Genomic DNA, 87,715 nt, shown 5'->3' on the forward strand with positions numbered 1-87,715 from the left:
CTCCACGAGCCGGCGCCGGCCGAGCACCTCGCGGGCGTCGTCGGGCTCCTCGAGGAACTGCAGGCCCAGGTCGGCGGTGCGGCGCAGCACCTCCATGGCCTCGTTGGCGGACCAGCCGCGGTTGGCGTCCATGTAGATCTCGGCGTCCTCGCCCAGGCCCTCGCGCAGCACGCGGGCGGCCTCGACGTCGAGGCCGATCGGGTGCCGGCCGGTCTTGAGCTTGAACGTGGAGATGCCGTAGGTCTCGCGGAACTGAACGGCCAGGTCCAGCAGCTCGGCGGCCGGCTTGAAGCCCAGCATGTGGGAGACCCGCATGGAGTCGGTGAACCCGCCCAGCAGCTTGGTCACGGGCTGCCCGAGGGCCTGGCCGATGACGTCCCACAGGGCGATGTCCACCGCCCCCTTGGCGGTCTCGTTGTGGATGGTCCTCGCCATGACGGTCTGGGCCTTCTCGCGGTCGAAGACGTCCAGGCCGACCAGCTGGGGCGCGAAGATGTCGTGGACCACCGCCACGATGGACTTCTGGGTCTCGCCGTAGGTGTAGGGCCGCGGCGGGGTGTCGGCCGTGCCCACGATCCCGTCGTCGGTGGTGACGCGCACCAGCACGTGGTCCGCCTCGTGGACGGCGCCCGAGGCGAAGTGCAGCGGATGGACGTAGGGGATCGAGTAGGGGATCGCCTCGATGGTCGCGATCTTCATGGGCGGGCGGGCCTTTCTGTGGCGGGTCTGGCGGATCGGGGACGGGCGGGACGGGCTCAGCGCGCGGCGGCGGCGTCCTCGTGGGCGCCGACGACGAGGTCGAGGAAGTTGTGCAGCAGCGCGGAGCGGTCGTCCCGCCGCCACGCGACGGCGAGCTCCACCTCCGGGGCGTCCTCGATGTCCCGGTAGACGACGCCCTCGAGCTGGAAGGCGCGCACGGTCGCGGGGACGACGGCCACGCCGCCGCCGGCGGCCACGAAGGACAGCAGCGTGGAGGTCTCCCCCGCCACCTGGGCGATGCGGGGCTGGAAGCCGGCCTGGCGGCACATGTCCGCCGCGGTGCGGTACAGCACCGATTCGGGCGGGTAGGTGATGAACTCCTGGTCCTGCAGCTCGCGCACGGCCAGGGGCCGGTCGACGGCGAGGGCGCTGAAGGAGGGCATGGCCACCACGAGCGGCTCGCTGGTGACGATGCGGTAGTCGATGTCCTGGGACGCGACGGGCGGGCGGAGCAGGGCGGCGTCCAGGGTGTGGTCCCGCAGCCCCTCCTCCATGGCGGGGGTGAGCATCTCGCCGTGCAGGGTCAGGGACAGCCCCGGCATGCTCTCCTTGGCGCGCCGCACGATCCGCGGCATCACACCGTAGGTGGCGGAGCCGGAGAAGCCCACGCGGAGCACGCCGGTGGCGCCCTGCCCCACCTGGTACACGTCGGCCTTGAGCGCCTCGATCTCGTTGATGATCCGCCGGCCGCGGTCCAGCAGGACCTGCCCGGCCGCGGTGAGGTCCACGCGCCGGGTGGTGCGGTCCAGCAGGCGCACGCCCAGCTGCTCCTCGAGCTGGCGGATCTGCTGGGACAGGGGCGGCTGGGCCATGTGCAGCCGCTTGGCCGCGCGGCCGAAGTGGCGCTCCTCGGCGACCGCGATGAAGTAGTTGAGCTGGCGGATCTCCATCGAGGGCAGCCGTCCTTCCGTTCGGTCCGCGGCGCGGTCGCCGTCGACCACCGGGTGTTCATTGATCCACAGAATACCCATAAAGAGCCTGATTAGGACATCCTTTTGCCACAATTGGCTCCGGTCCCCCTCCGCCGCCGCTCCGGTTCCGGGGCGGCACCGTGGCGGCGGCGTGGCGGCACCGGGGCGGAGCCGTGGCAGCGGCGCAGGGGAAGTGGTGCAATGGGAGCCATGCGCACCGACGTCCCCGCCGACCGGCACGGTTCGTTCGCCCGTGTGGTGAAGAACCTGGTCCTGCCCCGCCCCATCGCCTGGGTGAGCACCCTCTCCGCGGCCGGGGTCGACAACCTCGCCCCGCACTCGTTCTTCACGGTGGCCTCGACCACCCCCACGGTCGTGCAGTTCGTCTCGACCGGGGAGAAGGACAGCCTCCGCAACATCCGGGCGACCGGGGAGTTCGTGGTGAACCTGGCCCCCGCCGAGCTGTTCGAGCAGATCAACGCCACGAGCACCGACTACCCGGCGGAGATCAGCGAGTTCGACGCCGTGGGCCTCACCCGGGAGCCCTCGCTCACCGTGGCCGCGCCGCGGGTGGCGGAGTCCCCCGCGGCCATCGAGTGCCGTCTGTTCCGGGACCCCCTGCAGATCGGCGACGGCTTCCTGGTCTTCGGCGAGGTGACGCACGTGGCCGTGGCGGAGGAGGCCATGGGCGAGCGCGGACCGGTGGTCCAGCGGCTGCACCCCATCGCCCGGCTCGGCCACGACGAGTGGGGCGAGCTCGGGCGGATCCGCTCGATCCGGCGGATCCCCTACCGGGTCGCCGACCCGGAGGCGGACCTGCCCTGACCGCCGCGGGCCCGGGCCGGGGCGGGGCTCAGACCTCGACCCCCGTCTCCTGGAGCTGCTCGCGCACCTGCCGGCGCAGGGTCTTGCCGAGCATGGTGCGCGGGAGGTCCTCCACGGCCACGATCCGCCGCGGCACCTTGTAGCGGGTGACCTTGGCGTAGCAGTGCCGGCGCAGGGCCTCCTCGTCGAGGCTCGCGCCCGGGGCCAGGACCACCGCGGCCACGACGACCTCGTTGCCGCGGGGGTCGGGGAGCCCGACCACGGCGGCGTCCGCCACGTCGTCGTGCAGCTTCAGCGCGCTCTCCACCTCGCTGGGGGCCACGTTGAACCCGCCCGTGATGACGACCTCCTTGATCCGGTCCACCACGCGCAGGAACCCGTCCTCGTCGGCCGTGACGATGTCGCCGGTGCGCAGCCACCCGTCCTCGACCAGGACCGCCGCGGTCTCCTCGGGGCGCTTCCAGTAGCCCTGGAAGACCTGGGGGCCCTTGACCCACAGCTCGCCCTCGTGGCCCGCGGGGACGTCCTGCAGGGTCTCGGGATCCACCAGCCGGATGTCGGTGGAGGGGAAGGGGACGCCGATCGAGCCCGGCCGGCGGGAGTCATTGAGCGGGTTGCAGGCGACGAGCGGCGAGCACTCGGTGAGCCCGTAGCCCTCGATCAGCACCCCGCCCGTGGCGGACTCCCAGCGCTCGACGAGCGGGACCGGCAGGGTCATCGCCCCGGAGACGGCCACGGCGATGCCGTGCAGGTCGACGCCCTTCTCCTGCGCGGCGTCGAGCAGCTTCTGGTAGACCGGCGGCACGGCCGGCAGCACCGTGGGCCGGGACTTCCTCATCGCCCGGAGGACCAGGTCCGCCCGCACGGTCGGGAAGAGCACCAGCTCGGCCCCCAGGGAGATCGCGAAGGTCACGCCCAGGGTCAGGCCGAACGCGTGGAACAGGGGCAGCACCCCGTAGACGACCTCGTGCTCGGTCGAGTCGAGCCAGTGCCGGCCCATCACCGCGTTGGACTCGAGGTTGCGGTGCGTGAGCATGGCGCCCTTGGGCAGGCCCGTGGTGCCGGAGGTGTACTGCAGCAGGGCGAGGTCGTGGGCGGTGGGCCGCGGGTGGTCGGCGGCGATCGGGTCGGCGTCCAGCAGCCGCTTCCACGGGATGGTGCCGGGTGCGGGACCGGTGAGCTGCTCGCGGGCCTCGCGCAGCCTCCGCAGGGGCAGGCGCAGGCCCAGCCGGGTGGCCGCGGGCATCGCGGCGGTGAGGTCCACGGAGACCACGGAGTCGATCTGGAGGTCGGCGGGCATCGACCGGATCCGGTCGGCGACCCTGTCCCACGCGACGACCACGCGCGCGCCGTGGTCCTCGAACTGGTGGCGCAGCTCGGGGGCCGTGTACAGGGGGTTGTGCTCGACGACGACGGCGCCCAGCCGCAGCACGGCGTAGAACGCCACGACGTGCTGCGGGCAGTTGGGCAGGACGATCGCCACGCGGTCCCCGGCCGTGACGCCGAGCCGGCGCAGGCCCTCGGCGGCCCGGTCCACCTGGTCCCCGAGCCGGGCGTAGGAGGTGGTGGCCCCGAAGAAGCGGAGGGCGGTCCTCGCGCCGTTGCGGGCGACCGAGCGCTCGAGCATGTGCACGAGCGAGGTCTCGGGCAGGTCGATCTCCGCGGGGACGCCCGGGTCGTAGCTGGCGGTCCAGGGGCGGGCGCGCAGGAGGTCTCGCGTGGATTCAGCAGGCATGGCTCCGACCCTACCGGGGCCGTACCCGGCCCTGCCGCGGCGGGGCTCTCCCCTAGACTTCTGAGACATGACCCCCTCCTCGACCCCCGGCTCGCACACCCCCGACGACCCGATGCCCTGGTCGGACACGGACCCGCACGGCGGCGCGGACGCCACGCGCCCGATCCCCCCGGTCAGCAGGCTCTCCGGCGCCCACCCTGCTTCCCGGGACGACGACGGCCCCGGCGCGGACCGCCGCGACGGCGCCGCGTCCGGGACCGGCGCGGGCGGTCCCGGCGCCACCGGGGACGAGGACTGGAGCTGGTACGACGACGAGGCCGACCAGCACACCCGCCCGCTGCCGGCGGTCTCGGCCCAGCGCCACCCCGACGCCGAGCGGCACGCGGAGGACCCGGCCCCGCGCACCGACCCCACTCCGGCGGTCCGGCAGCCCCCGGCCGGAGGGCCGGGCGGGCCCGGCACCCACGAGCAGCCCGGGCCGTCCGGGCAGGCCGGCCGGCCCGGCGCATCCGGCCGGCCCGGCGCGTCCGGACAGCCCGGCGCCGGGGACGTCCAGCCGGAGGACCCCGCCGCCCGGCACGCCCGGCAGCGGGCGGAGTTCGGCGGCATGCAGCTGGTGCCCGGCTTCTTCGGCTGGCTCAGCGCCCTGGCGCTGACCTGGCTGCTGCTGGCCCTCGCGGGCCTGGTCGGCGCCGCCCTGTCGCTCGAGCTCGGCGACGGGGTGGGCGGCGTCGTCGACGACCTCGCCGCCGGGTCCCCCGCCGCATGGACGGCGGCGGCGCTGCTCGGCGTCGTGGAGTTCCTCGCGTTCCTGGGCGGCGGGTACGCCGCCGGGCGGATGGCGCGCTTCTCGGGCGCCCGCCAGGGCGTCTCGGTGTGGCTGTGGTCGGTGTTCGGCCGGGCCGTGGCCACGGTCGCCGGGCTCGTGTGGGCCGACACCGTGGGGCTCGCCCCCGTGGGCGTCTCCGTGCAGGCGCTGATGGGGGACCTCCTGGCCCCCAGCCTGGTCGCGGTCGCGGTCGCCGTCGTCCTCGTCGTCGACCTCCTCGGTGCCGTGCTGGGCGGGCTGTGGGGCACCCGGTACCACCGCCGGGTCGACCGCTGGGAATGACCCCGCCCGCACATGCAACTCGGCAACGCAACTCGGTAACGCAACGACCGGAACACCGTGTCGGATTCGCATCTGTGGGGCCACCGGGGGACAATCGGAGCACTTCGGTGAGATCCGTCACCCCCACCGCGTAACCCGCGCGCCGGCCCACCGTGCAGCACCCGGAGGAACCGCCATGCCGTCCACCCTTGTCGCCGTCGTCGATGACCACGAGGTCGTCCGGGAGGGCGTCCGCCTCGTCTCCATGACCTCCCAGGCGGACGTGAAGCTCGTCGGATCGGCCGCCACCGTCCCGGACCTGCTCGACCAGCTCGGGCGGGACCCCGAGAACCCGGCCCTGACCGCGCAGGGCGCCAAGCGGATCGAGTGCGAGGTCGTGCTCCTGGACCTCTCCCTCGACGACATGTCCCGGCCCTCCACCAACGTGGAGCTCCTGCGCGCCGCCGGGATGAAGGTGCTGATCTTCAGCATCGGCGAGAACGCGCCCCTGATCCGGGAGGCCCTGCGCGCCGGCGCCCTGGGGCTGGTCCGCAAGTCGGACCCCCTCGAGCACGCCATCGAGGAGGCCCGCAACATCGCCGAGGGCAAGCCCGTCATCACCAAGGAGCTCGCCGCGGCGATCGACGGCGACGTCGAGTTTTCCCGTGCCAACCTCTCCCCCCGCGAGCAGGAGACCCTGCGCCTGTACGCCTCCGGCTTCGCCCAGGTCCAGGTGGCCCGCCGCATGGGGATCAAGCAGAGCGCGGTGAAGACCAACATCGACCGGATCCGGGAGAAGTACGCGCGGATCGGCCGGCCGGCCCCCACCAAGATCGACCTGCGGATCCGTGCCATCGAGGACGGGCTCGTGGAGCCCACGGCGGACGTCACCACGGCGGAGAAGCCCCGGTGACCCATCCCTGTCCGCGGTGAGGACGCCCCTGTCGTGAGCCACGTCGCGCCCCGGCCCCAGCTGTCCTACCGCAAGGTCCCCGCCCGGCGCCGCCGGAGCAGCCTCCTGGCGCCCTCCTCCCCCCTGGAGCTGGGCCTGAACTCGTACCGCATCTACCTGCTGGCGAACATCTGCCACGGGCTGGTCGCCGTCGCGCTGTTCCTCGAGTCGCTCCCCATCGTGGAGGACCAGCTGCGCTCGTTCGAGCGCTGGCACCTGGTCTTCCTCGTCGCGCTGCTGCTCAACGGCTGCGCGCTGCTGGCCCAGGGCGCCCGCCAGAAGGTGCGGCTGTGGCCGGTCGTCGTGGCACCCGTGCTGGTGGCGCTCGCCGTGGGCACGCTGCCCCTCGCCTGGACGGGCGTCAGGCCGACGCAGAGCTCCTGGGTGGAGCCGTTCGTCCTCCTGACCGCGGCGGCGACCGTCGTCGTGTGGAGCACGCGGATGGCGGCCGCCTACCTGGTGGTCGTCACGGCCGCCTACGTCGTCGTCACGCTCTACACCACCCCCGGGCAGGACCCCACGAGCGTGCTCTTCGACGCGACGAGCCGGATCGCCTTCGGGGTGGTGATCATCGTGCTGATCTCGCTGGTCTACAGGGGCGGGCAGACCGCCGACCAGCTCCACGCCGACGCCCTCGCCCAGGAGATGCAGCTCAACCGCACGCGCTCCCAGGCGGAGGAGCAGGAGCGGCTGGACCGGCTGATCCACGACAACGTGATGGCCGCGCTGCTGGACGCCGGCCGCAGCACGGGACCGGTCCTGCGCCGGACCCGCGAGCTGGCCCAGCGGGCCCTCGACGTGCTCGCGTTCGAGGAGCGCCGCGCCGAGGGCGGGGCCATGACGATGGTGCACACCCTGCTGGACGACCTGCTCGAGTCCCTCTCCCCCTGGCGCAACCGGGTGCGGTTCAACAGCATCACCCCCTACATCCGTCCCCCGGGCGAGCCCCGCCCGCTCATCCCGTCGGACACCGCGGCGGCGCTCGTGCAGGCGATCACGGAGTCCGTCTCCAACAGCGCCCGCCACTCGGGCACGGACGTCACCTTCGTGACCATGGACGGCGGGGAGTGCCCCCCGACCGACATCAACCCCGAGGGCTTCTTCCTGCGCTTCCAGGTGGTGGACCGGGGCCGCGGGTTCCAGGTCCGCAGCGTGGACTCCCGCCGGCTGGGCGTGCGCGTGTCCATCGTGGGCAACGTGGAGCACGTCGGCGGGGCCGTGGACGTGGACGCCGCCCCCGGCCGCGGCACCCGCGTCACCATCCTCTGGCCGCGGGACGCCCGGACGTGATCTACCGCGCCCTCTTCCACCCGCTGACCCTGGTCGCCATCGCGGTGTTCTTCCTGATCCCCGTGGTGCTGGGGGTGCTGCTGACCCCGGCCATGGACAAGCCGGACCTGATGCAGGCGGCCCTGGTCACCTACGTGCTGGCCGTGGCCCTGGTCGTCTACCCCTACCGGCAGCGGCGGCTGCCGCAGCTGCCGACGATGACGGCCGTGCTGCTCATGCTGGTGTCGATCCAGCGCTCCTTCGACGCCCTGGACCCGCGGGCGGAGCTCTTCGGCGGCCAGTGGTTCACCCTGGGCTTCGACGGGTTCCTGGTGGTCCTCGGCATCCGCCGGCGCGGCGGGTGGGGCTGGGCCACCCTGGCCATCGCCGTGGCCGTGTCCATGACCTGGGGGGCCCGCTCCGGACTGGGCCTCTGGGAGGCGGCGCTGAGCAACAGCGCCTCCGTGGCCCTGCTGCTCGCGAGCCAGCTCATCGCCCGGGAGTACGACCGCTCCTCCGCGGCGTTCGCCGAGGCCCGGGAGATGGTGATCTCCGCCCGCACCCACGACGAGGCGGAGAAGGACACCGTCAGTGCCTCGACGCAGCGGGTGCAGCAGGTGCGCCGACTGGCGGGCGGGCTGCTCGAGCGGATCGCCCACGACCCCTCCCCCGTCACCGACTACGACATCGAGCAGTTCCGGCTCACGGAGGCGCAGCTGCGGGACTCCATCCGGGGCCGCTCGGTGTCCACCCCCTACCTCCTGGAGGTGGCCCGCGCCGCCCGGGCCCGGGGCGTGCAGGTCGACATCCTCGACGAGCGCGGCGAACCCCTGCCCACGGCCGTGCTGCGCTCGGCCACGCGCCAGGCCATGGAGGTGCTCAACGCCGCGACGTCCGGCTCGGTCACGATCCGCGCCTTCCCGGAGGGGGACCCCACGGCGGTGTTCATCGTCCACGACGGCAACACGGAGGACGAGGAGCCCGTGGCCATCGAGATCGCCGCGGGCACCGGCGAGGTCTCCCGCTTCTGACGCGCCCGCGGCGCCCGCACTGCACCGCCGCGGAGGCCCCCGCGGCGGGAGGAGCCCGTCCACAGCGGGCCGCGGGACCGCGGGCGGCCCGCCCGCCCCCTCCTACGGTGGGCCCATGGACACCCCCGCCGAGCACGCCGCCGCTCAGATCGACACCGCGCAGGACTGCACCGCTCAGGTCCGCACCGCTCAGGTCCGCACCGCGCACGCCCCCGACGACGCCTTCCGCGCCGTGCTCTGCGGCGACGGCCTCCACCGCTGCCCCTGGGCCCCCACCGGCCCCGCCGCCCTCGAGGAGCACGACCGCCGCTGGGGGACCGCCCCGGCCGACGCCCCGGGGTGGTTCGAGGCCCTCGCCCTGGAGATCTTCCAGGCGGGCCTGGCCCGCTGGAGCATCGCCCAGCGCCGCGACGGCCTGCGCCGGGCGTTCCGGGGGTTCGTCGCCGAGGAGCTCGCCGGGCTGACCGAGGACGACGTCGACGAGCTGCTCCTCGATCCCGCGGTCATCCGCAACCGCGTCAAGATCGAGGCCGTGGTCCACGACGCCCGGGCGTGCGCGGGGCTGGACCGCGGCGGCTGGGCGGAGCTCGTGGCGGACCTGCGGCCCGAGGACCCCCGGCCCCCGCGCACCGCGCTGGAGCTGCCCGGGCGCTCGCCGGAGGGCGACCGGCTGGCCGCGCGGCTCAAGGGCCGCGGGGTCGTGTTCGTGGGCCCCACCACGGCCCATCAGTTCCTGCTGCGCACCGGGGTGCTTCCGGGCCACCTCGAGGGCTGTTTCAGGGCCGGGACTGGAACCGCAGGATCCGGGTGATCGCCTCCTCGACCTGCTCCGGTCCGGCGGCGAAGGAGAGCCGGACCGTGCGGTGGCCGCCGGCGTCGTCGAAGTCCAGGCCGGGCACCACGGCCACGGCCTCCTCCTCGAGCAGCCGCCGGCACCACTCCAGGGAGCTGCCGTGGCGCTCGAGCTGGGCGCCGAGGTCCGCGTAGAGGTAGAAGGCCCCGTCCGCCGGCGCCGTCCCGCCCCAGCCGAGGTCCGGCAGCGCGTCCAGCAGCAGCCGCCGCGAGCGCCCGAACTGCTCCACCGCGCGCTCCGCCTCGGCGAGGGCCTCGGGGGTGAACGCCTCCACCGCCGCGTGCTGGGCGGCGGCGGGCGGGCACAGGCTGATGTTGCCCGCGAGCGCGGCCACCGGCGCCGCCAGGTCCCGGGGCATGAGGGCCCAGCCCAGCCGCCACCCCGTCATCCCCCAGTACTTGGAGAAGGAGGAGATGACCACGGCGTCCCGGTCGTGCTCCCAGGCGCTGGCGCCCCGGTACGGTCCGCCGCCCGGGCCGGTCGCGCCCGCCGGTGCCCCGTGGACGATCCCGTGGTAGATCTCGTCGCTGATCAGCCGGACGCCGTGCTCGGCGCACCACCGGGCGAGCCCGGCCATCTCGGCGGGCTCCAGCATCGTGCCGGTCGGGTTGGCCGGCCCGGCCACCACGAGGCCCTGCAGCGGACCGTGTGCGGCCACGGCGGCGTCGAGGAGCGCGGGGGTCGGCTGGAACCGGGTGCCGGCACCGCAGTCGAGCTGCACCACCTCGGCGCCCAGGGCGGCCAGGGTGTTGCGGTAGGCGGGGTACCCCGGACGGCACACGGCCACGCGGTCCCCGGCGTCGAACGCGGCGAGGAACGTCAGGACCAGGGCGCCGGACGCTCCGGTCGTGACGGCGACGTCCTCCGGCGAGACGTCGAGGCCGTACCACCGCTCGTAGTGCTCGGCCACGGCCCGGCGCAGCGGTGCGGTGCCCAGCGGCGGGGTGTAGCCCAGGTGGTCGTTGCACTCGTGGACGCGCGCCGCCGCGCTTGCCACGGCCCGCGGCGCCCCGGCGGAGGGCTCACCGGCGGACAGGGAGATCACGTCCCGGCCCTCGGCGCGCAGGCGCTCCACGGCGGCGAGGATCTCCATCACCCGGAACGCGGGGACGGCGGAGCGGGCGGACGGGCGCGGGGGAAGGGCCTGGACCATGTCCCCAGCCTACGGCCCGCCGAGCCCCCGTGAGGCACGTCACACCACGTCATAGGCCGTTCGGGGGACGCGAACCGTCCGGTCCTGGACCATACTGGTCGCAGTCCTGGACGTCCGGGAACGCGCTGAGGCGGTCCCCGGACGTTGGGGGGACAGGTCTGCCGCCTCGCAGCGGGAGACCGCAAGGGTCGGTCGGACCGCGACTCGCGTCGCACGAGTGATCCATCGTGAGTGAGATGTGATTGTGTCTGGGGGGATTTCAATCACGGATCCACGGAGATGGGACGCCGGGCGCGGTGGAGGACCACCCCGTTCCACGGAGGGCGGTGGCGGGAGAACCCCGCCGGGGAGAGCCGCAGGCCGTGGGGCCGCTCGTCGATGACGCAGCAGACGGCCCCGTACCGATCCGGTACGGGGCCGTTGCCGTGCCCGCCGGGGACCTGCGGCCCGGGCGGGCACGGCCCCGTTCAGCCCAGGAGCAGGGCCGGCTCCTCGAGGATCCGGGCCACGTCCGCCACGAACCGCCCAGCGAGGTCGCCGTCGACCACACGGTGGTCGAAGGACCCGCCCAGGGTGGTCACCCAGCGCGGGACCACGGCGCCGTCCACGACCCAGGGCTTCTGCCGGATGCTGCCGAACGCCACGATGCCCACCTCGCCGGGGTTGATGATCGGCGTCCCGGTGTCCAGGCCCAGGGGCCCGATGTTGGTGATGGTGAGGGTCCCGCCCTGCATGTCCGCCGGCTGGGTCCGGCCCGCCCGGGCCGTGCGGGACAGCTCCTCCAGGGCGACGGCCAGGTCCCGCAGGGACAGGTCCTGGGCCTCCTTGATGTTCGGCACCATGAGCCCGCGCGGGGTCGCCGCGGCGATGCCCAGGTTCACGAAGTGCTTGACGAGGATCTCCTCGTCCGTCCACGTGGCGTTGACCTGGGGGGTGCGCGCCACCGCCCAGATCACCGCCTTCGCAACGACGAGCAACGGGGTGACCTTGACGCCCTCGAAGTCGGGCGAGGCCTTGAGCCGCTGGACGAACTCCATGGTGCGGGTCGCGTCGACGTCCACGAACACGGAGGCGTGCGGGGCGCTGAACGCGCTGCGCACCATGTTCTGCGCGGTGGCCTTGCGCACCCCCTTGACGGGGATCCGCTCGATCCGGCCGTCGTCGCGGGCCGCCGCGGGGCGGCCGGGCTCGCTCTCGTGCAGCCGCGCGGCGTGGGCCAGCAGGTCCTGCCGGGTGATCTGGCCCGCGGTCCCGGTGGCGGGGACGTCCGCGAGGTCGATGCCCAGGTCCCGGGCGGTCTTGCGCACCGGCGGCTTCGCCAGCGCCGGCCGGCGGGGCACCTCCGCGGGGGCGGGCGGCGTGGCGTCCCGGGAGGGCTGCGGCTCCTCGCCGCGCCCGGGCCGGAACCAGACCCCGCGGTCCTCGGCGAGACGTGCGGCGCGGTCGGCGATGCCCTGCGCGGCGCTCAGCCCGGTGCCCAGCCCGCTGCCCAGGGGGCCGCGGGAGATCTTCTCGGTCCACCCGCCCTGCCTGGCCGGCTGCGGGACGGGCGCGGGCTCCGGGACGGGTGCCTGCTGCGGCGGGGCGACGCGCCGGCGGCGGCGCACCGGGTCCGCCTTGGGACCGGAGCCGACGAGCGGGCGCGAGTCCTCACCGGCGCCGCCCGGGGCGCTCTCCCCGCCTGTCTCCGCGGCGGGCGTCCCGGCCTGCCCGGGGTCCCCGGTCCGGGCCGGGGCCGCGGAGGGCGCCTCGTCCGCGGTGCCGACCGAGATGATCGGGGTGCCGACCTCGACGGTGCGGCCCTCGGGCACGAGCAGGTCCATGACCGTCCCCGCGTACGGCGAGGGCAGCTCGACGACGGACTTGGCCGTCTCGATCTCCACGATCACCTGGTTGACCGTCACGGTCTCCCCCGGCGCGACCTTCCACGCGAGGATCTCCGCCTCGGTCAGGCCCTCGCCGACGTCGGGAAGCTTGAAGATCTGGGGCATGTTCGTACTCACTCTCTCTTGCGGGCGCCCGCCGCCGGTCGGCTCAGTAGGCGAAGGACCGGTCCAGGGCGTCCAGGATCCGGTCGAGGTCCGGCACGTACTGGTCCTCGACGGCCGCCACCGGGTACGGCAGGTGGAACGCGCCGACCCGCAGCACGGGGGCCTCGAGGGAGTAGAACGCGCGCTCGGTGATCCGGGCGGCGATCTCCCCGCCGAGCCCGCCGAAGGTCGGCGCCTCGTGGGCGACCACGAGGCGGCCGGTGCGGCGCACCGAGTCCTCGAGGGTGTCGAAGTCGATGGGAGACAGGGACCGCAGGTCGATCACCTCGACGCTGCGCCCGTCCTCCTCCGCGGCCTGCGCCGCGGCGAGCGCCACCGGCACCAGGGGGCCGTAGGCGACGACGGTCGCGTCCTCGCCCGGGCGGACCACCTGGGCGGTGAACGGGTCCGCGGTGGGCCGCTCGGTGTCCACGTCGCCCTTGAGCCAGTACCGCCGCTTGGGCTCGAAGACGATGACCGGGTCCTCGCACGCGATCGCCTGCTGGGTCATCCAGTAGGCGTCCTGGGCGTTGGACGGGGTCACCACGCGCAGCCCGGCGGTGTGCGCGAAGTACGCCTCCGGGGACTCCGAGTGGTGCTCGACCGAGCCGATGACCCCGCCGTAGGGGATGCGGATCGTCACCGGCACGGTGACGTCCCCGCTGGTGCGGTTGCGCATCTTGGCGAGCTGGGTGGTGATCTGGTTGAACGCGGGGAAGGAGAAGCCGTCGAACTGGATCTCGCACACGGGGCGGTAGCCGCGCATGGCCAGGCCCACGGCGGTGCCGACGATCCCGGCCTCCCCCAGCGGGGTGTCCAGCACGCGGTGCGCGCCGAAGTCGGCCTTGAGCCCCTCCGTGACGCGGTACACCCCGCCGAGGGCGCCGATGTCCTCGCCCATGAGCAGGACCTTCGGGTTCTCCTCCAGCGCCCGGCGCAGGCCCGCGTTGACCGCCTTCGCGATGGTCAGGTTCGCGACGTCGTTCATGCGAGGTCCTCCTCGGTCCCGGAGAGCGTGCCCTCCGCGGGGCGGTCGGGGTCGGCGGCCACGGTCAGTCCCGCGGCCTGCGTGCCGCGGTCGGTCCCGGGCGCACCGGCGGCGGGGCGGCCGGCCGCGTCGTCGTCGGCCCGGTCCTCGCCGGCCGGGCCCTCCTCGGCGGTGTCGGCGAAGCCGGCCTGGTACGCGGCGTACCAGGCCCGCTCCTCCTCGATGAGGGGGTGGGGCTCGGCGTAGGGCTTGTCGAAGAACTCCTCGAACCGCGGCGGGGCCATGGCCAGGACGTGGGCGCGGGCCTCGTCGGCGAGGGCCTGCGCGGCGGCGGCGACGTCCTCGAAGAAGGCGTCGTCCGCGCCGTGGTCCCGGCGCAGGTGCGTCTCGAGCCGGACCAGCGGGTCGAGCTCCGCCCAGTGCCGCTCGTCCTCCCGGGCGCGGTACTTGGTGGGGTCGTCGGCGGTCGTGTGGGCGCCGAGCCGGTACGTCTCGGCCTCCACGAGCACCGGGCCGCGGCCGGTGCGGGCCTGCTCCATGGCGTAGCGCGAGACGGCGAGGACCCCCAGCACGTCGTTGCCGTCCACGCGGATCCCCTCGAAGCCGTACCCCGCCGCGCGCTCGGCCAGGGGCACGCGGGACTGGGTGGAGAACGGCACGGAGATCGCCCACTGGTTGTTCTGGATGAAGAAGACGACCGGGGCGTCGTAGGACGCGGCGAAGACCATGCCCTCGTGCACCTCCCCCTCGGTCGAGGTGCCGTCACCGAAGTAGACGATCGTGGCGGCGGGCTCGACCTCCTGGCCCTGCGCCTCGGCGGCTCGCCGGTCCATGGCCATGCCCATGGCGTAGCCCACGGCGTGCGGGACCTGGGAGCCCAGCACGATCGAGTACGCGCTCATGTTGTGCGCGCTCGGCTTCCAGCCGGCGGCGCTGTGCCCGCGGAACACGGTCAGCAGCTCGCCGGGGTCCACGCCGCGCTCGATCGCGACCGCGTGCTCCCGGTAGGTCGGGAAGATGTGGTCGGCCGGGTGCAGGGCGCGCACGGAGCCCACCTGGGCGGCCTCCTGCCCGCGCAGCGGGGCCCACAGCACCAGCTGCCCCTGGCGCTGGAGGTTGGTGGCCTCCTCGTCGAAACGGCGCGCGAGGGACATCGAGCGGTAGAGGCTCCGCAGCTGCTCGGCGTCGACGTCGGCGACGTACGGCGAGAAGACCGGGTCCTCCGCCACGGCGCCGTCCCGGTCGAGGAGGCGCACCAGACGGGTGCGCACCTCGGGGGCGGGGGCGGGGCGGACCGGCGCGTGGGCGGCCGGGGACGACGGTGCGGCATCCATGGTCAGGACGTCCTTTCGGTGTGCTCGGGTGGGAGCAGAGGTCTGCGCGGGCCCGGGCTCAGAGCACGGGCGGGTGGGGGAAGCGGGCGCACAGCTCGAGGAACCGGGTGTTGGCCTCCGGCTCGCCGATCGTCACGCGGATCCCCTCGGCGCCGAACCGGCGCACGGACAGCGCGTGGGCGTCACACAGGTCGGCGAACGCCTCGCTGTGCCCGCCCAGGTTCAGCCACACGAAGTTGGCCTGGGTCTCGGGGTAGGTCCAGCCCAGGGCGTCCAGCCCCGCCAGGACCCGCTCCCGCTCGTCGACGACGCGCTGCACCCGCTCCTCGACCTCTTGGTAGTGGCGCACGGACGCGATCGCGGCGCGCTGGGCGAGGTCGGTGACGGAGAAGGCCGGGGCCGACTGCCGCAGGTACTGGGTGATCTCCTGGCCGGCCACGGAGTAGCCGATCCGCAGGCCGGCGAGCCCGTGGGCCTTGGAGAACGTCCGGAGCACGACGACGTTGGGGTGCCGGCGGTACAGGTCGACCCCGTTCACGAGGTCGTCGCGGCGCTGGAACTCCTGGTAGGCCTCGTCGATCACCACGAGCACGTCGCGGGGCACCGCCGCGAGGAAGTCCTCGACCTGGGCGGTGGTGAGGCTGGGGCCGGTGGGGTTGTTGGGCGTGCACAGCAGCACCACGCGGGTCCGCTCCGTGACGGCGGCGGCCATGGCCTCGAGGTCGTGGGAGCCGTCGCGGCGGTTCGGGACGGGGACGCTCAGCCCGCCGGAGAGCCCGATGCTGATGGGGTAGGCCTCGAAGGAGCGCCACGCGTGGACGACCTCGTCCGGGGTGCCGTCCTCGGCGGTGCCCACGAACGCGCCCAGCAGCTGGTTGAGGGCGCCGAGGCTGCCGGCGCCGGTGACGATGTCCTCGGCGGGCACCCCCAGGAACTCGCCGAGCACCTCGCGCAGCGCCGCGGAGGTGGTCTCCGGGTAGCGGTGGACGTCCTCCCAGCGGGCCAGGACGTCGCGGACGGCGGGCACGGGCCCGAACGGGTTCTCGTTGGAGGAGAGCTTGTAGGACTCGAGCCCCTCCACGGCGACCGCAGGCTTGCCGGCCACGTAGCGGGGCAGACGGGTCAGGGCAGGGCGCGGCCGGACCGCCGGGGTGGTGGCGGTGGAGACCACGCCGGCCGGCTGGTCGCCGGCCTGGACGTGGGTAGCGTCGTCGATACTCATGCAGGTCATGCTATCCCCGCTCCCCGGGCGTTCCCCGGCGGATGACGTCCGTCCGGGCGGTACAGTTTTTTTCGGCGGGAATGCTACAAGCGCGCCCCCCGAAAGTTGGCGACCGACGACAAAGCGCCGCCCGGGAGGGCTCCGGCGCCGTGGGAGAATGACCGCATGCCCACCACGAACCGCATCCTGTCCTCCGGGCGCGCGGCGCTCGCCGCCGCCGTCCCGCCCGTCGCGCTGGGTCCGCTCGACGGCCGCTACCAGCCCGTGGTCGCCCCGCTGGTCGACCACCTCTCCGAGGCCGCGCTCAACCGCAACCGCGTGCACGTGGAGGTCGAGTGGTTCCTCCACCTCACCGACCACGCCGTGCTGCCCGGCCTCGCCCCGCTCGACGACGAGCAGAAGGCCGGCCTCCGGGCGGTCGTCACGGACTTCGACACGGACTCGGTGGCCGAGCTCGCCGAGATCGAGGCCGTCACCGTGCACGACGTCAAGGCCGTGGAGTACTACATCGGCCGCCGCCTGCCCGCCCTGGGGCTCGAGCACCTCGTCCCGCTCGTGCACTTCGGCTGCACCTCCGAGGACATCAACAACCTCGCCTGGGCGCTGGGCGTCAAGGACGCGACCACCGACGTGTGGCTGCCCGCCGCCCGGGAGCTCGTGGCCGACGTCGAGAAGCTCGCCCGGTCCGCCGCGGAGACCCCGATGCTCTCGCGCACCCACGGCCAGCCCGCCACGCCCACCACCCTCGGCAAGGAGATGGCCGTCGTCGCCCACCGCCTGGGCCGCCAGATCGCCCGGATCGAGCGCACCGAGTACCTCGGCAAGATCAACGGGGCCACCGGCACGTACGCGGCGCACTACGCCTCCGTCCCGGACGTCGACTGGACCGAGGTCTCCCGGCGCTTCGTGGAGGGCCTGGGGCTGACCTGGAACCCGCTGACCACCCAGATCGAGTCCCACGACTGGCAGGCGGAGCTCTACGCGGACGTCGCCCGCTTCAACCGGATCCTGCACAACTTCTGCACGGACGTGTGGTCCTACATCTCCATCGGCTACTTCCACCAGATCCCGGTGGAGGGCGCCACCGGCTCCTCGACCATGCCGCACAAGGTCAACCCCATCCGGTTCGAGAACGCCGAGGCGAACCTGGAGCTGTCCAACGCCCTGCTGGACACCCTCGCCGCCACGCTCGTGACGTCCCGCTGGCAGCGCGACCTCACGGACTCCTCCTCGCAGCGCAACATCGGCGTGGCCTTCGGCCACTCCCTGCTCGCGGTCTCCAACGTCAGCAAGGGCCTGTCCCGCCTCGACGTGGCCGAGGACGTGCTCGCCGCCGACCTCGACGAGAACTGGGAGGTGCTCGCCGAGGCGATCCAGATGGTGATGCGCGCCGAGGCGATCGCCGGCGTCGAGGGCATGGACAACCCCTACGAGCGGCTCAAGGACCTCACCCGCGGCCGGCGCGTGGACTCGGCCCGGCTCAAGGAGTTCGTGGCCGGCCTGGGGCTCTCCCCCGAGGCCGAGCGGCGGCTCTCCGAGCTGACCCCGGCCACCTACACGGGCATCGCCGCCCAGCTCGTGAACTACCTGGCCTACTGAGGGCGCCCGGGACGGTACGCACCCGCCCCGGCACGCGGAGGGCCCCGGCCGGGACACCGGCCGGGGCCCTCCGCTGTCGTGCCGCATCCTCCGGAACCCCGTGGGGCGGGGCGGCGGGGCGGGCCTAACCCGCGGAGCTGCCCCGGTCGGCGTCGTCGCCGGCCGCCCCGGTGCCGTCCGCCGCGCTGCCGGCGACGGCCACGGCCCGCGGCGGGCGGGCCGCCCAGGTGAGGTAGCCGCCGTCGAGGTTCACGGCGTGCCTGCCGTGCTGCTCGAGCACGCGCGCGGCGAGGTAGCCGCGCAGCCCGGCCTGGCAGTGCACCACGAGCTCGCCCTCGGGCAGCTCGTCGATCCGGTCCCGCAGGCGGTCCAGCTCGATGTTGATCCCGCCGGGGATCGGCATGGACTCGTGCTCGCCGGGCGTGCGGACGTCGAGCAGCGTGGCGCCGGCGTCGAGGCGCTCCTGCAGCTCGTGCCACTGGAGGGTCTCCACGAGCCCGTCCCGGTGGTTGCGGTCGATGTAGCCCAGCATGTTCACGGGGTCCTTGGCGGAGCCGTAGAGCGGGGAGTAGGCCAGTTCCAGCTCGGCGAGGTCCGCGGCCCGGAGCCCGCCGGTGATCGCGGTCGCGATGACGTCGATGCGCTTGTCGACGCCGGCGCCGCCCACGCCCTGGGCGCCCAGGATGGCGTCGGTCTCCGGGTCCACGAGCAGCTTCAGCGCCATCCCCTCGGCCCCGGGGTAGTAGCCGGCGTGGTTGGCGGGGTGCGTGTGGATCGCCCGGTAGGGCCGGCCCGCGGCCCGCAGCCGCTTCTCGCTCCACCCCGTGGACGCGAGGGTGAGGCCGAAGACGCCGACGACGGAGGTGCCCAGCACGGGCCGGTCCGCCACGTCCAGGCCGGCGATGACGTCGGCCACCAGCCGGCCCTGCAGGTTGGCGGTGTTGGCCAGGGCGACCAGCGTGGCCGACCCGTCGAGGGCGTCCTTCTTCTCCACCGCGTCGCCCACGGCGTAGATGTCCGGGTCGGAGGTGCGCAGGTGCTCGTCCACGACGATGCCGCCGCGCGGGCCCACCTCCAGCCCCGCCGCGCGGGCCAGCGTGCTGTCCGGGCGGACCCCCACGGCGGCCATGACGACGTCGGCCGGCAGCTCCGTGCCGTCGGCGAGGGTCACGGTGCGCTCCCCGACCTCGGTGACCGCCGAGCCCAGGCGCAGGTCCAGCCCGTGCTCGCGCAGGCGGGCGTGGACGGGCTCGACCATCTCCGGGTCGAGCGGGGCCATGATCTGCTCGGTGGCCTCCACGAGGGCCACCTGCAGGCCGCGGTGCACGAGGTTCTCCGCGACCTCCACGCCGATGAAGCCACCTCCCACGACCACCGCGCTGCGAGCGCCCGCGACCGCGGCCACGACCTCGTCCGTGTCCTCGACGTCGCGCAGCACCAGGGCGCGCTCGATCCCCGGCACCGGCGGGCGCACGGGGCCGGCCCCCGGCGAGAGGATCAGCGCGTCGTAGCCGAGGTCCTCCTCCCGGCCGGTGGCGAGGTCCCGGACCCGCACGGTGCGCGCGGCCCGGTCGATCCCGGCGACCTCCTGTCCCACCCGGACGTCCAGCCCGAACCGGGCGCCCAGGGACTGCGGGGTCTGCAGCAGCAGCGCGGAGCGCTCCTCGATCACCCCGCCCACGTGGTACGGCAGGCCGCAGTTGGCGAACGAGACGTGGCCGCTGCGCTCGAGCACGACGATCTCCGTGTGCTCCATCAGGCGGCGCAGGCGGGTGGCCGCGGACATTCCTCCGGCGACTCCGCCGACGATGACGATTCTCATGGGGCCATGCTATCGACGCTGCCGACGCCCCGGTCCGCGCCCGTCCACCGCAGGACGTCGGCGGGGCGGTTCGTCGTGAGCTCCCGCGCGCCCAGGGCCAGGCACAGGCTCACGTCCCGGGGCGTGTCGACCGTCCACACGCGCAGCACCGCCCCGGCCTCCGCCCAGCGCCGCACGAGGTCCGGCCGCGCCCGGACGAAGCCCATCCCCGGGCCCGCGATGTCCACGAGCCGGTTCGAGATCACGGGCACGGCCGGGGGCACCACGAGGCGCATCCCGGCCTGCAGCACGGCGGCGGTGGTGGAGCCCAGCCGCAGGACGTCCCCCACGGCGCGGCGGGTGCCGGTCCCCACGAGCTGGCACACGAGCCGCGGCGGGAGCGACTCCAGGAGGTGGCGGACGGCGTCCGGGTGGAAGCTCATGAGCGAGACCGTGATGTTCTCCAGCCGCCCGGTCTCCGGGTCCCAGCCCTCCCGCATGAGCAGGGCCAGGACCTCCTCCTCCAGCCGGTGGCCGAAGGGGCTGGGGTGCTTCGTCTCGACGGCCAGGCCGACCGGGCGCCCGGCGTCCCGCAGCAGGTCGATCAGCTCGCCCAGGGTCAGCAGCTGCCGGTCGGCGGCGCCGTGGGTGGGCGGGACGGCCACGCCCTTCCAGGAGGTCCAGTCGAGGCGGCGCAGCTCGGCCAGCGTGCGGGAGGCGACGGGGCCGCGGCCGTCGCTGGTGCGCCCCAGCTGCGCGTCGTGGTGGAGCACCAGGTGACCGTCGCGGGTCAGGTGGACGTCGCACTCGACGCCGTCGGCGCCGTCGAGCAGGGCCTGCACGTAGGCGGCCCGGGTGTGCTCCGGGAAGGCCGCGCTGGCTCCCCGGTGGGCGTAGACGATCGGTCGCACGGTGGCTCCCTCGGCTCGCGGCGGGGCGGCGGCGCACCCGCTCACCTCAAGGGTAGGAGCGTGCGGTGAACAGGAGACCGTCCTCCGGCGAATCGACCGTGAATGACGACGACGCCCCCGGGACCGGGGGCGTCGTCGTGCCGCGCGGCTGCTACCGGGAGCCGGTGATCTCGCCGCGCGCGGACCGGTCGGCCTCCTGCCCGTCGTCCGCGCCGGCCTTCCCCCCGGCCTTCTGCTCGGTCTTCTTCTCCGCCTTCTTCTCGGCCTTCCGGTCCCGGAAGCTCGGGGCACGGTCCACCTCGGAGAGCTCCGCCGGGAAGACGGCCGGGAGGGGGCCGAAGGCCTCGTGGGTGGCGGTGATGACCTGCTTGGCCATCGCGAGGTTCGCGCCGCCGCCCACGATCGCGCCCACGCCGAAGGGCAGGGCACGGCCGAAGACGGCGCCGGTCTGCTTGGCGATGAAGCGCTTGACGAACATGTTGCGGATGGTGCGGCCGACGTCGAAGGTCTTCGAGTCGTCCTTGCCCATCATCAGGCCCCAGGAGGAGACCATGCCCTTGCCCTTGGTGCCGCTGACCAGGATCTGGTTCATCACCTGCCGGCCGTCCTCGCCGAGCATGAGGGCCATGACCATGGTGCGGGTCCGCTCCGGGTCCTCGGTGTGCACCCCGTGCAGCTCCGCGACGGCCTGGGCGTAGAGGGCCGTGGCCTCGAGGTAGCCGATCACGGCGAAGGAGGACAGGCCGAGGGACGCGATCGTGCCGACGCCCGGCACCACGGCGGTCGCGCCCACGGCGCCGCCGCCCACGGTGACGGAGCGGACGTACATCTTCTCGAGCCGCTTGGCGATCTGCTCCGGGGTCTCGTCCGGGTGCTCGGCGCGCTCCTTCTTCACGAAGCTCAGGACCACCGGGCGCTGGACGCGCAGCACGGTGTCGAGGACCTTGTTCATGGCGGGCTTGGGCTTGCCCTGCTCGTCGAACGCCTTGTTGAGGGGGTTGAAGTCCATGGGACGTGCTCTCCTTGGGTGCCGGGGACGGCGGTCGTCGGCCCCACTATATGCACAGCCCACTGAGCAGATGCGGGGATTCGCCCACGGCGGAGGACCCACGGGGCGGGCTGCGGCCCCGTGGTCCCCGGCTCAGGACTCGGGCAGGAGGGAGATCGAGGGGTCGATCTTCCGGTAGGAGTCCGGGAACTCGGCGCGCAGGCGGACCAGCTCCTGGGCGAAGGCGTCCAGGTCCTTGTCCTCCTGGCTCACGGGGTGCCACTGCTTGGCGGGCAGGGCGCGGCCCTCGTCGTCGAGGGCGACCATGACCATGAGGCAGTTGGTGGTCAGCTCCAGCTGCCCCGTGGCGGGGTCCCCCGACCAGACGTTGACCGAGATGTGCAGGCCGCGGGCGGCCGTGTGGATCAGGCGCGCCCGGATCTCCACCAGGTGCCCGATGTGCATGGGCCGGTAGAAGCGGACCCCGCCGGCGTAGACGGCGATCACGGGGCGCCCCGCCCACTTCGCCCCGCACACGTAGGCGGCCTCGTCGATCCAGCGCATGGCCGTCCCGCCGTGCACCTTCCCGCCCCAGTTGATGTCCGTGGGCGCGGCGAGGAAGCGCAGCACCGTCTCCTCGGCCGTGCCCTCGTCGGTGTACTTCTGCTCCGCCATGAGCTTCTCGATGGTGCTGCGCAGCTCGATCCGCCGCTGCGTGACGGTCCACTGCCGCCGCTCGTACTCCGTCTCCGGCGCCCACTGCGGGACGGGGGTGGGCCGGCCGTCCTGGTCGACGGCGACCATGATGATCAGGCACGTGTCCTTGAGCGTCACGCCGGGCTCGCGGGGGTCCGCGGAGGCCACCTCCACGCGGATGTGCATCGAGGTGCGGCCGGTGTAGACGATCGTCGCGGCGACCTCGACCATGTCCCCCACGGACACCGGGCGGTCGAAGTGGATGTTGCCCACGTAGGCGGTGACGCAGTAGGAGCGGGACCACCCGACGGCGCACGCGTAGGCGGCCTTGTCGATCCACTCGAGCACGCGCCCGCCGTCGACGGTGCCGGTCCGCCCGGCGTCGGTCGGGGCTGCGAGGAAGCGGAGGACTGCGGTGTCACGGGCGGCCATGCCCCTAGTGTCGCACGCCGTTTCCGGGGCCGTCCCGCCGGTCCGGGCTCACCCGCCGAGCGGCCCCCACGCGTTGAGCCGCCGGAGCATGTCCGACTTCTTGTGGGCGTGGCCCTCCATGCGGCCCAGGATGTCGTCGAGGGCCTCGATGGCGTCCACCACGAACGGGCCCTTGTTGAGCATCACGCACTCCGCGCGGTGGCCCGCCGCGGCGTCGGTGACCTCGGCCCGGGACGGCAGCCCGCTCTTGGCCAGGGACTCGAGGACCTGGGTGGCCCAGATCACCGGGACGTGCGCGGCCTCGCACAGCCACAGGATCTCCTCCTGGACCTCCGCCAGCCGCTCGAAGCCGGCCTCCACCGCGAGGTCCCCGCGGGCGATCATGACGCCCACGTCCTCCCAGCGCATGGCCTCCAGGAGCATGACGGGCAGCGCCTCGAACCCGCCGACGGTCTCGATCTTCAGGGTGACGTCCAGCGCGTGGTTGCCGATCGCCTCGAGCTCGGCGAGCAGGTCCGCCACGTCCTCCCGCGAGCGGACGAAGGACATGTTGACGATGTCCGCGTGCTCCGCCACGAACGGCAGGTACTCCCGGTCCTCCGCGGTCAGCGCGGAGATGCTCAGCGCGGTGTCGGGCAGGTTGATGCCCTTCTCCGCCCTGAGCTTGGCGCCGTCCGGCCCTGCGGCCAGCACCTCCAGCTCGATCTGCTCCGGGTCGACGGAGCGGATCCGGCAGCGGATCTTCCCGTCGTCGATCCACACCGCCTGCCCCGGGCGGGCGTCGGTGAAGGCCTGGGGCAGCGAGCAGCCGATCCGGAAGGGGCTCGTCCCCCGCGCGGGGACGGGCGTCAGGTCCCGGGTCAGCACGACCGTGTCCCCGTTGCGCACCCGCATGGACTGCTCGACGGCGGGCAGCTCGCCGAGGGTGCCGAGCGCCCCGTCCTCGGCCTCGACGACCAGCCCGGTGGCGAAGTACACGGTCTTGGAGCACTCCACCAGCACGCCCGGCCCGGTGGCCTCCAGCACGCGGAGGGTCCGCCCGGAGCCCCGGGCGTCCTTGAGCCGCAGCCTCTCCCCCGGCGTGCGGCCGGCCGTCCAGGCGGGCTCGACCACGGGCACGACCGGGGCGTCGTCGTCGAGCGCGGGGTCCGGCTCGCCCAGCCAGAGGCGGGCGGGGACCACGACGTGCCCGGTGGCGTCCCGGACGGGCTTGATCTTCTCCACGCGGGGCCCGGGCTCGATCGGACCGGTGCGCAGCTTGGGCCCGGCCAGGTCCATGGCCACCCGGACGTCGCGGTCCAGCTTCTGCGCCGCGGCCCGGACGTGGTCGATCATCGCGGACCACTGCTCGGGGCCGTCGTGGGCGCAGTTGATCCGGGCCACGTCCATGCCGGCGCGGACCATGCTCTCCACGAGCCGCCGGTCCCGGGCGGCCTCGGACGGGAACGTGACCATGATCCGCGCGTGGTGCCCGCCGTGGCCGGTCCCCAGGAGGGCGGTGGTGTTGCGGCCCAGGGTCTCCGGGCCCGGCCGCGACGGCTCGTCGAGCTCGATCCCGAGGCCGGGGAGCTCCGGGGCCGCGAGGGGGCGCCCGGCGAGCGCCTGGAGGGCCCGGACGACGTTGAGCAGGTGCGCCGTGACCCCGGCCTCCATCCGGCCGAGCGAGGACAGGCCGAGGGCGCTGAGGTCCCGCTGCAGCTCCCGGACGTCCTGGCTGCGCACGGCCACGTAGTCCACGAGGTTGAGCGCCGAGCGCCGGTGGCGCAGCCGCACCCCGGCGATCTCCGCCACGGCCGCGCGGCGCGCCGCGACGACCACGTCCAGGAGGGCGAGGACGCGGTCGAGGGCGTCGGCGGCCGCCTCGCTCGACACGCTCACCGCCGGCCCGCCGTCCCGCCGCCGAGGGCCACGTCCACCCACACCGGACGGTGGTCCGAGGCGGGGAAGGGGTGCTCGCCGGTCAGCTCGGACCCGGGCTCGCCGGGCGCCGGCCACCACACGCCGGCGTCCACGACCCGCAGGTTCTCCGACGGCAGGACGTAGTCGGCCCGCAGGTTGCCGGGGGCGGGGTCGTCGGAGAAGTCGGCGGTGTCGTGGGCGGGGTCGGAGACGTGCGAGAGGTTCGCCCCGCCCTGCCGGGCGGCGGCCTCGGGCCCGCCCGCCGAGGCGGGCAGCGGGTCCTGCACCCTCGGGTGGTCCAGCAGCTGCTGGATGGCGCCCGGCCACGAGTCGCCGTCGTGCGGGTCGGCGTTCTGGTCGCCCATGACCACGAAGCGGGCCCCGGCCTCCAGCCCACCGCGCCGTCCCTCGTCGTCGTAGACGTACGACGACGCCGCGGGCCCGCCCACGTAGTCGGCCCAGAACCGGATCTCGTCGTGGTTGCGCCGCCCGTTGCGGTCCTCCGGCCCGTCGAACGAGGGCGGGGTGGGGTGGGAGGCCAGCACGTGCACGGTCCTCCCGCCGATCCGCAGCGGCACGTCCCAGTGGGACTTGCTGGACAGCCGCAGCAGCCCCTCCTGCTCCTCCGGGTAGAAGTCCGCAGGGATGAGGTGGCCGGGCATGTCCGCCCAGCGGAACTGCTGGAAGGTGCGGACGCGCTCCGTGTCGACGGGGTGCTTCGAGTAGAGCACCATCCCGTACTGGCCCGGGAAGAGCCCGAAGCCCCACGCGTCGTCGCCGCCGCCCACCGTCCCGTCCTGGTTCAGGTCCAGGCCCGAGGGCACGCCGGTGTTCACGGGCGCGGTGTAGACGTAGGGGTAGTCCAGCGGGTCCTGGCCGTTCTGGGAGACCGCCAGGTAGTTGTCGCGGAACAGCTCGGCGGAGCGGCCCCCGGCGTCGAAGTCGAACTCGTTGACGAGCAGGACGTCCGGGGCGCCGCGCTGGATCACCTCGGCCACGGCGCGGGCCTGGGCGTTGTCCGGGGTGGCGAGGTCGCGCTGCAGCTGCCCCTCCGTGCCGCGGTTCAGGGACGCGTTGTAGGTCATGAAGCGCACCGGCTCCTGCACCGCCTGCCCCCTCCCCCGCTCCGTGCCGCGGCCCTGCTCCGGGGTCGCCGTCGCGGGCGCCACCGCGCCCGCCGTCAGCACCGCCGCCAGGCCCACCGCCGTGATCGTCCTGCTGATGCCCATGATCCTCCTCCGATTCTCCTCGCCCGTCCGTCCGGCCGTCCACCCGGAACCGTACGGGGAGCAGGCGAACAGCGGTTGAACGAGCCACGGTTGAACGAGCCGCGGTTGAACGAGCCGCGGTTGAACGAGCCGCGGGGCGGGCCGGGAGGCGGCGGATCGGCGGGCGGTCGGACGCCCGCCGGCGGTCCTGTGCGGCCCACCGGCAGGCCCGGGCGACCCGGCCCTGCGAGCCGGCACGGGCGGATAGGCTCGTGCGCACGCCACCGCCGCGCCCCTCGGCGCGGGAGCGGAGTCCCTGCCACCGGAAGGAACCACCGTGATCAGCTCGGAGAACGTCAAGGCCTACGTCGAGCGCATGGCCTCGGGAGAGCCCGCGCCGGGCGGCGGGGCGGCCGGCGCCCTCCAGGCGGCACTGGGGGCCGCGCTGGTCGCCATGGCCGCCCGGTACACCACGGGCCCCGAGCACGCCGACGCCGCCGGGCGCGCCGCCGCCCGCGCCGAGGAGCTGATCCCCGAGGCGCTCCGGCTGGCCGACGCCGACGCGGAGGCCTTCGGGGCGCTGTCCGAGGCCTACGCCCTCCCCCACGACTCGGAGGAGCAGAAGGCCGGACGGTCCCGGGCGATCCAGGAGGCCACGGTGGGCGCCGCACGGCCGCCGCGGGAGCTCATCGGGGTGGGCGCGGAGGTCGTCGGCCTGGCCCGCGACCTGACCGGCTGGTGCAACCCCAACGTGCTCAGCGACGTGGCGGCGGCGTCGGAGGCCGCCCGGGCCGCCGTCACCACGGCCGTGGTCACCCTGGAGATCAACCTCCGGTCCCTCAAGGACCCGGCGGTGCGGGAGGAGCTGCGCTCGGAGGTGGGACGCGCCGAGCGCGCCGTGCAGGACGCCGAGGAGCTCACCGGCAGGATCCGCGAGCGCGTGCGGTCCTGACCCCCGGCCTCCCCGCCCGCGGGCTCAGGGCCCGTGGGCTTCCCGGCACCGTGCGCGGCGGCCGCCGCACGGGCGCGCCGTCCGGCTAGTGCGCGGCGACCAGCACGCCGTCCGGGCCGGCCGGGCGGCGCACCCAGAACGAACCGGCCACGGCGAGCAGCGAGATGACCGCCCCGCACAGGAAGGCGGCCCGCACGCCCGCGGCGGCGGCCTCCACCTCGGAGGCCGCCGGCTCCGCCGCGGCCAGCGTCATCACGGTGATGAACAGGGCGGCGCCCGCGGCGCCGGCCACCTGCTGGACGGTCCCCACCACGGCGGACCCGTGCGAGTGCAGCTCCTGCGGCAGGGCGCCCAGGCCGGCGGTGAACAGCGGCGTGAAGATCAGGGCGAGCCCGGCGTGCAGCACCACGTGGGCGAGCAGCACGAGCGGGACGGGCGTCGTCGTCGAGACCAGGGTGAAGCCCCACAGCGCGGCGCTCACGACCACGGTGCCGGGCACCAGCAGCACCGTCGGGCCGGCCCGGTCGTAGACCCGGCCGACCACCGGGGCGAGCACCCCCATGACCAGCCCGCCGGGGAGCAGCAGGAGCCCGGTGGCCAGCGGGTCGAGGCCCTGCACGTTCTGCAGGTAGAGGGGCAGGACGATCAGGGTGCCGAACAGCGCCGTCACGCTCACGCCGAGCACGACGGTCGCCATGGTGAAGGTCCGCGACGAGAAGGTGCGCAGGTCGAGCAGGGCGCGGTCGGCGCGCTGGAGCCGCGTCTGGCGCAGCACGAACAGGCCCAGGACCGCGGCGCCCACGCCCAGGGGCAGCCACGCCGGGACGGCCGCCGCGGCGCCCTCCCCGATCGTGCTCAGGCCGTAGACGAGGCCGCCGAAGCCCAGCGCGGACAGGACCACCGAGAGCACGTCCAGGGGCGCCGCGCGCGGCTCGGTGATGTTCGGCATCAGCCGCGCGCCGAGCGCCAGCGCCGCGAGCGCGACGGGCAGCACGACGATGAACATCCAGCGCCAGTCGAGCGCGCTGAGGATGATCCCCGAGATCGTGGGGCCGATGGCGGGGGCCACCGAGATGACGATGGAGATGTTGCCCATGACGCGGCCCTGGCGGGTCGGCGGCACGAGCGTCAGGACGGTGGTCATGAGCAGCGGCAGCATGATGGCCGTGCCCGTCGCCTGCACCACGCGTCCCGCGAGCAGCGTCCCGAAGCCGGGGGCGGCGGCGCAGACCAGGGTCCCGAAGCTGAACAGGCTCATGGCGGCGAGGAAGACCGGTCGCGTGTCGAGGCGCTGGAGCAGGAACCCGGTCACGGGGATGACCACGGCCATGGTGAGCATGAACGCCGTGGTGAGCCACTGCCCGGCGACCGCGGTGATCTGCAGGCTCTCCATCAGCCGCGGCAGGGCGACGCCCATGATGGTCTCGTTGAGGATCACCACGAAGGTGGAGGCGAGCAGCAGGCCGATGACCAGGCGGTCGCGGGCGGCGAGGTCACCCGCCGGAGGGACGGCCGCGGGAACGGGGGCCGCGCCGGCGGGCACGATGTCGACGGGCCCGGTGCCCGCTGGGAGGGAGCGATTCGTCACCCCCAGAGCATAGGGGCGGACCGGGAAGAATAGGGACATGCGCAGATTCCTCAAGGACGCCGGCGTGCACGCCGAGATCACCCCGGACGGGTTCACGGAGGGCGGGTGGGTGCTGTCCATCGGCGGGGCCGAGCAGTCCCACGTGGACCTCCAGCGACCGGCGGAGATCTTCTACGAGTACCTGCGGCGGATCGGCCACGTCGTCGACGTCGTGGCCCCGGCCGGCGCGCCGGTGACCGCCGTGCACCTGGGTGCCGGGGCGCTGACCCTCGCCCGCTACGTCGCCGCGACCCGCCCGGGGTCGGCGCAGACGGCCGTCGAGCTCGAGCGGGAGCTGCCGGCCTTCGTCCTCGAGGCCCTGCCCCTGCCCGCGGGGGCGGACGTGCGGATCGTCGTCGACGACGCCCGGGCGGCGCTGCCGGGGGTCGCCGAGCCGGGGACCGTGGACCTCGTGGTGCTCGACGTCTTCGCCGGCCGTGACGCCCCGGCCCACCTCACGGAGCCGTCCTTCTACGCGGAGGCCGCCGCCCTGCTGTCCCCGGCCGGGGTCATGGCCGTGAACGTGGGCGACGACCCCGGGCTGGCGTTCTTCGCCGCCCAGGCCCGTGCGATGCGCTCGGCGTTCGCGGACGTGTGGTGCCTGGCGGACCGGCAGCTGCTCAGCGGGCGCTATCCCGGCAACCTGGTCCTGCTGGGCGGGACCCGCCCGCTGCCCCGGGAGTGGGGGGAGGTCTTCGCCGCCGCCGGCCCCCACCCGGCGGGCGTGCTGGACGGGCTGGGCCTGGAGGAACTGCTCACCCGCCTGTAGCGTGGGTCACACCGCCGAACCCGACCCGAGGAGCGCGCCGTGGACCAGACCGACGCCGTGGCACAGACCGGCACGCAGCCGACCGAGGCGGGGCAGGCCGAGTCGGGACAGGCCGACCGGAGCGGGCTCCTGGCCTCCGCCCCGGCGATCGAGGGCGAGACCTTCTCCCGGGTGTCCCTCACCCCGGCGGCGGTCGAGCTGCTGGGGAAGCTCCGCGAGACGCACGGGCGGCTGATGTTCCACCAGTCGGGCGGGTGCTGCGACGGCTCCGCGCCCATGTGCTATCCCGCCGGGGACTTCCTCACCGGGCCCGCGGACGTCCTGCTCGGGGTGTTCGAGCTGCCGGGGGACCCCGCCACGGCGGAGCTGGAGTTCTGGATCTCGCGGGAGCAGTTCGAGTACTGGAAGCACACCCTGCTCACGGTGGACGTGGTCGAGGGGCGCGGCTCCGGGTTCTCCGTGGAGGCGCCGGAGGGCAAGCGGTTCCTCATCCGCTCGACCCTCCTGCAGGATCCGGCCGGCCCCTGAGCCGGCCCTGCTCGTCGAAGGAGGGCCCCCGGTCGTGGACCGGGAAGGTGTGGAAGGCCGGGACCTCGTAGGGGTGGGCCCCGGCCATCGCCCGCAGCACCGTCTCCCGCTCGGCGGCCGGGTAGAGCACCTCGACACGCACCTCGTCGACCTCCTCGGGCGTCCCCACCTCCCCGATCGTGGGGTTCGCCCCGGGCAGCGGCGTGAAGCGGCCCGTCCCGCGGCTGACGAACGCCGTGTGGGAGTAGTTGCCGAAGCGCCCGGCCCCGGCGTCGCCCAGGGCCTGCAGGACGGCCTCGGCGTGGGTGGCGGGGACGTAGACGACGAGCGCGTGGGTCCGCGGCTCCTCAGTGGTCATGAGTTCCTCGGTGGTCCTGAGTTCCTCAGTGGTCATGAGTTCCTCGGTGGTCCTGAGTTCCTCGGTGGTCGTGGGGCGAGCACACCTCCGGCTCGACGTGGTCGGCGGGCTCCAGCTGGATCGTGGAGTGCTGGACGGACACGGGGAAGTGCTCCGCCACGCACCGCTGGATCCGGCCCAGCGCCTCGGCGGAGCCGCCGGAGTAGAAGTACTCGTCCTCGAGCACCACGTGCGCGGTGAGCACCGGCAGGTCCGAGGAGATCCGGGAGGCGTGCAGGTCGTGGATGCCCACCACGTGGGGCAGCTCCAGGATGTGCCCGCGCACGTCCTGCAGGTCCAGGCCCGGGGGCGCGCTCTCCATGAGCACGGACAGGGACTCCCCGAGCAGCCGCAGGGTCCGGGGGACGATGAGCAGGCCGATGAGCAGGGCGACGACGGCGTCCGCCTGCACCCAGCCGGTGAGGGTGATGACCACCGCCGCGACGATCACCGCGACCGAGCCGAGGGCGTCGTTGAGCACCTCGAGCATGGCCGCGCGCAGGTTCAGGCTGGAGCGCCGCCCGCCGAACAGCACCACCATGGCGATGATGTTGCCGGCGAGGCCGAGGATGCCGAAGACGACCATCTCGGCGGAGGCCACCGGCTCGGGCTCGATGAACCGCCGCACGCCCTCGACGAGCACGAACAGCCCCACGGCCAGGAGCACGCCCGCCTGGAGGGCCGCGGCGACGATCTCGGCGCGCCGCCAGCCCCACGTGCGCCGCGCCGTGGGCGGGCGCAGGCTCAGGTGGGCGGCGACCAGCGCCAGCAGCAGCCCGCCGGCGTCGGTGAGCACGTGGGCGGTGTCGAAGAGCAGGGCGAGGGAGCCGGTCCACAGCGCTCCGACCAGCTGGACGACGAACAGCGCGGTGGTGATCCCGAAGGCCGTGGCGATCCGCCACCGGTCCGTGCCCGGCCCGGCGTGGGAGTGCCCGGGCCCGTGCGAGTGGCCGTGACCGGCCTCCTCGTGCCCGTGGTCCCCGGCGTGGTCGTGAGCCATGCCTCCATCCTAGAACCCGCCGCCCGGGCCCGTCGCGTCGTTGCGGGCCCGGGCGGGGACGCCGCCGGCGCCCGCGGCTCAGGCCGTGACGAAGTCGGTGAACTCGCCCGTGGCGGGCCCGAAGTGGGAGTCCACCTTCATGACGGCGCCGGGGGTGTCGTTGCTGTTGAGCGCCTTGAGGAGGTCGCCGACGGCCCAGCGCGGGCCCTCCGCGATCACCCCCACGGTGCCGTCCGAGTTGTTGACCGCGGAGCCGCGCAGGCCCAGCTTCTCGGCGTGCTTCCACGTCCAGTAGCGGAAGCCTACGCCGTGCACGGAGCCGTGCACCACGGCGGTCAGCCGCAGCGGCTCGTTCAGGTCCACGGCCTCGTTGGCGCGGTCGTCGGAGGGGGTCGGGTGGATCGGCGGGAGGCTCACAGGTCCACGACCTTGGACTCGCCCGCGTCGATCCGCTCGCCCGTGACGCGCGCCTTCGCCCAGCGCAGGGCGGTGGAGACCGTCCCGGGGCTGCGCCAGAGCTCGGCGGTCTCCGTGTGCACGCGCAGCACCACGAGCCCCGGGGTGGCGGGCCCGTCCGGGTAGAAGGGCCGGAGCGCGTCCGTCCACAGGCCCTCGACCACCCGCCGGTCCTCCACGACCTCGGCGGTGCCCGAGACGGAGACCCACTCGCCGTCCCCCACGAAGGCGACGTTGACGGCGTCGTGCGCCCGGACGTCCTGCACCGAGGAGGTGTCGCGGCCGGTGAAGAAGTGCAGGTCCTCCCCCGGGGCCACGTCGACCACGGTCATGGGCCGGCTCACGAACTTGCCGGTGGGCTCCTGCGTGGTCAGCATGCCCACGCGGGTGCGGTTCACGAACTCGACGATGTGCTGGATGTCATCCTGGTGGGTGCTCATGTGGTCAGATTAGGGAACGACCGTGGCCGGCGACACGGTCGGAGCCCGAGAATTCATCGTGGGCTGAACCACGTGTCATCCGCCGGGCGGACCGGGACGCCCCGACCCGCCGGCGCACGAGAGGACGGGAGCACCAGCATGGACACCCCAGCACAGCCCTCGGAGGAGACCGCCCCCGAGAAGATCACCGCCCAGGACCGGATCGAGATCACCGAGATCCTGAGCTTCTCCTCGCACCTGCTCGACAACCGCCAGTGGGACATGTTCGGCGAGGTCTTCGTCCCCGAGGTCGAGCTCGTCACGCAGCACGGCGAGTTCACCGGGCCCGCTGGCGTGCGCGCCTACCTGGAGCAGATCGACCTCTCCCGGTACCCCGCCACGCACACCCTCAACACCATCGTCGAGGCCGTGGACCCGGACACCGCCGTCGCCTGGTCCCGGATGCTCCTGCTGACCTGGGACCGCCGGGCCGTGGGCGGCGACTTCATCGACACGTTCCGCCGCACCGGGCACGGCTGGCGGATCGCCCGGCGCGCGGTCGCGCCCCGCAACGACCGCGCCTCCGCGGAGCTGGCCGAGGGCGGCTTCGCCCCCGACCCCTACGCGTACGCCATGTTCGACGACGCCGTGCTGGCCGCGACCGAGCGGACCCGCCGGTGAGCGCGGTGCCGGAGGTCGCCGCGGCGCCGTCGTCCGGGTGGGAGCGGGTGCCCGCGGCGGACGCCCTGGAGATCGGGACCGTGCTCACCCGCTGCGCCCGTCTCGTGGACGCCCGGGCCTGGGACGAACTGGGCCGCGTCTTCGCCGAGGACGCCGTCATGGCCGCTCCCAGCGGGACCGCGACCGGTCTCGCGGGGATCGTCGAACGGGCCAGGGCCGACACCCTCGAGCCGCACCACATCACCGACACCGTCCTGCGCCGGCTGGACGACGACCGCGTGCGCGCGTGGAGCAAGTGGTTCCTGGTCTGCGCGGACGGCGCCGTGCTCGGCGGCGAGCAGCTGGACCTGCTGGTCCGCACCCCGGCCGGGTGGCGGATCGCCGAGCGGCGCATCGCCCGGCCGGATCCCGAGCGGCGGGACGCGGTCGGAGCGCTGGGGGTCGCGGACTTCCTGGCGTGAGCGCCCGCGTCCTCCGCACCCTCTGCACAGGGACGGGGCGGTGGTGGTTCCGGGATCGACGGAGCGACCGTCTGCCCCAAGCGGTCCTCGATCGTCCACGGCTGTTTCCGCGTCGCCATGCAGGCACTGCGAAGCGCCCTCACGAAGACGGACGACGACAGATCAGGTGTTGAGATCAGGTCTAAGCTGTGGCTGGTGGGGCCCTCCGGTGTCCTTTGCGGAGTTCTCCGTGGATCCCTCGCCCTGTTGCCTGCCGTGCACACCCTCACGGTTCCGACACCTGTCCTGGAGGCAACACCCATGTCCGCCCACCCCTCCCAGCATTCCCAGCCGTTCGGGCCGATCAACTCCGCCCCCACCCAGTACCCGGAGCTCAATTTCCTGCTCACCGGGCTCACCCAGCGAGCCCGGGCCGTGCTGGGGGCCGACTTCGTCGGGGCCTACCTGCACGGCGCCTTCGCCGTGGGCGGCACCGACCGCGACAGCGGCTGCGACTTCCTCATCCCGACCCACGAGCCCCTCACCGACGAGCAGGAGGCCGGGCTGCGGGCCCTGCACCAGCAGCTCCCCACCCGCCCCGGGCACTGGTCCACCGCCCTGGCCGGGGCCTACCCCGCTCTCGTCCAGCTGCGCAGCCTGGACGGGATGGGCCACCCGTGGTTGTCCGTGGGTCCCGGTCACCAGCAGATGCAGTGGACCACCACCACCAACACCGAAGTGGTGCGCTGGACCCTGCGCGAACGCGGCATCACCCTCGTCGGACCCGACCCCACCACCCTCGTGGAGCCGGTGCCCGGGCCGGTGCTGCAGCAGCGGATGCGGGGCCTGCTGCCCCGCTTCGGGGCGCACCTGGCCCAGCGGGGCGGGCTGGAGACCGCCGGGACCCAGCACTACGCGGTGGCCACCTGCGCCCGGATGCTGCACACCCTGGCCACCGGGCAGATCACCTCCCCCACCGCCGCCCTCCACTGGGCCCTGGGGGCCCTGGATCCGCGGTGGCACCCGCTGCTGACCCAGGTGCTCACCGACCGGGCCCACCCCCGCGATCCCCGGCCCCGCCCCGGCAGCGCGGCCGCCACCGCAGAGTTCGCCCGCTACGCCCAGCACCTGGCCTCTGAGGCCCATCCCCCGGCCCCGGAGGACGGCCGGCCCTGAGCGGGCCCCTCGGCAGGCACGGTGGCCCGACACGCGGTGACTGAAGCGGACCGGCGACATCGAGCCGGCCGAGGGCTCCCCGCTCTCCACGGCTCGTGCCCGGCGCCCGGTCCGGAAATGCCTCGAGCAGGATCGCAGAAGCGGCCAGGCCGGCTACGGCCTAGAGTGCCGGTCATGACCATCGCGCTGCAGTACTGCCACCTCACCGTCACCGATGTCGAGGAGTCGATCGCCTTCTACGTCGACGCCCTGGGCCTGACGGTGCTCAACGACGTGTCCGCCGGCGGATTCCGCTGGGTGACCCTGGGCACCGACGTCCAGCCGGGGCTGGGGATCGTGCTCTCGGTGCCGCACGCCGGCCGGTCCCAGGCCGACGGTGACGCCCTGCAGGAGCTGCTCACCAAGGGGGTGCTGCCGATGATCGTGTTCGCCGCCGACGACCTCGAGGCGACCTTCCGCACCGTGCGCGTCCGGGGCCGAGGTCCTCCAGGAGCCCACCGACCAGCCCTGGGGCCCGCGCGACTGCGCGTTCCGCGACCCCTCGGGCAACACCGTCCGGATCGCCCAGGCGCCCGAGGCCTGACCCCTTGGTGGGCCGCCCCCGGAGGAGCCCGTCACGGCTCGCAAGGGACTCTCCCAGGGAAGAGTCCTGTCGCCGGCGGGGATCATCGTGGGCGCACTTGTGCTGGGGTGGGGGGGGGAATGGCCCCGGCACCGGCCCGAGGGAGGCTGGTCACCGGGGCATCCCGGCCGGCGACCCCTCCCGGAGGGAGGAGTGCCGGCCATGGTGGGAATGCGGCGACATCCCCACACCTAGATTCTACTGGTTAGTAAATAAAGTGTACCCCGGGTTCAGCCTCGAGCACCTTTCCGAGGCCCTGAACTGGGGCTACTACAACAGCCGCCGACCGGACCCCCGTCCCGCCCAGCTCACCACGCAGCGTGAGCTGCCCGAGCTGATGCACGGCATGCCGTACATGCGTGCCGGGATCCTGTGCCTGGACCTCGCCCTCCATGGGGCTGTGCCGATCCTGCCCGGGGTGCTGGAGCAGCCCGCCCCGCCCTGTGCGACGGCTGGACGCCATGGGGTGACCCCCAACGGCGTGCCGGGGGTCACCCCATGGCGTTCAGGCGGAGATCGCCTCCGAGATGAGGGTCGCACCGTCGGAGAACTCGATCGTCTTCCCGATCGTCGACGGGTCGTCCAGCACCGCGGAGACCACGAGCGCCACGTTGGCGCGGGAGGTGCTCCGGTCGCCGTCGGACCGGCCGCCGACGTCGATCTTGCCGGTGGCCTCGTCCAGGGTCAGGGCGCCGGGGCCCACGATCGTCCAGTCGAGGCCGGAGGCGCGGAGGTGGTCGTCGGCGTCGGCCTTCGCCTGGGCATAGGTGTGGAAGGGGTCGTCCTCCGGGACGCCGTGGTCCTGCCCGGCCCCGAGGTAGGAGACCATGACGAAGCGCTTCACGCCGGCCTTCTCGGCGGCGTCGATCGCACGGATCGCGGCCTCCCGGTCCACGGCCCAGGTCCGCTCGGGGCTGCCGCCGCCGGCACCGGCGCTCCACACCACGGCGTCCTGGCCCCGCAGCAGCTCGGCGATCTCGTCGACGGAGAGCTTCTCGACGTCGGCGACCACGGCCGTCGCGCCGGTGCTCTCGACGTCGTCGGTGTGGTCGGGGTTGCGGAAGATGCTGGTCACGTCGTTGCCGCCGGTCTGGAGCAGCTGCGCCAGGATGAGGGCGACCTTGCCGTGGCCGCCGATGATGGTGACGTGGGACATGGGGGTGCTCCTTCTGAGTGCTGAGGGGATGATCTCGTTCCTCCCCGACGCTAGACCCGTCCCGTCCGCCTGAGAACCGCTCACGCGCTGGGCGAAACCGGGAATGCGGCGCCCCCGGCGGCGCGCAGGCGGACTGCGGTAGCGTCGGTGCGGTTCCTGTCCCCGTCCCGGAGGTCCCCCAGTGCTGCTCTTCCAGATCCTGCTGTCCGCGATCGCCCTGATCCTCATGGTGGTGGCGCTGCTCGACGGCGCGTGGCTGCTCGCGCTGATCGCCGCGATGATGCTGATGGTCGCCCTCTCCGGGGTGTTCATCGCCCACCGCAGGGAGAAGCAGCTGGGCCGCCGCTGATCTCCGGACGCTGGGCTCCGCACGGCACTCCCCCGCGCTGAACCCTCCCGCACCGAGGAGTCGTGATCCGCACTTACCGGCAACGAGGGGTCGTTGCCTGCACAGGCCGGCGCCGAGGGGTCGTGTGCCGCCGGCATGAACCACCCATACCGTCAGCACACGACCCCTCGGCGTGAGCGAGAGACCGGAAGTGACCCCTCGGCCTCAGCGGGTCACAGGACACGACCCCTCGCGGCGGACGTCACCGCGTCGCGGTCACCCGGTCGGCCTTCTTCCGCGGAACGGCCAGGACGGCCAGGATCCCGACGAGGGCGGCGATCGACCAGACGGAGAAGTTCACGAAGTTCCCGAGCTGCGAGGCCACCAGCACCCCGCCGCCGGCGATCGCCAGGACGGCGCCGATCCGTCCGATCCCGAGCGTCACGCCGAGAGCCGTGGCACGGGTGGCGTCGGTGAAGTACGTGGCCACGAAGCCGTTGACCAGGATCTGCGCGCCGATGGAGCCGAAGCCCACGACCGCCACGAGCAGGTACATGGCCCACAGCGGCATGATCCCGGTGCCCATGAGCAGCAGCGCCGCCCCCGAGGAGAAGAACGAGAAGGCGGTCACGGGCCGGGGCCCGAACGCGTCCGCCAGCCGGGAGGACACGACGACCCCGAGCACGGCGCCGATGTTGACGGTGAGCAGGAAGCTCAGGGACGAGGTCAAGGAGTAGTCGGCGAGGATGAGCAGCTGCGGCATCCACGTGTTGAGGCCGTACACGAGGGTCTGGCCCGCGATGCCCGCCAGGCAGAACAGCAGGGTGGCCGCCGCCCAGCGGCCCGAGAGGATCGTCCGGAGGCGGTTCTGCGTCCGAGCCGGAGCGTCCGCCGACGCCGGCGACGCTGCGGGGGCCTCGTCCTCGGGAGCGTGCAGGCCGTAGTCCCGCACCACCTGCGCGGCCTCCTCGTGCCGTCCGCGGGCGCGCAGGTAGGCCGGGGACTCGGGGAGCAGGAAGAACAGCAGCGGCACGACGGTGATGAGCGGGAGCCCGCCGATGCCGAGCATGCCGCGGAAGCCGATGGAGCCGAGCAGGAGCATCGCCAGCAGGGCGGCGAGGATGCCGCCCACCGCGTAGCCCGAGAACATGAGGGCGTTGTTGAAGTTGCGCCGGTGCGGCGCGGAGAACTCGACGGTCACGGCGATGGCCGTGGGGATGACCCCGCCCAGGCCCAGGCCGGCGAGGAAGCGGAAGAGCCCGAACAGCTCCGGGCTCGGCGCCAGCGCGGTGGCCACCATGAGCATCGAGAACATCGTGATGGACACCAGGAGCACCTTGCGCCGGCCCACGACGTCGGTCAGGTAGCCGACCAGGATGGCGCCGATGAACATGCCGGCCAGCGCGTAGCTGCCGTAGGCGCCGGTCTCCACGGGCGTGAGCCCCCAGGCCTCGTACTTGAGCAGGGAGGGGACGATGGCCCCGTAGACGACCAGGTCGTACCCGTCGAAGACGATGGACACGAAGCAGAGCAGAATGACCAGGGCGGCGGACTTCCGCGGCCGGGCGCCGTCGGCCGGCCCCTGCCCTCCTGACCCGGTGGGCGCCAGGGCTGTCGGCGAAACGTTCATGAGGAGCTCCTCGGGGAGTGTCGACGCCTCGGCACGTCGCCGAGCATCGGAAGAATATGTAACAGTTAAGATGTGAACACACGACGATCTGTTTCACAAGAGGGTGTGCTCAGGCATTCGACCCACACCGACGGGAAGGAGACGGGGATGCGCCCCAAGGACCTCGTGATGGACCTCTTCGGGGACTACGTCCGCTACACGGGAGGAAGCATCCGCCTCGGACAGCTCACCCACCTCCTGGAGCTGTTCGGCGTCGAGCCCGCCACCACGCGGGTCACCCTCTCCCGCATGCGCAAGGACGGGTGGGTGGAGACCGAGCGGCACGGCCGGGAGATGAGCTACTCGGCGACCCCCCGGCTCCTCGAGGTGCTCGACGAGGGGCGCGCGCGCATCTTCGCCCCCTCGCGGTCCCCCTGGGCGGGGCAGTGGACGATGGTGATCTACCAGATCCCGGAGTCCCGGCGGGCGGACCGGGAGCAGCTCAAGAAGATGCTGTCCTGGGAGGGCTTCGGCCAGCTCACCCCCACCACGTGGGTGGCCCCGCGGGACGTGCGGGAGCGCATGTGCGCCGCACTGGACTGCGACCGGGACGAGAACGTCCACGTGGTGCTGATGTCCACCGGCTCCCTGGAGCGCGACCGCCGCCTGGCCCGGCAGTGCTGGGATCTGGAGGACCTGTCTCGGGACTACCGGCTGTTCGTCGACGAGTGCCGGCAGTGGGCCGAGGGCGGGGCGCAGGGCCTCGCCCCCGAGGAGGCCCTGGTCGCCCGGGTGCGGCTGGTCTCGGCCTACCGCCGCTTCCCCTTCCGCGACCCGCAGCTACCCACGGCGCTCCAACCCGACGACTGGCCGGGCGACACCGCCTACGAGCTGTTCGTCCGTGCCCACCAGGCGCTCGCCGGCGCGGCGACCGAATACGTGTCGGCCGTCCTGGCGGACTCCCAGCGGACCGGAAGCCCCACTCCTTTCAAGTAACACTCTTCCGTGAAACACATATCTGTTGTTACTATTTGCTGGAGACCTCGACCACATCGAGACCATCAACACGAGGGAGTGACCCACCATGACGATCCGTGTCGCGTGCATCGGCGGAGGACCCGGCGGCCTGTTCTTCTCCACCCTGCTCAAGCGCCGGCTTCCGGAGGCCGAGGTCGTGCTGTTCGAGCGCAACCAGGCCACGGACGCCTTCGGCTTCGGGGTGGTGTTCTCCGACGCGACGCTGCGCCGGATCAACGAGGCCGACCCGGTGCTCAACGACGCCCTCGCCGACCACGGCCGGCACTGGGACGCCATCCAGGTCTGGCTCAAGGGCCAACGGCACGCGTTCGAGGGCAACGGCATGGCCGCCATCCACCGCAGGACACTGCTCGCGCTGCTGCAGGAGAAGGCGCAGGAGGCCGGGGTGGACCTGCGCTTCGGCACCTTCGTCCCGGACCTGGCCGAGCTGGCCGGCTACGACCTGGTGGTCGCCGCCGACGGCGCCAACTCGCTCACCCGCCGGCAGATCGGCGAGGAGGTCCTGGGCCACGAGGCGGTCGAGGCCAGCGCGAAGTTCATCTGGTTCGGCACCACCTACATGTTCGACGGGCTGACCTTCGTGCACCGGCAGAACGAGCACGGCAACTTCGCCGCCCACGCCTACCCCATCAGCGACGAGCTCTCGACCTTCATCGTGGAGGCCGACGAGCAGACCTGGCGCAACGCCGGGCTCGACGAGTTCGACACCACCCAGCCCCCGGGCACCTCGGACCTGAAGTCCAAGGAGTACCTGCAGAAGCTGTTCGCGCCGGACCTGCAGGGCCACGAGATCGTGGTCAACAACTCCCGCTGGGGCAATTTCCGCACCCGCAGCACCCAGCACTGGTACAAGGACAACGTCGTCCTCGTCGGGGACGCCCTCCACACCGCGCACTTCTCCGTGGGCTCGGGCACCAAGATGGCCATGGAGGACTCCATCGTCCTGGCCCGGGAGGTCGCCGCCCACCCGGACGACCTGCCCACGGCGCTGGCCAACTACGAGGCCGAGCGCAAGCCCGAGGTCGCCAAGGTGCAGGACGCCGCCCGTCCGTCGCTGAGCTGGTGGGAGCACTTCGGCCGCTACCACAACGCCCTGGACCCGCTGCAGTTCACCTTCCACTTCTTCTCCCGCTCCATTCCCCGGGAGAAGATCCGCCGGCGCGACCCGCAGCTGGTCGCCGCGGTGGAGCAGGAGTGGCTGCGCCGCCACGGCACCGACCCGCTGCGCACCCCGCTGACCGTCGACGGCGTCGAGTTCGCGGGCCGTCTGCTCTCCGCCGGTGCCGACGGGCTGACCGACGGCACCGCGACCGTGCCCCTGGACGCCCCGGACGTCACCGTGGTCGAGGCCCCGGCGGACGAGGCCGGCCTGGCCGCCGCCTTCGCGCAGCTGCCGTCCTCCGGGGCGGCGGTCGTGCGCGGCGGCACCGAGCTGACCCGGCGGCTGGTCTCCGAGGAGGCCCGGCTCGGCCGCGGTCTGACCACGGTGCTGCTCGAGGCCGCCGACGAGGACGCCGCTGCCACCGCGATCCTCTCGGGCCGTGCCGACGCCGTGGCCGTGGGCGCCGGCGTCGGGGCCGAGAACGCCGGTGCCGTGGCCGTGGGAGGTGCCCGATGAGCGCCCCCGCCACCGCCGCACGGGCCCGCACGGGCCTGGAGGCCCTGTTCGCCCCGCGCGGGATCGCCGTGGTCGGCGCCTCCGCCACCCCCGGCAAGCTCGGGGCGGTCATGGCCGAGGCCCTGTCCTCCTACGACGCGCCGCTGGCCCTGGTGAACCCCCGGGCCGAGGGGATGCACCCCGGTCTCGGGGCCGCCGCTGCGGCCCTCGAGGCCCCGCTCGACCTGGCCGTCCTCTGCGTCCCGGCCGCCGTCACCGCCGCCACCCTCCGCGAGGCCGCGGCCGCCGGCGTGCAGGCCGCCCTGGTGTGCGCCGGCGGCTTCGCCGAGGTCGGCGGACCCGGCGTGCAGCACCAGCAGGACGTCGCCGAGGTGCTCGGGGAGACCGGCATCCGTCTGCTGGGCCCCAACACCTCCGGGTTCTTCGTCCCCCGCCTCGGGCTGCGGGCCAGCTTCGTTCCCGGCGTGTCCTCCATCGCGCCGGGGCGGATCGGCGTGGTCTCCTCCAGCGGCGGGGTCAACCACGCCGTCTCCTTCCGGCTGCAGCAGGCCGGCGTCGGGGTCAGCCTCGGCGTCGGCCTCGGCGCCGGGATCGACGTCACCGCCCCCGACGTGATCGACCACCTCGCCGCCGACCGGCACACCGCGGTCATCGCCCTGCACATCGAGACCGTCGCCGACGGGCCGCGCATGATGGAGGCGATCCGGCGTGCCTCCGCGGTCAAACCCGTCGTGGCCCTGGTGATCGGGAAGAACGACGTGGCCGAGTTCGCGCAGTCCCACACCGGGGCGCTGGCCACGTCCTGGCGGACCAGCCGCTCGGTGCTGCGCCAGTGCGGAGCGGTCCTCGTCGGCGACGAGACGGAGCTGGTGGACGCCGCCGTCGCCCTGTCCCGCACCCGCATCCCCGCCCACCCCGATCCGGGCGTCGGGCTGATCACCGGCCAGGCCGGTCCGGGGCTGATCGTCGCCGACCAGCTCGCCGGCGCGGACGTGACCGTGCCCCGGCTCACCGGTGCCACGGTCTCGGCCCTGTCGCAGCTGCTGCCGCCGCTGACCTTCCAGGCCAATCCCGTGGACACCGGCCGTCCCGGGCCGGAGTTCCCCGAGGTCGTCCGGGCCGTCGCCGCCGACCCCGGCATCCAGGCCGTGGGCCTGTACGGGATCCTCGAGCCCGTGGTCGACCTCCCCGCCGCCGTCGAGGAGGCCGGGCTGGCCGGCACCCCGGCGCTGATCGCCGTCGACGGCCCGCCGGAGGGGACGGCCGCCGCCGTCGCCGCCGGTGCCCAGCGGGGCCTGCCCGTCGTCACCGGGCCCACCGCCCTGGCCCGCGGGCTCGCGGCCCTGGTCCGGGACGCCCGCGCCCAGCACGGCCTCGGCCGGGCGGCCGTGGCGGCCCCGCCGATCTCCGCGGGCACCGGCCCGTGGGACGAGGCCGAGGCCAAGGACCTCTTCGAGGCCGCCGGCATCCCCGTCCCGGCCCGTGCCCGGGCCGGGACCCGCGAGGCGGCCCGGGCCGCCTTCAGGTCCCTGAGGACGCCCGTCGCGGTGAAGCTCGTCGACGCCGCGGTGCTGCACAAGACCGAGATCGGCGGCGTGCACCTCGGGATCGCTACCGAAGCCCAGCTCGACGAGGCCCTGGTCACGCTCGACCGGGCCGGGGCGAAGGAGTACCTGCTCGAGGAGATGGCGCCGTCCGGCATCGACCTCGTCGTCGGAGCCCGTCGCGACCCGGTCTTCGGCCCGGTCGTGCTCCTGGGCCTGGGCGGCACGGCCGCCGAGGCCCTGGCCGACGTCGCCCTGCGCGCGGCGCCGCTGAGCGCGGGCGCCACCGGATCGATGATCGACGAGCTGGCCGGCAAGGCCCTGCTGCGCGGCTGGCGCGGCGGCCCGAGCGTCGACGTCGACCAGCTCACCCACGTCCTGGCCGCCCTGGGGGCCACACTGACCGCCGACCCCGGCATCGCCGAGATCGAGATCAACCCGCTGCGACTGACGGCGGACGGCCTCGTCGCCCTGGACGCCGTGATCGTCGCCACCGAAGTTCCCACCGAGGAGGAATGAACCAGATGGTCAAGCACAGCAGTGAAGGCACCGTCCCCTGGCCCGCCGAGGACGCGGAGCGATACCGCGCCGAGGGGTACTGGGAGGACAGGCCCCTGGGCGCCTGGGTCCACGAGGCCGCCCAGAGGTTCCCCGACCGCACCGCCGTCGTCGACGGCGCCGACGGGACCCGCATGAGCTACGCCGAACTCGTGGACCGGGCCGACGCCGCCGCCGAGCGCCTGCTCGGCCTGGGCCTGCGGCGCGACGACCGCGTGCTCGTCGTGCTGCCCAACGGCTGGCAGTTCGTGGTCCTCACCCTGGCCTGCTTCCGCGCCGGGATCATCCCGGTCATGGCGCTGCCGGCCCACCGCCGGTACGAGCTGCGCTTCCTCGGCAACCTCGCCGAGGCCCGCGCGATCGTCGCCGCCGACGAGATCAAGGGCTTCGACTACCAGGAGCTCGCCGACGAGCTGCGCCCCGAGGTCCCGACCCTGGAGTGGACCCTGGTCTCGGGCGTCCCGCGCGAGGGCAACGTCGGCCTCGAGGAGCTCCTGCGACCCGGGGAGGACCCGGCCGGCGCCCGCGCCCGGCTGGACGCCGCCGCCCCGGCGGGCACCGACCCGGCCTTGTTCCTGCTCTCCGGCGGGACCACGGGCCTGCCCAAGCTCATCACCCGCACCCACAACGACTACGCCTACAACATCAGGGCGTGCTCCGCGGTGGCCGGGCTGACCGAGGACTCCGTGTACCTGGTGTCGATGCCGGTCAGCCACAACTTCCCGCTGGCCTGCCCCGGCGTGCTCGGGGCGCTGTTCCTCGGCGCCCGCGTGGTCACCCTCCCGTCCCCCAACCCCGCCAGGGCCTTCCCCGTGATCGCGCAGGAGGCCGTGACCATCACCGCGGTGGTGCCGGCGGTGGCGCAGAAGTGGATCGAGCACCAGGAGGAGCACCGCACCGACCAGCTCGGCACCCTCCAGGTGCTGCAGGTCGGCGGCTCCCGGATGCCCGACGAGCTGGCGCGGCGCGTCAGGCCGGTCCTGGGGTGCACCCTCCAGCAGGTGTTCGGCATGGCCGAGGGGCTGATCAACATGACCCGCCTGGACGACCCGGAGGAGGTCGTCTGCACCACGCAGGGGCGGCCGGTCTCCCCCGCCGACGAGATCCGCATCGTGGACGCGCTGCTCGAGGACCTGCCGGACGGCACCCCGGGCGCCATCCTCACCCGCGGCCCCTACACCCCGCGCGGCTACTACGCCGCGCCGGAGGCCAACGCCAAGTCCTTCGAGGAGGGCGGCTGGTACGCCTCCGGGGACATCGTGGAGCGCCGCCCGGACGGCAACCTGATCGTGCAGGGCCGGGACAAGGACATGATCAACCGGGGCGGGGAGAAGGTCTCCGCCGAGGAGATCGAGTCCCTCGTCTACCAGATCCCGGGCCTGTCCATCGTCGCGGCGGTCTCCATGCCGGACCCGGTGCTGGGCGAGAAGGTCTGCCTCTACGCCCAGATGGCCGGCGAGGACCCCCTGACCCTCGAGCAGGTCCAGGAGCACCTGAAGAAGGCAGGGGTCGCGGCGTACAAGATCCCGGAGAAGGTGGTCGTCGTCGACGAGATCCCCACCACCAAGGTCGGCAAGATCGACAAGAAGGCGCTGCGGGCCGACATCGCCCAGCGGATGAGCCTCCAGGCGTAGCGGCGCGCGCCGCGTCCACCCACGCCGAGAGGTCGCCATCAGCGCTCGCTCGCAACGAGGGGTCGTGTGATGACGGAATGAGTGCCTTGTACCGTCGGCACGCGACCCCTCGGCGCCGGCAGGGATCCGGAAGCGACCCCTCGCAGCACGGAATCGCAGCACGGAATCGCAGCACGGAATCGCCGCGCAGGATCGCGGCCGGTGTCTACTCCGCGGCGCTCTCGACGCCGGTCACGGTGGTCAGCAGGAACACCGCGTCCTCCAGCGCCTCCACGGAGTGCCGCTCCTGCGGGACGGGGTGGAGGTGGCCTGCCTCGAGCACCACGGTCTCGCCCGACCGGACCCGGATCCTCCCGTGCAGCACCTGGAGGCTGCCGGCGTAGGGGGCGCTGTGCTCGGCGAGCTCCGCCCCCTCCTTCAGCGCCATCAGGGTCTGCCGGAGGACCTTCTGGTGCAGCAGCTGCTCCGCGCTGCGGCCGTGCTTGTTGTGGCGGGCCTCGTTGAGGTGCTGCAGGGCGATCTCGTTCAGGTGGTGCATCGTCATCCTCCTGGGTAGGTGATCCGGTCTCCGTCGACCACGGCGAAGTCCCGCAGCGTGGCCGGGGTGAGCTTGCCGGGGCCCATGATGTGCTGCACGTCGTGCCCGCGTACGAGAAGGGCCTCGGCCACGAGCGAGCGGTGGCAGCGCCACCACACCGCCTCCGCGCACATGACGGCGACGGTCCGCTCCTCGGCCAGCGACTCCAGCTCGGCCAGCGCGGCCCGGAACTCGTCGGTCTGCATGTGGTCCGCGTAGCCGCGGAAGGACTCGTTGCGCCAGGCGGTGTTGACCGAGTCCTTCGACGTCGGGCGCAGGCCACCCAGCCCCTTGCAGTGGGTGTGCCCGATGCCGGCCGCCGCGAGGGTGCCCGGCAGCTGGTCGAGGTTGAACTGCGGGTTGGTCCGCGAGCGCGGCACGGTCCTGATGTCCACGAGCTCCTGCACGCCGAACTCCCGCAGCAGCTCCACGAACTCCTCGGCGGAGCGGGTGGAGTGCCCGACGGTGTAGACGGTGCGCGGTGCCATGCCCTCACCCTACTGACCGGCACGGGCGCGCACCGCGACCCGACACGGCCCGGGGCACGGGCTCACGCCCGGCACGTCACGGCAGGTCCGGGTCGCCGGCCTCCGCCCAGGCCGCCGACCCCGACGGCGTCCGCCGGCCGCCCGCCACCGAGGAGTTCCAGACCTCCGGGTCGGCCACGGAGAAGCGCCGGCCGGTCACCGCGGCGGGGACGATCCGGACGAACTTGTCCTTCAACCCCTCCTGCCACGGGAACAGCGGCAGCTCGAGGACGTTCATCAGCTCGTGGCCCCGCAGCACGGGCTGGGCACGGCCCTTGACGACCACGCTCCAGGCCCGGGAGGTGGCGTCGTCGTAGCCGTCGACCTCGAGGGCCACCGGCGCCTGCTCCGCCGCTGCGGCCGTCTTCGTCCCCTCCCCGGAGCGGAAAACGACCGTCTCGTGGTCGACCGCGTAGTTGACCGGGAAGATCTCCGGCTGGTCGTCCACCACCACCGCCAGGCGGCCGATCCCGGCCGCGCCCAGCAGGTCCCAGCAGACCTCGGCGGGGAGCTCCTCCACGTCCTTCCGGTACCACGTCATCGTCGTTCTCCTTCCTGGTGCGCGTCGGCTCCTCCACGCACGGGTGCTCCGGCCGGCGGACCGCTCGGGCCCGGGGCGCCGATCGGCCGCGAGGCTCCGGCACCGCGCCCCCAACCTACGCCGGGCCGGGCGCGGAGGGAACGGCGGGCCGCGCATGACGTGCGCCGGGACGGGGCGGTGCGAGAATGAGCGGCATGAGCGTCGTCATCGCGGGATGCGGAGATCTGGGCACGGAGATCGGGCTGCGGCTCGCCGAGCAGGGCCGGGAGGTGGTGGGGCTGCGCCGGAGGGCGGAGCTGCTGCCGCAGCCCCTGACCGGCCTGTCCGTGGACCTGAGCACGGAGGTGCCGGAGCTGCCCGGCGACATCGAGCTCCTGGTCGTCGCCACGGCCGCGGACGGGCGCAGCCCCGAGGACTACCGCGCGGCGTACGTCGACGGCCTGCGGAACCTGCTCACCGGCGTCCTCGAGGCCGGCTCCCTCCCGCGCCGCGCGGTGCTGATCTCCTCGACCGCGGTCTGCGCGAACCCCGACGGCGAGTGGGTCACCGAGGACACCCCCGTCGCCCCCTCCACCGACACGGCCCGCGTGCTGCTGGAGGCCGAGGAGATCTTCCACGAGCACTTCCCCCACGGCACCGTGCTGCGGCTGTCCGGCATCTACGGCCCCGGCCGGACGCGGCTGATCGACAAGGCGCGCTCCGGGAGCACGCAGGGCGGCGCCGCGTGGACGAACCGCATCCACCGCGACGACGCCGCCGCGGCCGTCGTCCACCTCCTGACCATGGAGGCCCAGCCCCTGACCCTGTACCTCGGCACCGACGACGAGCCGGCGCCCGAGCGCGAGGTCCTCGAGTTCCTGGCCGGAGAGCTCGGCCTGCCGCTGCCCCCGGTGGACACCGCGGAGGACGACGCCCGCCCGCGGGGCTCGAAGCGGCTGTCCAACCGCCGGCTGCGGGAGTCCGGCTTCGTCCTCGCGTACCCCACCTACCGGGAGGGCTACCGCGCGGTCCTGGCCGGGGAGGGCGTCCAGCACCCCTGACGGATCGCGGCGGCGGGGGCGTGGCAGCCCCCGCCGCCGCGGATCACCTCCGGCCGGGCGGCACCGCACCGGCCCGGCTCAGTCGTCCTCCTGCTCGCCGTCCATCTCCTGCTCCTCACCGCCGCCGTCGGCCGGTTCGGTGTTGTCGCACCCGGCGACGCCGAGGGCGGCGAACGGCAGGATGCCGATCGCGAGCGCCCTGCGCCACCCGTTCCTGTCGGTCCACACGGTCATGACTCCTCCTCAGAGGGTTCCACGGTAGTCCGCGCCGCGGTCCTGCACAGCGGCCGAGACGGATCCGTGACCCGGCCCGGACCGGCCGCCCCGATGCCGGTCTGCGGCAGCCCCCTGCTACGCCCCGCCGACCCGCTGCGTGGTCGGGATGTTGCCGGTGTGGACGGTCGAGACCTTGCGGTCCCCGTTCTCCAGGGGGAAGACCACGTGGGCGCCGTTCCACTGGTGTTCGTAGTAGTCGCGCAGGCGGTCCGCGAAGGCCCCGGCCCGCCACTCGATGTAGGGCATGTCCTGGCTGGCGTCCAGCAGGTAGTAGCTGCTGAGGGCCCGCAGCACCTCGCCGCTGCGCTCGCCGTCGGACCGGTTCTCGCCCAGGACCAGGTACATGGGCGCTCCGGGCAGGCCGTCGTAGGCGCGGACCTCCAGGTTGTCCACCACGCTGGCGTCCACCTCCGCCAGCACCCGCAGCTGGCTGCACAGCGTATCGAAGCTGCGCCGGAGGTCCATCGGCGAGAGCCCGTAGTGCTGGCGGATCTCCCGGAGCCGGTAGGTCAGCGAGGGCGAGCGGGGCTCCAGCACGAGCAGCCGGATCCGCACGCCCGAGCACAGCGCCCGGTGGATCGCGTCGAGGTCCCCGGCGAAGGTGAGGGGGAACGTGTCCATCCACCACAGCTCCTGGCCGGGCCGGACGTCCTTGAGCAGCTGGACGAGGTCCACCTCCTCGCGCACGCCGTCGAGTCCCTGGCTCCCGCCGGCGGGGGCGGCGGAGCTCCGGGCCGGCGCCTTGGCGGGACGGGCGTCGAGGCGGGCGCGCAGCTGCGCCAGCGCGCTGTCGAGGACCAGCCCCACGATCGAGACGGTCACGAGGGTGAAGCCCGCGTCCACCACCACCGTGCGCCACATCCCCTCGCCCCGGGCCACGAGGCCGGCCAGGACGAAGCCCACCCCCAGCGCCAGGAGGAGCCCCAGCAGCGCCGTGGTGCGCGACCACCACGGCTGCGCCCCGCGCGGGCGCGCCGCCGCGGCGGCGGCGTGCGCTCCGGCGACCACGTTCTTCCGATCTTCCACGACGTCCTCCGTTCCCGGTCCTGGGCACAGCCTGGCACGGGCGCCGAGCGGCGAGGTAGGCGGCGGCGACGGATACCCGTCTGTTACGGCGGCGCGTCTCTTGTCCCTTGCGGGAGCCGTGCCTAGCGTGAGAGAAGGCGCCCGCACCGACCCGTCAGGAGCACCCCATGGACACCCCGGTCATCGAGGCCCGTGGGCTCGTGAAGACCTTCGGCAGCACCCGGGCGCTGGACGGCTTCGACCTCACGGTCCGCGCCGGCCAGGTGGCCGGCTTCCTGGGACCGAACGGCTCCGGGAAGTCCACCGCGATCAGGGTCCTGCTCGGCCTGCTCCGGGCCGAGGACGGCACCGCGAGGGTGCTGGGCCGGGACGCCTGGGCGGACGCCGTCGAGATCCACCGCCGCACCGCCTACGTCCCCGGGGACACGAACCTGTGGCCCGGCCTGACCGGCGGGGAGATCATCGACCTCCTCACGGACGTCCGCGGGGGACGACGACGCCGCCGGCGCTGCGACGAGCTGATCGAGCGCTTCGAGCTCGACCCCACCAAGAAGGCGCGCAGCTACTCCAAGGGCAACCGGCAGAAGGTGGCCCTGGTCGCTGCCCTGAGCGCCGAGGCCGAGCTGTACTTCCTCGACGAGCCGACCTCGGGCCTCGACCCCCTCATGGAGGCCGTGTTCACCGACGAGATCCGCCGGCTCACCGACCGGGGCAGCACCGTCCTGCTCTCGAGCCACATCCTGGCCGAGGTCGAGAAGCTGTGCGACACCGTGACCATCATCCGCAGCGGGAAGGACGTCGAGAGCGGGACGCTGGCCCAGCTGCGCCACCTCACCCGCTCCGCCGTCACCGCGACCACGCGCACGGACGCCGCCCGGCTGGCGGACGTGCCCGGCGTCCACCACCTGGTGCACGCGGACGGCAGGGTCGCCTTCGACGTCGACGACGCCCGCGTCGGCGAGGTCCTGCGGGTGCTGGCCGACCTGGACGTGCAGAACCTCACGGTCACGCCGCCCTCGCTCGAGGAGCTCTTCCTGCGCCACTACGGGGAGCGCCCGGCGGCGGAGACGGCGTCCCGGTGAGCGCCACGGCCCTGCGCCCCGCCGACGAGGCCGCCCCCGGCTCCGCGCCCCGCCCCCGGCGCACCGCCGACCCGTGGACCGGCACCCGGCGGCTGTTCCTGCTGAACCTCCGGCTGGACCGGCTGCGGATCCTCGTCTGGGTCCTCGCCCTCGGGGGGACCGTGTGGGCGACCGTGCTGGCCCTGGAGACCACCTTCCCCGACGGCCAGTCGCGCCAGGCCCGGGCCACCCTGCTGGACAACCCCTCGGCCGTGATGATGACCGGCCCGGCCTTCGGGGTGGACGACTACACGCTCGGCGCCATGACGGTCAACGAGCTGAGCCTGTCGGTGCTCGTGGCGACCGCGATCATGAGCGTCCTGCTCGTGAGCCGGCACGTGCGCGCGGAGGAGGAGTCGGGCCGGCTCGAGGTGCTGCGCGCCCTGCCGGTGGGCCGCTTCGCCCCGGCCACGGCCGCGCTCGCGGCGGTCGCCGTGGCGGACGCGGCGGTCGGGGCCGCCGTCACGGCGGGGCTCGTCGCGGCGGGACTCGGCGGGGCCGACGCGCTGGCCTGGGGGGTCGCGACCGCGCTGACCGGGCTCGTGTTCGGCGCCGTGGCCGCGGTGACCGCCCAGCTCACCGAGCACGCCCGGACGGCCTCCGGCATGGCGATGGCCGTGCTGGGGGCGGCGTTCCTGGTGCGCGGCATCGGTGACGTCATCGAGCCCAGGGGCTCGTGGCTGTCCTGGTTCTCCCCCCTCGCGTGGGCCCAGCAGACCCGGCTGTACGTCGAGCTGCGCTGGTGGCCCCTGCTCCTCTCGGCGGCGCTGGCCGTCCTCCTGCTCGCAGGGGCCGTGGGGCTGGCCCAGCGCCGCGACCTGGGCGCGGGGCTGCGCCACGCCCGGCCGGGGCCCGCGGCCGCCCCGGCGTCCCTGCTCTCCGTCACGGGCCTGGCCCGCCGTCTGCTGCACGGCACGTTCACGGGCTGGGCGGCCGGGCTGGTCCTGTTCGGCCTGGCCTTCGGCTCGCTGGCCGACTCGCTGGAGGACAGCCTCGAGGACATCCCCCTCATCACGGAGTGGCTGGCCATGGACGTGGACGCGCTCACCGAGTCCTTCGCCGCCGCGACGCTGTCCTACCTCGTGCTCGGCGTGACCGCCTTCGCCGTCTCCGGGGTGCTGCGGCTGCGCGGGGAGGAGGAGTCCGGGCGGACGGCCCTGGTCCTGGGCGCCGGGGTGTCCCGGCCGCGCTGGTTCCTGGGCTGGTGCGCCGTCGTCGGCGTGCAGGCCCTGCTGGCCCTCGCGCTGTCGGGGGCGGCGCTGGGCGCAGGCGTCACCGCGACCACGGGCGAGGCACGATGGATCGGGGAGCTCACCCTCGCGGCGCTGGCCTACCTGCCGGCCGTGCTCGCGGTGGCCGGGCTCACCGCCGCGCTGGTGGGCGTCGTCCCCCGCGCCGCCGCCCTCAGCTGGGCGGTGGTGGCGTACGTCGTGTTCGTCTCGTGGTTCGGGGTGCTCCTGGACATGCCGGAGTGGGCGGCCGAGCTCTCACCCGTCCGGCTGACGCCGCTCGTGCCGTCCGAGGACTGGGACGCCGCTCCCCCGCTGGGTCTGGCCGCGGCGGCGGTGGCCCTGGTGGGGGCCGCCGCCGCCGGGTTCCGCCGGCGGGACCTGCTGGCCTGAGCCCTGCCGTGGCGCTGCCCTCGCGAGGGGTCGGGTTCCGCCACCCCACAGCAGCGAGGGGGCGCTGCCGAACGGAATCGACTGCGATGTCCGTTCGGCAGCGCCCCCTCGGCGTGCGGTTGCGCAGAAGAAGACCCCTCGGGAGGGTGGATCGGCCAGGGGCGGGAACGGCCCGGTCAGCCCGCGATCATCCTGAGCATCTCGCGGTTGAACGCCTTGAGGTCCCGGGGGCTGCGGGAGGTGACGAGCCGGCCGTCGACGACGACCTCCTCGTCCGCCCAGTCCGCCCCGGCGTTCTTCAGGTCGGTGGCCAGGGAGTGGTACGACGTGAGCCGCCTGCCCTTCGCCAGCCCGGCCTCCAGCAGGATCCACGGGGCGTGGCAGATGGCGGCGATGGGCTTGCCGGCGGCGTCGAACTCCTTCACGAGCCGCAGCGCGTCGTCCTCCACGCGCATGTTGTCGGCGTTGAGGGTGCCGCCGGGCAGGACCAGCGCGTCGAAGTCCGCCGCCTTCGCGTCGGCGAGGGTGCCGTCGACCTCGTAGCTGCCGCCGCGGTCCCAGTCGCCCCGCAGCGCGGTGATGCTGCCCTTCTCGGAGGACAGCAGCACGGGCGTGCCGCCGGCCTCCTTCACCGCCTTCCAGGGCTCGGCCAGCTCGGGCTCCTCGACGCCGTTGGTGGCGACGAACGCGACCTTCTTGCCGGTGATGTCGGTGGTCATGGGGTGTGCCTCCTGATCGGGGTGGGAACGGGTGCGGGGTGGTGCGCTACTGCGGCCGGCCGCCTGCGGGCTCGGCGCCGATGGCGGCGAGGGCGGCCCGGAGGCGGGTCCCGGCGTCGTCGGCGACCTCCTGGATCGCGGGCGTGCCGCTGAGCTGGACCATGGTCTGCGGGTCGATGGCCTCGACGGTCGTGCTGTCGGCGTCCTTGCCGCGGCGCACCACCACGTTGCAGGGCAGCAGCGCACCCATCTCCGGCTCCGCGGCGAGCGCCTTGCTGGCCAGGGACGGGTTGCACGCCCCGAGGATGACGTAGTCGCCCACGTTCTCGGCGGCCTCGGCGCCGAGCTTCTTCTCGAAGGTGCCGCGGACATCGATCTCCGTGAGGATGCCGAAGCCCTGCTCGGCGAGCGCCTCGCGCGTGCGCCGGACCGCCTCCTCGTAGGAGAGGGGGACGACGACGGCGTTGGTGTAGCTCATGCTCGTGCTCCTTGTCGATCGGGATCGTGCGCTCACGGGTCCACTGTTGGCACGCCGGAGCGTGAAAGGGAAGAGCGGGACCCCCGCGTTCTCCCTGGGCGTTACCCGGGACGATGCATACCCCCAGGGGTACTTGAATACCCCTGGGGGTATCTGCCATACTCAGGACGAACGCCCGGCGACGCGCCCCGCACCCCTGCACCGCCTGACGACCCCGCCCCGGCCGGCGGGAAGCAAAGGACACGCGCCATGACCGTCACCCTCGTACTGACCCTCCTGCTGTCGGTGCTGATCGGGCTCTCGCTCGGTCTGCTCGGCGGCGGCGGGTCCATCCTCACCGTCCCGATCCTCACCTACGTCGCGGGCCTGGACCCCAAGGAGGCCATCGCGGCCTCCCTGTTCGTCGTCGGGGTGACCTCCGCCGTCAGCGCTGTCAACCACGCCCGCAACAGGCGCGTGAAGTGGCGCACCGGCCTCGTCTTCGGCGTCGCCGGCATGGCCGGGGCCTTCCTCGGCGGCCTGGCCGGCGGCTACATCCCCGGCACCGTCCTGATGATCGCCTTCGCCCTGATGATGGTCGCGACCTCCCTCGCCATGATCCGCGGCCGCAAGAACGGCGCCGCCGAGGCCCACGACGGCGAGCTGCCGGTCCTGAAGGTCGTCGCCGAGGGCCTGGTCGTGGGCCTGGTCACCGGCCTGGTGGGGGCCGGCGGCGGCTTCCTCGTCGTCCCGGCCCTGGCCCTGCTGGGCGGGCTGTCCATGCCCGTGGCCGTGGGCACCTCCCTGGTCGTCATCGCCATGAAGTCCTTCGCCGGGCTCGCCGGCTACCTCACCACGGTCTCCCTGGACTGGGCCCTGGTCGGGGCCGTGACCGTCGCCGCGGTCGCCGGCTCGTTCGCCGGCGCCCGTCTCGCCGGCCGCATCCCCGAGGCCGCCCTGCGCAAGGGCTTCGGCGTGTTCGTCCTGGCCATGGGCGTCTTCGTCCTGGTCCAGGAGCTGCCCGCCGCGGCCGGGGCCGCCGTCGGGATCACCGCCGCTGCCGCCGGCGTGGCCGCGGCCGTCTGCTGGTTCGCGGTCCCGAAGTGCCCGCTGCGCACGCCCCTCACCGCCTGACCGCCCCCGTCCTCCCCCGAGAACCACCGCGACCGAGCACCGAGGAGGAGATCCCCGTGGCCGCCGTCGACCTCACCGAGCAGGCCTGAGCCGTGGCGGGGACGGCCGCGCGCGGCGCCGCCACGGCCGCCCCCGCCCCTGGAACACTTCCGTAACAACCCGCCGATACCGTCAAGACGCCCCGCGGTGCGCCGCAGGGCAGCCACCAGGAGGAATCCACCATGGACGTCACCGTCATCGACACCCCCCAGCTCGGGGACCGCAGCTACCTCGTGCACGACGGCAGGGTCGCCCTCGTCATCGACGCCCAGCGCGACATCGACCGGGTCGAGGCCGCCGCCGAGAAGGCCGGCGTGGAGGTCACCCACGTGGCCGAGACCCACATCCACAACGACTACGTGACCGGCGGCTATGTCTACGCGCGGAAGCACGGCGCGCAGTACCTCGTGAACGCCGCCGACGACGTCTCCTTCGAGCGCACGCCGATCTCCGACGGCGAGACCGTCCGGGTCGGCGAGCTCTCCGTCAAGGCCGTGGCCACCCCCGGCCACACCCACCACCACCTCTCCTTCGTGGTCGAGCACGGCGACGAGCAGGCCGTGTTCTCCGGCGGCAGCGTCCTCTACGGCTCCGTGGGCCGCACCGACCTGCTGGGCCGCGAGCACATGGTGGGCCTGACCCACGACCAGTACGCCTCCGCCCGCCGCCTGGCGGAGGAGGCCGAGGAGAAGGCCGCCCTGTACCCGACCCACGGGTTCGGCTCCTTCTGCTCCTCCGGCCCGGCCACGGGGGCGAGCGAGTCCACCCTGGGCGAGCAGATCGAGACCAACCACGTCTACACCGACCCCGACGAGGAGCACTTCGTCCGGGAGCTGATCGCCAACCTCACGGCGTACCCGAACTACTACGTGCACATGGGCCCGATCAACGTCGCCGGCCCGGCCGAGCCGGACCTGTCCGTGCCCGACTCCCTCGACCCCGAGGAGCTCAGGGCCCGCCTCGAGGCCGGCGAGTGGGTCGTGGACCTGCGCAACCGCGTGGCCTACTCGAGCACCCACCTCAAGGGGACCATCAGCTTCGAGTACGGCGACGGCTCCAGCTTCACCACCTTCCTGGGCTGGATCTTCCCCTACGACCGGCAGCTGACCCTGGTCGGCTCCCGCGAGGACGTCGAGAACGCGATCCGCGACCTCTCCCGCATCGGCATCGACTCCCCCGACGCCGCCCTCGGCGAGGACCCCCGGCAGCTGGCCCCGGGCGCGGCCGTCTCCTCCTACCCGCGCGTCGACTGGAAGGGCATGCTCGCCGAGCGGCCCGAGGGCGAGGCCGTCCTGGACGTCCGCCGGGTGGACGAGTACGAGGAGTCGCACATCCCCGGCGCGGTCAACATCCCGCTGCACGAGCTGCTGACCCGGATGGACGAGGTGCCCGAGGGCCGGCTGTGGGTGCACTGCGGCTCCGGCTACCGGTCGGGTGTGGCCGCCAGCCTGCTCGAGCGGGCGGGCAAGGACCCGGTGCACATCGACGCCCTCTTCGACGAGGCCGAGCAGGACGGCGTCCCGCTGGAGAGCTGACCCGGCGCGCGAGGGGCGGGCACCCGCCCCTCGCGCCCTCCCGCCCTCCCGCCCCGACGACGACCGCGCTCCAGCCGACGGACGAATCCCCGACGACCGCATCCCCGACGCGAAAGGCCTCCTGTGAGCTCCTCCCGCCCCGTCCTCCCGTCCACCACCGGGCGGCACGGCGTCGCGACGGTCGGCGCGGCCGTCGTCCTCCTCCACCTGGCCGGGTGGGGCGCGCTGCTCGCGCTGGTGCTCGGCACCGGGACCGGCGCGGCCGGCACCGGCCTGTTCACGGGGCTCGCCCTGAGCGCCTACGCCCTGGGCATCCGCCACGCGTTCGACGCGGACCACATCGCCGCGATTGACAACGCCACCCGCTCGCTCATGGCCCGCGGCAGGGAGTCCGCGGCCACCGGCTTCTGGTTCGCCCTGGGCCACTCCTCCGTCGTCCTGCTCTCCGTGCTGCTCCTGGCCCTGGGCTTCGAGGTCTTCGCCGGGGGCCTGGCCGACGAGGGCTCCGGGCTGCGCCAGGCCGCCGGGCTCTGGGGCGGCACGGTCTCCGGGCTGTTCCTGGTGACCGCCGGGATCCTGAACCTCGCCGTGCTGCTGCGGCTGCACCGCGCCCGCCGGGCCGCCCGCACCGGGGCCGTGGACTCCGCCGAGCTGGACGCCCACCTCGACAAGCGCGGCGTCCTGCACCGGCTGCTGCACCCGGTGACCCGCGCGGTGGACCGCCCCGCCCGGATGTACCCGGTGGGCTTCCTCTTCGGCCTGGGCCTGGACACGGCCGCCTCGATCGGCCTGTTCGTCATGGCCGGCGGCCTGGCCCCGGACCTGCCCTGGTACGCCGTGCTCGTGCTGCCCGTCCTCTTCACCGCGGGCATGACGCTGTTCGACAGCGCCGACGGCATCCTCATGAACCGGGTCTACGGCTGGGCCTCGGCCGACGCCCGCCGGAAGCTGGACTACAACCTCGTCGTCACCACCGTCTCGGTGGTGCTCGCCTTCGTGATCGGGGGGACGAGCTTGCTCTCCGTGCTGGCCGAGGTGCTGCGGCCCGCCGACGGGGCGCTCGCCGCCGTCGCGGCCGTGGACCTCAACTTCCTGGGCGTCGCGGTGATCGTCTTCTTCTGCCTCGCCTGGGCGGGCGCCCGGATCCTGGACCGGCTGCGCGGGCCGGGCGGGGCCGCGCTCGTGCGAGGGTGAGCGCATGACCCGGCTGCTCCTGCTCGCCGACACCCACGTCCCCCGGCGCGCCCGCGACCTGCCGGATTCTGTGTGGCAGGCCGTGGACGCCGCCGACGTGGTCCTGCACGCGGGCGACTGGACCGACACCACCACCCTCGACCGGCTCGAGGAGCGCGCCGCCCGCCTGGTGGGGGTGTGGGGCAACAACGACGGCCCGGAGCTGCGCGCCCGGCTGCCCGAGGTGGCCCGCGAGACCATCGGCGGCGTCCGCTTCGGGATGGTCCACGAGACGGGCGCCGCCACCGGGCGGGAGGCCCGCGCGGACCGGGCCTTTCCCGGTCTCGACGTGCTCGTGTTCGGCCACAGCCACATCCCGTGGGACAGCACCACCCCGGACGGGATGCGGCTGCTCAACCCCGGCTCCCCCACCGACCGGCGGCGGCAGCCGTTCTGCACCTACCTCACCGCGGTGGCCGAGGCCGGCCGGCTCCTCGACGTGGAGCTCGTGCGCCTGCCGCGGCGCTGAGCCCTCAGGCGAGACCGCGCAGCCTGTAGTAGCGGCGCCCCACCACGGACCCGTTGATCCGCACCGCGGCCCACACCACGACGAACAGCAGCGCCACCACGACGGCCGGGACGGGCACGAAGAAGGCGGCCACGACCAGCGCCATGCCGGGGACGGTCAGCAGGATCGGCCAGGCGTACTGGACCATCTCCACGGCCATGTAGTCCTGCATCTCCCGCAGGGCGGGATCCTGGGGGATCGCGCCGCGGCGCACCGACATCCGCAGGCCCTTGCTCGCCCGCGACCGGGCGTCCATGAGGTCGTTGCGGGGGGCGTCGTCCGCGCGGGTCAGGGAGAGGACGAGGCCGGCGAGCAGCAGGGCCGCACCCCCGACCGTGAGCCCCCACTGGGCCGGGCTGAGGAGGCCGCCCTCCCCCAGCACCAGGGCGGCCACGATCCCGGCCACGAGCCCTGCCACCAGGCTGAGGACGGCCGCCAGCACGATCCGCCGGGCCCAGATGGAGTCGAGCTCCCCGAGCCGCGGGATCTGCACGTGCGGGTGGTCCGCCCCGCTGAGCCGGATCTCCTCGTCCACCTCGCCCCGCGCTCAGGCTGCCTGGTAGGTGAGGCAGTCGGCCTCGTCCGCCCCGGCCCCGATCTTCACGTCGTGGGCGGTGCACATCAGGTGCGAGTTGTGCACGCACTCCCCGCGCTGGCACGCCCCCACCTCGGCGTGGACCGTCGGCAGCCCCCCGTCGGCGCCCAGCGAGATGAACGTCCCGCAGTGGGCGTGGCCCGAGGAGCCGGCGACGGTGATGGCGTGGGCGCTGCACTCGTGGTCGTGGTTGAACGAGCACTGCCCCACGGAACAGTCGGAGACGGGAACGAACTCGGTGGTGGCCATGACGGATCCTCCTGGAAGTTCCTCGAGGCCGGACCCGGCGGTCCGGCACTGGTTCGGACAGGTCCAGGATGCGCCCGCGGGACCGGAAAAAATAGCACAGATTTCCGTGTCCATTTCCTCCGGCCTCTGGTGGGGTGGGGTCAGCCCTGCTGGGCGTGGAGGAGCTCCAGGAAGTGGGCGCGCATCCGAGCACGGTCCGGTTCCACCCCGGTGATCAGCGCGAACGCGTCGGCGGCCTGGCCCACGGCCATGTGCCCGCTGTCGAGGACCCGGCACCCGTCCGCCCCTGGCGCCCGGGCTGCGCCGGGACCGCGGGACGCCCGTGGTCGCCGCGGGCACCGCCGCCGACCCGCTGCCGCCCGTGGTCTCCAACGCCGTCAAGCACGGCTACGACGCCGCGCAGGAGCTGGCCGCCCATCTGGCCGGCTGACCCGCGGGACCCGCCAGCGGGGGCTCCGGCGCGACCTGTCGCCGGGGGCTCAGGAGGACGGGAGACCGTCCTCCTGAGCCCCCGGCGACGGCTGCGGGAGCCGGCTGATCCGCACCCGCTCCACCCGCGCGCGGTCGGTCGCCAGGACCTCGAGCCGGTACCCGTCCACGTCGACGACGTCCCTCGGGCGCGCCACCCGGCCCAGCCGGTCCATCACGAACCCGCCCACGGTCTCGTAGTGGCCCTCGGGGATGACGAGGCCGGCCTCCTCCGGGACCTCCTGGATGATGAGCCCCCCGTCCACGAGCACGGACTCGCCCTTGCGCAGCACCGTGTCCTCGTGCTCGCGGATCCCGGCGTCGAACTCGTCGTAGATCTCCCCCACGAGCTCCTCGACGAGGTCCTCCAGGGTCACGATGCTCGCCGTCCCGCCGTACTCGTCCACCACCAGCGCGATGTGCCGGCCCTCCTTGCGCAGGAGCTGCAGGGTCTGGAGCACGTGGTTGGTCTCCGGCAGGAACGGGATGGGCCGCACGATCTCCCGCAGGGTCCGCGGCGGGGCCTCGATGGTCCCGTCCCCGTCCTCGTCCGCCACCACGAGGTCCCGGATGTGCACGAAGCCCAGGACGTCGTCCCCGCCCTCGCCGGTGACCGGATAGCGGGAGTGCGGCAGGGACAGGGCCGTGCGGTAGGCCTCCGTCACGGGCAGGTCCCCGCCCAGGAAGTGCACGTCCGTCCGGGGCCGCATCACCTCGGCCAGGCGGCGCTCGCCGGCCTCGAAGACGTCCGTGAGGATGGAGCGGGAGACGGGCCCGATGCCCCGGGTGTCCACGACCATCTCCCGGATCTCCTCCGCGGAGACCTCCTCCGTGACGGCGCGCGGGTCCGCGCCGAGGAGCCGGACGACGACGTTCGTGGACGCCGAGAGCAGCCCGATCACGGGGCGCATCAGCTTGGCGAAGAGGCTCAGCGGCGGCGCCAGGACGGTCGTGAAGCCGACGGCGCGCTGCATGGCGAGCCGCTTGGGCACCAGCTCCCCGAACACGAGCGAGAGATAGGCGATGACCAGGGTCATCCCGATCAGCGCCGCGGTCTGCGCCGCGGACCCCGACAGTCCCATCCGCTCGAACAGGGGGGGCGACGTCCGGGGCGATGGTGGCCGCGCCGTAGGCCGAGGAGAAGAACCCCGCCACCGTCACCCCGATCTGCACGGCGGAGAGGAACAGGTTGGGGTCCCGCACGAGCGCCGCCGTCCGGGCGCCCTTGCGGCCGGACCGCTCGATCCGTTTGACCTGGCTCTCCCGCAGGCTCACGATCGCCATCTCGGTGCCGGCGAAGACCCCGCCGACCACCACGAAGAGCAGGACGAGGAGGAGGTTGACGAGGGTGTCGGAGTCCATGGCACCCAGGCTATCGAGCCGCCCGGCGCCGTCCGGCGGTCCTGCTCCGGGACCACACCTTGGGATCTCACCTTGAGATCACGCCCTGAGATCACGCCCGGTTCACCTCGTGTTGACCGCGGCGTCGCCCCGCCGGTCTTGACTGGTCCCGGCACACCCCCGACCCGAAGGACTCCCCCATGACCGTCCGCCCCGCGCCCCGCCGCCTCCGCTCCGCCGCCGCCGGCGCCCTGTCCGCGGCCGCCCTGCTCGGCGCCGCCCTGCCCGCGGCCGCGGCCCCCGCCGGCTCCGACGCCGGCCGCCCGCTCGTGATCGGCCACCGCGGCGCCGCCGGCACCGCCCCCGAGAACACGGTCGCCGCGTTCAAGGACGCCCGCGCCGCGGGCGTCGACCACCTCGAGATCGACGTCCAGCTCAGCGCCGACGGCGTGCCGTTCCTCTTCCACGACGACACCCCGGCGCGCACCACGGACGTCGAAGAGGTCTTCCCCGGCCGCGAGCACGACCCGATCACCTCCTTCACCTGGGCCGAGCTGCAGCAGCTCGACGCCGGCTCCTACTTCGGGGCCCGGTTCGATGGCGAGCGGATCCCGCACCTCGACGACGCCGCGAGGATCGCCACCGTCAACACCGGCGTCTACATCGAGATCAAGTCCCCGAAGAACTCCCCCGGCGTCGAGCAGGTCGTCGCCGACGCCCTGGCGGAGGACAAGGAGTGGGCGAAGCTGCTGGAGGCGGGCAAGGTCACGGTCATCGGCTTCGACGAGGGCTCCAACCGGACCTTCGCCGAGCTCGCCCCCGACGTCCCGCTGCAGCAGCTCGTCGGCACGGTCCCGGACGCCGCCACCGTCGAGCGCTGGGCGGGCTTCGTCGACTCCGTGGGCACGAACTACCGCAGCCTCGACGCCGACGACGTCGCGCTCGTCGATGCCGCCGGCCTGGACCTCGGCGTCTACACGGTGAACTCGCCCGAGGCCGTCCAGCACGTGATCGACCTCGGCGTGGACATGGTCACCGGCGACTTCCCGATCCAGACCGACCGCCTGCTCGACGGGCTGGACCCCTTCCCCGCGAACAACGGGATCGAGATCCAGGACGCCGTCAACGACGTCCCGGGCGACGACCTCCAGTACGGGACGGGCGAGCACGTGGTGCTCACCAACACCGGGACCACCACCGTGGACGTCAGCGGCTACGTGCTGCGCGACGCCGCGAACAATGTGCTCACCGTGGGTGAGGGCTACGAACTGGCCCCGGGCGGGCAGCTGCGGGTCCACACCGGGTCCGGCGAGAACGCCGAGGACGCCTGGTACAACGGCGGCACCGGGGCCGTGCTCAACAACGGCGGCGACTCCGTGGCGCTGTGGACGGGCGACGGCCGGCTGCTGGACGTCTTCGCCAACTGACGTCCCCCGTCCCGTCGCTCGTGCGACCCCTCCCGCCCCGGTCGACCACGGAACCCCTGGTCGCCCGGGGCGCCGGAGTGAGGGGCGGACGGAGTGAGGGGCCGGACGGAGTGAGGGTGCGGACGGCGGGCCGGAGCGGCCAGTATCCTGAGCCCGTCGAGGTGCCGGCCCCGCGCGCGACCCCGCAGCGCCCGGCCGCCCTCCGGAGGGAGTCCGAATGGACGTCGTGCTCACGCTGCTGGGGTTCGGCCTGATCGGGCTCGGGCTCTGGGACGTGTTCCACACCCTGCTCTACCCCAGCGGCCGCGGCACGCTCAGCCACGGGATGCTGCGGCTGGCGTGGTGGGCCTCCCGCCGCACGGGCCACCGCCGCGGCTCGATCGCCGGTCCGCTGGGGGTGGTCGCGGCCATCGTGCTCTGGGGCCTGCTCCAGGCGGTCGGCTGGGCGCTCGTGTACCTGCCCCACATCCCCGAGGGCTTCTCCTACTCGGAGGGGGTGGACCCGGAGGGGCACCACGACGCCGCGGAGGCGCTCTACATGTCCCTCGTGACCCTGGGCACCCTGGGCTTCGGGGACGTGGTGCCGGTCGGGCCGTGGCTGCGGTTCGTGTCGCCCGTCGAGTCGCTGATCGGCTTCGCCCTCCTGACCGCCGCGCTGTCCTGGTTCACCCAGATCTACCCGGCGCTGGCCCAGCGGCGGGCCCTGGCCGCCCGGCTGTCCCTGCTCCAGGGCGTCGACTACGCGCGCCGGCTGTCCGGCCTGGACCGCGCCAGCGCGAGCCGGACCCTGGACCAGCTCACCGACGACGTCGTGCGCGCGCACGTGACACTGGTGCAGAACGCGGAGACCTACTACTTCCGGGAGGTCAAGGAGGACGCGGCGCTGGCCGTCTCCCTGCCGTACGCGATGGAGATCGCGGCGCGCGCCCAGGACGCGGCCGCGGAGGAGATCCGGGTCAGCGGGGCGATGCTCCGCACGGCCGTGGAGGATTTCGGCAGGCTCCTGCGCGAGGAGTTCGGCAGCCCCGGGGAGACGACCGAGGAGGTGCTGGGCGCCTACGCCACGGACCACGGCTACGACCCGCCGAAGGCCCGGACGTCCTGAGCCCGGGACCGCTCACCAGAGGTGGCGGCAGGAGGGGTTCTGGCAGGAGTGCTCCGGGGCGCGCCCGTCGGCCAGCATCATCGACGGGGACGCCAGCTCCACGTCACGGGCCAGGTCCCAGTCGTCCGGCATGATCTGCACGTAGACGAGCTCGAAGCCGGTCCCGCCGCAGCGGGGGCAGGGCGCGGTGGTGCCGCGCAGACCGTCGGACGAGGTGGTGCCCATGGTGACCTCCCGCTGCCGCTCCGGGCGCTCCGGAGCCGGTGGGCCCAGTCTAGCCGCGGGCCCACCGGCGCGGCGGAGATGCCGTGAAGGTGCCGGCGAAGGCGGCAGGGGACGGCTCAGACGCGCGTGCCCGCCTCCCGCTTGGCCCGCTGGATCTCCTCGTACACGTGCCCGCGCAGCTCCGTGAAGCGGGGCAGGCCGCGCGTGGTGAGCTGGTCCCGCTCGTCCGGCAGGTCGATCCGGAGGTCCTCCTGGACGACCGTCGGGGAGCTGGAGAGGATGATGACCCGCTCGCCCAGGTAGACCGACTCGTCGATGTCGTGGGTCACGAACAGGACGGTCACGCCCATGCGGTGCCACACGTCGCGGATGAGGTCCTCGAGGTCGGCGCGGGTCTGGGCGTCGACCGCCGCGAACGGCTCGTCCATGAGCAGGATCTTCGGCTGGTAGGCCACCGCGCGGGCGATCGCCACGCGCTGCTGCATGCCGCCGGAGAGCTGCCACGGGTACTTCTTGTCCGCGTGCGGCAGGTCGACGGCGGCGAGCGCCTCGTCCGCGAGCCGCTTGCGCTCGTTGCGGGGCAGCTTCGCGTTCTTGAGCGGCAGCTCGACGTTCTCCCGCACCGTCATCCAGGGGAACAGGCTGCGCCCGTACTCCTGGAACACGACGGCCATGTCCTTGGGCGGGCCGGTGACCCGCCGGCCCCCGAGCAGGACCTCGCCGGAGGTCGGCGCCATGAGCCCCGAGATGCACTTGAGCAGCGTCGTCTTGCCGGAGCCCGAGGGTCCCACGAGGCACGCGAGCTCGCCGCGCCGGAGGTCGAACGTCAGGTTCCGGACGGCCTCCACGTCCCCGTGCTCGCTCGAGTAGATCTTCTGCAGCCCCCGCACGGACAGCAGCACGTCCTTGTCCCTGTCCTTGTCCCTGTCCTTGGCCGCGCCCTCCGCCCCGGCCGCCGAGCGGTCGGTCGCGGGTCGGTCGGTCGCGGGTCGGTCGGCTCCGCCGTGGCCGCCCACGGCCGAGCTCCCAGTTTCAGCCTGCATTCTCCACCTCTTTCAGTCCCCGGTACCAGGCGAGGACCTTGCGTTCAACACGTTGGAAGACGAACGAGAGCACCACGCCGATCAGGCCCAGGACGGCGATGCCGCTCCACATCTCGGGAATGGCGAACGATCGCTGGAACTGCACGATGGTGAACCCCAGCCCCGAGGACGACGCGAACATCTCGGAGATCACCATCAGGATCAGGCCGATCGACAGGGCCTGCCGGATGCCGGCCATCATCTGCGGGCCCGCCGCGGGGATGACCAGGTGGACGAACCGCGACCACCCGTCGATCCCGTAGGACCGCGCCGTCTCGGTCATGACGGGGTCGACCGAGCGTACGCCCTCGATGGTGTTCAGCAGGACGGGCCACACGGACCCGAGGACGATGACCACGACCTTCATCTGGTCGTTGACGCCGATCAGCAGCATCAGCACGGGCACCAGCACCGGCGGCGGGATCGCGCGGAAGAACTCGAGCACGGGCTCGAGCAGCGAGCGCAGCCACCGGACGGAGCCGATCACGAGGCCCGCGACGACGCCCAGGAGGATCGACAGGACCAGGCCCGCCAGGAGCCGGCCGATGCTGGGCAGCACGTCGTCGAAGAACCGCTCCCCGAACCAGACGTCCGCGAAGGTCGTGACGAACTCGCCCGGCTCCGGGACGTAGAAGTTGGAGGAGACGAGGGTGTAGCCCCACCACAGCAGGATCAGCAGGACGGGCAGCCCGAGGGCGTAGCCCAGGTTCTTGACGAGTCTCATACCGCGACCTCTCCTCGGACGGACGAGTGCCAGGCCAGGGCCCGGCGCTCGAGCACGCGCATCGCCATGTTGATCAGCACCCCGAGCAGGCCCGTGGTGAGCACGAACGCGTACATCGCGGAGACCGCGCCGCCGGACTGGGCCAGGGCGATCTCCCGGCCCAGTCCGGGGCTGCCGATGACGAGCTGCGCCGTCACCGCCAGGATCAGCGCCACCGCGGCCCCCAGGCGCAGCCCGGTGATGACGTAGGGCAGCGCGGTGGGCCAGGTGACGTACCGGACCCGGGCGAACCGGCCGAGGCCGAAGCTCCGGGCGGTGTTCTGCGCCACGGTGTCCACGTCGGCGACCCCGTACAGGACCTGGATGAGGATCTGCCAGAAGGACGCGTAGACCACCAGCAGCAGCGTGGACTCCAGCTGCACGCCGAACAGCAGCACCGCCAGCGGGATCAGGGCCACCGACGGGATGGGCCGGAGGAACTCGATCGTGGTGTGGGTGGCCCGGCGCAGCACGGCGCTGGTGCCGATGACCAGGCCCAGGACGATCGCCGCGACCGCCGCGATGAGCAGGCCCAGGAACCAGGCCCGGACGGTCTGCCAGACCGCCAGCCAGAACCCGGCGGAGAGGAACTGGGCGCCGAGCTCGGCGAGCACCTCGCTGGCCGGCGGGAGGTACCTCGGGTCCACGAGCCCGGTCAGCGGCAGCACCTCCCACGTGGCCAGGAAGCCGAGGATGCCCAGCGCCCCGAGGGCCGCTGGCCCCCAGGACCGGCCTGCGCGCGTTGTTGCCATGTGGTGTCCTCTCCTTGCGTCCCCTGGTCGCGGCCGCGCTAGGGCAGCAGCGCGTCGAGGTCGGGGGCCTTCTCGAGGGTCCCGTACTTCACGGCGGCGTCGCCGAGCTTCTGCAGCGCCTCCCGGTCGAACTCGGTGCGGAACCGCGGGAGCGCCATCTTCTGCCGCATGTCCTCGTCGATCTGCGTGTAGGTGCCGACGATCTCGCGCACCGCGTCCGGGTTCTCGTTCGCGTACTCGAGGGACTTGTTCATGGCGTTCTGGAACTTCTGGACCATCTCGGCGTCCTGCTCGACCTTCTCGGCCGTGGTGAAGTACCCGGCGATGTCCAGCTCGGGGTCGAACTCCACGAAGTTGTAGGACACCACCCGGGCGCCGTCCTCCACGGTCTGGGTGAGGAACGGGTCGAGGATCCAGGCGGCGTCCACCTGGCCGCGGTCCAGCGCGGCGGGGGCGTCCGGGAAGCCGACCTCGACGAAGTCGATGGTCGACGGGTCGCCGCCGTCCTCCTCCACGACGCTGCGGATCGTGGTGTCGCCGATGTTGTTGAGGTTGTTCACCGACACGGTCTTGCCGGCCAGGTCCGCGGGGCTCTGGATGTCCGAGTCGGCGGGCACCACCACGGCGCCGAAGTCCTTCTCCGCGTTGCCCGAGGTGGTGGTGCCGTTGGTGACGTACTTCAGGTCCAGGCCCTGCCCCTGGGCCACCATGACCGAGAGGGTGTTGCCGAAGGCGAAGTCGAAGTCCCCGCTGACCACGCCGGGCACGGCGGCCGCGCCGCCGCTGGTGGTCTGGATCTCCAGGTTGAGCCCTTCCTCCTCGAAGAAGCCCTGCTCCTTGCCCAGCCAGATCGCGGCGGTGTCCACGATGGGGATGACGCCGACGGTGACGTCCTGCATCTCCCCGCCCTCGCCGCCCTGCTCACCGCCGCCGCACGCGGCCAGCGCCAGAACGGACCCTGCTACTCCCATTGCCATGAGCGGACGCCGCATCATGTCTCCCCTCTCGCGGTGCGTGGCCGAGGCGGTCGCCGGACGACGTCTGTGTGCGACCGGGAATTCTCGACTGTGACAGAGATCACTCTAGTGTGGAAGCATTCACGAACCAGTGAGTGTTGTCGATAGTCCGATAGATGACGTCTATGGGGCGCGGGGGAAGCAGGAGGGGCTCGTGGAGCTGGACCTCAATCTGATGCGCGTGTTCTGCACGGTGTACGAGCAGGGCAGCGTCACGGCGGCGGCCGCCCAGCTGCACCTGACCCAGCCGTCGGTGAGCCACGCGCTGAAGAACCTGCGCCGGCAGTGCAACGACCAGCTGTTCGTGCGGGACGGCCGGGGGCTGCGGCCAACGCCCTTCGCCGCCAGCATCTTCCCGCAGGTCAAGGCCGGGATCGCCCAGATCTCCGCCGCAGTGTCCTCCGGCGGGCTGTTCGACCCGGCGACCGCCCCGGACCGCTTCACCCTGGCCCTGACCGACCTCGGCGAGCTCGCGTTCCTGCCGCCGATCATGATGGCCCTGCGGCGGCTGGCCCCCGGCGTGGAGCTGACCGTCGTGCCCCTCGACGTCGAGCACGTGCCCGAGGACCTCCTGAGCAACCGGGTGGACGCCGCGATCTGCGCCCCGTACATCGGCGGGCCCGACGTGGTGCGGACCGTCATCGGCACGGACGACTACGTCGTGATCGCCGCCCGCGACCACCCCCGCGTCCGAGACGGGCTGACGCTCGAGCAGTTCGCGCAGGAGCCGCGCATCCGGCTCGCGTCGTCCATGGGCCACGACGTGGCGGAGGTCGCCGCCGAGCGGGCCGGCGCCCGGGGCCGGACCGCCCTGCGGCTGTCCCACTTCACCGGCCTGACCGCCGTCGTGGAGCGCACCGACTGCGTCGCGGTGCTGCCCCGCTTCCTCGCCGAGACCCTGGAGGAGACGGCCGGGATCCGGGTCTTCCCGCACCCCGTCGAGATGGCCACGATGCAGCTGGCCGTCTACGCCCGGGACCCGGACCACCAGCGCCCCGCCCAGCGGTGGTTCGCGCAGTTCCTCGTGGACACCCTCCGGGAGACGATGTCCCCGGACCCCTCCGCCCCGCTGCGGCCGGGCCCCCTGCATCGCCGCCGTCTATGAGCCGATAGAAAACATTCACTGGCCGGGCCCCCGGCCCGCTCCTAGCCTCTCGGTAGGCGGCACACCGGTGCCGATCCACGATTGGAGCACAGTGTGACGACCATCCGGAGCAGGACCCACCGCTGGATGCTGGAACGCGGGCTCGACACCGTGTTCGGCAACCCGGGCTCGAACGAGCTGCCGTTCCTGCAGGACATGCCGGAGGGCATCCGCTACGTGCTGGGCCTGCACGAGGGCGTCGTCGTGGGCATGGCCGACGGCTACGCCCAGGCCACGGGCCGGCCCACGCTGGTGAACCTGCACTCCGCCTCGGGCACGGGCAACGCCATGGGCGCGCTGACCAACGCCTGCAACTCGCACACCCCCCTCGTGGTCACGGCCGGCCAGCAGGTCCGCGCCACCGTCGGCCCCGAGCCCATGCTCGCCAACGTCTCCGCCCCGGCCCTGACCTCCCCGCTGACCAAGTGGGCGGGCGAGCCCCTGTGCGCCCAGGACGTGCCGCGGATGCTCGACCAGGCGCTGTGGGAGGCCACGACCGGGTCCCGCGGCCCCACCTACGTGTCGGTCCCCTACGACGACTGGGACCGCGAGTCGGCGGACAACGACGACTTCCTGCTCCCCCGCCGCGTGGTGGAGGGCCTGCGGCTGCCCCCGGAGCACCTCCGGGAGATCGCCGGCGGGCTGGGCTCCGCGCGGCGGCCGGGCCTCGTCCTCGGCTCCGAGGTCGACGCGGTCGGGGCGAACGCCGCCTGCCGCGAGCTCGCCGAGCTGCTCGGCGCCGACGTGTGGGTGGCGCCCTCCCCCTACCGCCTGCCGTTCCCCAACCGGCACCCGCTGTTCCGCGGCGTGCTCCCCGCATCGGAGCGGGGCGTGCGCGCGGCGCTGGACGGCAACGACGTGGTTCTGGTGCTCGGGGCACCGGTCTTCCGCTACCACCAGTACGAGCCGGACCGGTACCTGTCCGACGGCACCGCGCTGCTGCACGTCACGGAGGACCCCCAGGAGGCCGCCCGCGCGCCGTTCGGCATCTCCTTCGTGGCGGGCCTGACCGCGACCGCCCAGGCCCTCGTGGACGCCCTCGTCGAGCAGCGCGGCGGGACCCGCCCGGCCCCGCCTGCGACCTGGACCGTCCCGCCGACGGCGCCGGAGCCCGTGGACGGGGTCTTCCACCCCGGCGCGGTGTTCGAGGTGCTGCGGGGGACCGCTCCCGCGGAGACCGCCTACGTCGTGGAGTCGACCTCCACGAACGGGGACTTCTGGCGGCACATGGACCTGCGCGAGCCCGGCTCCTACTTCTGGCCGGCGTCCGGCGGCCTGGGCTTCGGGCTGCCCGCGGCGGTCGGCGTGAAGCTGGCGCGGCCGGACCGGCCCGTGGTCGCCGTGGTGGGCGACGGCTCGGCGAACTACGGCATCACCGCCCTGTGGACCGCCGCGCAGTACCGGGTCCCGGTCGTGTTCGTGATCCTCAAGAACGGGACCTACGGGGCGCTGCGCTGGTTCTCGGGGATGCTCGGCACCGGCGAGGTCCCCGGCCTGGACGTGCCCGGCATCGACTTCCTGAGCATCGCCCGCGGCTACGGCGTCCCCGCCGCCGCGGCCGGCACGGCCGAGGAGCTCGCGGAGCTCGTGCGGCAGGGCATCGCCGCCGACGGCCCCACGCTCGTCGAGGTGCGGACGGAGCTGACGACCCCCTGAGCGGGTCCCCGGGCGAGCCCCGGACCGGCCCCGGGCGGAGCGGGGCTCAGCCGCAGAGGACCGTGAACAGCCGCCCGTCCCCGGACAGCTCCACGGCGGTCGGCCCCCCGGTGTGGAGCAGGGAGTCCCCGCCCCCGAGCTCCCAGGTCCGCCCGGCGGCGCGCACCCGGACCCGGCCGGTGGCGGCGAGCAGCATCGCGGTGCCCCGCACCTCGAAGGGCACGGTCCGCCCGGGCGCGGCCTCGTGGGCCACCAGGGCCAGCCGCTCGTCCCACAGCGGATAGCGCCGGCTGCCGTCCGCGGCGGCCGGGGGGTCGAGGACCTCGGGCGGCGGCTGCTCCTCGGAGAGCACCCGCAGCACCTCGGGCACGTCCACGTGCTTGCCGGTCAGCCCGGCGCGCAGGACGTTGTCCGAGGAGCTCATCACCTCGACGGCCGCGCCCGAGAGGTAGGCGTGGAGCTGACCGGCGGGCGTGTGGACGGACTGGCCGGGGGCGAGCCGCAGGTGGTGCATGCACACCGCCACGAGCAGTCCCCGGTCCCCCGGGTGCCGGTCGGCGACGTAGCGGATCAGCCGGGCGACGGGGTCCTCCGCGCCGGCGGCGCGGGCGGCGGCGACGGTCGCCTCCACCGCCGCGGCGGCGTCGTCGTCGGGCAGGCCGAGCACGGCGGGCAGCACCGGTCCGCCGGCGGCGAGGGCCTCGCGGAGCCAGCCGAGGCGCAGCCGCTGCGCCACGGCGTCCAGCCGGCCGGCCGGCTGGACGCCCGTGAGCAGCTCCAGGTCGGTCAGCGCCACCACGGTCTCCGGCTTGGCGGAGCGGTCCTTGTAGTTGCGCCGGGGGTCGCCGAGCGGGATCCCGGCCCGCTCCTCCCGGGCGAACCCCTCGGCCGCCTGCTCCGGGGACGGGTGGACCTGGATGGACAGCGGGGCGTCGATCGCGAGGATCTTCATCAGGCACGGCAGCCCGTCGCCGGCCGCGGCGTCCCGCAGGAACCGGCCGGGCTCCTCCGCGAGCAGCTCGTCCAGCGGGCGCTCGCGCCCGTCGAGGTGGACGACCGAGGGCGCCGAGGGGTGCGCGCCCACCCACAGCTCGGCCTCCGGCTCGGGGCTGGGGACGGGCCGGCCCTGGATGCGCGCCAGCACCTCGCGTGAACCCCACGCGTAGTGCTGGATCGGATTGCGCATCCGGAGCATCTCTCCCATGCCTGACATCAAATCACAGCCCCGGAGGAAGGACCGGACCGCTGTGGCCTAAGATCACCCCTTGTGACTATCGATCTCTCAGCTTCGTTCAAGGCCTACGACGTCCGCGGCATCGTGGGCGAGACCATCACCGCCGAGACGGTGCGGGCCACGGGCGCCGCGTTCGTGGACGTCCTGGACCTGGCCGGCGGCACGGTGCTGGTGGGCGGCGACATGCGCCCCTCCTCCCCGGAGTTCGTGGACGCCTTCGCGGAGGGGGCGCTCCGCCGCGGGGCGGACGTCGTGAAGATCGGCCTGATCTCCACGGACGAGCTGTACTTCGCGTGCGGCACGCTCGACGCCGCCGGCGTCACCTTCACCGCCAGCCACAACCCCGCCGAGTACAACGGCATGAAGATGTCCAAGCCGGGGGCCGTGCCCGTCTCCTCCGAGACCGGGCTCTACGAGATCCGCGACCTCGCCCAGCGCTACCTCGACGACGGCGACGTCCCCGCCGCGCCGGCTCCCGGCGTCGTGACCGAGCGCGACGTGCTGGCCGACTACGCCGCGTACCTGCGCTCGCTCGTGGACCTGAGCGGGACCCGCCCCCTGAAGGTCGTGGTCGACGCCGGCAACGGCATGGCCGGGCTCACCACCCCCGCGGTGCTGGGCGACGCCGTCCTGGAGGCCCTGCCGCTGGAGATCGTGCCCCTGTACTTCGAGCTGGACGGCACGTTCCCCAACCATCCCGCCAACCCCCTGGAGCCGGAGAACCTCCGCGACCTGCAGGCCGCCGTGCGCGCGCACGGCGCGGACCTGGGCATCGCGTTCGACGGCGACGCCGACCGCTGCTTCGTGGTCGACGAGCAGGGCGGGACGGTCTCACCCTCGGCCGTCACCGCGCTCGTGGCCGAGCGGGAGATCGAGCGGGCCCGGGCGGAGGGCGTCGAGACCCCGGTGATCATCCACAACCTCATCACCTCGAAGGCCGTCCCGGAGCTCGTCACGGCCCGCGGCGGCCGCCCGGTCCGCACCCGGGTGGGGCACTCCTTCATCAAGGCCGTCATGGCCGAGGAGGGCGCCGTGTTCGGCGGGGAGCACTCGGCGCACTACTACTTCAAGGACTTCTTCAACGCGGACACCGGCATGCTCGCGGCGATGCACCTCCTGGCCGCCCTGGGCGAGCAGGACCGGCCGCTGAGCGCGCTGATGAAGCAGTACGACCCCTACGCCGCGTCCGGGGAGATCAACTCCACGGTCGAGGACAAGGCCGCCGCCGTGGCCCGCGTCGCGGAGGCCCTCGCCGGGCCCGACGTGACCGTCGAGGAGCTGGACGGCACCACGTTCGCCTCCGCCGCCGAGGGCTGGTGGTTCAACCTGCGGCCCTCCAACACCGAGCCGTTCCTGCGGCTCAACGTCGAGGCCAAGGACGCCGAGACCATGGAGCGGGTCCGGGACCGGGTGCTGGAGCTCGTGCGCGCCTGACGGGCGCACGCAGGAGGCCCCGCCGGACGGTCCGTCCGGCGGGGCCTTCCGCGCTGAAGGGCTCAGGCGACGAGGGCGTCCCGCGCCTCGTCGTGGAGCATCCACTGGTCGGGGCCCAGGATCTCGTAGCTGATGCTGCGCCCGGGCACGCCCTGGGCGATCACGGCCGAGCGCACCGCCTTCATGAACGGCAGCGGCCCGCACAGGTAGACCTCGGCGTCGGCGGGGACCGCCACGCCGGAGAGGTCCATGAAGCCGTCGTGGTCGCCCTCGCACGGGGTCTCCATCCAGGTCTCCAGCGTCGCGTTGGGCAGCTCCGCCACGAGCATCTCGTGCAGCTCGCGCAGCGCCCACTCCTCCGCGGAGCGGTCGGCGTGCAGCACGATCACGCGCCGCGTCGACTCCTGGCGCACGAGCCGGTCGAGGAACGCGACCATCGGGGTGACGCCGATGCCGGCCGAGGCCAGCACGAGCGGCCCCTCCCCCTCCGCCAGGACCACGTCGCCGTAGGGGTTGGAGACCTGCAGGACGTCGCCCACCCGGACGTCGTGGTGCAGCACGGGGGTGACCTCGCCCCGCTCGTCGAGGCGTACCGCGAAGCGGCGGGTGCCGTCCGGGCCGGGGACGAGGGTGAACTGCCGCGGCTGCTCCACGCCGTCGGGCATCCGGACCTGGACGGTCACGTACTGGCCCGCCACGGCCGGGGTCAGGGGCGTGCCGTCGGCGGGTTCCAGGGTGATCGCGGTCGTGGTGGTCCCGGTCCGCTCCTTGGCGGCCACCCGGAACGGGGCGAACGCCACGGCGTTGGCCTGCCCGGTGTAGAGGCCCTTCTCGATCTTGATGAGGGCGTCGGCCATCAGCCAGTACACCTCGTCCCAGGCGGCCACGACCTCGGGGGTCGCGGCGTCGCCGAGGTCCCGGGCGATGGCGCCGAACAGGTGCTCGTGCACGATCGGGTAGTGCTCGGGCAGGACGCCCAGCGAGGCGTGCTTGTGCGCGACGCGGGAGAGCAGCTCGTCCGGGTACCCGTCCGGGTGGGTCAGCAGGTGGGAGGCGAACATCGCGATGGAGCCGGCCAGCGCCTGCGCCTGGGTGCCGTTCTTCTGGTTGGAGCGGCTGAACATGCCGTCCAGCAGGTCGGGGCGCGCCTCGAACATGGACCGGTAGAACTCCGGGGTGATGAACGGGATGCGCTCGGCGACGACGCCGATGGTCTGCTCGATGACGGGACGGGACTGGTCGGACAGCACTGTTGCCTCCTGGGGTGTCGGTCGATGACATCCCAAAACTAGCATCTGAAATACTTTATTAAGGAATCCGTGCCGGCGCGCCCGCGGCGGAGCTGCCGGGCGGCTCCGGTGGGCGCAGCCCGATCGCCACCATGACCGGCCCGGCCTGCCGGGGACTGATCAGCTCGCGCACGCGCACGTCGTCGAGCTCGCGGAAGAAGGCCTCGCGCGCGTCGGCGAGGGCACGGCGCAGCCGGCACCCCCGGTCCAGCGGGCACTGGCCGTCCGGGGACTCGCACTCGACCATCGCGGAGCCCGCCTCGAGCTCGCGCAGCAGCCCGCCCACGGAGGCGTCCAGGCCGGCCGGGGTGATCGACACCCCGCCGGTGCGGCCGCGGCTGGAGGCGAGCAGGCCCAGCCCGCTCAGCCGGCCCACCGTCTTGGTGACGTGGTGGTACGGCGCCCCCACGCCCTCGGCGATCGCACGCGTGGTCAGCTTCTCGCCCCCGGGGGCGGCCCCGGTCAGCAGCAGGACGCGCAGGGCGATGTCGGAGAAGGCGGTCAGCCGCACGGGCTCGTCCTCGTCGCGCTCATGGCGGCTCCTTCCGGGTTCGGCGGACCCCCGCGGCCGGGCACGGGAGACCCGCCCATTCTCCCACGCAGGGCCGCGCACACGACGAGGGGCCCCCGTGCGGGGACCCCTCGTGCGGTGCGTCACGCGCCCGGTGCTGCCTCCGGGCGGGCCGCTCAGGCCTCGTTCAGGCGCTGCTCCAGTCCGGCGCGCTGCTCCAGCAGGACGTCGGGCACGCCGCCGAGCCGGTGGAACCACTCGTCGATGCTGGGCAGTTCGGCCTTCCACTCCTGGACGTCGACCTTCAGGGCCGCCTCGAGCTCCTGCTCGCTGATCTCCAGGCCGGTGAGGTCGAGCTCGTCCTCGGTGGGGACGATGCCGATCGGGGTCTCCTCGCCGCCGGCCTTGCCCTCCAGCCGCTCGACGATCCACTTCACCACGCGGATGTTCTCGCCGAAGCCCGGCCACGCGAACCCGCCGGAGGGGGTGCGGCGGAACCAGTTGACGTAGAAGATCTTCGGCATGTTCTCCTCGCCGACCCGCGCGCCCGTCTCGATCCAGTGCTCGAGGTAGTCGTTGGCGTTGTAGCCGATGAAGGGGAGCATGGCCATGGGGTCGCGGCGGACGACGCCGACGGCGCCCTTCGCCGCGGCCGTGGTCTCGGAGGAGAGCGTGGCGCCCTGGAACACGCCGTGCTCCCAGCCGAAGGACTGGGAGACCAGCGGGATCGTGGTCTTGCGCCGGCCGCCGAAGATGATCGCGGACAGCGGCACGCCCTGCGGGTCGTCGTACTCGGGCGCGAGGGTGTCGACCTGCTTGATGGGGGTGCAGAAGCGCGAGTTGGGGTGCGCGGCGGGACGGCCCGAGCCCGGGGTCCAGTCCTTGCCCTTCCAGTCGGTCAGGTGCTCCGGGGTCTCGTCGGTCATGCCCTCCCACCAGACGCCGCCGTCGTCCGTGAGCGCCACGTTGGTGAAGATGGTGTTGCCCTTGGCGATCGCGTGCATCGCGTTGGGGTTGGTCGGCCAGCCGGTGCCGGGCGCCACGCCGAACAGCCCGGCCTCCGGGTTGATCACGCGGGCCTGGCCCTCCTTGTCGAAGCGGATCCAGGAGATGTCGTCGCCGACCATCTCGGTCTTCCAGCCGTCCAGGGTGGACTCGAGCATGGCGAAGTTGGTCTTGCCGCACGCGGAGGGGAAGGCGGCGGAGATGAACTTGCTCTCGCCCTGGGGGTCGGTCACCTTGAGGATGAGCATGTGCTCGGCCAGCCAGCCCTCGTCGTGGGCGATGGCGGAGGCGATGCGCAGGGCGTAGCACTTCTTGCCGAGCAGGGCGTTGCCGCCGTAGCCGGAGCCGAAGGACCAGATGGCCCGGTCCTCGGGGAACTGCACGATGTACTTGGCGGGGTTGCAGGGCCAGGGCACGTCCTCCTGGCCCGGCTCCAGCGGGGCGCCCAGCGAGTGCAGGCACTCGACGAAGAACGCGTTCTGCCGGGTCATCTGCTCGAGCACGGGGGTGCCGATGGTCGCCATGATCCGCATCGAGCAGACCACGTAGGCGGAGTCGGTGATCTCCACGCCGTAGCTGGGCCGGGGGGCGTCCAGGTGGCCCATGACGAAGGGGATGACGTACATGGTGCGCCCGTGCATCGAGCCCTTGAACTTCTTGCGCAGCGTCCCCTTCATCACCTCCGGGTCCTCCCAGTTGTTGGTGGGACCCGCGCTCTTCTCGGTCTTGGTGCAGATGAAGGTGCGCTCCTCGACGCGGGCGACGTCGTCCGGGTCCGAGAACGCCGCGAAGGAGTTGGGGAACTTGTCCTCGGCGAGACGCACGAACGTGCCTGCCTCCACGAGCTCGTCGGTGAGCCGGGTCCACTCGTCCTCCGAGCCGTCGACCCAGTGGATGCGGTCCGGCTCGGTCAGCTCGACCATCTCCCGCACCCACTCGAGGAGGTGCGCGTGGGTGGTCGGCGCGTTCTCCAGCGCGCCCTTCACAGCCTCGTTCAGCCCGGTGGTCTCCGTCGTTGCAGTGGGGTTGTCAGCCATTGACATGTCTCCTCGTTGAGGCCGTCCGCCGGCCGCCCACACCTTCGCCGTCGTGCGCTTCGTCGAGCACGTGGCCCGGGTATCCGGGCCCACAGCGAGCGGCGTGGAGGTGGGCGGCCGGTCGCTACTGTGATGTGGAGCCCATCCTATCGTTCTGACCGACCGCGCCCCAGCAGGGTTACGCCACGGTCACGGTGTCGCCTCCGGTTCCCGCTGATTTTGCAAAGCCGCCACCTGTGGGTAAGGTTGTACCCGGCTTGAACGGCGGTGACGCCGGGACGCCGATGCGCCTGTAGCTCAACGGATAGAGCATCTGACTACGGATCAGAAGGTTGGGGGTTCGAATCCCTTCGGGCGCACCACACAAGAAGCCCCCCCACCAGCGGAGACGCCGGTGGGGGGGCTTCTTCGTGCCCGGACGCCGCCCTCCGGGGAGCCGCGAGGGCGGTCGTCACGGCCCCACGTCACGGCCTCATATCGCGAACTCACGCCACGGCCCCACGTCACGGCCTCACCCGGGAGCCTCGGCCCGGAGCAGCGGGTCCAGCCGGTAGAGGAAGGCGGCCATGGCGTCCCGGGCGACCGGCCGCCACGGGCGGTAGGTCCGGGTGCCGTCCGGCTCGGTCCAGCCGGTGGCGATGCCGCTCTCCTCCAGCCACGCCATCTCCTTGTAGAACTGCTGGGTGGTGCTGACGTCCGCGAAGGGCGAGACCGCCGGCGGTGTGTAGTCCGGCGAGCCCGCCACGCGGTAGAAGAACGCGGCCATGGCGTCCCGGGCGACCGGCTGCTCCGGGCGGTAGGTCCGGGTGCCGTCCGGCTCGGTCCAGCCGGTGGCGTAGCCGTACTGCTCCATCGAGAGGATGTCCCGGTAGAACACCGGCGTGGTCCTGGCAGACACGTCGGCGAACGGGGAGACCGCCGGCAGCGTGATGGGGTCGACCTGCCTCACCCGCTCCGCGTGCCGGTTGAGGAAGGCGGCCATGACGTCCCGGGTGACCGGCCGCAGCGGACGGTAGGTGCCGTCGGCCCACCCGACGGAGATGGCGCTCTCCTGCAGCCACGCGATCTCCGCGTAGAACCGGTCGGTGGTGCTCACGTCCCGGAAGGGCGAGACCGCGGGCGGCGTCCAGGCGGGACCCGCCGGGACCGGGTCCGCGGAGGCCGCCGGCCGGGGCGCGGCGTCCGTCCCGGCGGCGACGGCCCCGGAGAATCCGGAGAGGGCGACGGCGAGCGCCGCGGGCGCGGCGATCAGCGCCTGTCCGACAGTGGTGCGCACGGTGTCCTCGTTCCCCCCGGAAGAGCTCAGCGGATGAGCAGAGTGCCAGCTTAGGCACACCGTTCCGCCCCGCGGGGATCCTGGCACGGGGCCTCTTTCGTGGACAGCGGTGCCCCCGCGCCGCGGCCGGTGCTTCCCCGTCAGGCGCCGCCCGCGAGGGCGCGGACGTCGCCGCCCGCCCGGCCCACGGCCCCGCGGGTCACCGCGCGGTCGAACCCGGGCAGGGCGGCCAGGCGCAGGGCCAGGCGCCGGGCGCTGCGCCGGGCGCGCGTGGCCGGGAGGAACCACGCCGCGCCGCCGCGGGCCACGCGCTGCTTCTCCGCCACGACGGGCCGCCACGCCGCCTCCCAGCCGGCGAGCGCCGTCTCCACCGCCCCGTCCGCCGTCCCGCCCTCCGTCGCACGGGCGAGCCGTTCGGCGAGGAGCCACGCCCCGGCAATCCCGACCGAGGCACCCTGCCCGCCGAGCAGGGACACGGCCTGGGAAGCGTCGCCGAGGAGCACGACCCGCCCCGTGCTCCACCGGGGCATCTCGATCTGCGCGACCCGATCGTAGTAGATCTGCGCCGGCTCCGGGCACGCGGCCAGCGCGCGGGGCACGATCCAGCCGAGGGATCCGTGGACCTCCCGCAGCGCCGCCCGGGGGTCGGCGGGCAGGGCCGGGTCCCGGGTGCGGTGCACGGCGACGGCCGCCACGCGCCCGTCCCGCAGCCCGTAGAAGCCCATGTTCCGGTCGATGCTGTCCGTGAGGCAGAAGCGGTTCCCCAGCTGCCGGTGCGCCTCAGGGTCCTCGAAGAGGAAGGCCGCGGCGTGGTGGCCCAGGAAGCGGTGGAACCGCTCGTCGGGCCCGAACAGGGAGCGACGGACGGCCGAGCGGATCCCGTCGGCGCCGATGACGAGCTCGGCCTCGAGGCGCCCGCCGTCCTCGAGCAGCACGTCCGCCCCGCCGGGACGCCCCTCGACGGCGGCCACGGTCCGGCCGTAGCACAGCTCGGCCACGGGAGCGGCGTGCTCGCGCAGCACGCGTTCGAGGTCGGGGCGCATCACGCTGGCCAGGCGGCCGCCGAGGGCGTGCGCGAACCGGGCGACCGGCAGCCCCGCCCGCTCCCGGCCGCGGTCGTCGACCCAGCTGAGCCGGTCGACGGCGTAGCCGGCCTCCCGGACGGCGGGGAGCACCCCCATGGCCTCGGCGGCGTCCCAGCCCGGGCCGAAGAAGTCCAGCATGTAGCCCTGCTCCCGGGGGCGGGGAGCCCGCTCCAGGACGACGACCTCCCAGCCGCGCCGCCCCAGGCACCCGGCCGCGGCCAGTCCCGCGATGCCCGCGCCGCAGACCACCGCGCGCACGCCGGGCCCCTCAGTACCTGTCGCCGACGGCCTCGACGCCGTCCAGCACAGCCAGGTCCTCGGCCGTGAGGCGCAGCTCCGCGGCGGCGGCGTCCTCGCGCACGTGGACGGGATCGGACGTGCCGGGGATCGGCAGCATGTGCTCCCCCCGGGCCGCGGCCCAGGCGATCGCGACCTCCGCGAGGGAGACCCCGTGCCGGCGGGCGACCTCCCGGATCGGCCCGAGCACCCGCTGCTCGTTGGCTGCCATGGCCTCGGGCGTGAACCGGGGGTTGCGGGACCGGAAGTCGGAGGCCGAGAACGTGCGGCCGGCCAGCGCGCCCGCCAGATAGCCGCGGCCCAGGGGCGAGAAGGGCACGAACACCGCGCCGTGCCCGGCGCACCACGAGATCACGTCCCCGGAGGGCTCCCCGTCGGACGTGGGGCCCGAGCCGTCCGGGTTGCGGGTCCACAGCGAGTACTCCGACTGCACCGCGGCGACCGGGTGGATCGCGTGCGCCCGCTCCGCCTGAGCGGTGCTGACCTCGGACAGGCCCAGGTGGCGGACCTTCCCGGCGGTCACCAGCTCCGCCATCGCGCCCCAGGTGTCCTCGAGGGGCACGTCGGGGTCCACGCGGTGGAGGTAGTAGAGGTCGACGGCGTCGGTGCGCAGCCGCCGCAGGCTGTCGTCGATCGACCGCCGCACCTCCTCCGGGCGCCCGCAGCGCTCGGTCCGGGGCGGTTCGAGGGACGCGGCGCGCAGACCGGTCTTGGAGCAGAGGAACACCTCGTCGCGGCGGCCGCCCAGCGCGGCGCCCACGAGCTCCTCGTTCGCCCCGCCGCCGTAGAGGACGGCCGTGTCCACGAAGGTCATGCCGAGGTCCACCGCGAGGTGGAGCACCTCGTGCTTCTGCCGCTCGGTCAGCCCCTGCCGGTCGTAGACCCAGCTCAGGCCCATGGCCCCGAAACCCACCGCGCCCACGCGGTCCCCGGACGGGGTGAACGTCACCTGTCGCATCCTCGCTCCTCCTCGGTCGTGCCCTGACGGTCCCGCCGCAGGCGCACCGGCGGTGTCCTCAGCGGTCCCGCGCGGCGGACCGCGGCACGCAGAAGTCCACCAGGCGGGCGTCGGCCCCGTCCAGCTCCGCCCAGGGACCGGGAACGTCGAAGACCGCGAGCGCCGAGGTGGGGCAGCCGTCCGCGAGGGCCATCACGGCGTCGTAGTCGGAGTCGGGGGTGGCCAGGCGCAGGCCGGCGTCGCGCAGGCCGGGCAGGTGGCCGATGACCAGCAGGGACCCGACGGTCTCGGGCACGTGGTTGAGCACCGCGAGGATCCGGGCGTCGTCGGCCTGGTACAGCGCCTGCTCCAGCTTGGCCGTGGGCGCGAGGTCGCCGAGCTCGCTGCACACCCACGTGCAGGTCTGCCGGGCGCGCAGGGCGCTCGAGCACAGGATCATGTCCGGGACGGGGCCGCGCCCCAGGAGCCTCCGTCCCGCCTCGGCGGCGTCCGCCGCGCCGCTCCGGTGCAGCGGGCGGTCGTGGTCGGCCACGCCCCAGGGGTGCTCGGCCTCCGCGTGGCGCATGAGGACCAGCTTCTTCACGTCGTGGCGGATCATCGCTCCATGGTGCCACGTGGTCCCGGGACACGGGCCGGCCCCGTCCCCCGCGCGGAGGCGGGAACCGGGGCCGGAGCAGGTCGGGAGAGGATCAGATGGAGTACTCGGGGGCCGCCCAGACGACGACCTCGGGGTGCTCGTAGAAGCGGTAGCCCTGGCCGCGGACGGTGCGCACGGTGTTGGCGAGCCGGCCGAGCTTGGAGCGCAGCCGCCGGATGTGGACGTCGATGGTCCGCTCGTTGGGCACCTCCTCCGCGTCCCGCCAGAGGCTGTGCAGCAGCTCGTAGCGGCCCACGGTGCGGGTGCCGTTCTCCACGAGGTAGTTCAGGAGCTCGAACTCCTTGAAGGTGAGGTTCAGCAGCGCCCCGTCGAGGAACACCTCCCGCCGGGAGAGGTCGATGAGCACCCCGGTGGACTGGCTGGTCTTGGTCTCGGCGGCCGGGGCCGGGGCCGCCGGGGCCGCCGGACGCACGCTCCCGGTCGTGGGGTCGCCCAGGGCGTTGCGCACGACCTCGAGGTCGGTGCCGGCGGTGTTGGCCGGCGCGAGCGCAACGGCCGCGTAGGAGTCGGCCTCGGGCACGAGCTGCTGGGCGTAGGCCCGGATGCTCTGCACCATCTTGACGAGGGACGTGCCGTTCGCCGCGGCCGTCTCCTCGTTGAGCCCCACGTAGATGACGAAGCCGCGCGCCTCGTTCTCCTGGGCCGGCGGGCGGGGCGCGGTCTCGCGCTGCAGGCGCGTGGGCAGCGGCGGCTCGCCCGGCGTGGTCGGCAGGCCGCCGACGGCGCTACGCAGGCTGCGGTAGTCGGCAGGCGCAGGCGAGGCCTGCTCCGGGCTCCCACCGGGCCGGCGGGTCCCGCGGACCTCTCCCGCACGGGTGCGCTGGGAGATATGAACGTATCCAGGCGTGCTTGCCATCTTGCAGTCCCTCGTCTCTGCGTCGAACGTTGGGCAGACTTGTCGCCCACCTGATGCCGGTCCGCCCCTCCGAGCGGTCCGACCACCACCAGCCCACGGATCCGCCGTTCCGTGGCCCCCTGAACTCCTCCGGCTTGCTGAGAAATCCCTGATAGTGGCGTTGGCAACATCGTCCCCCACCCCGGGGGGAACACGCAAGTAATATTTTCGTCACCATCTCACCATGTGAGATACCAAGGGTTCTGACGGTGCTTGTCCCCCAAAATAAACGCCCTTCACCCAGCACCCTTGGCATGCCGGCCCTGCTGTGAGGCGGAAATACAGGGTGTTTGGTCGGTAAAGGTGGCTGTTCACCTCTAATACACATGGCATTCGCCATGTCAAGGGACCCATTTCGGGGGACACCGCGTCTCAGCATGTGGACATTTGTCCGCGCAAAGCACGAGGACCCGCCGACCAGGTCGGCGGGTCCTCGGAGCGGAAGAAGGGGTGGGAGGGGCAGGTCGGCCGTCAGTCCACCACGCCGTAGAGCCGGTCGCCGGCGTCCCCCAGTCCGGGGACGATGTAGGACTTCTCGTTGAGCCGCTCGTCCCGCGCGGCCAGGACAATGCTGACCTCCGAGTCGCCCAGTTCCTCCTCGAGCGCGGCGAGCCCCTCGGGAGCCGCGAGGAGGCAGATGCAGGTGATCTGCTCGGCGCCCCGCCGGTAGAGGAACTTGATGGCCTCCCGCAGGGTTCCGCCCGTGGCGAGCATCGGGTCGAGCACGAAGACCTGGCGGCCGGTCAGGTCGTCCGGCAGCCGCTCGGCGTAGGTGATGATGTCGAGGGTGTCCTCGTTGCGGGCCATCCCCAGGAACCCGACCTCGGCGGTGGGGACCAGGCGGGTCATGCCCTCGAGCATGCCCAGGCCGGCGCGCAGGATCGGCACGACGAGGGGGCGCGGCTTGGACAGCCCCACGCCCGTGGTGCGCGTCACCGGAGTCTCGATCTCCACCGGCTCCACGCGCACCTGCCGCGTGGCCTCGTACGCGAGGAGCGTCACGAGCTCCTCCACGAGCAGGCGGAACACCGGGGACGTGGTGTCCTTGTCCCGCAGGACGGTCAGTTTGTGCGCCACCAGAGGGTGGTCGAGAACGGTCACTCGCATGCACCAAAATTACCACCGGGCCTGTGGGCGCCCTCCCGGGCCCCGGCAGCCCCCCAGCCCCTCCCCGCACCCGACCCCACTCGTCCAGGAGAGAACCCGCATGGCACTGCCCCCGCGCACCCGCCCACAGGCCCGGGCGGAGGAGTGGATGCGCCTGGCCCTCGACGAGGCCAGGGCGGCCCTGACCACCGGGGACGTGCCCATCGGCGCCGTCGTCGTCGGCCCCGACGGCACGGTGGTGGGCCGGGGGCGCAACCGCCGCGAGGCCGACGGCGACCCCACCGCCCACGCCGAGATCCTGGCCCTGCGCGACGCCGCCCGGACGCTGGGGTCGTGGCGCCTGGACGGCTGCACGCTCGTGGTGACCCTCGAGCCCTGCGCCATGTGCGCGGGCGGGATCGTCCTGGCCCGCGTGCCGAGGGTGGTGCTCGGGGCGTGGGACGAGAAGGCCGGCGCCGCGGGGTCGGTGTTCGACGTCCTGCGGGAGCGGCGGCTCAATCACTGGGTCGAGGTGACCGGCGGCGTGCTGGCCGACGAGTGCTCCCGGCTGCTCCTCGACTTCTTCTCCGCCCACCGGCGCGGCGCGGCGGAAGCCCCGGGGGACGACGACGGCCCGGCCGGCCCTGCTCCCGGCGGCACCGCGGATTTTGGCGGTTGAGCCGGCCAGCCGGTAGAGTTCTGCGAGCTGGTGACGTGTCCGAGCGGCCGAAGGTGCATCACTCGAAATGATGTTTGGTGTAAGAGCCAACGAGGGTTCAAATCCCTCCGTCACCGCCAGTCCGGAAGGCCCCGGCTCCACGAGGAGCCGGGGCCTTCCTCATCCCCCGATGACGACCGTCGGCAGGCCCGGGCCCGGTGCGATGGGGCTCCCGTGGAGCGTCAGGTCGCCCAGCCGTGCGGCGGGGAACCCCCCGATGAGCACCGTGGCGCTGCCCGTGGCGATGCCGTTGGGCGCCGGGGAGACACAGACGATCCCGCCCGGGAGTCCGTTGGCCACGGCGGCCGGCATGCCGCCGATCAGCACGGTCGGGACGGCCGCGACCGGGGTGATCGGTCCCCCGACGTGCGGCTTCGGACCGTCGCTGAGGGGACAGAGGGCGGTGTCCCCGGCGCGCAGGGCGGGTCCTGTGGGCATGATTCGCTCTCCGTGCTGTTGGGAGGATGGCCGAGAGAGGGGCCCGGCGTCGGGCAGACGCTCACTCGAACTCGCCGTCGATGACCAGTGATTCCGAGCACACGGTGCCGGCTGCCGGAGAATCGCACGTCAGCGTGATCCGCAGTTTCTCGCCCACCTCCATGCGGACCGGCCTGATCGGGATGAAACCGGCCTCTCCGGTCGCCTCTGCACCGGGCGTGGCGCCGCTGTCCTCCGACACGAGATCCGCCACCGGGAACAGATCGGTCAGCTGTGCTTCGTCGATCAAGACCTCGGAGGGACCACCCGTCGGATCCACGAGCTCCACCGTCAGAGTTCCTTCGTCCCCCGGAGTGACTACCGGCACCATGCTCGTGACCTCGAACGGACCGGTCGCCTGCTCCGCGGGCCACTCCACAGGAACGTCGTCGGGCGGCGCCGACAAGGGGATCTCGTCAGGAAGGCCAGGGATCGGGGCTTCCGCCACGGTGAGGGTGATGGTGGATCCCTGAGGTGCAGACTGACCGGCGTCGACGCTCTGGTCGACGACCTGCCCGGGCTCCACTCCCGCCTGCGTGGTGGGCTCGACCTCGTGGGAGAGCCGGACCTCGTCCGCCTCGAGCGCGGCGATCGCCTGATCGAGGCTCAGGCCTTCGAGCTGCGGCACGGTCACCTGGCCCGTGGACACGATGAGCTGCACCTCCGACCCGCTCTCTACGGCGCTCCCACCGGCCGGCTCGGTGGCAGTCACATGGTCCTGGGGCACGGAAGAGCTGTTCTCCGAGCGGGTCGACCCGACGACGAGTCCGGCGGACTCGAGGGCCTGCCGTACGTCAGCCTCGGGACGGCCCACGAGGCCGTCCGGGACCACGGCATCAGCGGGGGGCGTGGTGGCGGCCGAGGTCGCCCCGTCGGTGGGCTGCGTGCTCGTCGAGGGAGCCGAGGGCGTCGGACCGGGTCCTGTGGACACGCGCAGGGCAACGGTGGAGCCCTTCTCCACCGTCGTGCCGGCCGCTGGCTCGGTGCCCACCACGTGGTCCTTGGCCACCTCGTCGTCGGAGACGTCCACCCGCCGGGGCACGAGCTCCGCCCCGCGCAGCTCCGCCTCGGCGGCGGATACCTCCTGCCCCGCCAGGGGAGGAATCTGGACGGGATCCTGAGGTCTGGGCCACAGGAGGTACGCGGTTGTCAGCACCGCAAGAAGTGCCAGCGCGAGCAGGGCCTTGGGGAGCCAGGCCGGCAGGACCGGCTCCTGGTACTGGGTCCCCGCGAGGGCTACCTCCGGTCCCTCCTCCGGCCTCACCATGACGGTGAAGGGGTACGCGGTCGGCGCCCCCCGCCAGAGCCGCTCCGCCGGCTCCGCGCGGAGCTCGGAGGTCCAGGTCGTGCCCGGCTCGACGGTCCGCCTCGACTCCCCCAGGGTGAGCCCCAGCTCGTCGGAGGCGCTCTTCCCCACGAGCGCGACGGCCACGGGGGCGTTGCCGCGGTTGGTCACGGAGACCCGGTACTGCTCCGCCCCCGTGCCCCTCGCCGTCTGGGGCGCCAGCTCGGCCACCGTGTCGTGGAAGGGCAGGACCTCGATCACGCCTTCGGGGACCGTGGCGTTCTCAGCGCGCTTGGCCGGCAGGATGTGGATCCCGTACGGGTTTTCGCCCGCGGGCACGGCGGAGGAACGCGGAGGCTTGAAGGCCACGACGGCGGTGGCGCTCTGTCCGGGGTACACCGTGACCCCGGGCGGATCGACGCGCGCCCACTCCGCGGGATCGCCGACCACCTGGAAGGAGTACTCCTCCACGATGTCCGAGTCGTTGCGCACAGACAGGGTGGCGGTCCCCTCCCTGCCGGCCTCGAGCACCGAACGGAGCGGGTCCAGGGCGGCTGTCGTGCTCATCAGGTCCTCCCACCGGGACGTCTCGACGCCGGCCGGGGAGCCTGGCGCACCGTGGTCCTCAGGACGAGCGTATGGCGGCGCCCCGGGCCCCGGGCCGGTCCACGGCCGGGTTTGCAGGCATACCCTCTGCCCGAAGAGGCATGGGCCGGTGCCCGCCAGGATGACCGCAGGGGCGGCGGCCTCGGGAGCTCACCCCTCCGAGGGGATGAGATCGCCCTGCAGCACGGCCTTCACCTCGCACAGGTCCGACGGCGAGGTGGCTTCTCCCCCGTCGAGTCCCGTGCACTCGAGCTCCAGCACCATCTCCTGCTCCGGAGACAGGAGGACACCGGGGTAGGCATAGGCCTGTCCCCCGAATCCTTCCACCGTCCCGTAGTACACCGTCTCCCCGTCCCTCTTCAGGCTCCACCGGCCGGTGTCCCCCTCGGAGCCGCTCAGGACGATGGTGGTGATGTTGAACGCGTCGTCCTCGTCGCCGCGCGTGAAGACAGCGCTCTCCCGGCCGCCCACGTTCGCCGTGACGGCGAGCTCCACCGTCGGCGGCGCCCCTTCCACCGTCCCTGCCCCCTCCACGGCATGGTCCTCAGGGGGCACGACCTGGTCCTCAGGAGGCCAGGCCCGGCATGCGGCACGGTCACCACCGGCCACGAGGTCCGCGAGGCACCGTTGGACGTAGACCGTGGCATCGGCGGGGAACTCCCGGGCCGCGGAACCGAACCGCTGGACCGCGAGCACCGCCAGGGCGGCCAGCAGAGCAAGCAGCATGGCGATGACCGCCGCCTTCAGCGATCGCCGCGGCAGCACCGCTTCTTGGTGGTGGGTGCCCGCGAGGACCGTGCTGGGACCCCGGTCCGGTTCCACCGAGACCGTGAAGGGGTGCGCCGTCCCCGTGCCGCGCCAGATGCTCTCCCGGGGACGGACGGCGAGATCCGCGAACTGCACGGTGCCGGGCACGACCCGCAGTCCGGACGGCCGCAGGTGCAGGTGCAGCCGTGCCTCCGGGTCCTTCGCGACGAGCCGCACGTCCACCGGGGCGTTGCCGCGGTTGTCCACGGCCAGTCGGTGCCGGCCGCCGCGCCTGCCTCTGGATTCCTGGGGCACGAGTTCGGCGACGGTGTCGAAGAAGGGCCGGACCTCGACCACGCCCTCCGCGACGACGGGGTCGACGGAGCTTCGACCGGGCAGGACCTGAACTCCGGAGGGGACGGACCCGGCCGAGACCTCCGAGGACCTCGGCACGTGGAAGCCGACCCTGACCGTGGCGACGTCGCCGGGGTCCACGGACACCGTCGCCGGCTCGACCGTCGCCCAGGGAGCGAGGGGCCCCACCACCCGGAAGCGGTACTCGTCCACGATCGCGCCGTCGTTGCGCACCGTCAGCGGCACTGTCACGGCCCCGCCTGCCTCGACGCTCCGCCCGGTCGCCTCCAGGGTCGCCGTGGGGCTCATGGGTCCTCCTCGAGGATGCGCGCGCCGCTGGACCGACGACGTCTGATCCCTGCACGTCGCAGATTATGTCGATGCGTGACCTCGAGACTGCGGCAACCGGCCGCTCTTGCGGGCACATCCGCTGCCCGTTGAGTCCTTGTGGAGTGCGCGGTGAGTGCCCGGGTCTACCGTCGTGCCACACCATCGGGCCGATAAGTGTCGCCGATCTCCGGTACGCCGAGCTGAGGAGCAGTCATGGAACCGATCACCGTTCACGTCCACGCGTGGGACCCCATCTCCGCCGCCGGGGTGGTCAGCGAGCTCAGGCCCCGCCCGGAGGTCCGCGTGGTGGGCGGCCAGGACGCGGACCGCGCCGCCGTCGTCGTGGTCGTGGCCGACTCCGTCGACGAGGAGGCGCTGAAGCTGCTGCGCATGGTGCAGCGCCAGGGCACGGCCCGCTCCGTGCTCGTGGCGGGACGCCTCGAGGAGGGCGACCTGGTGAAGGTCGTGGAGACCGGGGTGGTGGGCATCGCCCGCCGGTGCGAGGCCACCCCGGACCGGCTCGTGACCGTCATCACCGCGGCTGCCTCGGGGGAGGGCTGCGTGCCCCCGGACCTGCTGGGACGGCTGCTCGAGCAGGTCGGCCGACTGCAGCGCCACGTCCTGGGCCCGCGCGGGATCATGTTCACCGGTCTGGCGCCGCGGGAGGTCGACGTCCTGCGCCTGCTGGCCGAGGGCCTGGACACCGCCGAGATCGCACGCCGGCTCGCGTACTCGGAGCGGACCGTGAAGAACGTGGTGCACGACGTCACCACACGCCTGCAGCTGCGCAACCGCTCCCACGCCGTCGCCTACGCCCTGCGTGAGGGCTTGATCTGAGCCTGCCCGTGGAGGCGCCGGCCCAGAGGGATCCGGGACGGGATCATGAATCCCCTCCCCAGTACCCCGAAGGGCAACGAGATCTGCCCCGGAGAGTGGAGCCTTTCTCTTCGCGGCGACGGGGCCGGGCTTCTAGCGTGAGGAGCTGTCACGCCGGCTGCCGGCGGTCCCCTGCCTGACCTGTCGCGGTCGTGGGAAATCGGGTGATGTCATGGTTCGGTTCGCGGTCCGCCGCGTCCCCCGGAGCGCTCCGCGCCGCCGCCTCGCGACGTCCGTGGCGGCCCTCGTGGTCACGATGCTCCTGGCCCTGAGCTCGTGCGCCGCCCTGGCCGCAGCGCAGTCCGGTCCTGCTCGGGACGACCGGCAGGGGGAGGCCACGGTGGTGGGGTGGAGCCTGTTCCACGCCGCTGCGCACCAGTGGCAGGTGATGTTCGCGCTCACGAAGCTGGGCCCTCCCTGGTCGCACCCCATCTCGCTGGTGGAGCAGCTCCGCCCAGGGGCGAAGGCGCCTCGATACCAGGGGGAGCTGCCCGTCAACACGCTCATCGCTCCGGCCACTCCCACTGCGGTGGGACCCGGAGGCGAGTACGGGTGGCGGAGGGCCCCCGACCTCGGCACCGAGGAGCTCCACAACGGGGCGGACATCGGGGCCGCGCACGGCAGTGAGGTCGTCGCCGCCATGGAGGGCGTGGTGCGGGCCGTGTTCTGGGACGTCTGGGGGGGCAACCGTGTGGAGGTGGCCCACGCCGGAGACATGGTGAGCACCTACAACCACCTCGACACCGTGCTCGTGGAGCAGGGCGAGAAGCTCGAGGCCTCCCAGCAGCTCGGCACCGTGGGCCGGACGGGTTCGCGGGTCACGGGTCCGCACCTGCACTTCGAGACGTGGGTCGGCGGCGCGACCGTGGACCCGCAGTCGTTCGACTGGGTCGTGGGGGACCGCATCATCCGCGCCCCGCACGACCATGCCCGGAACCCACCGACCATTCCCCGCAACGGCCCCGGCGACAATTCGTCCATCGACCCCTCCCAGCACTGTCCGTACGAGAGCTCGGACCCGAAGCGCTGCCACCCTCCGGACAAGGTGCCGGCGCCGCCGGCGGGGCCGGAGTGGCCGGCGTGGCCGGATCCGAGCTCGGAGGAGTGCCTCTCGACCGCGCCCGGGATCTTCGACTGCGTG

Annotated in this window: 82 protein-coding genes, 2 tRNA genes and 4 pseudogenes (1 of these 88 only partly in view); 36 read left to right on the plus strand and 52 right to left on the minus strand. The window is 73.4% G+C overall.

Annotated elements, in window-relative coordinates; all coding sequences use genetic code 11:
- Together IEW07_RS07920 and IEW07_RS07925 are read right to left on the minus strand one after the other, a co-directional pair.
- Positions 1–699, minus strand: partial view of a mandelate racemase/muconate lactonizing enzyme family protein gene (locus IEW07_RS07920; protein WP_188535984.1) — the 5' portion only. The gene continues 405 nt to the left of window position 1, outside the view; 699 of the gene's 1,104 nt are visible here — the first part of the coding sequence; the start codon lies at positions 697–699; its stop codon lies beyond the left edge, outside the window.
- Positions 700–755: 56 nt separating this feature from the next.
- Positions 756–1,730: a LysR substrate-binding domain-containing protein gene (locus IEW07_RS07925; protein WP_371870217.1), complete on the minus strand. Its 975-nt coding sequence runs from the start codon at positions 1,728–1,730 to the stop codon at positions 756–758.
- A gap of 150 nt (positions 1,731–1,880) precedes the next feature.
- Between IEW07_RS07925 and IEW07_RS07930 the strand changes: the two genes are divergently transcribed.
- Positions 1,881–2,495 carry a flavin reductase family protein gene (locus IEW07_RS07930; protein WP_188535986.1) on the plus strand — a complete coding sequence of 205 codons (615 nt, stop codon included), beginning with the start codon at positions 1,881–1,883 and terminating at the stop codon, positions 2,493–2,495.
- A gap of 28 nt (positions 2,496–2,523) precedes the next feature.
- Here the strand turns inward: IEW07_RS07930 and IEW07_RS07935 are convergent, their stop codons facing one another.
- On the minus strand, positions 2,524–4,230 hold the full coding sequence (locus IEW07_RS07935) for a long-chain-fatty-acid--CoA ligase (protein WP_188535988.1): 1,707 nt from the start codon (positions 4,228–4,230) through the stop codon (positions 2,524–2,526).
- Positions 4,231–4,297: 67 nt separating this feature from the next.
- Here IEW07_RS07935 and IEW07_RS07940 point away from each other — a divergent pair, with 67 nt between their 5' ends.
- From IEW07_RS07940 to IEW07_RS07955, 4 genes are all read left to right on the plus strand, one after another.
- The gene (locus IEW07_RS07940; RefSeq protein ID WP_188535990.1) at positions 4,298–5,341 is read left to right on the plus strand and encodes a hypothetical protein; all 1,044 of its coding nucleotides are present in this window, start codon (positions 4,298–4,300) and stop codon (positions 5,339–5,341) included.
- 175 nt (positions 5,342–5,516) lie between these two features.
- Positions 5,517–6,233 carry a LuxR C-terminal-related transcriptional regulator gene (locus IEW07_RS07945; protein ID WP_188535992.1) on the plus strand — a complete coding sequence of 239 codons (717 nt, stop codon included), beginning with the start codon at positions 5,517–5,519 and terminating at the stop codon, positions 6,231–6,233.
- Positions 6,234–6,266: 33 nt separating this feature from the next.
- The gene (locus IEW07_RS07950) at positions 6,267–7,562 is read left to right on the plus strand and encodes a sensor histidine kinase (protein WP_188535994.1); all 1,296 of its coding nucleotides are present in this window, start codon (positions 6,267–6,269) and stop codon (positions 7,560–7,562) included.
- Positions 7,559–8,572 carry a DUF8320 family protein gene (locus IEW07_RS07955; protein ID WP_188535996.1) on the plus strand — a complete coding sequence of 338 codons (1,014 nt, stop codon included), beginning with the start codon at positions 7,559–7,561 and terminating at the stop codon, positions 8,570–8,572. The genes IEW07_RS07950 and IEW07_RS07955 overlap by 4 nt, the downstream gene beginning before the upstream one ends.
- Here IEW07_RS07955 and IEW07_RS21740 read toward each other — a convergent pair.
- A complete protein-coding gene (locus IEW07_RS21740; protein ID WP_371870218.1) occupies positions 8,487–8,780 on the minus strand; it encodes a pentapeptide repeat-containing protein in 294 nt (97 codons plus the stop codon). The two genes, IEW07_RS07955 and IEW07_RS21740, sit on opposite strands and share 86 nt — an antisense overlap.
- Here IEW07_RS21740 and IEW07_RS07965 point away from each other — a divergent pair.
- Positions 8,688–9,383: a DNA-3-methyladenine glycosylase I gene (locus IEW07_RS07965; RefSeq protein ID WP_229741646.1), complete on the plus strand. Its 696-nt coding sequence runs from the start codon at positions 8,688–8,690 to the stop codon at positions 9,381–9,383. The genes IEW07_RS21740 and IEW07_RS07965 overlap by 93 nt on opposite strands.
- Here the strand turns inward: IEW07_RS07965 and IEW07_RS07970 are convergent.
- From IEW07_RS07970 to IEW07_RS07990, 5 genes are all read right to left on the minus strand, one after another.
- Positions 9,349–10,578 carry an aminotransferase class I/II-fold pyridoxal phosphate-dependent enzyme gene (locus IEW07_RS07970; RefSeq protein WP_188536002.1) on the minus strand — a complete coding sequence of 410 codons (1,230 nt, stop codon included), beginning with the start codon at positions 10,576–10,578 and terminating at the stop codon, positions 9,349–9,351. The genes IEW07_RS07965 and IEW07_RS07970 overlap by 35 nt on opposite strands.
- 467 nt (positions 10,579–11,045) lie before the next feature.
- Positions 11,046–12,569 (minus strand): 2-oxo acid dehydrogenase subunit E2, encoded by a 1,524-nt coding sequence (locus tag IEW07_RS07975; RefSeq protein ID WP_188536004.1) that lies wholly within the window; start codon positions 12,567–12,569, stop codon positions 11,046–11,048.
- 43 nt (positions 12,570–12,612) lie between these two features.
- On the minus strand, positions 12,613–13,596 hold the full coding sequence (locus IEW07_RS07980) for an alpha-ketoacid dehydrogenase subunit beta (RefSeq protein WP_188536006.1): 984 nt from the start codon (positions 13,594–13,596) through the stop codon (positions 12,613–12,615).
- Positions 13,593–14,930: a pyruvate dehydrogenase (acetyl-transferring) E1 component subunit alpha gene (pdhA, locus tag IEW07_RS07985; RefSeq protein WP_188536008.1), complete on the minus strand. Its 1,338-nt coding sequence runs from the start codon at positions 14,928–14,930 to the stop codon at positions 13,593–13,595. Before pdhA ends, IEW07_RS07980 begins: the two co-directional genes overlap by 4 nt.
- 58 nt (positions 14,931–14,988) lie before the next feature.
- The gene (locus tag IEW07_RS07990) at positions 14,989–16,152 is read right to left on the minus strand and encodes a histidinol-phosphate transaminase (RefSeq protein ID WP_188536010.1); all 1,164 of its coding nucleotides are present in this window, start codon (positions 16,150–16,152) and stop codon (positions 14,989–14,991) included.
- A gap of 165 nt (positions 16,153–16,317) precedes the next feature.
- On the opposite strand from IEW07_RS07990, the gene purB reads away from it, so the two are divergent.
- On the plus strand, positions 16,318–17,751 hold the full coding sequence (gene purB / locus IEW07_RS07995; protein ID WP_188536012.1) for an adenylosuccinate lyase: 1,434 nt from the start codon (positions 16,318–16,320) through the stop codon (positions 17,749–17,751).
- A 124-nt stretch (positions 17,752–17,875) separates the two neighbouring features.
- Here purB and IEW07_RS08000 read toward each other — a convergent pair whose 3' ends face one another.
- From IEW07_RS08000 to IEW07_RS08025, 6 genes are all read right to left on the minus strand, one after another.
- Positions 17,876–19,573 carry an FAD-dependent oxidoreductase gene (locus IEW07_RS08000; protein ID WP_188536014.1) on the minus strand — a complete coding sequence of 566 codons (1,698 nt, stop codon included), beginning with the start codon at positions 19,571–19,573 and terminating at the stop codon, positions 17,876–17,878.
- On the minus strand, positions 19,570–20,463 hold the full coding sequence (locus IEW07_RS08005; RefSeq protein ID WP_188536017.1) for a glycerophosphodiester phosphodiesterase: 894 nt from the start codon (positions 20,461–20,463) through the stop codon (positions 19,570–19,572). Before IEW07_RS08005 ends, IEW07_RS08000 begins: the two co-directional genes overlap by 4 nt.
- 151 nt (positions 20,464–20,614) lie before the next feature.
- Positions 20,615–21,472, minus strand: coding sequence for a di- and tripeptidase (locus IEW07_RS08010; protein WP_188536019.1), 858 nt, complete (start codon positions 21,470–21,472; stop codon positions 20,615–20,617).
- A gap of 132 nt (positions 21,473–21,604) precedes the next feature.
- On the minus strand, positions 21,605–22,579 hold the full coding sequence (locus IEW07_RS08015) for an acyl-CoA thioesterase (protein WP_188536020.1): 975 nt from the start codon (positions 22,577–22,579) through the stop codon (positions 21,605–21,607).
- A gap of 48 nt (positions 22,580–22,627) precedes the next feature.
- A complete protein-coding gene (locus tag IEW07_RS08020) occupies positions 22,628–24,457 on the minus strand; it encodes a pyruvate kinase (protein WP_188536022.1) in 1,830 nt (609 codons plus the stop codon).
- Positions 24,454–25,707: an endonuclease/exonuclease/phosphatase family protein gene (locus tag IEW07_RS08025; protein ID WP_188536024.1), complete on the minus strand. Its 1,254-nt coding sequence runs from the start codon at positions 25,705–25,707 to the stop codon at positions 24,454–24,456. Before IEW07_RS08025 ends, IEW07_RS08020 begins: the two co-directional genes overlap by 4 nt.
- A gap of 316 nt (positions 25,708–26,023) precedes the next feature.
- Between IEW07_RS08025 and IEW07_RS08030 the strand changes: the two genes are divergently transcribed.
- Positions 26,024–26,638, plus strand: a complete 615-nt coding sequence (locus IEW07_RS08030; protein WP_188536026.1) for a cyclodeaminase/cyclohydrolase family protein — start codon at positions 26,024–26,026, stop codon at positions 26,636–26,638.
- Positions 26,639–26,723: 85 nt separating this feature from the next.
- Here the strand turns inward: IEW07_RS08030 and IEW07_RS08035 are convergent, their stop codons facing one another.
- Positions 26,724–28,226: a DHA2 family efflux MFS transporter permease subunit gene (locus tag IEW07_RS08035; RefSeq protein WP_371870219.1), complete on the minus strand. Its 1,503-nt coding sequence runs from the start codon at positions 28,224–28,226 to the stop codon at positions 26,724–26,726.
- 37 nt (positions 28,227–28,263) lie between these two features.
- Between IEW07_RS08035 and IEW07_RS08040 the strand changes: the two genes are divergently transcribed.
- Positions 28,264–29,034 (plus strand): spermidine synthase, encoded by a 771-nt coding sequence (locus IEW07_RS08040; protein ID WP_188536030.1) that lies wholly within the window; start codon positions 28,264–28,266, stop codon positions 29,032–29,034.
- Positions 29,035–29,163: 129 nt separating this feature from the next.
- Positions 29,164–29,562: a DUF779 domain-containing protein gene (locus IEW07_RS08045; protein WP_188536162.1), complete on the plus strand. Its 399-nt coding sequence runs from the start codon at positions 29,164–29,166 to the stop codon at positions 29,560–29,562.
- Here IEW07_RS08045 and IEW07_RS08050 read toward each other — a convergent pair.
- The 4 genes from IEW07_RS08050 to IEW07_RS08065 form a co-directional block, all read right to left on the minus strand.
- On the minus strand, positions 29,522–29,956 hold the full coding sequence (locus tag IEW07_RS08050; protein WP_371870220.1) for a YqfO family protein: 435 nt from the start codon (positions 29,954–29,956) through the stop codon (positions 29,522–29,524). The genes IEW07_RS08045 and IEW07_RS08050 overlap by 41 nt on opposite strands.
- On the minus strand, positions 29,946–30,959 hold the full coding sequence (locus IEW07_RS08055; protein ID WP_188536032.1) for a cation diffusion facilitator family transporter: 1,014 nt from the start codon (positions 30,957–30,959) through the stop codon (positions 29,946–29,948). Before IEW07_RS08055 ends, IEW07_RS08050 begins: the two co-directional genes overlap by 11 nt.
- 78 nt (positions 30,960–31,037) lie before the next feature.
- Positions 31,038–31,376, minus strand: a complete 339-nt coding sequence (locus IEW07_RS08060) for an acylphosphatase (RefSeq protein ID WP_188536034.1) — start codon at positions 31,374–31,376, stop codon at positions 31,038–31,040.
- Positions 31,373–31,855 carry a pyridoxamine 5'-phosphate oxidase family protein gene (locus tag IEW07_RS08065; protein ID WP_188536036.1) on the minus strand — a complete coding sequence of 161 codons (483 nt, stop codon included), beginning with the start codon at positions 31,853–31,855 and terminating at the stop codon, positions 31,373–31,375. The genes IEW07_RS08060 and IEW07_RS08065 overlap by 4 nt, the downstream gene beginning before the upstream one ends.
- Before the next feature lie 138 nt (positions 31,856–31,993).
- Between IEW07_RS08065 and IEW07_RS08070 the strand changes: the two genes are divergently transcribed.
- The 4 genes and pseudogenes from IEW07_RS08070 (at position 31,994) to IEW07_RS08085 (ending at position 34,714) form a co-directional block, all read left to right on the plus strand.
- Positions 31,994–32,515: a nuclear transport factor 2 family protein gene (locus IEW07_RS08070; RefSeq protein WP_188536038.1), complete on the plus strand. Its 522-nt coding sequence runs from the start codon at positions 31,994–31,996 to the stop codon at positions 32,513–32,515.
- Complete coding sequence (locus IEW07_RS08075) at positions 32,512–32,976, plus strand: nuclear transport factor 2 family protein (RefSeq protein ID WP_188536040.1); 465 nt, start codon at positions 32,512–32,514, stop codon at positions 32,974–32,976. Before IEW07_RS08070 ends, IEW07_RS08075 begins: the two co-directional genes overlap by 4 nt.
- Before the next feature lie 300 nt (positions 32,977–33,276).
- Complete coding sequence (locus IEW07_RS08080; protein WP_188536042.1) at positions 33,277–34,131, plus strand: aminoglycoside adenylyltransferase domain-containing protein; 855 nt, start codon at positions 33,277–33,279, stop codon at positions 34,129–34,131.
- Between the two features lie 174 nt (positions 34,132–34,305).
- Positions 34,306–34,714: pseudogene (locus IEW07_RS08085) on the plus strand (VOC family protein).
- A gap of 544 nt (positions 34,715–35,258) precedes the next feature.
- Here the strand turns inward: IEW07_RS08085 and IEW07_RS08090 are convergent.
- Entirely contained in the window at positions 35,259–35,909 is a 651-nt protein-coding gene (locus IEW07_RS08090) for an SDR family oxidoreductase (protein WP_188536044.1), read from the minus strand.
- 181 nt (positions 35,910–36,090) lie between these two features.
- Between IEW07_RS08090 and IEW07_RS08095 the strand changes: the two genes are divergently transcribed.
- The gene (locus IEW07_RS08095; protein WP_188536045.1) at positions 36,091–36,258 is read left to right on the plus strand and encodes a hypothetical protein; all 168 of its coding nucleotides are present in this window, start codon (positions 36,091–36,093) and stop codon (positions 36,256–36,258) included.
- Positions 36,259–36,499: 241 nt separating this feature from the next.
- On the opposite strand, the gene IEW07_RS08100 is transcribed toward IEW07_RS08095, so the two are convergent.
- Entirely contained in the window at positions 36,500–37,867 is a 1,368-nt protein-coding gene (locus IEW07_RS08100) for an MFS transporter (protein WP_188536047.1), read from the minus strand.
- Positions 37,868–38,014: 147 nt separating this feature from the next.
- Here IEW07_RS08100 and IEW07_RS08105 point away from each other — a divergent pair, with 147 nt between their 5' ends.
- The 4 genes from IEW07_RS08105 to IEW07_RS08120 all read left to right on the plus strand — a co-directional run bounded on the left by IEW07_RS08105 (position 38,015) and on the right by IEW07_RS08120 (position 44,238).
- Positions 38,015–38,842, plus strand: coding sequence for a PaaX family transcriptional regulator (locus IEW07_RS08105; protein WP_188536049.1), 828 nt, complete (start codon positions 38,015–38,017; stop codon positions 38,840–38,842).
- Positions 38,843–38,930: 88 nt separating this feature from the next.
- A complete protein-coding gene (locus tag IEW07_RS08110) occupies positions 38,931–40,502 on the plus strand; it encodes an FAD-dependent monooxygenase (protein ID WP_188536051.1) in 1,572 nt (523 codons plus the stop codon).
- Positions 40,499–42,565: an acetate--CoA ligase family protein gene (locus IEW07_RS21425; RefSeq protein ID WP_188536054.1), complete on the plus strand. Its 2,067-nt coding sequence runs from the start codon at positions 40,499–40,501 to the stop codon at positions 42,563–42,565. The genes IEW07_RS08110 and IEW07_RS21425 overlap by 4 nt, the downstream gene beginning before the upstream one ends.
- Positions 42,562–44,238 carry a (2,3-dihydroxybenzoyl)adenylate synthase gene (locus tag IEW07_RS08120; RefSeq protein WP_229741647.1) on the plus strand — a complete coding sequence of 559 codons (1,677 nt, stop codon included), beginning with the start codon at positions 42,562–42,564 and terminating at the stop codon, positions 44,236–44,238. The genes IEW07_RS21425 and IEW07_RS08120 overlap by 4 nt, the downstream gene beginning before the upstream one ends.
- Before the next feature lie 205 nt (positions 44,239–44,443).
- On the opposite strand, the gene IEW07_RS08125 is transcribed toward IEW07_RS08120, so the two are convergent.
- The 3 genes from IEW07_RS08125 to IEW07_RS08135 all read right to left on the minus strand — a co-directional run bounded on the left by IEW07_RS08125 (position 44,444) and on the right by IEW07_RS08135 (position 45,883).
- Complete coding sequence (locus tag IEW07_RS08125) at positions 44,444–44,776, minus strand: cupin domain-containing protein (protein WP_188536056.1); 333 nt, start codon at positions 44,774–44,776, stop codon at positions 44,444–44,446.
- A gap of 2 nt (positions 44,777–44,778) precedes the next feature.
- The gene (locus IEW07_RS08130) at positions 44,779–45,303 is read right to left on the minus strand and encodes a DUF488 domain-containing protein (RefSeq protein ID WP_188536058.1); all 525 of its coding nucleotides are present in this window, start codon (positions 45,301–45,303) and stop codon (positions 44,779–44,781) included.
- A gap of 76 nt (positions 45,304–45,379) precedes the next feature.
- Positions 45,380–45,883: a pyridoxamine 5'-phosphate oxidase family protein gene (locus tag IEW07_RS08135; protein WP_188536060.1), complete on the minus strand. Its 504-nt coding sequence runs from the start codon at positions 45,881–45,883 to the stop codon at positions 45,380–45,382.
- Between the two features lie 194 nt (positions 45,884–46,077).
- On the opposite strand from IEW07_RS08135, the gene IEW07_RS08140 reads away from it, so the two are divergent.
- On the plus strand, positions 46,078–46,923 hold the full coding sequence (locus IEW07_RS08140) for an SDR family oxidoreductase (RefSeq protein ID WP_188536062.1): 846 nt from the start codon (positions 46,078–46,080) through the stop codon (positions 46,921–46,923).
- A gap of 78 nt (positions 46,924–47,001) precedes the next feature.
- Here IEW07_RS08140 and IEW07_RS08145 read toward each other — a convergent pair whose 3' ends face one another.
- Positions 47,002–47,157, minus strand: a complete 156-nt coding sequence (locus tag IEW07_RS08145) for a hypothetical protein (RefSeq protein WP_188536064.1) — start codon at positions 47,155–47,157, stop codon at positions 47,002–47,004.
- A 117-nt stretch (positions 47,158–47,274) separates the two neighbouring features.
- Complete coding sequence (locus IEW07_RS08150) at positions 47,275–48,225, minus strand: hypothetical protein (RefSeq protein ID WP_188536066.1); 951 nt, start codon at positions 48,223–48,225, stop codon at positions 47,275–47,277.
- 167 nt (positions 48,226–48,392) lie between these two features.
- Between IEW07_RS08150 and IEW07_RS08155 the strand changes: the two genes are divergently transcribed.
- Both IEW07_RS08155 and IEW07_RS08160 read left to right on the plus strand, forming a co-directional pair.
- Positions 48,393–49,307, plus strand: a complete 915-nt coding sequence (locus tag IEW07_RS08155; protein WP_188536068.1) for an ABC transporter ATP-binding protein — start codon at positions 48,393–48,395, stop codon at positions 49,305–49,307.
- Positions 49,304–50,968, plus strand: coding sequence for an ABC transporter permease (locus IEW07_RS08160; protein WP_229741648.1), 1,665 nt, complete (start codon positions 49,304–49,306; stop codon positions 50,966–50,968). Before IEW07_RS08155 ends, IEW07_RS08160 begins: the two co-directional genes overlap by 4 nt.
- A 176-nt stretch (positions 50,969–51,144) precedes the next feature.
- Here the strand turns inward: IEW07_RS08160 and IEW07_RS08165 are convergent, their stop codons facing one another.
- Complete coding sequence (locus tag IEW07_RS08165; protein ID WP_188536070.1) at positions 51,145–51,687, minus strand: type 1 glutamine amidotransferase domain-containing protein; 543 nt, start codon at positions 51,685–51,687, stop codon at positions 51,145–51,147.
- A gap of 46 nt (positions 51,688–51,733) precedes the next feature.
- Positions 51,734–52,165: a DUF302 domain-containing protein gene (locus IEW07_RS08170; protein WP_188536072.1), complete on the minus strand. Its 432-nt coding sequence runs from the start codon at positions 52,163–52,165 to the stop codon at positions 51,734–51,736.
- A 249-nt stretch (positions 52,166–52,414) separates the two neighbouring features.
- On the opposite strand from IEW07_RS08170, the gene IEW07_RS08175 reads away from it, so the two are divergent.
- From IEW07_RS08175 to IEW07_RS08190, 4 genes are all read left to right on the plus strand, one after another.
- The gene (locus IEW07_RS08175; RefSeq protein ID WP_188536074.1) at positions 52,415–53,278 is read left to right on the plus strand and encodes a sulfite exporter TauE/SafE family protein; all 864 of its coding nucleotides are present in this window, start codon (positions 52,415–52,417) and stop codon (positions 53,276–53,278) included.
- 221 nt (positions 53,279–53,499) lie between these two features.
- Positions 53,500–54,852: an MBL fold metallo-hydrolase gene (locus tag IEW07_RS08180; protein ID WP_188536075.1), complete on the plus strand. Its 1,353-nt coding sequence runs from the start codon at positions 53,500–53,502 to the stop codon at positions 54,850–54,852.
- 123 nt (positions 54,853–54,975) lie between these two features.
- Positions 54,976–56,046 carry a HoxN/HupN/NixA family nickel/cobalt transporter gene (locus tag IEW07_RS08185; RefSeq protein WP_188536077.1) on the plus strand — a complete coding sequence of 357 codons (1,071 nt, stop codon included), beginning with the start codon at positions 54,976–54,978 and terminating at the stop codon, positions 56,044–56,046.
- A gap of 4 nt (positions 56,047–56,050) precedes the next feature.
- Positions 56,051–56,554 (plus strand): metallophosphoesterase family protein, encoded by a 504-nt coding sequence (locus IEW07_RS08190; protein WP_188536095.1) that lies wholly within the window; start codon positions 56,051–56,053, stop codon positions 56,552–56,554.
- 4 nt (positions 56,555–56,558) lie between these two features.
- Here IEW07_RS08190 and IEW07_RS08195 read toward each other — a convergent pair whose 3' ends face one another.
- From IEW07_RS08195 to IEW07_RS21610, 5 genes and pseudogenes are all read right to left on the minus strand, one after another.
- Positions 56,559–57,128 carry a hypothetical protein gene (locus IEW07_RS08195; RefSeq protein ID WP_188536097.1) on the minus strand — a complete coding sequence of 190 codons (570 nt, stop codon included), beginning with the start codon at positions 57,126–57,128 and terminating at the stop codon, positions 56,559–56,561.
- Positions 57,129–57,140: 12 nt separating this feature from the next.
- Positions 57,141–57,437, minus strand: coding sequence for a DUF1540 domain-containing protein (locus tag IEW07_RS08200; protein WP_188534873.1), 297 nt, complete (start codon positions 57,435–57,437; stop codon positions 57,141–57,143).
- Positions 57,438–57,577: 140 nt separating this feature from the next.
- Positions 57,578–57,733, minus strand: a pseudogene (locus tag IEW07_RS08205) (shikimate dehydrogenase); the annotation flags it as partial.
- A gap of 183 nt (positions 57,734–57,916) precedes the next feature.
- On the minus strand, positions 57,917–58,987 hold the full coding sequence (locus tag IEW07_RS21430; RefSeq protein WP_308738219.1) for a hemolysin family protein: 1,071 nt from the start codon (positions 58,985–58,987) through the stop codon (positions 57,917–57,919).
- A 73-nt stretch (positions 58,988–59,060) separates the two neighbouring features.
- A pseudogene (locus tag IEW07_RS21610) lies at positions 59,061–59,267 on the minus strand (CNNM domain-containing protein); the annotation flags it as partial.
- A 179-nt stretch (positions 59,268–59,446) separates the two neighbouring features.
- Here IEW07_RS21610 and IEW07_RS08215 point away from each other — a divergent pair.
- Both IEW07_RS08215 and IEW07_RS08220 read left to right on the plus strand, forming a co-directional pair.
- Complete coding sequence (locus IEW07_RS08215) at positions 59,447–60,673, plus strand: glycerophosphodiester phosphodiesterase family protein (RefSeq protein ID WP_188536098.1); 1,227 nt, start codon at positions 59,447–59,449, stop codon at positions 60,671–60,673.
- Between the two features lie 217 nt (positions 60,674–60,890).
- Positions 60,891–61,778: a potassium channel family protein gene (locus IEW07_RS08220; protein WP_188536100.1), complete on the plus strand. Its 888-nt coding sequence runs from the start codon at positions 60,891–60,893 to the stop codon at positions 61,776–61,778.
- 12 nt (positions 61,779–61,790) lie between these two features.
- On the opposite strand, the gene IEW07_RS08225 is transcribed toward IEW07_RS08220, so the two are convergent.
- From IEW07_RS08225 to IEW07_RS08245, 5 genes are all read right to left on the minus strand, one after another.
- Complete coding sequence (locus IEW07_RS08225) at positions 61,791–62,003, minus strand: hypothetical protein (protein WP_188536102.1); 213 nt, start codon at positions 62,001–62,003, stop codon at positions 61,791–61,793.
- Between the two features lie 116 nt (positions 62,004–62,119).
- Positions 62,120–63,046 carry an ABC transporter ATP-binding protein gene (locus tag IEW07_RS08230; protein ID WP_229741649.1) on the minus strand — a complete coding sequence of 309 codons (927 nt, stop codon included), beginning with the start codon at positions 63,044–63,046 and terminating at the stop codon, positions 62,120–62,122.
- Positions 63,036–63,809: an ABC transporter permease gene (locus IEW07_RS08235; protein WP_188536104.1), complete on the minus strand. Its 774-nt coding sequence runs from the start codon at positions 63,807–63,809 to the stop codon at positions 63,036–63,038. The genes IEW07_RS08230 and IEW07_RS08235 overlap by 11 nt, the downstream gene beginning before the upstream one ends.
- Complete coding sequence (locus IEW07_RS08240) at positions 63,806–64,600, minus strand: ABC transporter permease (RefSeq protein ID WP_188536106.1); 795 nt, start codon at positions 64,598–64,600, stop codon at positions 63,806–63,808. The genes IEW07_RS08235 and IEW07_RS08240 overlap by 4 nt, the downstream gene beginning before the upstream one ends.
- A 38-nt stretch (positions 64,601–64,638) precedes the next feature.
- A complete protein-coding gene (locus IEW07_RS08245) occupies positions 64,639–65,592 on the minus strand; it encodes an ABC transporter substrate-binding protein (protein ID WP_188536172.1) in 954 nt (317 codons plus the stop codon).
- Positions 65,593–65,770: 178 nt separating this feature from the next.
- On the opposite strand from IEW07_RS08245, the gene IEW07_RS08250 reads away from it, so the two are divergent.
- Together IEW07_RS08250 and mdlC are read left to right on the plus strand one after the other, a co-directional pair.
- The gene (locus IEW07_RS08250) at positions 65,771–66,721 is read left to right on the plus strand and encodes a LysR family transcriptional regulator (protein WP_188536108.1); all 951 of its coding nucleotides are present in this window, start codon (positions 65,771–65,773) and stop codon (positions 66,719–66,721) included.
- Between the two features lie 93 nt (positions 66,722–66,814).
- The gene (gene mdlC, locus IEW07_RS08255; RefSeq protein WP_188536110.1) at positions 66,815–68,416 is read left to right on the plus strand and encodes a benzoylformate decarboxylase; all 1,602 of its coding nucleotides are present in this window, start codon (positions 66,815–66,817) and stop codon (positions 68,414–68,416) included.
- A 46-nt stretch (positions 68,417–68,462) separates the two neighbouring features.
- Here mdlC and manA read toward each other — a convergent pair whose 3' ends face one another.
- Positions 68,463–69,620: a mannose-6-phosphate isomerase, class I gene (gene manA / locus IEW07_RS08260; RefSeq protein WP_188536112.1), complete on the minus strand. Its 1,158-nt coding sequence runs from the start codon at positions 69,618–69,620 to the stop codon at positions 68,463–68,465.
- 63 nt (positions 69,621–69,683) lie between these two features.
- Between manA and IEW07_RS08265 the strand changes: the two genes are divergently transcribed.
- Positions 69,684–71,084: a phosphomannomutase/phosphoglucomutase gene (locus IEW07_RS08265; protein WP_188536114.1), complete on the plus strand. Its 1,401-nt coding sequence runs from the start codon at positions 69,684–69,686 to the stop codon at positions 71,082–71,084.
- Positions 71,085–71,146: 62 nt separating this feature from the next.
- Here the strand turns inward: IEW07_RS08265 and IEW07_RS08270 are convergent, their stop codons facing one another.
- The 3 genes from IEW07_RS08270 to IEW07_RS08280 all read right to left on the minus strand — a co-directional run bounded on the left by IEW07_RS08270 (position 71,147) and on the right by IEW07_RS08280 (position 74,926).
- On the minus strand, positions 71,147–72,334 hold the full coding sequence (locus IEW07_RS08270) for a globin domain-containing protein (protein WP_188536116.1): 1,188 nt from the start codon (positions 72,332–72,334) through the stop codon (positions 71,147–71,149).
- A 58-nt stretch (positions 72,335–72,392) separates the two neighbouring features.
- Positions 72,393–72,884, minus strand: a complete 492-nt coding sequence (locus IEW07_RS08275) for an RrF2 family transcriptional regulator (protein WP_188536118.1) — start codon at positions 72,882–72,884, stop codon at positions 72,393–72,395.
- 176 nt (positions 72,885–73,060) lie between these two features.
- Positions 73,061–74,926, minus strand: a complete 1,866-nt coding sequence (locus tag IEW07_RS08280; protein WP_188536120.1) for a phosphoenolpyruvate carboxykinase (GTP) — start codon at positions 74,924–74,926, stop codon at positions 73,061–73,063.
- 286 nt (positions 74,927–75,212) lie between these two features.
- Here IEW07_RS08280 and IEW07_RS08285 point away from each other — a divergent pair.
- A tRNA-Arg gene (locus tag IEW07_RS08285) sits at positions 75,213–75,288 on the plus strand.
- 149 nt (positions 75,289–75,437) lie between these two features.
- Here the strand turns inward: IEW07_RS08285 and IEW07_RS08290 are convergent.
- The 6 genes and pseudogenes from IEW07_RS08290 to upp form a co-directional block, all read right to left on the minus strand.
- Positions 75,438–76,058 (minus strand): annotated as a pseudogene (locus IEW07_RS08290) (S-layer homology domain-containing protein); the annotation flags it as partial.
- A gap of 284 nt (positions 76,059–76,342) precedes the next feature.
- Positions 76,343–77,545 carry an FAD-dependent monooxygenase gene (locus tag IEW07_RS08295; protein WP_188536122.1) on the minus strand — a complete coding sequence of 401 codons (1,203 nt, stop codon included), beginning with the start codon at positions 77,543–77,545 and terminating at the stop codon, positions 76,343–76,345.
- Positions 77,546–77,555: 10 nt separating this feature from the next.
- Positions 77,556–78,542 (minus strand): aldo/keto reductase, encoded by a 987-nt coding sequence (locus IEW07_RS08300; RefSeq protein WP_188536124.1) that lies wholly within the window; start codon positions 78,540–78,542, stop codon positions 77,556–77,558.
- 58 nt (positions 78,543–78,600) lie between these two features.
- A complete protein-coding gene (locus IEW07_RS08305) occupies positions 78,601–79,140 on the minus strand; it encodes a SixA phosphatase family protein (protein ID WP_188536126.1) in 540 nt (179 codons plus the stop codon).
- A gap of 91 nt (positions 79,141–79,231) precedes the next feature.
- Positions 79,232–80,056: a winged helix-turn-helix domain-containing protein gene (locus IEW07_RS08310; protein WP_188536128.1), complete on the minus strand. Its 825-nt coding sequence runs from the start codon at positions 80,054–80,056 to the stop codon at positions 79,232–79,234.
- Between the two features lie 510 nt (positions 80,057–80,566).
- On the minus strand, positions 80,567–81,202 hold the full coding sequence (gene upp / locus IEW07_RS08315; protein ID WP_188536130.1) for a uracil phosphoribosyltransferase: 636 nt from the start codon (positions 81,200–81,202) through the stop codon (positions 80,567–80,569).
- A 100-nt stretch (positions 81,203–81,302) separates the two neighbouring features.
- On the opposite strand from upp, the gene tadA reads away from it, so the two are divergent.
- Both tadA and IEW07_RS08325 read left to right on the plus strand, forming a co-directional pair.
- The gene (gene tadA / locus IEW07_RS08320) at positions 81,303–81,860 is read left to right on the plus strand and encodes a tRNA adenosine(34) deaminase TadA (protein ID WP_229741652.1); all 558 of its coding nucleotides are present in this window, start codon (positions 81,303–81,305) and stop codon (positions 81,858–81,860) included.
- A 29-nt stretch (positions 81,861–81,889) separates the two neighbouring features.
- A tRNA-Ser gene (locus IEW07_RS08325) sits at positions 81,890–81,979 on the plus strand.
- Positions 81,980–82,019: 40 nt separating this feature from the next.
- Here the strand turns inward: IEW07_RS08325 and IEW07_RS08330 are convergent.
- The 3 genes from IEW07_RS08330 to IEW07_RS08340 form a co-directional block, all read right to left on the minus strand.
- Positions 82,020–82,337, minus strand: a complete 318-nt coding sequence (locus IEW07_RS08330; protein WP_188536132.1) for a PAAR domain-containing protein — start codon at positions 82,335–82,337, stop codon at positions 82,020–82,022.
- Positions 82,338–82,398: 61 nt separating this feature from the next.
- Entirely contained in the window at positions 82,399–84,228 is a 1,830-nt protein-coding gene (locus IEW07_RS08335; RefSeq protein ID WP_229741653.1) for a PASTA domain-containing protein, read from the minus strand.
- 189 nt (positions 84,229–84,417) lie between these two features.
- Complete coding sequence (locus IEW07_RS08340) at positions 84,418–85,677, minus strand: COG1470 family protein (protein WP_188536134.1); 1,260 nt, start codon at positions 85,675–85,677, stop codon at positions 84,418–84,420.
- Between the two features lie 234 nt (positions 85,678–85,911).
- Here IEW07_RS08340 and IEW07_RS08345 point away from each other — a divergent pair, with 234 nt between their 5' ends.
- Positions 85,912–86,535 carry a response regulator transcription factor gene (locus tag IEW07_RS08345; RefSeq protein WP_188536136.1) on the plus strand — a complete coding sequence of 208 codons (624 nt, stop codon included), beginning with the start codon at positions 85,912–85,914 and terminating at the stop codon, positions 86,533–86,535.
- Between the two features lie 211 nt (positions 86,536–86,746).
- Positions 86,747–87,715, plus strand: a 969-nt coding sequence (locus IEW07_RS08350; RefSeq protein WP_229741654.1) for a M23 family metallopeptidase, incomplete at its 3' end; no start/stop codon positions are given.

The sequence above is a fragment of the Kocuria dechangensis genome (assembly GCF_014636775.1).
Taxonomy (GTDB): domain Bacteria; phylum Actinomycetota; class Actinomycetes; order Actinomycetales; family Micrococcaceae; genus Kocuria; species Kocuria dechangensis.

Excerpts from the sequence above, each read along its gene's own strand:
- IEW07_RS07925 (WP_371870217.1), bottom strand. The coding sequence starts at position 1,730 with ATGGGTATTCTGTGGATCAATGAACACCCGGTGGTCGACGGCGACCGC.
- IEW07_RS07930 (WP_188535986.1), top strand. The coding sequence starts at position 1,881 with ATGCGCACCGACGTCCCCGCCGACCGGCACGGTTCGTTCGCCCGTGTG.
- IEW07_RS07935 (WP_188535988.1), bottom strand. The coding sequence starts at position 4,230 with ATGCCTGCTGAATCCACGCGAGACCTCCTGCGCGCCCGCCCCTGGACC.
- IEW07_RS07940 (WP_188535990.1), top strand. The coding sequence starts at position 4,298 with ATGACCCCCTCCTCGACCCCCGGCTCGCACACCCCCGACGACCCGATG.
- IEW07_RS07945 (WP_188535992.1), top strand. The coding sequence starts at position 5,517 with ATGCCGTCCACCCTTGTCGCCGTCGTCGATGACCACGAGGTCGTCCGG.
- IEW07_RS07965 (WP_229741646.1), top strand. The coding sequence starts at position 8,688 with ATGGACACCCCCGCCGAGCACGCCGCCGCTCAGATCGACACCGCGCAG.
- IEW07_RS07970 (WP_188536002.1), bottom strand. The coding sequence starts at position 10,578 with ATGGTCCAGGCCCTTCCCCCGCGCCCGTCCGCCCGCTCCGCCGTCCCC.
- IEW07_RS07975 (WP_188536004.1), bottom strand. The coding sequence starts at position 12,569 with ATGCCCCAGATCTTCAAGCTTCCCGACGTCGGCGAGGGCCTGACCGAG.
- IEW07_RS07980 (WP_188536006.1), bottom strand. The coding sequence starts at position 13,596 with ATGAACGACGTCGCGAACCTGACCATCGCGAAGGCGGTCAACGCGGGC.
- pdhA (WP_188536008.1), bottom strand. The coding sequence starts at position 14,930 with ATGGATGCCGCACCGTCGTCCCCGGCCGCCCACGCGCCGGTCCGCCCC.
- IEW07_RS07990 (WP_188536010.1), bottom strand. The coding sequence starts at position 16,152 with ATGAGTATCGACGACGCTACCCACGTCCAGGCCGGCGACCAGCCGGCC.
- purB (WP_188536012.1), top strand. The coding sequence starts at position 16,318 with ATGCCCACCACGAACCGCATCCTGTCCTCCGGGCGCGCGGCGCTCGCC.
- IEW07_RS08000 (WP_188536014.1), bottom strand. The coding sequence starts at position 19,573 with ATGAGAATCGTCATCGTCGGCGGAGTCGCCGGAGGAATGTCCGCGGCC.
- IEW07_RS08010 (WP_188536019.1), bottom strand. The coding sequence starts at position 21,472 with ATGGACTTCAACCCCCTCAACAAGGCGTTCGACGAGCAGGGCAAGCCC.
- IEW07_RS08015 (WP_188536020.1), bottom strand. The coding sequence starts at position 22,579 with ATGGCCGCCCGTGACACCGCAGTCCTCCGCTTCCTCGCAGCCCCGACC.
- IEW07_RS08025 (WP_188536024.1), bottom strand. The coding sequence starts at position 25,707 with ATGGGCATCAGCAGGACGATCACGGCGGTGGGCCTGGCGGCGGTGCTG.
- IEW07_RS08040 (WP_188536030.1), top strand. The coding sequence starts at position 28,264 with ATGCGCAGATTCCTCAAGGACGCCGGCGTGCACGCCGAGATCACCCCG.
- IEW07_RS08050 (WP_371870220.1), bottom strand. The coding sequence starts at position 29,956 with ATGACCACTGAGGAACTCAGGACCACCGAGGAACTCATGACCACTGAG.
- IEW07_RS08055 (WP_188536032.1), bottom strand. The coding sequence starts at position 30,959 with ATGGCTCACGACCACGCCGGGGACCACGGGCACGAGGAGGCCGGTCAC.
- IEW07_RS08065 (WP_188536036.1), bottom strand. The coding sequence starts at position 31,855 with ATGAGCACCCACCAGGATGACATCCAGCACATCGTCGAGTTCGTGAAC.
- IEW07_RS08070 (WP_188536038.1), top strand. The coding sequence starts at position 31,994 with ATGGACACCCCAGCACAGCCCTCGGAGGAGACCGCCCCCGAGAAGATC.
- IEW07_RS08080 (WP_188536042.1), top strand. The coding sequence starts at position 33,277 with ATGTCCGCCCACCCCTCCCAGCATTCCCAGCCGTTCGGGCCGATCAAC.
- IEW07_RS08090 (WP_188536044.1), bottom strand. The coding sequence starts at position 35,909 with ATGTCCCACGTCACCATCATCGGCGGCCACGGCAAGGTCGCCCTCATC.
- IEW07_RS08100 (WP_188536047.1), bottom strand. The coding sequence starts at position 37,867 with ATGAACGTTTCGCCGACAGCCCTGGCGCCCACCGGGTCAGGAGGGCAG.
- IEW07_RS08105 (WP_188536049.1), top strand. The coding sequence starts at position 38,015 with ATGCGCCCCAAGGACCTCGTGATGGACCTCTTCGGGGACTACGTCCGC.
- IEW07_RS08110 (WP_188536051.1), top strand. The coding sequence starts at position 38,931 with ATGACGATCCGTGTCGCGTGCATCGGCGGAGGACCCGGCGGCCTGTTC.
- IEW07_RS21425 (WP_188536054.1), top strand. The coding sequence starts at position 40,499 with ATGAGCGCCCCCGCCACCGCCGCACGGGCCCGCACGGGCCTGGAGGCC.
- IEW07_RS08120 (WP_229741647.1), top strand. The coding sequence starts at position 42,562 with ATGAACCAGATGGTCAAGCACAGCAGTGAAGGCACCGTCCCCTGGCCC.
- IEW07_RS08125 (WP_188536056.1), bottom strand. The coding sequence starts at position 44,776 with ATGCACCACCTGAACGAGATCGCCCTGCAGCACCTCAACGAGGCCCGC.
- IEW07_RS08130 (WP_188536058.1), bottom strand. The coding sequence starts at position 45,303 with ATGGCACCGCGCACCGTCTACACCGTCGGGCACTCCACCCGCTCCGCC.
- IEW07_RS08135 (WP_188536060.1), bottom strand. The coding sequence starts at position 45,883 with ATGACGTGGTACCGGAAGGACGTGGAGGAGCTCCCCGCCGAGGTCTGC.
- IEW07_RS08140 (WP_188536062.1), top strand. The coding sequence starts at position 46,078 with ATGAGCGTCGTCATCGCGGGATGCGGAGATCTGGGCACGGAGATCGGG.
- IEW07_RS08145 (WP_188536064.1), bottom strand. The coding sequence starts at position 47,157 with ATGACCGTGTGGACCGACAGGAACGGGTGGCGCAGGGCGCTCGCGATC.
- IEW07_RS08155 (WP_188536068.1), top strand. The coding sequence starts at position 48,393 with ATGGACACCCCGGTCATCGAGGCCCGTGGGCTCGTGAAGACCTTCGGC.
- IEW07_RS08165 (WP_188536070.1), bottom strand. The coding sequence starts at position 51,687 with ATGACCACCGACATCACCGGCAAGAAGGTCGCGTTCGTCGCCACCAAC.
- IEW07_RS08170 (WP_188536072.1), bottom strand. The coding sequence starts at position 52,165 with ATGAGCTACACCAACGCCGTCGTCGTCCCCCTCTCCTACGAGGAGGCG.
- IEW07_RS08175 (WP_188536074.1), top strand. The coding sequence starts at position 52,415 with ATGACCGTCACCCTCGTACTGACCCTCCTGCTGTCGGTGCTGATCGGG.
- IEW07_RS08180 (WP_188536075.1), top strand. The coding sequence starts at position 53,500 with ATGGACGTCACCGTCATCGACACCCCCCAGCTCGGGGACCGCAGCTAC.
- IEW07_RS08190 (WP_188536095.1), top strand. The coding sequence starts at position 56,051 with ATGACCCGGCTGCTCCTGCTCGCCGACACCCACGTCCCCCGGCGCGCC.
- IEW07_RS08200 (WP_188534873.1), bottom strand. The coding sequence starts at position 57,437 with ATGGCCACCACCGAGTTCGTTCCCGTCTCCGACTGTTCCGTGGGGCAG.
- IEW07_RS21430 (WP_308738219.1), bottom strand. The coding sequence starts at position 58,987 with ATGGGACTGTCGGGGTCCGCGGCGCAGACCGCGGCGCTGATCGGGATG.
- IEW07_RS08215 (WP_188536098.1), top strand. The coding sequence starts at position 59,447 with ATGACCGTCCGCCCCGCGCCCCGCCGCCTCCGCTCCGCCGCCGCCGGC.
- IEW07_RS08220 (WP_188536100.1), top strand. The coding sequence starts at position 60,891 with ATGGACGTCGTGCTCACGCTGCTGGGGTTCGGCCTGATCGGGCTCGGG.
- IEW07_RS08225 (WP_188536102.1), bottom strand. The coding sequence starts at position 62,003 with ATGGGCACCACCTCGTCCGACGGTCTGCGCGGCACCACCGCGCCCTGC.
- IEW07_RS08230 (WP_229741649.1), bottom strand. The coding sequence starts at position 63,046 with ATGCAGGCTGAAACTGGGAGCTCGGCCGTGGGCGGCCACGGCGGAGCC.
- IEW07_RS08235 (WP_188536104.1), bottom strand. The coding sequence starts at position 63,809 with ATGAGACTCGTCAAGAACCTGGGCTACGCCCTCGGGCTGCCCGTCCTG.
- IEW07_RS08240 (WP_188536106.1), bottom strand. The coding sequence starts at position 64,600 with ATGGCAACAACGCGCGCAGGCCGGTCCTGGGGGCCAGCGGCCCTCGGG.
- IEW07_RS08245 (WP_188536172.1), bottom strand. The coding sequence starts at position 65,592 with ATGCGGCGTCCGCTCATGGCAATGGGAGTAGCAGGGTCCGTTCTGGCG.
- manA (WP_188536112.1), bottom strand. The coding sequence starts at position 69,620 with ATGGGAGAGATGCTCCGGATGCGCAATCCGATCCAGCACTACGCGTGG.
- IEW07_RS08280 (WP_188536120.1), bottom strand. The coding sequence starts at position 74,926 with ATGGCTGACAACCCCACTGCAACGACGGAGACCACCGGGCTGAACGAG.
- IEW07_RS08300 (WP_188536124.1), bottom strand. The coding sequence starts at position 78,542 with ATGCGACAGGTGACGTTCACCCCGTCCGGGGACCGCGTGGGCGCGGTG.
- IEW07_RS08305 (WP_188536126.1), bottom strand. The coding sequence starts at position 79,140 with ATGATCCGCCACGACGTGAAGAAGCTGGTCCTCATGCGCCACGCGGAG.
- IEW07_RS08310 (WP_188536128.1), bottom strand. The coding sequence starts at position 80,056 with ATGGCAAGCACGCCTGGATACGTTCATATCTCCCAGCGCACCCGTGCG.
- upp (WP_188536130.1), bottom strand. The coding sequence starts at position 81,202 with ATGCGAGTGACCGTTCTCGACCACCCTCTGGTGGCGCACAAACTGACC.
- tadA (WP_229741652.1), top strand. The coding sequence starts at position 81,303 with ATGGCACTGCCCCCGCGCACCCGCCCACAGGCCCGGGCGGAGGAGTGG.
- IEW07_RS08330 (WP_188536132.1), bottom strand. The coding sequence starts at position 82,337 with ATGCCCACAGGACCCGCCCTGCGCGCCGGGGACACCGCCCTCTGTCCC.
- IEW07_RS08335 (WP_229741653.1), bottom strand. The coding sequence starts at position 84,228 with ATGAGCACGACAGCCGCCCTGGACCCGCTCCGTTCGGTGCTCGAGGCC.
- IEW07_RS08340 (WP_188536134.1), bottom strand. The coding sequence starts at position 85,677 with ATGAGCCCCACGGCGACCCTGGAGGCGACCGGGCGGAGCGTCGAGGCA.
- IEW07_RS08345 (WP_188536136.1), top strand. The coding sequence starts at position 85,912 with ATGGAACCGATCACCGTTCACGTCCACGCGTGGGACCCCATCTCCGCC.